At 69.8% G+C, this 114,314-nt stretch carries 104 protein-coding genes, 1 pseudogene and 1 riboswitch (2 of these 106 only partly in view); of the genes and pseudogenes, 50 read left to right on the forward strand and 55 right to left on the reverse strand.

Annotation, left to right across the window (positions count from 1 at the left end; genetic code table 11):
- The 3 genes in view from AB0H21_RS19940 to AB0H21_RS19950 are tightly spaced (each overlapping or abutting the next) and all read right to left on the reverse strand, a layout consistent with a single transcriptional unit that may run on beyond the window.
- Positions 1-459 carry the 5' portion of a DUF433 domain-containing protein gene (locus AB0H21_RS19940; protein WP_358518347.1) on the reverse strand. The gene continues 306 nt to the left of window position 1, outside the view, so the window shows 459 of its 765 coding nt (coding positions 1-459); the start codon lies at positions 457-459; its stop codon lies beyond the left edge, outside the window.
- The gene (locus AB0H21_RS19945) at positions 347-1,045 is read right to left on the reverse strand and encodes an ATP-binding protein (RefSeq protein WP_358518349.1); all 699 of its coding nucleotides are present in this window, start codon (positions 1,043-1,045) and stop codon (positions 347-349) included. Before AB0H21_RS19945 ends, AB0H21_RS19940 begins: the two co-directional genes overlap by 113 nt.
- On the reverse strand, positions 1,042-1,455 hold the full coding sequence (locus tag AB0H21_RS19950; protein ID WP_358518351.1) for a hypothetical protein: 414 nt from the start codon (positions 1,453-1,455) through the stop codon (positions 1,042-1,044). The genes AB0H21_RS19945 and AB0H21_RS19950 overlap by 4 nt, the downstream gene beginning before the upstream one ends.
- Before the next feature lie 179 nt (positions 1,456-1,634).
- Here AB0H21_RS19950 and AB0H21_RS19955 point away from each other — a divergent pair, with 179 nt between their 5' ends.
- Positions 1,635-2,966 (forward strand): helix-turn-helix transcriptional regulator, encoded by a 1,332-nt coding sequence (locus AB0H21_RS19955; RefSeq protein ID WP_358518353.1) that lies wholly within the window; start codon positions 1,635-1,637, stop codon positions 2,964-2,966.
- Positions 2,967-3,395: 429 nt separating this feature from the next.
- The gene (locus AB0H21_RS19960) at positions 3,396-3,710 is read left to right on the forward strand and encodes a hypothetical protein (protein ID WP_358518356.1); all 315 of its coding nucleotides are present in this window, start codon (positions 3,396-3,398) and stop codon (positions 3,708-3,710) included.
- Positions 3,711-3,865: 155 nt separating this feature from the next.
- On the opposite strand, the gene AB0H21_RS19965 is transcribed toward AB0H21_RS19960, so the two are convergent.
- Complete coding sequence (locus AB0H21_RS19965) at positions 3,866-4,726, reverse strand: hypothetical protein (RefSeq protein ID WP_358518358.1); 861 nt, start codon at positions 4,724-4,726, stop codon at positions 3,866-3,868.
- 240 nt (positions 4,727-4,966) lie between these two features.
- Between AB0H21_RS19965 and AB0H21_RS19970 the strand changes: the two genes are divergently transcribed.
- Both AB0H21_RS19970 and AB0H21_RS19975 read left to right on the forward strand, forming a co-directional pair.
- Positions 4,967-5,518: a GNAT family protein gene (locus tag AB0H21_RS19970; RefSeq protein WP_358518361.1), complete on the forward strand. Its 552-nt coding sequence runs from the start codon at positions 4,967-4,969 to the stop codon at positions 5,516-5,518.
- Between the two features lie 791 nt (positions 5,519-6,309).
- Positions 6,310-6,831, forward strand: coding sequence for a phospholipase (locus AB0H21_RS19975; protein WP_358518364.1), 522 nt, complete (start codon positions 6,310-6,312; stop codon positions 6,829-6,831).
- An 86-nt stretch (positions 6,832-6,917) separates the two neighbouring features.
- On the opposite strand, the gene AB0H21_RS19980 is transcribed toward AB0H21_RS19975, so the two are convergent.
- Positions 6,918-7,181, reverse strand: a complete 264-nt coding sequence (locus AB0H21_RS19980; RefSeq protein ID WP_358518366.1) for a hypothetical protein — start codon at positions 7,179-7,181, stop codon at positions 6,918-6,920.
- Positions 7,182-7,404: 223 nt separating this feature from the next.
- The gene (locus AB0H21_RS19985; protein WP_358518369.1) at positions 7,405-10,200 is read right to left on the reverse strand and encodes an NYN domain-containing protein; all 2,796 of its coding nucleotides are present in this window, start codon (positions 10,198-10,200) and stop codon (positions 7,405-7,407) included.
- Between the two features lie 234 nt (positions 10,201-10,434).
- On the opposite strand from AB0H21_RS19985, the gene pyrE reads away from it, so the two are divergent.
- Positions 10,435-10,971, forward strand: coding sequence for an orotate phosphoribosyltransferase (pyrE, locus tag AB0H21_RS19990; protein ID WP_358518372.1), 537 nt, complete (start codon positions 10,435-10,437; stop codon positions 10,969-10,971).
- Positions 10,972-10,989: 18 nt separating this feature from the next.
- On the opposite strand, the gene AB0H21_RS19995 is transcribed toward pyrE, so the two are convergent.
- Positions 10,990-11,448, reverse strand: a complete 459-nt coding sequence (locus AB0H21_RS19995; protein ID WP_358518374.1) for a hypothetical protein — start codon at positions 11,446-11,448, stop codon at positions 10,990-10,992.
- Positions 11,449-11,552: 104 nt separating this feature from the next.
- Positions 11,553-12,287, reverse strand: a complete 735-nt coding sequence (locus tag AB0H21_RS20000; RefSeq protein ID WP_358518377.1) for a VTT domain-containing protein — start codon at positions 12,285-12,287, stop codon at positions 11,553-11,555.
- 241 nt (positions 12,288-12,528) lie between these two features.
- On the opposite strand from AB0H21_RS20000, the gene fbaA reads away from it, so the two are divergent.
- From fbaA to AB0H21_RS20055, 11 genes are all read left to right on the forward strand, one after another.
- The gene (fbaA, locus tag AB0H21_RS20005; protein WP_358518380.1) at positions 12,529-13,551 is read left to right on the forward strand and encodes a class II fructose-bisphosphate aldolase; all 1,023 of its coding nucleotides are present in this window, start codon (positions 12,529-12,531) and stop codon (positions 13,549-13,551) included.
- 156 nt (positions 13,552-13,707) lie between these two features.
- Positions 13,708-15,360, forward strand: coding sequence for an asparagine synthase C-terminal domain-containing protein (locus AB0H21_RS20010; protein ID WP_358518382.1), 1,653 nt, complete (start codon positions 13,708-13,710; stop codon positions 15,358-15,360).
- Positions 15,361-15,412: 52 nt separating this feature from the next.
- Positions 15,413-16,648: a class I SAM-dependent methyltransferase gene (locus AB0H21_RS20015; protein ID WP_358518385.1), complete on the forward strand. Its 1,236-nt coding sequence runs from the start codon at positions 15,413-15,415 to the stop codon at positions 16,646-16,648.
- 1 nt (position 16,649) lies between these two features.
- The gene (locus tag AB0H21_RS20020; RefSeq protein ID WP_358518387.1) at positions 16,650-18,671 is read left to right on the forward strand and encodes a glycosyltransferase; all 2,022 of its coding nucleotides are present in this window, start codon (positions 16,650-16,652) and stop codon (positions 18,669-18,671) included.
- Positions 18,668-20,296, forward strand: a complete 1,629-nt coding sequence (locus AB0H21_RS20025; protein WP_358518390.1) for a glycosyltransferase — start codon at positions 18,668-18,670, stop codon at positions 20,294-20,296. Before AB0H21_RS20020 ends, AB0H21_RS20025 begins: the two co-directional genes overlap by 4 nt.
- 120 nt (positions 20,297-20,416) lie before the next feature.
- Positions 20,417-20,836: a DUF3151 domain-containing protein gene (locus AB0H21_RS20030; RefSeq protein WP_358518391.1), complete on the forward strand. Its 420-nt coding sequence runs from the start codon at positions 20,417-20,419 to the stop codon at positions 20,834-20,836.
- Positions 20,837-20,938: 102 nt separating this feature from the next.
- Entirely contained in the window at positions 20,939-22,222 is a 1,284-nt protein-coding gene (locus AB0H21_RS20035; RefSeq protein ID WP_358518393.1) for an adenylosuccinate synthase, read from the forward strand.
- Positions 22,223-22,346: 124 nt separating this feature from the next.
- A complete protein-coding gene (locus AB0H21_RS20040) occupies positions 22,347-23,270 on the forward strand; it encodes a glycerophosphodiester phosphodiesterase family protein (protein ID WP_358519010.1) in 924 nt (307 codons plus the stop codon).
- Positions 23,271-23,479: 209 nt separating this feature from the next.
- The gene (locus AB0H21_RS20045; protein WP_358518394.1) at positions 23,480-24,283 is read left to right on the forward strand and encodes a hypothetical protein; all 804 of its coding nucleotides are present in this window, start codon (positions 23,480-23,482) and stop codon (positions 24,281-24,283) included.
- Positions 24,270-25,490 (forward strand): XRE family transcriptional regulator, encoded by a 1,221-nt coding sequence (locus tag AB0H21_RS20050; RefSeq protein WP_358518397.1) that lies wholly within the window; start codon positions 24,270-24,272, stop codon positions 25,488-25,490. The genes AB0H21_RS20045 and AB0H21_RS20050 overlap by 14 nt, the downstream gene beginning before the upstream one ends.
- A gap of 31 nt (positions 25,491-25,521) precedes the next feature.
- Positions 25,522-25,674: a hypothetical protein gene (locus AB0H21_RS20055; RefSeq protein ID WP_358518400.1), complete on the forward strand. Its 153-nt coding sequence runs from the start codon at positions 25,522-25,524 to the stop codon at positions 25,672-25,674.
- 12 nt (positions 25,675-25,686) lie between these two features.
- Here AB0H21_RS20055 and AB0H21_RS20060 read toward each other — a convergent pair whose 3' ends face one another.
- Both AB0H21_RS20060 and AB0H21_RS20065 read right to left on the reverse strand, forming a co-directional pair.
- Complete coding sequence (locus AB0H21_RS20060; protein ID WP_358519013.1) at positions 25,687-25,932, reverse strand: hypothetical protein; 246 nt, start codon at positions 25,930-25,932, stop codon at positions 25,687-25,689.
- A 46-nt stretch (positions 25,933-25,978) separates the two neighbouring features.
- Positions 25,979-26,821: a hypothetical protein gene (locus AB0H21_RS20065; RefSeq protein WP_358518402.1), complete on the reverse strand. Its 843-nt coding sequence runs from the start codon at positions 26,819-26,821 to the stop codon at positions 25,979-25,981.
- Between the two features lie 557 nt (positions 26,822-27,378).
- Positions 27,379-27,491, forward strand: a riboswitch (TPP riboswitch).
- Here AB0H21_RS20065 and tenA point away from each other — a divergent pair.
- Positions 27,483-28,187: a thiaminase II gene (gene tenA / locus AB0H21_RS20070; RefSeq protein ID WP_358518404.1), complete on the forward strand. Its 705-nt coding sequence runs from the start codon at positions 27,483-27,485 to the stop codon at positions 28,185-28,187. (Overlaps the previous riboswitch by 9 nt.)
- A 143-nt stretch (positions 28,188-28,330) precedes the next feature.
- Here tenA and AB0H21_RS20075 read toward each other — a convergent pair whose 3' ends face one another.
- Entirely contained in the window at positions 28,331-29,461 is a 1,131-nt protein-coding gene (locus AB0H21_RS20075) for a magnesium and cobalt transport protein CorA (RefSeq protein ID WP_358518406.1), read from the reverse strand.
- Positions 29,462-29,862: 401 nt separating this feature from the next.
- On the opposite strand from AB0H21_RS20075, the gene purD reads away from it, so the two are divergent.
- The 5 genes from purD to AB0H21_RS20100 all read left to right on the forward strand — a co-directional run bounded on the left by purD (position 29,863) and on the right by AB0H21_RS20100 (position 36,967).
- Positions 29,863-31,095, forward strand: a complete 1,233-nt coding sequence (gene purD, locus AB0H21_RS20080) for a phosphoribosylamine--glycine ligase (RefSeq protein WP_358518409.1) — start codon at positions 29,863-29,865, stop codon at positions 31,093-31,095.
- A 258-nt stretch (positions 31,096-31,353) separates the two neighbouring features.
- A complete protein-coding gene (locus AB0H21_RS20085; RefSeq protein WP_358518411.1) occupies positions 31,354-32,406 on the forward strand; it encodes a hypothetical protein in 1,053 nt (350 codons plus the stop codon).
- 147 nt (positions 32,407-32,553) lie between these two features.
- A complete protein-coding gene (murA, locus tag AB0H21_RS20090; RefSeq protein WP_358518414.1) occupies positions 32,554-33,825 on the forward strand; it encodes a UDP-N-acetylglucosamine 1-carboxyvinyltransferase in 1,272 nt (423 codons plus the stop codon).
- A gap of 435 nt (positions 33,826-34,260) precedes the next feature.
- Positions 34,261-35,493 (forward strand): transcriptional regulator, encoded by a 1,233-nt coding sequence (locus AB0H21_RS20095; RefSeq protein ID WP_358519016.1) that lies wholly within the window; start codon positions 34,261-34,263, stop codon positions 35,491-35,493.
- Between the two features lie 556 nt (positions 35,494-36,049).
- Positions 36,050-36,967 (forward strand): EamA family transporter, encoded by a 918-nt coding sequence (locus AB0H21_RS20100; protein ID WP_358518416.1) that lies wholly within the window; start codon positions 36,050-36,052, stop codon positions 36,965-36,967.
- Here AB0H21_RS20100 and hisC read toward each other — a convergent pair.
- From hisC to AB0H21_RS20130, 6 genes are all read right to left on the reverse strand, one after another.
- Positions 36,954-38,012, reverse strand: coding sequence for a histidinol-phosphate transaminase (hisC, locus tag AB0H21_RS20105; RefSeq protein ID WP_358518418.1), 1,059 nt, complete (start codon positions 38,010-38,012; stop codon positions 36,954-36,956). The two genes, AB0H21_RS20100 and hisC, sit on opposite strands and share 14 nt — an antisense overlap.
- A gap of 76 nt (positions 38,013-38,088) precedes the next feature.
- The gene (locus AB0H21_RS20110) at positions 38,089-38,751 is read right to left on the reverse strand and encodes an NUDIX domain-containing protein (protein ID WP_358518421.1); all 663 of its coding nucleotides are present in this window, start codon (positions 38,749-38,751) and stop codon (positions 38,089-38,091) included.
- Between the two features lie 39 nt (positions 38,752-38,790).
- Complete coding sequence (locus tag AB0H21_RS20115) at positions 38,791-40,611, reverse strand: DUF4434 domain-containing protein (protein ID WP_358518423.1); 1,821 nt, start codon at positions 40,609-40,611, stop codon at positions 38,791-38,793.
- Between the two features lie 46 nt (positions 40,612-40,657).
- Positions 40,658-41,752, reverse strand: a complete 1,095-nt coding sequence (locus AB0H21_RS20120; protein ID WP_358518425.1) for a glycosyltransferase — start codon at positions 41,750-41,752, stop codon at positions 40,658-40,660.
- An 18-nt stretch (positions 41,753-41,770) separates the two neighbouring features.
- The gene (locus tag AB0H21_RS20125) at positions 41,771-43,036 is read right to left on the reverse strand and encodes a nucleotide sugar dehydrogenase (RefSeq protein ID WP_358518428.1); all 1,266 of its coding nucleotides are present in this window, start codon (positions 43,034-43,036) and stop codon (positions 41,771-41,773) included.
- Between the two features lie 129 nt (positions 43,037-43,165).
- Positions 43,166-44,827 (reverse strand): glycosyltransferase family 4 protein, encoded by a 1,662-nt coding sequence (locus tag AB0H21_RS20130; protein WP_358518431.1) that lies wholly within the window; start codon positions 44,825-44,827, stop codon positions 43,166-43,168.
- Positions 44,828-44,903: 76 nt separating this feature from the next.
- Between AB0H21_RS20130 and wecB the strand changes: the two genes are divergently transcribed.
- The 4 genes from wecB (at position 44,904) to AB0H21_RS20150 (ending at position 51,343) form a co-directional block, all read left to right on the forward strand.
- A complete protein-coding gene (wecB, locus tag AB0H21_RS20135; protein WP_358518434.1) occupies positions 44,904-46,040 on the forward strand; it encodes a UDP-N-acetylglucosamine 2-epimerase (non-hydrolyzing) in 1,137 nt (378 codons plus the stop codon).
- A 135-nt stretch (positions 46,041-46,175) separates the two neighbouring features.
- Positions 46,176-48,254, forward strand: coding sequence for a glycosyltransferase (locus AB0H21_RS20140; protein WP_358518437.1), 2,079 nt, complete (start codon positions 46,176-46,178; stop codon positions 48,252-48,254).
- 256 nt (positions 48,255-48,510) lie between these two features.
- Positions 48,511-49,572 carry a glycoside hydrolase family 19 protein gene (locus tag AB0H21_RS20145; RefSeq protein ID WP_358518440.1) on the forward strand — a complete coding sequence of 354 codons (1,062 nt, stop codon included), beginning with the start codon at positions 48,511-48,513 and terminating at the stop codon, positions 49,570-49,572.
- 250 nt (positions 49,573-49,822) lie between these two features.
- A complete protein-coding gene (locus tag AB0H21_RS20150; RefSeq protein ID WP_358518442.1) occupies positions 49,823-51,343 on the forward strand; it encodes an MDR family MFS transporter in 1,521 nt (506 codons plus the stop codon).
- Here the strand turns inward: AB0H21_RS20150 and AB0H21_RS20155 are convergent.
- Positions 51,330-51,908: an ATP-binding protein gene (locus tag AB0H21_RS20155; protein ID WP_358518445.1), complete on the reverse strand. Its 579-nt coding sequence runs from the start codon at positions 51,906-51,908 to the stop codon at positions 51,330-51,332. The two genes, AB0H21_RS20150 and AB0H21_RS20155, sit on opposite strands and share 14 nt — an antisense overlap.
- A gap of 299 nt (positions 51,909-52,207) precedes the next feature.
- Complete coding sequence (locus AB0H21_RS20160) at positions 52,208-52,360, reverse strand: hypothetical protein (protein WP_358518447.1); 153 nt, start codon at positions 52,358-52,360, stop codon at positions 52,208-52,210.
- A 569-nt stretch (positions 52,361-52,929) separates the two neighbouring features.
- Here AB0H21_RS20160 and AB0H21_RS20165 point away from each other — a divergent pair.
- The gene (locus AB0H21_RS20165; RefSeq protein WP_358519019.1) at positions 52,930-53,784 is read left to right on the forward strand and encodes a helix-turn-helix transcriptional regulator; all 855 of its coding nucleotides are present in this window, start codon (positions 52,930-52,932) and stop codon (positions 53,782-53,784) included.
- Positions 53,785-53,793: 9 nt separating this feature from the next.
- On the forward strand, positions 53,794-53,988 hold the full coding sequence (locus AB0H21_RS20170) for a DUF397 domain-containing protein (RefSeq protein ID WP_358518449.1): 195 nt from the start codon (positions 53,794-53,796) through the stop codon (positions 53,986-53,988).
- On the opposite strand, the gene AB0H21_RS20175 is transcribed toward AB0H21_RS20170, so the two are convergent.
- Positions 53,954-54,694, reverse strand: coding sequence for a helix-turn-helix transcriptional regulator (locus tag AB0H21_RS20175; RefSeq protein ID WP_358518452.1), 741 nt, complete (start codon positions 54,692-54,694; stop codon positions 53,954-53,956). The genes AB0H21_RS20170 and AB0H21_RS20175 overlap by 35 nt on opposite strands.
- Before the next feature lie 262 nt (positions 54,695-54,956).
- Here AB0H21_RS20175 and AB0H21_RS20180 point away from each other — a divergent pair, with 262 nt between their 5' ends.
- Entirely contained in the window at positions 54,957-55,442 is a 486-nt protein-coding gene (locus AB0H21_RS20180) for a hypothetical protein (protein WP_358518455.1), read from the forward strand.
- Positions 55,443-55,773: 331 nt separating this feature from the next.
- Here AB0H21_RS20180 and AB0H21_RS20185 read toward each other — a convergent pair.
- From AB0H21_RS20185 to AB0H21_RS20200, 4 genes and pseudogenes are all read right to left on the reverse strand, one after another.
- A pseudogene (locus AB0H21_RS20185) lies at positions 55,774-55,875 on the reverse strand (IS5/IS1182 family transposase); the annotation flags it as partial.
- Positions 55,876-55,926: 51 nt separating this feature from the next.
- Positions 55,927-56,574, reverse strand: a complete 648-nt coding sequence (locus AB0H21_RS20190) for a hypothetical protein (RefSeq protein ID WP_358518457.1) — start codon at positions 56,572-56,574, stop codon at positions 55,927-55,929.
- Positions 56,571-57,179: an RNA polymerase sigma factor gene (locus AB0H21_RS20195; RefSeq protein ID WP_358518461.1), complete on the reverse strand. Its 609-nt coding sequence runs from the start codon at positions 57,177-57,179 to the stop codon at positions 56,571-56,573. The genes AB0H21_RS20190 and AB0H21_RS20195 overlap by 4 nt, the downstream gene beginning before the upstream one ends.
- Positions 57,180-57,319: 140 nt before the next feature.
- On the reverse strand, positions 57,320-57,889 hold the full coding sequence (locus AB0H21_RS20200; protein ID WP_358518464.1) for a TetR/AcrR family transcriptional regulator: 570 nt from the start codon (positions 57,887-57,889) through the stop codon (positions 57,320-57,322).
- A 90-nt stretch (positions 57,890-57,979) separates the two neighbouring features.
- On the opposite strand from AB0H21_RS20200, the gene AB0H21_RS20205 reads away from it, so the two are divergent.
- The 6 genes from AB0H21_RS20205 to AB0H21_RS20230 all read left to right on the forward strand — a co-directional run bounded on the left by AB0H21_RS20205 (position 57,980) and on the right by AB0H21_RS20230 (position 65,332).
- Positions 57,980-58,945, forward strand: a complete 966-nt coding sequence (locus tag AB0H21_RS20205; RefSeq protein ID WP_358518467.1) for a 2-dehydropantoate 2-reductase N-terminal domain-containing protein — start codon at positions 57,980-57,982, stop codon at positions 58,943-58,945.
- 161 nt (positions 58,946-59,106) lie between these two features.
- Entirely contained in the window at positions 59,107-60,312 is a 1,206-nt protein-coding gene (locus tag AB0H21_RS20210) for a cytochrome P450 (RefSeq protein ID WP_358518470.1), read from the forward strand.
- A gap of 38 nt (positions 60,313-60,350) precedes the next feature.
- Positions 60,351-60,545 carry a ferredoxin gene (locus AB0H21_RS20215; protein WP_358518473.1) on the forward strand — a complete coding sequence of 65 codons (195 nt, stop codon included), beginning with the start codon at positions 60,351-60,353 and terminating at the stop codon, positions 60,543-60,545.
- A gap of 543 nt (positions 60,546-61,088) precedes the next feature.
- Positions 61,089-62,804, forward strand: a complete 1,716-nt coding sequence (locus AB0H21_RS20220) for an ATP-binding protein (protein ID WP_358518476.1) — start codon at positions 61,089-61,091, stop codon at positions 62,802-62,804.
- Positions 62,805-62,921: 117 nt separating this feature from the next.
- Positions 62,922-64,244, forward strand: coding sequence for a M48 family metallopeptidase (locus AB0H21_RS20225; RefSeq protein ID WP_358518479.1), 1,323 nt, complete (start codon positions 62,922-62,924; stop codon positions 64,242-64,244).
- Between the two features lie 152 nt (positions 64,245-64,396).
- Complete coding sequence (locus tag AB0H21_RS20230) at positions 64,397-65,332, forward strand: DUF5996 family protein (protein ID WP_358518481.1); 936 nt, start codon at positions 64,397-64,399, stop codon at positions 65,330-65,332.
- A 55-nt stretch (positions 65,333-65,387) separates the two neighbouring features.
- Here AB0H21_RS20230 and AB0H21_RS20235 read toward each other — a convergent pair whose 3' ends face one another.
- Positions 65,388-65,816: a hypothetical protein gene (locus AB0H21_RS20235; protein ID WP_358518484.1), complete on the reverse strand. Its 429-nt coding sequence runs from the start codon at positions 65,814-65,816 to the stop codon at positions 65,388-65,390.
- 585 nt (positions 65,817-66,401) lie between these two features.
- Between AB0H21_RS20235 and AB0H21_RS20240 the strand changes: the two genes are divergently transcribed.
- Positions 66,402-67,379, forward strand: coding sequence for an NAD-dependent epimerase/dehydratase family protein (locus AB0H21_RS20240; protein ID WP_358518487.1), 978 nt, complete (start codon positions 66,402-66,404; stop codon positions 67,377-67,379).
- Between the two features lie 67 nt (positions 67,380-67,446).
- Here the strand turns inward: AB0H21_RS20240 and nrfD are convergent, their stop codons facing one another.
- The 6 genes from nrfD to AB0H21_RS20270 form a co-directional block, all read right to left on the reverse strand.
- Positions 67,447-68,382 carry an NrfD/PsrC family molybdoenzyme membrane anchor subunit gene (gene nrfD / locus AB0H21_RS20245; protein WP_358518489.1) on the reverse strand — a complete coding sequence of 312 codons (936 nt, stop codon included), beginning with the start codon at positions 68,380-68,382 and terminating at the stop codon, positions 67,447-67,449.
- A gap of 16 nt (positions 68,383-68,398) precedes the next feature.
- Positions 68,399-69,274: a 4Fe-4S dicluster domain-containing protein gene (locus AB0H21_RS20250; RefSeq protein WP_358519020.1), complete on the reverse strand. Its 876-nt coding sequence runs from the start codon at positions 69,272-69,274 to the stop codon at positions 68,399-68,401.
- 29 nt (positions 69,275-69,303) lie between these two features.
- A complete protein-coding gene (gene fdh, locus AB0H21_RS20255; RefSeq protein ID WP_358518492.1) occupies positions 69,304-72,525 on the reverse strand; it encodes a formate dehydrogenase in 3,222 nt (1,073 codons plus the stop codon).
- Positions 72,526-72,945: 420 nt separating this feature from the next.
- On the reverse strand, positions 72,946-73,755 hold the full coding sequence (locus tag AB0H21_RS20260) for an isocitrate lyase/phosphoenolpyruvate mutase family protein (RefSeq protein WP_358518495.1): 810 nt from the start codon (positions 73,753-73,755) through the stop codon (positions 72,946-72,948).
- Positions 73,756-73,951: 196 nt separating this feature from the next.
- Complete coding sequence (locus tag AB0H21_RS20265) at positions 73,952-75,457, reverse strand: SPFH domain-containing protein (protein ID WP_358518498.1); 1,506 nt, start codon at positions 75,455-75,457, stop codon at positions 73,952-73,954.
- Between the two features lie 33 nt (positions 75,458-75,490).
- Positions 75,491-75,670, reverse strand: a complete 180-nt coding sequence (locus AB0H21_RS20270; RefSeq protein ID WP_358518501.1) for a hypothetical protein — start codon at positions 75,668-75,670, stop codon at positions 75,491-75,493.
- 335 nt (positions 75,671-76,005) lie between these two features.
- Between AB0H21_RS20270 and AB0H21_RS20275 the strand changes: the two genes are divergently transcribed.
- Complete coding sequence (locus tag AB0H21_RS20275) at positions 76,006-78,159, forward strand: NAD(P)-binding protein (RefSeq protein WP_358518504.1); 2,154 nt, start codon at positions 76,006-76,008, stop codon at positions 78,157-78,159.
- 6 nt (positions 78,160-78,165) lie between these two features.
- On the opposite strand, the gene AB0H21_RS20280 is transcribed toward AB0H21_RS20275, so the two are convergent.
- The gene (locus tag AB0H21_RS20280; protein WP_358518506.1) at positions 78,166-79,242 is read right to left on the reverse strand and encodes an acyltransferase family protein; all 1,077 of its coding nucleotides are present in this window, start codon (positions 79,240-79,242) and stop codon (positions 78,166-78,168) included.
- A 407-nt stretch (positions 79,243-79,649) separates the two neighbouring features.
- Positions 79,650-80,474, reverse strand: coding sequence for an SDR family NAD(P)-dependent oxidoreductase (locus tag AB0H21_RS20285; protein WP_358518509.1), 825 nt, complete (start codon positions 80,472-80,474; stop codon positions 79,650-79,652).
- A gap of 111 nt (positions 80,475-80,585) precedes the next feature.
- On the opposite strand from AB0H21_RS20285, the gene AB0H21_RS20290 reads away from it, so the two are divergent.
- Genes AB0H21_RS20290 through AB0H21_RS20305 form a run of 4 tightly spaced genes read left to right on the forward strand, consistent with a single transcriptional unit; the run spans position 80,586 to position 84,541 of the window.
- Positions 80,586-83,207, forward strand: a complete 2,622-nt coding sequence (locus tag AB0H21_RS20290) for a nitrate- and nitrite sensing domain-containing protein (RefSeq protein WP_358518512.1) — start codon at positions 80,586-80,588, stop codon at positions 83,205-83,207.
- Complete coding sequence (locus AB0H21_RS20295; protein ID WP_358518514.1) at positions 83,204-83,611, forward strand: roadblock/LC7 domain-containing protein; 408 nt, start codon at positions 83,204-83,206, stop codon at positions 83,609-83,611. Before AB0H21_RS20290 ends, AB0H21_RS20295 begins: the two co-directional genes overlap by 4 nt.
- The gene (locus tag AB0H21_RS20300) at positions 83,608-83,985 is read left to right on the forward strand and encodes a DUF742 domain-containing protein (RefSeq protein ID WP_358518517.1); all 378 of its coding nucleotides are present in this window, start codon (positions 83,608-83,610) and stop codon (positions 83,983-83,985) included. Before AB0H21_RS20295 ends, AB0H21_RS20300 begins: the two co-directional genes overlap by 4 nt.
- Positions 83,966-84,541: an ATP/GTP-binding protein gene (locus tag AB0H21_RS20305; RefSeq protein WP_358518520.1), complete on the forward strand. Its 576-nt coding sequence runs from the start codon at positions 83,966-83,968 to the stop codon at positions 84,539-84,541. Before AB0H21_RS20300 ends, AB0H21_RS20305 begins: the two co-directional genes overlap by 20 nt.
- Before the next feature lie 63 nt (positions 84,542-84,604).
- Here the strand turns inward: AB0H21_RS20305 and AB0H21_RS20310 are convergent, their stop codons facing one another.
- The 5 genes from AB0H21_RS20310 to AB0H21_RS20330 all read right to left on the reverse strand — a co-directional run bounded on the left by AB0H21_RS20310 (position 84,605) and on the right by AB0H21_RS20330 (position 87,687).
- Positions 84,605-85,744: a DUF3103 family protein gene (locus AB0H21_RS20310; RefSeq protein WP_358518522.1), complete on the reverse strand. Its 1,140-nt coding sequence runs from the start codon at positions 85,742-85,744 to the stop codon at positions 84,605-84,607.
- 265 nt (positions 85,745-86,009) lie between these two features.
- Positions 86,010-86,210: a DUF397 domain-containing protein gene (locus AB0H21_RS20315; protein ID WP_358518525.1), complete on the reverse strand. Its 201-nt coding sequence runs from the start codon at positions 86,208-86,210 to the stop codon at positions 86,010-86,012.
- 185 nt (positions 86,211-86,395) lie between these two features.
- Positions 86,396-86,599: a DUF397 domain-containing protein gene (locus tag AB0H21_RS20320; RefSeq protein ID WP_358518528.1), complete on the reverse strand. Its 204-nt coding sequence runs from the start codon at positions 86,597-86,599 to the stop codon at positions 86,396-86,398.
- 93 nt (positions 86,600-86,692) lie between these two features.
- The gene (locus tag AB0H21_RS20325) at positions 86,693-86,893 is read right to left on the reverse strand and encodes a DUF397 domain-containing protein (protein ID WP_358518531.1); all 201 of its coding nucleotides are present in this window, start codon (positions 86,891-86,893) and stop codon (positions 86,693-86,695) included.
- Complete coding sequence (locus AB0H21_RS20330) at positions 86,884-87,687, reverse strand: helix-turn-helix transcriptional regulator (protein ID WP_358518534.1); 804 nt, start codon at positions 87,685-87,687, stop codon at positions 86,884-86,886. The genes AB0H21_RS20325 and AB0H21_RS20330 overlap by 10 nt, the downstream gene beginning before the upstream one ends.
- Before the next feature lie 211 nt (positions 87,688-87,898).
- Here AB0H21_RS20330 and AB0H21_RS20335 point away from each other — a divergent pair, with 211 nt between their 5' ends.
- Positions 87,899-88,759, forward strand: a complete 861-nt coding sequence (locus tag AB0H21_RS20335) for an ATP-binding protein (protein WP_358518535.1) — start codon at positions 87,899-87,901, stop codon at positions 88,757-88,759.
- 270 nt (positions 88,760-89,029) lie between these two features.
- Positions 89,030-89,638: an NYN domain-containing protein gene (locus AB0H21_RS20340; protein WP_358518538.1), complete on the forward strand. Its 609-nt coding sequence runs from the start codon at positions 89,030-89,032 to the stop codon at positions 89,636-89,638.
- Between the two features lie 58 nt (positions 89,639-89,696).
- Here the strand turns inward: AB0H21_RS20340 and AB0H21_RS20345 are convergent, their stop codons facing one another.
- A complete protein-coding gene (locus AB0H21_RS20345) occupies positions 89,697-90,824 on the reverse strand; it encodes an XRE family transcriptional regulator (protein ID WP_358518540.1) in 1,128 nt (375 codons plus the stop codon).
- A 90-nt stretch (positions 90,825-90,914) separates the two neighbouring features.
- On the opposite strand from AB0H21_RS20345, the gene AB0H21_RS20350 reads away from it, so the two are divergent.
- Entirely contained in the window at positions 90,915-91,118 is a 204-nt protein-coding gene (locus AB0H21_RS20350) for a hypothetical protein (protein WP_358518543.1), read from the forward strand.
- A gap of 16 nt (positions 91,119-91,134) precedes the next feature.
- On the opposite strand, the gene AB0H21_RS20355 is transcribed toward AB0H21_RS20350, so the two are convergent.
- The 9 genes from AB0H21_RS20355 to xylA all read right to left on the reverse strand — a co-directional run bounded on the left by AB0H21_RS20355 (position 91,135) and on the right by xylA (position 101,966).
- Entirely contained in the window at positions 91,135-91,740 is a 606-nt protein-coding gene (locus AB0H21_RS20355; protein WP_358518545.1) for a VanZ family protein, read from the reverse strand.
- Between the two features lie 1,044 nt (positions 91,741-92,784).
- Positions 92,785-93,186, reverse strand: a complete 402-nt coding sequence (locus AB0H21_RS20360) for a hypothetical protein (RefSeq protein ID WP_358518547.1) — start codon at positions 93,184-93,186, stop codon at positions 92,785-92,787.
- Positions 93,187-93,403: 217 nt separating this feature from the next.
- Complete coding sequence (locus AB0H21_RS20365) at positions 93,404-95,287, reverse strand: LamG-like jellyroll fold domain-containing protein (protein WP_358518549.1); 1,884 nt, start codon at positions 95,285-95,287, stop codon at positions 93,404-93,406.
- Positions 95,288-95,392: 105 nt separating this feature from the next.
- Complete coding sequence (locus AB0H21_RS20370) at positions 95,393-95,758, reverse strand: DUF742 domain-containing protein (RefSeq protein ID WP_358518551.1); 366 nt, start codon at positions 95,756-95,758, stop codon at positions 95,393-95,395.
- Positions 95,759-95,890: 132 nt separating this feature from the next.
- Complete coding sequence (locus AB0H21_RS20375) at positions 95,891-96,280, reverse strand: roadblock/LC7 domain-containing protein (RefSeq protein ID WP_358518553.1); 390 nt, start codon at positions 96,278-96,280, stop codon at positions 95,891-95,893.
- A 1-nt stretch (position 96,281) separates the two neighbouring features.
- Positions 96,282-98,468, reverse strand: coding sequence for a nitrate- and nitrite sensing domain-containing protein (locus AB0H21_RS20380; RefSeq protein ID WP_358518556.1), 2,187 nt, complete (start codon positions 98,466-98,468; stop codon positions 96,282-96,284).
- A gap of 124 nt (positions 98,469-98,592) precedes the next feature.
- Positions 98,593-99,273: a DUF998 domain-containing protein gene (locus AB0H21_RS20385; RefSeq protein WP_358518558.1), complete on the reverse strand. Its 681-nt coding sequence runs from the start codon at positions 99,271-99,273 to the stop codon at positions 98,593-98,595.
- A gap of 174 nt (positions 99,274-99,447) precedes the next feature.
- Positions 99,448-100,818, reverse strand: a complete 1,371-nt coding sequence (xylB, locus tag AB0H21_RS20390; protein WP_358518561.1) for a xylulokinase — start codon at positions 100,816-100,818, stop codon at positions 99,448-99,450.
- Entirely contained in the window at positions 100,815-101,966 is a 1,152-nt protein-coding gene (gene xylA / locus AB0H21_RS20395; RefSeq protein ID WP_358518563.1) for a xylose isomerase, read from the reverse strand. The genes xylB and xylA overlap by 4 nt, the downstream gene beginning before the upstream one ends.
- A 133-nt stretch (positions 101,967-102,099) precedes the next feature.
- Between xylA and AB0H21_RS20400 the strand changes: the two genes are divergently transcribed.
- Entirely contained in the window at positions 102,100-103,278 is a 1,179-nt protein-coding gene (locus AB0H21_RS20400) for an ROK family transcriptional regulator (RefSeq protein WP_358518566.1), read from the forward strand.
- Between the two features lie 59 nt (positions 103,279-103,337).
- Complete coding sequence (locus tag AB0H21_RS20405) at positions 103,338-103,850, forward strand: VOC family protein (protein ID WP_358518569.1); 513 nt, start codon at positions 103,338-103,340, stop codon at positions 103,848-103,850.
- Between the two features lie 19 nt (positions 103,851-103,869).
- Here the strand turns inward: AB0H21_RS20405 and AB0H21_RS20410 are convergent, their stop codons facing one another.
- Both AB0H21_RS20410 and AB0H21_RS20415 read right to left on the reverse strand, forming a co-directional pair.
- Positions 103,870-104,067: an STAS domain-containing protein gene (locus tag AB0H21_RS20410; RefSeq protein WP_358519023.1), complete on the reverse strand. Its 198-nt coding sequence runs from the start codon at positions 104,065-104,067 to the stop codon at positions 103,870-103,872.
- A gap of 120 nt (positions 104,068-104,187) precedes the next feature.
- Positions 104,188-105,168: a zinc-binding dehydrogenase gene (locus AB0H21_RS20415; RefSeq protein WP_358518572.1), complete on the reverse strand. Its 981-nt coding sequence runs from the start codon at positions 105,166-105,168 to the stop codon at positions 104,188-104,190.
- An 80-nt stretch (positions 105,169-105,248) separates the two neighbouring features.
- Between AB0H21_RS20415 and AB0H21_RS20420 the strand changes: the two genes are divergently transcribed.
- The 4 genes from AB0H21_RS20420 to AB0H21_RS20435 all read left to right on the forward strand — a co-directional run bounded on the left by AB0H21_RS20420 (position 105,249) and on the right by AB0H21_RS20435 (position 109,404).
- Positions 105,249-105,929 (forward strand): helix-turn-helix domain-containing protein, encoded by a 681-nt coding sequence (locus tag AB0H21_RS20420; protein ID WP_358518574.1) that lies wholly within the window; start codon positions 105,249-105,251, stop codon positions 105,927-105,929.
- 85 nt (positions 105,930-106,014) lie between these two features.
- Positions 106,015-106,512 carry a helix-turn-helix transcriptional regulator gene (locus AB0H21_RS20425; RefSeq protein ID WP_358518576.1) on the forward strand — a complete coding sequence of 166 codons (498 nt, stop codon included), beginning with the start codon at positions 106,015-106,017 and terminating at the stop codon, positions 106,510-106,512.
- A gap of 110 nt (positions 106,513-106,622) precedes the next feature.
- The gene (locus AB0H21_RS20430; protein WP_358518579.1) at positions 106,623-106,847 is read left to right on the forward strand and encodes a hypothetical protein; all 225 of its coding nucleotides are present in this window, start codon (positions 106,623-106,625) and stop codon (positions 106,845-106,847) included.
- A gap of 184 nt (positions 106,848-107,031) precedes the next feature.
- Positions 107,032-109,404: a discoidin domain-containing protein gene (locus AB0H21_RS20435; RefSeq protein WP_358518580.1), complete on the forward strand. Its 2,373-nt coding sequence runs from the start codon at positions 107,032-107,034 to the stop codon at positions 109,402-109,404.
- A gap of 187 nt (positions 109,405-109,591) precedes the next feature.
- On the opposite strand, the gene AB0H21_RS20440 is transcribed toward AB0H21_RS20435, so the two are convergent.
- The 5 genes from AB0H21_RS20440 to AB0H21_RS20460 all read right to left on the reverse strand — a co-directional run.
- On the reverse strand, positions 109,592-111,121 hold the full coding sequence (locus tag AB0H21_RS20440) for an MFS transporter (protein WP_358518583.1): 1,530 nt from the start codon (positions 111,119-111,121) through the stop codon (positions 109,592-109,594).
- A 106-nt stretch (positions 111,122-111,227) separates the two neighbouring features.
- On the reverse strand, positions 111,228-111,905 hold the full coding sequence (locus AB0H21_RS20445; protein ID WP_358518586.1) for a TetR/AcrR family transcriptional regulator: 678 nt from the start codon (positions 111,903-111,905) through the stop codon (positions 111,228-111,230).
- Positions 111,906-112,185: 280 nt separating this feature from the next.
- Positions 112,186-112,902, reverse strand: coding sequence for a transglutaminase domain-containing protein (locus AB0H21_RS20450; protein WP_358518589.1), 717 nt, complete (start codon positions 112,900-112,902; stop codon positions 112,186-112,188).
- A gap of 139 nt (positions 112,903-113,041) precedes the next feature.
- Positions 113,042-114,049, reverse strand: coding sequence for a C-terminal binding protein (locus AB0H21_RS20455; protein ID WP_358518591.1), 1,008 nt, complete (start codon positions 114,047-114,049; stop codon positions 113,042-113,044).
- Positions 114,036-114,314, reverse strand: the end of a protein-coding gene (locus AB0H21_RS20460) for an IlvD/Edd family dehydratase (RefSeq protein WP_358518592.1). It continues 1,491 nt past the right edge of the window; the window shows 279 of its 1,770 coding nt (coding positions 1,492-1,770); the start codon falls outside the window, past its right edge — the gene reads right to left on this strand; the stop codon is at positions 114,036-114,038. The genes AB0H21_RS20455 and AB0H21_RS20460 overlap by 14 nt, the downstream gene beginning before the upstream one ends.

Below are 114,314 nucleotides of genomic sequence, written 5' to 3' on the forward strand. Positions count from 1 at the left end.
GACACCACCACGGATCGCCGGGTCCACGGTCACGTGATCGCGCGGCCGGAGCAGGTCGGGGATGTGCCGGCCGTCTCGGTAGAAGGGGCGCAGCACATCGACCATTTCGTGGATGACGAGGTTGGCCTTTCGATGCACAAGGTCGGTCGCCTGGTCGGGCTCCACCAGGTAGATGCTGCTACCGTCGGCCACCAACTGATAGGCCGAAAGATGATCGCGCTCTCGTAGATCATCGCGGAGGGTGTCCAGAGCCCGCCGGATCCGCTGGAGAGAAGTGTCGTTGCGCAACTTCACGCATGTCCTGAGTGCCACGACATCCCTGAAGGAGTAGAGAATCGGCCGCACGTCAGAGATCTCGGGCACGAGCACGGCCCCCCGGCCTGCACTCTTGCGCCAGTGAGCGAGCTGACGAAGCGTGGCACCCGACAACGCCGCGGCGAGTGTCGGACTGTAGGCCATTCTCTTCACCTCCTTCCTCATACTCAGCGTCTGACCGAGCTATGGAGCCATCATCGCGAAGATCCTGGCGATGTTCGTGGTTCGCGGACATGCAGGTGAGCGCCTGTGACGCCATTACTGGGGTTATGTCGGGCAGTGCCAGGTATGCGGAGAGGACGAACCAGAGGACGCAGTGGGGGCGGGACTCGGTGAAGCCCCAGTTGGTGGAGAGAGTACGGATCAGGCGGATGCCGCGGCCGGAGTCGGCCGGGTCGTCGTCCGGATGCGGGGGGATGCTCGGGATCGTGGGGCCGCCCTCGTCGGCGACCTCGATCCGTACGTCACCGGTCCGCATGATCGCCACGGTGACACCGAAGGTGGCGGAACCGGTGTGTACAAGGGAATTGGTGACCGCCTCCGACAGGAGCAGGACCGCGTCGTCGTGGCGGGGGTGGCCGTCGAGGATCTTGCTCAGCCAGCGGCGGGCCTCGCGTACGGACGGGCCGGCGGCGGGGAAGGTCGCGGACTCCATCCGGCGGGTGCGCAGGTCCGGACACGGGTCTTGGTGAGGCGTCCTGGACTCCCCGTGCGGCGCGTGGAAGTTCATGCGGCCAGCCGTTCGGGCAGAGGGTGCGTGGCCGAGCCGCGTACGGCCGACGCCTGTGGCCTGCCGGTGATGAGGAAGTCCCGCTCGGCTGGAGTTCGCGGACTGCCGGCGGTCAAGAACTCCCGCTCGGCTTGGCGGATCTGGGCGGTTAGATCCTGGGCAGTGATCGCCTCCAGGATCAGCGGGTCCGGGGTCTGGAACAGAGGCAGGGCGTAGAAGCGGCGGCTCCATGGGCCATACATGATCGTCCAGGCCGGTTCGAGGCGGTCGAGGAGGACGGCGGCGGCGCGGTCTGGCGGGTCCGGGTTGCCCGCCTCGACCCGTACGTAGGTCTGACCGACGCTGTGGCGGCCGGGCCGCCTGGCACCGCGGCGTCCGAACAGGCTCCACCGCCGTTTGGTCTGCGTCACCTGGCACTACCACCTTCCTGATCGAGGGATCCGCACGGCGGTCACGCGCGCCTGCGGGTCCCGCCATTCACGCCCACCACGGGCTGTAGCAGTGCAATCATGGACAGTGATCAGTGCTGGCAGGAGGGCAACGGAGTGGTCGACAGTGGCCGCGCCGGACCACGAGCGCGAGGGGTGTCATGGCCACAGACCCGATCGACCCGCACGCCTCCGCGTGGCACCTGTTCGGCGCGGTCATGCGCCGCTGTCGGGAAAGCGAACCCAAGATCGCCCTACGCCGCGCGGCCGCCGACCTCTACATCGACTACTCCAACCTGGCCAAATGGGAGCGCGGGGAGCGCACGCCTCCAGCGGAGATGGTGCCCCGCCTGGACGAGGTGTACGGCGGGCACGGCATTCTGACCGCCCTTTATGGCATGTTGGTGCGCCTTAATGCGGCCGCCGAGTCGGACCGCCTGCGCGCGGGTATGTACCTGGAAACCCCCGCATATCGCAATGGAGATGACGATATGGAACGCCGGGCCGCCCTCCAGTTTCTCGCCGGACTCGGGGCGTACGGCACGATCGGCATCTCCGGTGAGCCCCTCCGCCAACTTCTCGACTTGTCCCTCGGACACGCGGAGCGCACGACAGAGGAGTGGGAGTTGGCCTGCGCCGACCACCTTCACGCCCTGCGTACACGACCTCCCGCTCAAGTCGCCGCCGATACGCTCATTGACCTTTTCGCGGTGCGGCGGCAGTTGCACACCGCCGCGCCCGCCGACATCACAGAGCTCCAGCGGGTCATGGCGGCGCTGTCCACTCTGCATGCGAATGTGCTGACCCGCCTGGGAGATCACGGCGCCGCCATCCGGTGGTGGCACACCGCACGCCAGGCCGCTGACGCCTCCGGGGACTTGGAACTACGGCTCGGCGTGCGCGCCACCGAAGCCGGGCACGGGTTGTTCGGACAACGTGATCCGGGGACGGTTCTGAGGCTTACACAGAATGCCAGACAAATCGCAGGCCCCCGCCCATCCTGGGGGCTGGCCCTCGTGGCCTGCTCCGAGGCGAAGGCGCTGGCTCTGCTGGGACGGCACGCCGAAGCCCACCAGGAATTGAACGTCTTCCGTGACCTCGTCGCGGCCGATCCCCCGTCGGCGAGCATCATCCCGGGTTACTGGAACTGCGGCCAACTGCCCAACGCCGAAAACACGATCTACGCCAAGGCGGGCAAGGAGGACGAAGCCGCCGACTCCGCGGAGCGTCTGCTCAGCCTTAACGGGGACTATCAGACGGCGGCTTGCGTTCGCCTGAACGAGGCCCTCTGCACGGTCGTCAACGGGGGGATCGACCAGGGGATGCACCTGGCGGCCTCCGTACTCGACACCCTGCCGCAGGTCCACAACAGCGTCATGGTGATCGAGACAGGACGAAGGGTGCTACGCGCGGTACCGCAGGACCAACGGGACCGACCTTCCGTCGCCGAGTTCCGCAAGGTGCTGGCGCTCGACCCCCCCGGTCGCGTCTGAGAGCACCAGTGCCCCCTCGACTGGTGCGGCGGGGTGGGACTGTACGGTCTTCGGCTCTGTCTCTCTCAATCTAGCCTTAATCTGCATTGCCCCGCGTACGTCGTCGACCATCTGACAGCATCGCTTGTTCCACTGGTCAGCATTGCTTAGTCTAGTCACTCAGAAGACAAGGGAGGCCGCTCTCCGATCTTCGGAAGCGGCCTTCTACTTGTGGCAACTCTGTCAGGGTGGCGGGATTTAACCCACGGCCTCTTCGTCCCGTATTACCGGCACGACCTCGCCCACGACCTTGTCGCGCCGCCCCGAGGCAAGATGCTGGTCACTCGCGCGCGGTGAGGTGCGACGGTGTTGCTGTACTTCCATGCTGTACAGCTAGGGCCGTAACGAGGCGGATCTCCGGTTACTCTGACGGGAGGTGAGGAGACACGCGTGAACCCAGAAGCGTGGGCCTTGCTCCGATCCCAGCTCATCCTCGGGCAGACCTTGCAAGGGACTGTTCTCCCGACCACATGGCCGGCCGGAGTCACCGGGATCTTCGTTGACCTCCGCCTCCCAGTGGTTGGCTTCGTGAACGTTCTCCTCCTGCCCCATGACGCCCACCGCTGGCCGACTGTAGGAACGGCCACAGACTTCGAGATCTGGTGGATGGATGAACGACCCCAGATCCGCCTCAAGCCTGTCAACCCTGCCTACCTACGCGACGACTTTGACGACTGGGCCGCCAGACTTCGCGGCCACGCGTGACACCCACTTTAGGAGAGCGGTAATTCTTCAGCTTGAACTATGGCCTTGATCTGCCTAAACGCCTTGGTGAGCCCATGTGGTCTACTTGATCATTTCGCGTATGGTTCGCGCTCATCAAGTCGCCACGTCGTTTTCGGGGACGGACGAGGCGTGCGTCACCCGTGCCCAGCGTGGCACGTGTTCTGCGTACGTCGGCAGAGGACGGGGAGCCTGCTCGTTTGGTCCAGCACCACGCGATCGCCCAGCGGCTGGTCGAGCCTGACGACGCCCTGGCCGAAGTCGCCGACGCCTGCGCAGGGGACCGTGCCGTAGCCCTGGAAGGGGAACTGGAGTCCCAGCACTACCACATCTGGCTTCTCGTTGGCCCGTAGGGTGACGTCGGGCGGTTCTGAACCAACGCAAAAGCCGTATTCGTACTTCACCAGCAGCGTGTGTTCGTCGAGCACCTCGAAGTCTGTAACGTCGGCAGGAAGACGGTCGTCGCCTACAGCGTCTTCGATGGTCCCGATCGCCTTCTGATCGACCGCGACGTGATCGATGGGGCCGGGGAGGTTCGAGAAGTACAGCCGCCAGGCCGGTACGGTCGCCATGCCGCGTGTGGTCTTCAGCCGCATCGTGGTGAAGGTAGCGCCGATCAGCTTGTACTCCTCGTCGTCGGGGAAGGTGTAGTTCTCCGGCCAGGAGGACAGGGCCATCAGCGCCTCTCGCGGCCTGATCACGGGGACCCGCATCGTGGACCCGTCGTCCCAACGGATCTGCGCCCCGACTGGCGGAGCGGGGAGCGGGCCGGCCACGACCCAGCCGTACTCAGTGTTGATCCGCTCGCTGACCTTCCGCGACATCGTGCTCAGGTCCTCGAGCGGGACGAAACCCTTGCGCCAGATCTTCGCGGCACCGCTCGTACGCCAGGTCGAGACGGCTTGCGCGGCGTTTTCCTCAAACGTCGGTCCCAACATGCCAGAGCTGTCGCTGAGGAGCAGCACCGCCGCCAGAAGTATCGCGGCTAATCGCACCATATGCTGATCTTGGCAGAGTGCCGCTTCCGACAACGGCGGCTTCGCGCACAGCACCGGGAGTCGGGTGCTACTCGAAGGATGCGGCTCTGAAGAACCTTGCGAATCGTGGTGGGATGAACCGGTTGCCCCTTGATGGCTGGGCAGACATGATCGCATGGGGTTCTGGACTACAGGGAGCGCGACGGGGACATGCGACTGCTGAGGCACAGACGAAAGTCGCAGGATGTCTGCCATGGACGAATGCATATCATCCAGGCAGAAAGGCTGCAGTTCCGGAGTCCTACCGAGAATGAGCTGTTAGTGGGACTCGCCTCGGCGAGCGACTATGAGGCGCAATACTGGTTCGGTTGGAATGCGACGGACATCGTCTACGAGCCACGGCGTTCGCAACTCCTGGCCACCGGGCCTCGGCGGGGAGGCGGCATCATGCAGTTCAAAGATTCCTGGTACCTGCACGGGGTCGACACTTGCACCGGTCGGCATGCTGGAATGGTTTCTGTAGGGCGCCAGCCGCATGGTTACGAGATCGGCGGCTGGCTCGCCCCCGCATTTCGTCGTCATCACTTGGGTAGCGAGCTGTTCGGGGCGGCGCTGACACTGGCTCACGAGCACCTTGGCATCGCTACGGTCGTAGCGGGAACGGAGAACACCAACATAGCCTGTAGGCGTGCTCTGGAGACGGCCGGATTCGTCGCCACACAGAGGGCCCCCGTTCATATTCTTCCGAACGGCCGAATAACCAACGCCTTGTGGTATGCACACACAGCGAGCACCCCAAGACAGTGCAGCTAATAGGTACGGCTGCCGCGGGCGACTCGCTCACAGTCGGCCATCCGGCTCACCCGGAAGTGCTCGGCGACCTGACGATCGCCAGCCCCTGCCGCGAACATCGCTCCGGTCGCGAATCGCACCTGCTCCCGGCGTGCCCGCGCCTGCGCGCTCAACCCACACCGCTGTCGGGATACGTCATGCCTCCGGTATGGACTACGACCAGCCACACGTCATCAATCCGTGATGCCATAACTACGTAACGTCATCCATTGAAGCTCTCCAACCACTTCCCATGCGTTGCTAATTATCGATAAGCGCGTCAGGAGCGGGAATGGGTCAACTGCCTTCAGTTCCACGGCGTTGAGCTTAACGCTTTGCCATAGCCGTTAGTCCAAGAGGGCGGGCAAGATGGCTGAGATACTTAGGTTAAACTCGATGACTCAGCGGTTGGCCGGGCTCCCTGGTGACGGTGGTCCCAGCGCGGCTGCGCGCAATGTTGACGATCAGGGGGCGCGTCGGTCATCAAGCCGCAGGCCGACCGCCCTTCCTGACCTGTGTTGGCGTGCGCGTCGATGGGTCGTTCATCGCGGGGAGATCGGACGCGTCCTACCGGTGGCCGACAGCTGACGGGTGGTCCACGAGGAAAATCGCCGGCCTTACATGCGCTTGTCATTCTGTAAAGAGCGATTGTTCGTGAATATCGGTTCGGATCTTGATGGAGGTCTGTTCCGGCGGGCGGGGATATTTCAGCTCATTCTTGTGCATTGCGGACAGCTGTCGCGCGCCCTACCCCCGGACGAAGGCAGAGCCCCATGGTCAAGCGAGCCCTCGCGCTGGTCTCCCTCTCCCTCACCGCAATACTCGGATTAACGCTACCCGCATTCGCGGTGACGCTGGAGCAAAAACTCGCCGCACTTTCCACTTTCACCCAGCCCACGGCGTCCAGCTCCTCCGCCTGGCTCTCCGCCTGGCAGAACCAGGGAGCCTGGGCCGACTACAACTTCGACTGGTCGACCGACCTGTGTTCGAGCAGCCCCGACCAGCCCCTCGGCTTCGACTTCAGGACGCCGTGCCGGCGTCACGACTTCGGCTACCGCAACTACAAGGCGGTGGGCCAGTTCCCCAGCAACAAGTCCCACATCGACGACGCGTTCTATTTCGACATGAAGCAGGTCTGCGCCAGATATTCCGGCATCTCGAAGTCCACCTGCGACGGGCTCGCCTGGACGTACTACCAGGCGGTCAAGCAGTTCGGCTCCCTGACCGTCACCCAGGCCCAGATCGACCAGGTCCGCAAGACCGCCGAACGAAACGCCCAGAACGCCGGGGCGTAATCGTCCCCACGCAACTCAGGTGACCAGGGTGCCGAGCGGTCGCACAGCCGCCGCTCGGCACCCCGCCCTGTTCCTGCGGGGGTTTGTCAGCCGTCCAGACGGACGGTGACGGTGACGCGGCCCGCCTCGTCGCGAGTGGCGACCGCATGCCCGGTGCGGTCGATCCCATCCAGATGCAGCGAGATCGGTCCTCCCTCGTCCAAGAAGTTGCGCCACCACTTCTTGGCGTCGGGGAACTGGACGCGGATCGTGACGCTGTCAGCCACGCGCCGGAAGGCGACGGGGGTGCTGAAGGTGCGTCCCGAACGGCGTCCCGTGTAGGTGACGACCGTGAGGTGTCTGCTGACCAACCGGCCCCATCGAGGAGACGAGCGCAACGTCAGGACACAGGAGTTCAAACGGCCGATCGCTCGCTTCGGAAGCGGTCCCCGGTATGGCACGGAACCTCCATCACGACGGGTATCTCTTGCCCCCAACGTAACGCGCACGACGTGGCGGCGACGATGACCCGCCGCTGCGTCACCGAGGTCCTGTGAGCGCGGCGGTCAGCGACGGGCGTGGTTCGGCGCGGGGTCAGCGGCGGGCGCGTTCCAGGGCGTCCCAGAAGCCACGGCGCAGGGCGTGGCGGACCTCGTCGTGCAGGAGGAAGTCGATGGGCAGGGACGAGCCCTGGAGCAGGCGCGCCTCCAGGTCGGAGGGCATGCGGGGCTTGCGGGCGAGCACGGCCTCCAGCCAGAGCGCCGGGGCGTCCCTGGCGACCGACTCACCGAAGTCGTGACCCTCCTTGTGGGCGGCCTTGACCGCGTCGGCGAGCGTCGTCGTGCCGGGTGAGCCGGCCTGCGGGGGCACGGGCGCGGGCTGCGGGCCGGTGTACGGGCCGAGCTGGGGCCCGGGGTAGGACGGCGGACCGCCGGAGCCGCCCAGGGTGTACTGGGCGGAGCCCTGCGGGGGCACCGGCGCGGCCAGCGGGGGCGCCTGCGGCGGGGAGCCAGGCGGCGTGGAGTCCGACGAGTAGGCCTGATAGGGCGCCGGTAGCGCGGGCTGGGACGAGCGCGGCGGGCCGGAGGAGCGGCCGGGCGAGGCGTGCGACCCCGTGCCGGACGAGGGCCCGGCGGAGCTCAGCCCACGCGACCCCGAGGAGGAGCCGGAGGAACCGGAACCGTAGGACCCGCCGCCGGAGGACGACCCGGCGGAACCCCCGCCATAGGACCCACCGCCAGAGGAGGACCCGCCATAGGACCCGCCGCCGGAGGACGACCTGGTGGAACCCCCGTCATAGGACCCGCCGCCCGGCGACCCGGCGGCGTAGGAGCCGCCCGCCGAGGACGACCCGGCGGAGCCCTGCCCGTGTGATCCGGCGCCGGGCGCGGAGGCGGCGGAGTTCCCGCCGTGGGCCCCCGTGCCCGAGGAGGGACCGGTGGAGCTCAGGCCGTAGGAGGCGCCGATGGCGGGCATTGCGCCCGTGAGCGTCCCGGGAGGCGCGGCGTCGTACGCGCCGTACGGACCGGCGTCCGCGCCCGCGGCGGGACCTCGCGAGCCGCCCGCGCCCTGGCCCTGCGGTCCCTGACCCTGCGACCCCTGCGCCTGCAAACCCTGCGCCTGCGAACCTTGGCCCTGCGCACCCTGCCCCTGGGGACCCTGGCCGTGCGAAGCCTGGCCATGCGGACCGCCGCCCGTCTCCGCGCCCTCACGCGCGCCGGCGCCCAGGCCGTGGGAGCCGCCCGGACCGTACGCACCACCGCTCGCCTGGGACGCCTGGGAGCCGCCGAAGGAGCCGTGCGTGCCACCCGCCTGCGGGCCGTGGGAGCCCCGGGCGGAAGAGAGAGGCCCGTGGTCCGGGGAGCCCTGGGAGGCCGGTCCGTAGAGGGGGCCGGTGCTGGGGTCCCCGGAGTCCTGGGAGGGCGGGCCGTAGAGAGGGCCGGTGCTCGGGCCCCCGGAGTCCTGGGAGCCCGGGCCGTAGAGAGGGCCGATGCTGGGGCCCCCGGAGTCCTGGGAGCCCGGGCCGTAGAGAGGGCCGATGCTGGGGCCCCCGGAGTCCTGGGAGACCGGGCCGTAGAGGGGGCCGATGCTGGGGCCCCCGGAGTCCTGGGAGGCCGGCCTCCCCTGGCCGTACGAACCCGCGCCGTGGGAGCCCGTCATGCCCGGCTCGCGCGCACCCGCGTCATCCGTACCAGGGGAGACGCCGGGGGAAACGCCGAGCCCGGCGCCGCGCCGGCCCGCAGCCGCGCCGTAGGACCCCGTGCCCCCCGCGCCGTGCGACCCCGTGCCCTCGGGCGGGCTCGTGTACCCGCTGCTGTGCGGGGCGGTCGTCTCCGAGTCCGGGCCGCCGTGCGCTCCCGGCGAGGAGCCGAGCAGGCCGGAGCCCTGCGCGCTCATCTGTTCGCCGGTGGTGGGCGGGCCGTGGGAGGCGGGTCCGAGGGACGTGGACCCGAGGGACGTCGAGCCGACCCCGCTCGTGCCCAGCGAGCCGGAGCCGAGCGCGTTCGGGTCATGCGAGCCGGACGGCCCCGACGACAGGCCCGGGTCGGAGGAGGCCTGCGGGGAGCCCACCTGGGACATGCCGGCGTCGTGCGAACCGGCGCCGTGGGAGCCCTGCGAGGAGCGGGCCGGCGAGGGCCCGGACCCCTGGGGTGGGGACGCGGACAGGCCGTGGGCCGGCGGGGACTGGGCGGGCGGCGTGGACGAGAGCCCGGAGACGGCGGCGAAGGAGCCGGTGGAGGCGGGGGGCCGTCCGTTGTACGACGGCGAGGACTCGCGGGCGCGGCCGTTGCCGACCGGCTGGGGCAGGTGGAGCCCGTTGGAAAGGCCGCTGTCGGGCCCGGCGGCGACGTTGCCCGTGACGAGGTTGACGTACGGCCGCAGGTGGCCGCTGCCGATCTCGATGAGGTCGTCGCACTCCTGCTGGAGCGTGCGCGAGACCGCCCACCCGCCCTCGGCCGCGATGTGGATCACGGTGACGCGGATGCCGAGGTCCTGCGCGTCGCTGACGACCTGGGCGAGGTCCTCGTCACCGCTGACCACCACGGCGTCGCAGATGGCGTTGTTACGGGCGAGCGTCATCAGGTCGCGGTGGACCTGCGCGTCCACGCCTTCGCGGCGGCCGGGCCGGATGCGGGCGAGGCGCAGCTTGAGGCCGGGGATGTCGGCGAGCGCGTCGTGCTCGGGCGTGCGCCGGCCCTCGACGGTGGCCTCATACCAGTAGCACCGCAGCAGCGGGAGGTCGGTGCGCTCGCGCGACAGCGTGGAGAGAAGTTGCAGCAGGCCGGGGTAGTCCCAGGCGACGGCCTCGCGATGGCGGGTCCCATGCACGGCCATCGCGCCGTCCGCCAGCAGATAGCCAGCGTCCACGAACAGCGCGCAGCGATCCACGCGACACCGCCCTTTCGTACATGGCCCAGGTCCGGTGGCAGCCGAAGCCCGGCCCTATCTCAGGGTAATGAAGGCACTGATCGCGCGAGGGTGAATCCCGGCGATTCGGCCCGCGCATGCCCATATCTAGGAGGGTTCCCGCAGACCGTACCAGTTTGCCTTCTATTACCGGCCTGGGGTGATAAACGAGTGGCCCCGCCGAGGCACTCCGAAGGGGTCTCTAGGCTGGCCACCATGAATGACCGCACGAAACTACTGGACGAGATCAAGAAAAAGGGAGTGGTGCACGGCCGGGTCGTGCTCAGCTCGGGCCGGGAGGCCGACTGGTACGTGGACCTGCGCCGGATCACCCTGGACGGCACCGCCGCCCCCCTGGTCGGCCGGGTCATGCTGGACCTCACCGAGGACCTCGGCTATGACGCGGTGGGCGGCCTCACCCTCGGGGCCGACCCCGTCGCCACGGCCATGCTGCACGCCGCCGCCGCGCGAGGCCGCGCCCTCGACGCCTTCGTCGTACGCAAGGCGGGCAAGGCGCACGGGCTCCAGCGCAGGATCGAGGGCCCGGACGTCACGGGCCGCCGGGTGCTGGCCGTGGAGGACACCTCGACGACCGGCGGGTCGGTGCTCACCGCGGTGGAGGCGCTGCGCGAGGCCGGGGCCGAGATCGTCGGCGTGGCCACGATCGTGGACCGCGGCGCGGCGTCCGCGATCGAGGAGACGGGCCTGACGTACCGCACCGCGTACACGCTCGACGACCTCGGCCTGAGCTGACCGCGATCGCGGGGACGGCTAGCCGGCGTGGCGGCGGGCGGTGAAGCTCTGGCGCTCCCCTGGCTGGCCCGGGGAGCGCGGCTCGCCGTTCACCTCGACGTACACCGTGGAGGCGTCGGCGAGCACCACGTCGAGCGAGAGCTGGGAGTAGAACGCCTGCTGGCCCCGGCCGAGATCGCGGTCCTCCACGATGTCGCCGCCGCTGACCCGTACGAAGATCGGGCAGCGGTCGGCCTGGCATGCGACGTACAAGGTGGGGATCTCGGCGGCGGAGGTCTCCACCGGCGGCGGGGACGTGCCGGAGGGTACGGGTTCGGCGGTCACGGCGGGAGCGGGGGCGTCGTCCGCCCCGTCGGAGCTCAGCGCGCCGGCCAGGGCGATGACGCCGACGGCGACCAACGCCAGCAGGGCAAGGATCGCGACGCCCACGAGCAGCAGGCGGGCGATGCCCATGGGGTCAGACCGGTGGCGTCCCACACTTCGGAGGGTAACCCGCGAGCAGGACGCTCACCGGGCGGTCGCCAGGACTCCTTCGACCGGCTTCTGATCGACTTCTGCACCCCGCCCACCAGGGGTGATGGTCAACGCGAGGAGGTCGGGTCCCCGGCGTCCCACTGGCCGCTCTCGTCACGGTGGTGCCGCCCGCGCGGCTCGGCGGCGGCCCCGTGCGCCTTGGCCTGCTTGGCCTCCTTGCGGCTCTTGAGCACCTCGCGAACGATCGGGATGACCGACAGCACGATGATCAGCGCCGCGCCCGGCAGGATGTAGCGGTCGACGTTGGGAATGGCGCTGCCCGCGAAGTAGCCGATGAGCAGCATCGACTCGGTCCACAGCACGCCGCCGATGACGTTCCACGCCAGGAACGTGGTGGGGCGCATGCCGAGCATGCCGGCGACCGGGTTGAGGAACGTGCGGACGATCGGGATGAACCGCGCCAGCACCACGGCGCGCGCGGGGCCGAACTTCTGGAAATACTGCTCGGCCTTCTCCACGTACTCTTGCTTGAAGAGCCGCGAGTCGGGCCGGGCGAACAGCCTCGGGCCGGTCTTCGCGCCGATGTAGTGACCGAGCTGCGCGCCCACGATCGCGCACAGCGGGGCGCACACGAGCAGAACGGGCAGCGGGAACGGCGCGTCGAGACCCACGGAGGACGCGACGGCCGCGGAGGCTCCCATGCCCGCCACGACCAGCAGCGAATCACCAGGGAGGAAGAAGCCGATCAGCAGCCCCGTCTCGGCGAAGATGATCGCGAGAATGCCGATGAGCCCGAAGGTGACGATCCACCATTGGGCGTCGAGAAGGTTAGTGAGGTCCATCACGGATGAGACTACCGCCGAGGGGCGGGGTGCACGCGCCAGTGGGTAGGACCAGTCGTAGTCCATCCAAATTCCATCCAAAACGGGCCATGAGGGGATGACCCGGCGGGAGCGCCCGCTCCGGCGCCGGACACATGCTGGACCCCTTCTTCCTCACCCGCCACTCCTTCGCAATACTTGCCCCGGGGATCCAGCCCCCGTCACCCATACGTTTACGTTCCGTCTAGGGAGTTGACTTCCGATGCCCATCGCGACCCCAGAGGTCTACGCCGAAATGCTCGACCGGGCCAAGGCCAATGGTTTCGCATACCCGGCGATCAACGTGACGTCCTCGCAGACGCTGAACGCCGCGTTGCGCGGTTTCGCCGAAGCCGAGAGCGACGGCATCATCCAGGTGTCGACGGGCGGCGCCGAGTACCTGTCCGGTCCCACGGTCAAGGACATGGTGACCGGCTCGGTGGCCTTCGCGGAGTTCGCCCGCGTGGTGGCCGACAAGTACCCGGTGAACATCGCCCTGCACACCGACCACTGCCCGAAGGACAAGCTCGACGGCTTCGTCCGGCCGCTGCTGGAGATCTCGCAGCGCCGCGTGGCCGAGGGCAAGGACCCGCTGTTCCAGTCCCACATGTGGGACGGTTCGGCGTGCCCGCTGGACGAGAACCTCCAGATCGCCCGCGAGCTGCTGGAGAAGGCCGCGGCGGCGCAGGTCGTGCTGGAGGTCGAGATCGGCGTCGTCGGCGGTGAGGAGGACGGCATCGTCGGCGAGATGAACGAGAAGCTGTACAGCACGCCGGAGGACGCGCTCGCCACCGCGGAGGCGCTGGGTCTCGGCGAGCGTGGCCGCTACCTTCTGGCCGCGACGTTCGGCAACGTGCACGGCGTGTACAAGCCGGGCCACGTGAAGCTGCGCCCGGAGGTGCTGCACGAGATCCAGGAGGCCGTCGGCGCCAAGTACGGCACCGAGAAGCCGTTCCACCTGGTGTTCCACGGCGGGTCGGGCTCCTCGCTGGAGGAGATCCGCGAGTCGATCTCCTACGGTGTGGTGAAGATGAACATCGACACCGACACGCAGTACGCCTACACCCGCCCGGTCGCGGACCACATGTTCCGCAAGTACGACAGCGTGCTGAAGGTCGACGGCGACGTGGGCAACAAGAAGGACTACGACCCGCGTTCGTGGGGCAAGTCGGCCGAGGCCGGCATGGCGGCGCGCGTCACGCTGGCCTGTCAGGACCTGCTGTCCGCCGGCAACAGGCTCGCCTGAGCCTGGGCTGATCACCTGCGCCCGGACGCCTGCCGGCGGTACGGACGTGCGAGGGGGCGGGCCACCGCCCGCCCCCTATGTGAATTATCTGGGAATGCCCGTGAAAACTGATGGTCACGGGACTTCGGGAGCGAATACCTCGTTACCATCAGCTAAATGTCCATCTCCTACCGAGCGCGTCCATATGTCTGCGGTGCCATCGGAAAGTGGGATGCGCGCATAGCGGAGCGGCTGGTGTCGGCCTCCCCGCGAGGGCTCGACGAGGTGCACCGCTCCCCACTGGCCACCCTGTGGTCGACCGGCGAGCCGGAGAACTGGTCGCGGGGGCCGCTCTCCGGCTACCTGTGGTGGCCCGCGGCCGGTTCCGTCCCGCAGCCGCGCTCCTGGCGGGAGGCCGCCGAGCGCCGCCTCGCCGCCGGCCTGGTCCTCGAACCCGGCGGCGCCGTCCTCCACACCGACGCCCTCGGCCTGCACGAGTTGAACGTCCGCCGCGTCGGCGACGCCCTGTACTTCTCCACCCGCATCGACCCGCTGACGCGCCTGGACGACCGTCCTCTCACCATCGACTGGTCGGCCTGGGCGAACCTGCTGGTCATGATGACCCCACTGGGGGACGAGACGCCGTTCGCGCAGATCCGCCACATGGAGCCCGCGACCGCCTGGCGCGCCGGGCCGGACGTCCCCGGCGGGGTGCGGGTGGAGCGGTTCGAGCCGGGCTGGCTCGCCGCCGACCCGGGCAAACCCCCCGCGCCCGAGGACGTCGTCGAGCTGATCGCGGACCGGATCCCGCACCGCGCCGGTCCCGTGGCGATCGGCCTCAGCGGCGGATGGGACTCCCGCCTGCTCGCCGCGCTCGCCGTGCGACGGCCCACCGCCCAGATCGAGGCCTGGACCACCAGCACCGACGACGGGCTCGACCTCGACATCCCCCACGCGCGGACCGTCGCGGCGACGCTCGGCGTGCCGCACCACGTGGTCAGGCCGGGGCCGGAGGCGTGGCTGCACGAGCACCGCGAGGTGTGGCTGCGCACGCAGTACCAGACCCTGCACCACGCGTGGGCCATGCCGTACGCCCGCGCGGTGCACCGCCTGCGCGCGCCGCTGATCGACGGCTGCCTCGGGGACGCCCTGTTCCGCACCCGCGGCGACCACGCCGAGGCGTCCGAGGCGCCGAGCCGCGACGAGGCGCGGGAGATCACGTGGAGGGCGCTGTCGACGCACTTCCCCCGCCAGCCCGAGGTCTGGGCGCCCGGGGTCGGCGACGCGATCGCCGAGCTGGGCCTGTCGGCGTTCCACCGGGTGATGCGCCCTTTCGACGGGCACCACGCCTCGCCCGTCCTCGCCCGGCTGCACACCCGCTACCGGGGGATCTACACCTCTCCCACCTGGCTGCTCGGCCCGGAGGCGGAGATCTGGCTCCCGTTCGCCGACCCGGACGTGATCACGGCCGCAATGAGCGTGCCGCTGTCCGCGCGCCGCGACCACGCCTACTTCCTGGCGATGCTGCGGTACGGCGCGCCGCGCGTGGCCGCGCTGCCCTCGACCAACGACCCGGGCGAGAAGCCCGCACCCGGCCCCCAGCGCAAGACGAGCCCGGCCGCGCTGTCCGCCCTCGCCGCGAGCATCGCGGCCAGCGAGGACGTACGCTCGCTGCTCGGTCCCCGGATGCTGGCCACCCTGACCGACCCCGAGCTCCGCGCGCGGCAGACCCGCTGGTCAGGGCCGCTCTACGTCCTGCAGTGGGCCAGCATGCTCGCCCGCTGGCGTACGGAGTACGGCTCACGCCTCCGCTGGAGCCCGCTCACCTGAGCGACACCCCCCGTTTCTCTTCAGCGCAGAGAAAGAAAGGCCAGGAACCCGGATGCCGAGGACGACGAGGTCGGCCACAACGCTGTCCCCCCGCCTCCTGCTGATCGGCAGCGCCGCCTTCGCAGTCCTCGCGGTGGTGGTGCTGGTGGTGCTCTCCGTCACCGGAGACGTGGACCCCGTCACGGCGGTCCAGCTCGCCGCCTCGCTGCTCGTGCTCGCCGCGGCCGCCGCGATCGTCGCGAGCGTCCGCAGGACCGACGGCAAGGCGCTGCGCATCGACAACAGGACCAAGCGCCAGGACGCCGCGCTGGTGCGGGCCGAGCACACCCTCACCCAGCTCACCACCACCCTGGACGGGCTCACGGGCCGCCTGGTGGACGCCTCCCGTAGCCAGTCCGGCTCGGTTCTCGCGGCCCTCGGCGAGGACCGCATGGCGCTCACCACGCAGGCCGATCGCCTGGCCGAACTGTCGGAGTCGATGTCCGAGATCCGCGCCCTCGTGCGGAGCAACGCCGCCGACCTGCGCGAGCTGCGCGGGCTCGTCCACGACGAGACCACCGGCGGCGGCGTCGCCCAGACCGTGCGGGAGATCGGCGAGCGGCTGGACGCGCTCGGCGGAACGGTCCGCGACGGGCAGTCCGAGCTGTCGGGGGCCGTGCGGCAGAACTACGCGCAGCTCGAGGCGCTGATCGACATCCGCGCCCTGTTCCAGCCGCGCGCCCCGATGCCCCGGCTGCGGGGGTGGGCGGCCTCGCCGGACGTCCTTCGCCTGCTGGTGGAGCGGGTCGCCGCCGACCCCGCCGAGATCGTGGTCGAGTGCGGCAGCGGCGCGTCCACCGTCTGGCTCGGGTACGCCGCCCAGCGGTTCGGCGGCGGGCGCGTGATCGCGCTGGAGCACGACGAGCGGTTCGCCGAGTCCTCCCGGGACCTGGTCATCGCCCACGGCCTCCAGGACGTCGTGGAGGTCCGCCACGCGCCGTTGACCTCCTGGACGGCCGACGGCGGCGAGACGATCCCCTGGTACGACACCCGGGCGCTGGACGACCTGACCGGCATCGGGCTGGTCTTCGTGGACGGGCCTCCCGGGGCGACCGCGCCGATGGTCCGCTACCCGGCGCTGCCCGTCCTGCTGCCGCGCTGCGCGCCCGACGCGTGGTTCGTCCTGGACGACGCCGACCGGCCCGCCGAACGGGAGGTCACCGACCGGTGGCTCAGGGAGTTCCCCGAGCTGACCGGGTCGGCCCACCCCGCGGAGAAGGGGGCGATGGTCCTCAGGCGGAGGGCATGACGTGGGGCGCCCAGGTGACCGCCCGGGGACGGGCATGACGGCCGCGCTGCTGCCCGCCGAGACGGCGGCCAGGCTGATCCGGACCGGCTCGAAGATCGCCGTGGCCGTCGCGGGCGTGGACGCCGACGGCCTGGACGCGCTGCTGCCGGGGCTGGCGTACGAGGTGGCGGACGTGGACACGATGGGCCCCGCGCCGTGGGCCCGGCCCGACCCACCGGCCGTCGTGATCGTCGCGAGGACCCCCACGGACCTGCGCCGGGCCGTGGCCCTCGGGGCGGCGCTGCCGACGACGCCGCTCACCTGCGTGATCATTGCCCAGGCCCCGTCGTGGTGCGACGCCCCCGGCCTCCCCCTGTCGCCGAGCCTCGGCCGGCGCCTGCTGCGCGACCTCGGCGTCACCCGGTACGGGGCGTCCGGCTGGCGGGTCGCGGCGCGCTTCTCCGAGCCGCTGCCCTCGGGCGAGGTCGCGGCGGCCGTCGCCCGGAGCCTCGGCGGCCACCACCTCGCCGGGTACGCCCTTCCCATGGCGGGCCTGGCGGGTCCCGGGCTCGCGGACTGGCGGCCGGGCGACCCGAACGTGACCTTCGCCGACGAACGCGGCCCCGTCCCCGACCGCTCGGACGTGCCCACCGCCGACCTCGCCGTCCGCACCGTCCACACCGTCCACACCGTCCACGCCGTCCACACCATCCACGCCGTCCACGCCCAGGAGCCGGGCGCGGCGGAGGACTGGATCGACGCGCGCGTCCCCGCCCTGGACCGCCCCGTGGACGTGAGCTGGGCGCGCTTCGGCTCCCCCGGCGGCTACCAGGCGCTGCGGGCCCTGGAGATCGAACCGGACGTCGTCCCCCCGGTGGACGAGCGGTCGGTCAACCCCCGGGGATTCACCAAGACGCCGAAGCAGCCGATCGCCGAGATCGTCCAGCGTGACGGGCGCTGGGAGATCGACCTGGAGGGCCGGACGGTCGTCCGTGTGCCCGCGTCCGGCGGCGTCACCGACGCCGACGTCGGCCGCCTGCGCCGGGCGCGCGGGCTGCGGTTCGCGTGGCGTCCCTCGCACACCGGCCCGATCGCGGCCGTCCGCGCCGTGGCCGGGCTCGCCGCCGCCGGGATCCCGCTGATCTCCGACGCCCCGCCCGCCTGGGCCGTGGACGGCCTCGGGGCGGACCTGGCCGCACTGCCCGCCGGCGCCACCGAGGCCGACCTGGCCGACGAGCTGCGCCGCGAGGAGCACAGCGTACGGCTGCGCCGGCTGGCCCTCGGCCGCCACGGCACCACCGCGCGCTGGCGGTCGATGGCGGCCCGCGCCGGGGTGCCGGTCCCGCCGCCGCCCGCGATCTCGGTCGTGATGTGCACCCGGCGCGCCGAACTGGTGCCGTTCGCCCTCGGCCAGATCGCCCGGCAGCGCGGGGTGGAGCTGGAGGTCGTCCTCACGCTGCACGGCGTGACGGCCTCCGCGCCCGAGCTCCAGGCGGCCATCAGGGACTTCGACCGGCCGATCACGGTCGTCGAGGCCGACGCGTCCCTGCCGTTCGGCTCCGTGCTGAATCTCGCCGCCTCGCGGGCCGGCGGAACGTTCCTCAGCAAATGGGACGACGACGACTGGTACGGGCCCGATCACCTGGCGGACATGCTGCTCGCCCAGGGGTACTCGGGCGCGGAACTGGTGGGCGCGGCCTCGGAGTTCTTCTACCTGCAGCAGATCGACGTCACGATCCGCCGCGACTGGACCAGCGAGACGATGTCCAACCATGTGGCGGGCGGCACCTTCGTGGTGTCGCGCTCGGCGTTCGAGGCGCTCGGCGGCTTCCGGCCGGTGGCGCGCGCCGTGGACGTCCATTTCTTCCAGGACCTGATGCGGGCCGGCGGCGCGATCTACCGTACGCACGGCCTCGGTTTCGTCGCGCGCAGGGCGGCGAGGGGCGGGCACACCTGGCAGGAGCCCGTCGGCTACTTCCTGGCCCGCGCGAAAGATCAGTGGCGGGGATTCCGGCCGAGCCGACTCATGGAGTGGGAACAGTGACACAGCACGGGCAGCCGAGGATCCGGCACAACGACTACGACGTCCTGAAGCCCCCCGCGCCCGGTGCCTGGAGTCCCACGCTGTCGGTGAGCGTGGTGATCGCCGCGTACGGGCACCAGGACAAACTGGACCTGACGCTGGCCGCGCTGGCCGCGCAGAGCTATCCCGGGCACCTCATGGAGGTCGTGGTCGTCGACGACGGCACCCACCCGGCCCTGCGTCTGCCGGAGATCGTCCCGGACAACACCCTCATGATCACCAGCGAGCCCGGTTCACGCGGCCGCTCCAACGCCCGCAACGCCGGCTTCGCCCGCGCCTCCGGCGACGTCGTCCACTGGCTGGACGCCGACATGGTCACCTTCCACGACGAGGTGGAGGCGCACATGCGCTGGCACCACCTGGCCGACTACCTCGTCGTGATGGGGTACGTCCGGTTCGTCGACCACACGCCCGGCACGCCCACCCCCGAGCAGGTGCGCGACGCGGTCGCCTCCGCCGCCACCGAGACGCTGTTCGACGAGGCCGCGAGCGAGCCGCACTCGTGGATCGTCGACCTGGCCGAGCGCACGAACGGCCTGCGCACCGAGCGCGACACGGCCTACCGCGTCCACGTCACCAACGCGGCCTCGGTGAACGCCCGGCTGCTGCGTGAGGCCGGGCCGCTGGACACCGGCCTCGTCCTCGGTGAGGACAGCGAGCTCGGCTACCGGCTCGCCCAGCGCGGCGCGGCGTTCGTCCTGGCCCCCGAGGCGCGCAGCCGCCACCTCGGGGCCTCGATGATGATGCGCGACGGCGATCAGGTGCGCCGGTACAACCAGGCGTTCGTGCCCGACCACATCCCGGTCATGCGCTGGCTGCGCACCCACCCGCGCCGCCAGTGGCAGGTCCCGTACGTCGAGGTCGTGATCGACGTCACCCTCGCCTCGTACGAGGACGCGCGGGCGACCGCCGACGGCTTCCTGGCGAGCACGCTGAACGACATCGCGATCACGCTGGTGGGGCCGTGGAGCGAGGTGCGCGAGGACCGGCGTGACCCGCTGAGGAGCCCCATGCTCGACCTGGTCCTGCTGCGCGGCCTCTACCGCGCCGAGCCGCGCGTCCGGTACGCCGAGCACGTGCCCGAGACGGCCGCGCCCACGCCGTACCGCATGCTGTGCCCGGCGGGCTGGGTCCCCGGGCCCGAGACGCTGCGCAAGCTGGTCGAGCAGGCCGCCGGCAAGGGGTACGGGCTGGTCGGTATCGCCCTGGACGAGACCTCCGACGAGGTGATCGCGGCCCGGCTGGAGCACACCGGCGCGTTCGCCCGCGCCCGGCTCGTCCGCGCCGACGGCGAGCCGCTGGAGTCCGCCGTGGACGACGTGGCCGGCACCCGCTGGGTGGACGGCGCGACGCTCGGCTTCCTGCCCGCGGGCCAGGCCGAGCCGCCCACGCGGGGCAAGGTCGAGGACCCCGCCCTCAGGCGCGAGGTGGAGCGGCTGCGCGCCGAGAACGCCCGCCTGGCCGAGCGGCTCGCCGCCGCGACCGGCGAGGCGGGGCCGGGGAGCCCTGAGAACGGCGCCACGCCGCCCCGGGCGCTCGGACCGTCCGAGACACGCCCGCGCGGCCTGCTGCGCCGCCTCCGCTGATCACATTCGGGCGTACCGGGCGCCGCGCCAGGTCACCGGGGCAGAACGATTTCTCGATAACATCCCGTATCACAGCGGCAGGTATGACCGAACAGGCGGAACAACGGTAAGACTGTGTTCATGGAAACGCACGAGAACCTCCTCGCCGGGCCGCCGCCGACCCTCATTCCGGACAACCCCGACGCGAGGGGGGCCCTTGAATCCGGTGCCAAGCCCAGCGATGTCGCCGCGCGCTTCCCGGCCTACTCCGCGGCCTGGGCGGCCCTCGCCGACGAATTCTTCGCCAAAGGCCACGCCGTGACGTCGTACGCCTTCGCGCGCACCGGGTACCACCGGGGCCTCGACCAGCTCCGGCGCGCCGGCTGGAAGGGCCACGGCCCCATCCCGTGGGAGCACGCGCCCAACAGGGGGTTCCTGCGCTGCCTGCACGCCCTCGCCCGCGCCGCGCAGGCGATCGGCGAGAAGGACGAGGCCGAGCGCTGCTCCACGTTCCTGCGTGACAGCAGCCCGGAGGCGGTAAAGGCCCTCAACAAGCACTAAGCCACGCTTGGGCGGCATCAGCCTGCTCGGGTAGTCTCTCAACGCAAGAGCCCCTGTCGCACTTGCGCCAGGGGTTTACGTTTTTGTGTGCGGGAGTTAACCATGCCGGCTGTCGTTCTCGTGGGCGCCCAGTGGGGCGATGAGGGCAAAGGTAAGGCCACCGACCTGCTGGGCGGTGAGGTGGACTACGTCGTCCGCTACCAGGGCGGCAACAACGCGGGCCACACGGTCGTGATCGGCGACCAGAAGTACGCCCTTCACCTGCTGCCCACCGGCGTGCTCTCGCCCGACGTCGTCCCGGTGATCGGCAACGGTGTGGTGATCGACCCGGGGGTGCTGCTCTCGGAGATCGACGGCCTGCTGGAGCGCGGCATCTCGTGCGACCGCCTGCTGATCTCGGCCAGCGCGCACCTGATCATGCCCCACCACAAGGCGCTGGACAAGGTGACCGAGCGCTACCTGGGCAAGGCCCGCATCGGCACCACCGGGCGCGGCATCGGCCCGGCGTACGGCGACAAGATCGCGCGCATGGGCGTCCGCGTGCAGGACCTGCTCGACCCGGGCATCCTCAGCCAGAAGATCGAGGTCGCGCTGAACGAGAAGAACCAGGTGCTGACCAAGGTCTACAACCGCAGGGGCATCGACGCGGCGAAGGTCCTGGAGGAGTACCTCGGCTACGCCGAACGGCTCAAGCCGCACATCGCCGACACCTCGCTCATCCTCAACAAGGCGCTCGACGACGGCAAGGTCGTCCTGCTGGAGGGCGGCCAGGGCAACCTGCTCGACATCGACCACGGCACCTACCCGTTCGTGACGTCGTCCTCGCCGACCTCCGGCGGCGCCTGCATCGGCTCGGGCATCCCGCCCACGCGGCTCACCCGCGTGATCGGCATCCTCAAGGCGTACACCACGCGCGTCGGCTCCGGGCCGTTCCCGACCGAGCTGACCGACGAGATGGGCGACTGGCTGCGCACCACCGGCGGCGAGTACGGCGTGACCACCGGCCGCAACCGCCGCTGCGGCTGGTTCGACGCGATCATCGCCCGGTACGCCACCCGCATCAACGGCGTCACCGACTTCTTCCTCACCAAGCTGGACGTCCTGTCCGGCCTGGAGCGCATCCCGGTCTGCGTCGCCTACGACGTGGACGGCGTGCGCCACGAGGAGATCCCGATGACGCAGACCGGCTTCCACCACGCCAAGCCGATCTACGAGGAGTTCCCGGGCTGGGAGGACGACATCACCGAGGCCAAGTCCTTCGAGGACCTGCCCAAGAACGCCCAGGACTACGTGCGGACGCTGGAGGAGCTCAGCGGGGCGCGCATCTCGGCCATCGGCGTCGGCCCCGGCCGCACCCAGACGCTCTCGCTGCGCCCGCTGATCTGACGGGCGGCCCGTGATCTCCCCCGGTCACGGCTCCTGCGCGCGCCGGAAGGGCGTTCCGGCGCGCGTTCACGGCCCCGCCTGAACGAGGTCAGGGCACGTGGACGATAGGGTGCGCCGTGTGCAGGTGGAGATACCGGAGATTCACGGCCACCGGGGGGCACGGGGTCTGCGCCCGGAGAACACCCTTCCCGGCATGGCCTTCACGCTCGAGCTCGGCGTCCACGCGATCGAGTTCGACGTCGCGCTCAGCGCCGACCGCAGGCTGGTGCTGACCCACGACCTGACGGTGTCGGCCGTGACCAGCGCCGACACCGCGCCCTTCACGGAGGACGACCCCGACTTCCCGTACGTCGGCAAGCCGATCCGGTCGCTCACGCTGACGCAGTTGCGCATGCTGGACGTCGGCGTGCGCCACCCCAGGACCAAGGACGACCGCTTCGCCGCCACCCAGGCCCGCGTGCCCGGCGCCCGCATGCCCACACTGGGCGCCGTGCTCGGCCTCGCCTCCGCGTACGGGGCCGACGACGTGCGGATGAACGTCGAGATCAAGTCCGACCCCACCCGGCCCGACCTGTCCGGCGACCCGTGCGAGGTGACCGAGCTGGTCGTCGCCGAGCTGGAGCGGCACAAGCGGCTGGACGGCGCGGCGATCCTCAGCTTCGACTGGCGCGTCCTGCGCGTCGCCCGCGACCTGGTGCCGCTGCGCTACGCCCTGGTCGAGAAGGCGACGCTGGACCCGGCCTGGCTCGGCCTCGACCACGTCGCCGACTTCGGCGGCGACATCGCGGCGGCCGCGGCCTCCATCGGGGCCACCACCCTGTCGCCCGACCGCGTGCTGGTGGACGAGGAGCTGATGTCCCAGGCCGCGAAGGCCGGGCTGCCGGTCGCCGTGTGGACGGTCAACGACCCCGAGGAGGCCGCGCGCCTGCTCGACCTCGGCGTCGCGGGCATCGTCACCGACTACCCGGACCGCATGCGCGACCTGTGGACGCGGCGCGGCCTCGCCCTGCCCCGTCCGGCCGTGAGCCCGAGTCCCACTCGCCCGTGATCGCCGTGGTTCGACCGGTTCGCGGCCGGGCGTACGGCGTCCGCGATCCGTCCGCGATGCTCGGCGGGTCACAACATCAACTGGAGTGGGCGCGGGAGTATCGTGCGGAGAACTAAAGTGGCGGGATCATCGTCCTGAGGCGATCCCGGCGCCAGGACGCCCACGACCGGAGGTCACCGATGCAGGCGGAGCCGCGCATTGAGCCGCGCATGTCGAGCTGGGCCATCGAGCGCTTCGGCGTGCGTGCCGCGGACGTGAGAAACCGGCTCGCCGCGTCCCTCAAAGAGGCCGCCGAGAACGCTCAGGACGCGCAGAAGTGGTCCAGAAGCGACAAGCGGTACGCGTACGGCTCGACGCTGATGGCGCGGCGCTACGAGGCGCTGGTGGCCGGTTTCAGGACCGAGCCGGGGTTCCAGGTCATCCGGCCCTACCGCTCGCCGCACCACCTCGTCGTCCTGGACGGCAACCTGTTCCTGCCCTTCCGCTACGCCGAGGACGACACGACCCCGATCTCCGAGGCCCGCGTCAGCGACGGGCGCATCTCGGCGCTCGCCCGCGAGCTGTTCACCCGCTACGGCCCCCGGACGATCTACACCCAGGAGGAGCTCGACCTCGGCGTGGACGAGGGCGACGACGAGCTGGACGAGGTGCGTCCCCTCCTCGCCGAGCTGCCCGCCGACACGCGGCTGATCCCGGTCGCCTACGCCGCGAACTCGCAGGCCGGCCTGCTGCGGCTCTTCTGGGGCGAGGCCGAGCTGATCGACGACATAGGGCACATCCACTGGCTCCACTACGAGCCGATCCCGCTGCTCGCCGCCTCCTCGCCGTGGACGCCGCAGGCCCTGCCGCTGGACGACCGTCCGGAGGTCGCCGCCCGCTTCGACGCCGCCGCCGAGCCGGACCTCACGCTCACCCGCCGCCCGGCCGTGGAACGCGAGAACCCCGCGCTGTTCCCCGTCTTCAGCGAGCCCCACGACGAACCGCGGACCGCCGACGCCGATGAGCGAGCGTAAGGATGACGGCGGCCGGCACCCTGGCCCGGCTCGTGGCCAGATCCGCCTCTTCGACCAGGCGGGCTCGGGAGCACGAGGCGGGCCCACGCCGCAGGCCGTCGCCGACGCCTTCGACCAGGCGCGCCTCACCCAGGCGCGGCGGCTCGCCGGGCTGACCAAAAAGGACCTCGCCGAGCGCATCGGCGTCACCCCGGCGGCGGTCGGGCAGTACGAGACCGGCGCCACCCACCCGCGGCCCGACCTCGTCCCCCGGCTGGCCGAGTCCCTCGGCGTGCCCATGGCGTTCTTCCTGCCGGGCCGCCCGCACGCCAAGCTGGACGGGTCGATGGCGCACTTCCGCAGCCTGCGCTCCACCCGCGTCCACCAGCGGGTCAAGGCCGTCGCGTTCGTCGAGCAGGTCTGGGAGCTCACCCACGCCCTGGAGAAGCGCGTACGGCTGCCGCACGTCGACCTGCCCGGCTTCTCCGGCGGAGAGGTCCACTCGGGTGTCGAGCTGCCCCGCGACCCGGCCGCCGCCGCCCGCGAGCTGCGTCGCCACTGGGGCCTCGGCACCGGCCCGATCGCCCACCTGGTGCGCCAGATGGAGGCCCACGGCATCGTCGTCGTCCTGCCCCCGCCCGACGAGGACGCGACGACGGTCGACGCGTTCTCGACGTCGCAGCTCCCCCGGCCGATCGTCGTGCTGACCGCCAACCGCTTCGACGACATCCACCGCTACCGCTTCACCGCCGCCCACGAGCTGGGGCATCTCGTCCTGCACGGCGAGACGGCGGCGGGCGACGTCCAGCAGGAGCGCGAGGCCGACACCTTCGCCGCCGAGTTCCTCACGCCGCGCGACAGCATCCTGCCCGACCTCCCCCGCCGCCTGGACCTGCGCCGCCTGGCCGAGCTCAAGCACGTGTGGGGCGTCTCAGTCGACTCCCTGCTGTACCGCTGCCGCGAGGTGGGCCTGCTGTCGGACTCTGCCGCCGGCCGCGCGTACCAGCGCCTCGCGGCCCTGCGCGATCAGCCGGGGTTCGCCAACGAGCCCATAACCGGCTATCCGGGCGAGCATCCGGTCCTGCTGTCCCAGGCGTTCGACCTGGCGGCGGCCGAGACGGGCCTCACCATGCCCGCCCTGGCCACCCAACTGGCCTGGACGGTCCCCCGCGCCCGCCAACTCCTCGGCCTCCCGGACCACCGCCCCCAGCTGCGCATCGTCCCCTGACCACCACACCGATCGGCTCACCCGCCAGGGGATGGCCGCCCTGCCATCGGCCGAAGCGCTCGCGGCACTCGGCCCGCCGGCCCTCGTCAGCGCGGGGCGGTGGCCGGACGTCCGGACGCATCTGGTGTACGCGCGGCAGTACAACGTGGAGCGCATGCCGTCACCACTGACGAAGCGGCCGTAACCACTTGATCTGTCAGGCGAACACATCCTCAACGGAAGCGACCGTCAGCGCCCGCTGGAGCCATGTGTCCAACTGCGCCGCATCCGTACACCCCAGAATGCGACTACACGCCTCCTCCGAAACGGAAAGCCCGCGACCGTCCAGAACCATCACGATCGCCTCCGCCTTACCCTCCGCCTTGCCTTGCGCTTTGCCTTCCGCGATGTACTTCTTGGCGAAGTCGCTCTGGTACTCGTAGGACGTGGCCCTCAACCCCATCACGGACCCGTCACCCCTGACGGAGCTGCCGTAACCACTTGATCTGTCAGGCGAACACATCCTCAGCGGAAGCGACCGTCAGCGCCCGCTGGAGCCATATGTCCAACTGCGCCGCATCCGTACACCCCAGAATGCGACTACACGCCTCTTCCGAAACGGAAAGCCCGCGACCGTTCAGGATCATCACGATCGCCTCCGCCTTACCCTCCGCGACGTACTTCTTCGCGAAGTCGCTCTGGTACTCGTAGGTCCCCACGGCCATTAATTCCTCCATATGCTTGCGAGCCAGCTCAGGGAGCATCTTCAGAACAAAGTCAGCGTACAACCGGGACCGCTCGTCATCGAGGGCGGTCAGGGCGGCGTGGAAGGCCTCCAGAACCGGCTGGCCGTCCAGGTCGCCGCCATGGGCCACCGCCGACAGCACCGCGAGTTCCGGCGCATTGATCGCCTCGGCCGGGTCCGTCAAGGTCGGGAACGCGTCCGGGCCCGCGACCAGCGGAACCAGCCGCCAGCCGGGATGCCCCATGTCGATCGGTTTCATGCACCACCGGGCGGTGGGCGCGTCAGGGCAGATGACCAGCAGGATCGCGGGGCAGCGCGCCCGCGCCCGCACCGCCGCCAGATACACCGGCCAACTCCATCGCTTGCCGTGGTCACGGCCTCGTTGCACCTCCACCACGACGGTGAGCACCGGCTTTTTGTCCGAGAACGTCACCACCGCGTCCGCCTGGTACTCCACCGGTGGGCACTGCGTGAGATCACCCGATTCGATCCTGGCCTCACGGTAGCTCGGAAGCGTCAACCCCAAGGCGCGGACCAGCAACTCCGCGGCCATTTCAGGGCGGTTCTTGAAAAGCATAATGAATGCTTCATGTTCCAACGAGGGCATGGCCAGGACATTAGCAGGAGGGCAAAGTCCGAACAAAACTTCGACAGATAATCATCCGAACACCCAGAAGGCAATCCAATACTCATATATCGAGCCAAATCAATTTAGGTACGACCGCGCGCAAATCAGGCACACGGTGCCCACAATCTTCACCCCATCCACAATGAGCCACAGATACTGCATACGGATGTTCAGCTCGCCCATCGTCCACTCCTAGCCGGGACGAGATCGCGCCAGGCACGTAAGAGGCTCATGAAGCCGGTGGACGACGACTCGAAGCATCCAGCGATCAGCAGTCGGCAACAACAGGGCCCGAGCCGGAGCGCCCCCCGGGTGCGGAGGCGAGGACCAGTTCCAGCGGGGACCCGCTTGCGACGGTGGCGGTCTGGCCTTCGTGGGGGCGGGTTCTGCTTGGTTTGGGGGGCGATATGGCTTGTATTCGGTTATGTCAGGTGATTTGGTGGGGTGAGTCGTGGGGTGGGGGTGGGTTGGGGGTTTTGCGGGGCCGGAGTTAGCGATGTTGGGTTAGCCTCGATCACACGGTCGCGTTAGCCTTGCCAGGACAACCGCGGGAGCCCGGCGCACCGGGCTGAGAGTGTGGCTGCTGCGGCCGCAGACCGCTCGAACCTGACCGGGTCATGCCGGCGTAGGGAGCTGTTCTATGGAGACGTCCGGGTCCACCGCCACGTTGACGGTGTCGTCCAGCCCGTTCAGCGAAGAGCTGTGGGAGGCCGTCCAGCCCACATTCACGGCCATCCTCGACCACCCGTTCATCACGGGCCTGGTCGACGGCACGCTGCCCCACGACACGTTCCGCCACTTCGTCGTGCAGGACTCCCACTACCTGCGCGACTACGCCCGGGCCCTCGCGCTGTGCGCGGCGAAGTCGCCCAGCGAGGACCACGTACGCGCGTTCGCGCACGACGCGGTGAACGCGGTCGCGACCGAGCAGGAGATGCATTCGGAGTTCATGTTCCAGCTCGGCGGCTCGGCCGAGGAGGCCGAGAAGCTGCCCGTCACGCCGACCACCCGCGCGTACACGAGCTACCTGCTGGCCACGGTGTACGGGGGCTCGTTCCTGGACGCCCTGGCCGCGGTGCTGCCCTGCTACGTGATCTACGCCCGCATGGGCGAGACGCTGCTCGCGAAGTCGTCGCCCGACCCGCTGTACGCGCAGTGGATCGCCGCCTACGCGGACCCGACATTCCAGAAGGTGGTGCGCCGGGTCGTCGACCTGATCGACCGTACCGGCGCGGACTCGACGCCCCGGCAGCGCGCCGTCGCGCTCGAGCACTTCGTCACGACGGCTCGCTATGAGTGGATGTTCTGGGACGCCGCGTGGCGCCAGGAGTCCTGGCCTGTCTGAGCGGCACCGGCCGACGCGGCACCGGCCGACACCGGCCACCGCCACCACACGCCCAGCGCCGACCGGCTCGGGGGGCCGGTCAGTCAGGCCGGAATGTTCAGGCCGGTACGTTCAGCACCGCCGCCGCCCGGTCAGGGCCACGGTCAAAGCCAGCTGTTACGGCGGAACCCTCGGTAGAGCAGCGAGCAGACGACGAGCATGAAGCCGAGCACGACCGGATAGCCCCAGATGGCGGACAGCTCGGGCATGTGGCGGAAGTTCATGCCGTAGATGCCGGCGATCATCGTGGGGACCGAGATGATGGCGACCCATGCCGAGATCTTGCGCATGTCCTCGTTCGCGAGCGCGTTGGAGCGCGCGAGCGCGGCCTGGAGGATGGAGTTGCACAGCTCGTTGGACGACTCGACCTGCTCGCAGACCCGCGAGAGGTGGTCGACGACGTCGCGGAAGTACTCGCGCATCTCGGAGGGGATCATGCGGCGGGTGGGCAGCGCGTTGAACGGAGTCTGCAACGGCGTGACCGCGCGCTTCATCTCGATCATCTCGCGCTTGAGCTGGTAGATGCGGCTGATGTCGCGGGAGCTGACGTCGGCGAAGACGGCGGCCTCGACCTCTTCCAGCTCGGCCTGCATCAGATCGGACACCGAGAGGTACCTGTCGACGACGTGGTCGGCGATGGCGTGCAGCACGCTGGAGGGCCCGCGCGCGAGCAGCTTCGGCTTGTCTTCGAGGCGCCTGCGCACGTCGGCCAGGGGACACTGCTCGCCGTGGCGGACGGTCACCACGAAGTCGGACCCGACGAACACCATGATCTCGCCGGTGGCGATGATCTGGTGGGAGTCGTCCGGCTCGTCGTGGTCGAGGTAGGCGACGGTCTTGAGCACGACGAACAGTGAGTCACCGTAGCGCTCGACCTTGGGGCGCTGGTGGGCCTTCACGGCGTCCTCGACGGCGAGGGGGTGGAGGCCGAAGATCTCGGCCAGCCAGCCGACCTCGGGCGCATCGGGCTCGTGCAGGCCGACCCAGACGTAGGCGCCGCCGGTCTCGGAGGCGGCGTTGTGCTCACGAACCAGGGTGACGGCCTCGGGGATGCCGGGGACGTCGACACGCTTGCCGCCGATGTAGGCGCCGAACTCCACGACGGAGTCGCTCGGGGGCACGCACCGGCCGTTCGGCTCACGTCGGGAGCCCTTCGCGCCGGGGGAGGCACTGAGGCGCACGTGGGCGGGGCGCTGGTGCAGGTTGATCCGCTGGAACAGGGTGGAGGAGCGCATGGCGGTCCCTTCCCGCCCGACCTGGCGGAGCCATGCGCGAATGAGTCAAGGGCGGCGAACGGCCGCTAAGAGGAAGTCAGCGCGTGGCTCTCAGTCGGACACCGAGTTGGAGTGGTCGGGTTTGCGCACGACGTACGTGCGCGAGCACGTACTGCTGGGATCACCAGAAGTCATCCCGAGTCCACCTCCAATCGCCGAGAGACAAGCCAGAGCTGCCCCAACCTACCACAGGCGGGGCTGCTCCCCTAGCCTACAACGCCCTTACCGGTTCGATCATGAATATCGGCACAAAGGCCGTTCACCAGTGCGTGACCAGCAAGCGTCGCGCCACCCCCGAACCCCCCTGACAGGAACACGGGACGCGGTCCGGTGACCCCGGAACCGACCCGTAGACTCCCCACGTGCGCGTTCTTGTGATTGGATCCGGCGGCCGTGAGCACGCCCTGTGCCGTGCCCTCGGGCTGGACCCCTCGGTGTCGGAGCTGCACTGCGCCCCCGGCAACGCCGGCATCGCCGCGGTGGCCACCGTACATCCGGTGGTACCCACCGACCCGCGGGCGGTCGCCGCGCTGGCCACGCGCCTCGGCGCCGAGCTCGTCGTGGTCGGCCCCGAGGCGCCGCTGGTGGCGGGCGTCGCCGACGCCGTGCGCGCGGCGGGCATCGCCTGCTTCGGCCCGTCCGCGCAGGCCGCACGCATCGAGGGTTCCAAGGCGTTCGCCAAGGACGTGATGACGGCGGCGGGCGTGCCGACGGCGGGCGCGCGCGTGTGCGTCACCCGCCAGGAGGCCGAGGCCGCGCTGGACGCGTTCGGCGCGCCGTACGTCGTGAAGGACGACGGGCTCGCGGCCGGCAAGGGCGTCGTGGTGACGTCCGACCGCGACGAGGCGCTGGCCCACTCGGCGGCGTGCGAGCGCGTCGTCATCGAGGAGTACCTCGACGGTCCCGAGGTGTCGCTGTTCGCGCTGTGCGACGGCGCGACGGCCGTGCCGCTGCAGCCCGCGCAGGACTTCAAGCGCGCCTACGACGGCGACGAGGGCCCGAACACCGGCGGCATGGGCGCCTACACCCCGCTGCCGTGGGCGCCGCAGTGGCTCACCGAGCGCGTCATGGACGAGGTCGTGCTACCCACCGTCCGCGAGCTGGCCCGGCGCGGCACGCCGTACGCGGGGGTGCTGTACGCGGGGCTGGCGCTGACGTCCTCGGGCCCGCGGGTCATCGAGTTCAACGCGCGCTTCGGCGACCCGGAGACGCAGGTCGTGCTGGATCGCCTGGAGACCCCGCTCGCGGGTCTGCTGTACGCCTGCGCGACCGGCACGCTGGCGGACGAGCCCGCGCCGAGGTACCGCGACGGCGCGGCCGTGACGGTAGTCGTGGCCGCCGAGAACTACCCGGGCGACCCGGTGAAGGGCGACCGCGTCGAGGGCCTTTCGACCCCGGTGAAGGACGCGTACGTCATCCACGCGGGCACGGCGTTCGACGCCGAGGGCCGGGTGGTCTCGGCGGGCGGCCGGGTGCTCAGCGTCGTCGGTACGGGTCCGGACGTCGCCGCCGCGCGCGCCGCCGCGTACGCGCTCGTGGACCGCGTCCGGCTGCGCGGCTCCCACCACCGCTCCGACATCGCCGCACGCGCCTAGAACGGCTCTTGGGCGCGCCCAGGACGCTCTGGAGCACGCAGCCATCCCTGGAAGCGCTCCCAGCGCGCCAGGGCCCGCACACGCGCGCCTGGAAAGGCGTCCCCGCCGCGATCTCCCGCACGGTGGCGGGCCGGCCCGCACGCGCGCGCCTGGAAGGGCGGCAGGTGACTTCCGCGTCACGATGAGACGGGTGGTGTGGCGCGGACGCCCGCCACCCGCGATGATCCGGAAAGGGGCGAATCCGGGAGGAGCGCACATATGACTGCCGAGCCGGCGGTGCGGGGGAACGAGGCGCCGGAGGTTCCCGGCGACCGTGAGTCGCCGCGCTGGCCCGGCGTGTGGCGGGTGGCCATCGCCTCGCGCGCCGAGGAGGTGCAGGCCGACGCCGAACGCTGCCTCGCGGCCCGCCCTGGCGACCCGGCGATGATCGCGCTGCACGCCTCGATCCTGCGCCAGCTCGGCGTCGCGCGCGAGTACGTCAAGGAGCGCCAGGGCTGGCGGCGCTGGCTGACCGGTCAGGCCATCGAGGGCGCGTGGGCGAACCTGTACGGCGCGACCGTCATGCTGTTCGGCATGCTCCCGGAGCGCGAGCTGAACCCGAGGGCGCCCGAGGTGCTGGCGGTCGGCCGCGCGTACCTGCCTGCGGACGACGCGCGCATCGCCCAGCTCGCGACCCGCCTCGCCGCGGGCGACATCGCCGAAGCCGACCGGTCGCTGCTGCAGTCGGTGCTGCGCGCCGCGTACGCCACCGCGGCGATCGAGAGCAACCGGGTGCGCAGCTTCCGCAACATGCTGCTCGGCGGCGTGGCGGCGCTGACGGTCATCGTGGCCGGGCTGGTCGCCGTCGCCTCGGCCTGGCCGTCGGCGATCCCCATGTGCGGCAACCGCATGCTGCTGGCCAGCCTCGGCGTGTCCGGCGGTCAGGTGTGCCCGAGCGGCGACGGCGCGCCGTCCCACGGGGACGTGCCGCTGGTCGCGCTGCTCGGCATGCTGGGCGCCGCGCTTGCCACCGCGGCGAGCCTGTCCACCCGTTCGGAGCTGTCCACGCGTTACTCGCTCGCCGTCGCGCAGAACCTGCTGAAGGCGCCGGCGGGCGTCGCGACCGCGATCGCGGGCCTGCTCATCCTCAACTCCGGGTTCGTGCCGGGGTTCTCCGGGCTCAGCTCGCAGACGGCGATCCTGGTGTGGGCCGTGGTGTTCGGCTACGCGCAGCAGCTTGTCACGCGTATCGTCGACCAGCGCGCGAACACGCTGCTCAGCGCCGCGTCCCCGGATCTTCCCGCGGGCGCGGCGTCCCGGCCGGCACGGTGAGCGACGCCCGTTCCACGGGCGGAGGACTGAACGGAAACGGCCCGGGCAGGCATCCGGAAACGGCTACTGTGGGCGGATAACTTCGCCGCCGTCCGCATGTCAGGCGCGTCATTTCCACGATTCCATGATTTCGAGGAGCCACATCATATGGTTCGTTACCGCGTGCGCGGTGGCAACGCCCTGCGCGGAACCGCCTTCATCCAGGGAGCCAAGAACGCCGTGCTCCCGATGATCGGTGCGGCTCTGCTCGCCTCCGAAGGCCGCACGGTCCTGCGCAACGTGCCGATCATCGAAGACGTCCGGCGCGCCGTCGAGCTGGCGGAGGCCGTGGGCGCGAAGGTGGAGCTGCACGAGGCGGAGCGCACGCTGGTCATCGACGCCTCGCGGCTGACCAGCGCCGTGCTGCCCGCCGAGATCGCCCGGCGGTTCCGCGGGTCCGTCCTGTTCGTCCCGGCGCTGCTGCACCGGCTCGGCGAGGCGCTCATCGAGGGCGTCGGCGGCTGCAACCTCGGTAGCCGCAACCTCGACTTCCACTACCTCGGGTACAAGCGGCTCGGCGCGATGGTGGATGAGGGCGAGAGCGTCATCCACGTCAAGGCGGCCGGGCTGATCGGCGCGCCGCTGTACCTCGACACACCCTCGCACACGGGCACCGAGAACCTCATCATGGCGGCGGCCCTGGCCAACGGCACGACGATCATCGAGAACGCCGCGCTGGAGCCGGAGGTCCTCGACGTCATCGACATGCTCACCAAGATGGGCGCGCGCATCAGCGGCGGCGGCACCGGCTTCATCACCGTCGAGGGCGTGGACGAGCTCACGGCCGTGGAGCACCAGGTCATGCCGGACCGGCTGGACGCCGGCGTGTTCGCGATGGCCGCGGCCATCACGAGCGGCGAGGTCAACCTCGTCGGCGCGTCGCTGGAGCACCTGGGCGTCGTGCGCTGGAAGCTGGAGCAGATGGGCGTCGAGTTCGCGACCGACGGCGCGGTGCTCCACGTACGCCGCGACCGGTCGCTGCGGCCGATCAACGTGATCACCGACACCTACCCGGGCTTCGCGACGGACCTGCAGTCCCCCATCATGAGCGTGGCCTCGCTGGCCGACGGCGCGAGCTACATCCACGAGCGCATCTTCGACGGCCGGTTCGCGCTCGCGGGCGAGCTGAACAAGATGGGCGCGCGCATCGAGGTCGAGGGAAGCCGGGCCGTCGTCCACGGTCCCACCGCCCTGACCGGAACAGATGTGACCGCGCACGATCTGCGTTCCGGAATCGCGCTCGTGCTGGCGGGTCTGGCGGCCTCCGGTGAGACCGTCGTCGCGCCTGGATATCTCATCGACCGGGGCCACCACGACCTCGCGGCGCGTATGAAGGCCCTGGGTGGAGATGTGGTAAGAGAAATTTCCTCTAGCTCGTGACTGAGCCCGTAAACCGCCTCTGACCTGTTCTTATGACCATCTCATCCATACCTTGTCGGCATGGCTCGGTCGCATTCCGGCAAATCCGGGCGTGACATTAGTGCCTTGGCGAGCGATCGTTCCAAAGAGGACTAGACCGGATGGGAGAAGAACCCGCGCCGGGAACGCCCTGGATCGCCTGACGGCGGCCCGCCCGGCGGCCCCCACGCGGCGGAATCGACCAGTGGATTGGAGGTCGCATTGCCGGGCGCGAACGGGACCGGAACGCCGGTTCACGACACCGTACGGCGGGGCGGCCTCGAGCAGAGGTATGGCGGGATGGGACGAACATTGGTCGAGAGGGCCGAAGAAACTCCTCGGGGGTCGCGCGTGGGCGCGTCGGCCCCGGACCTCACGATCGGGGTGGTGGGACCCCACGATCTGGTCGAGCGAGTGATGCTGATGGGGCATGCGGCGGCACCGGTACCCAGCCGGCTCGTCGCCGCGGCTTACCGAGACGAACAGGAGGCGGCGGACAAGGTCGTCCGGCTCGGACCGGGGGTGGACGCGTGCTTGTTCGCGAGCCCCGTGCCGTACGAGCTGGCGAGGCGCTCGGGGGTCCTGACGATCCCCGCGACGTATGTGCAGCTCGGCGGCCCGGCGCTCACCGCGGCGCTCGCCCGGGCGGCGCTGGACGAACGCATCGACCCGCGCAGGGTCAGCGTCGACCTGCTCAGCCGGTCGGATGTCGAGGAGGCGTACGCCGACCTCGGCCTTCCGACGGCGGGCGTGCAGACCCGGGAGGAGCCCGGGGCGACGGGAACGGTGGCGGCCTACCACGAGCGCCTGATCAGGCAGGGGAGCACCACTGGCGCGCTCACGTGCCTGCCCGCGGTGGCCGACCGTCTGACTGCGGCGGGCGTGCCGACGGTGCGCGTGCGGCCGACCTCGGCGGCGATCCGCTCGGCGCTGCACACCGCGGCGCTGCTCGGCGCGCACCACAGGCTGGAGGAATCCCAGCTCACCGTCGTGCTGATCGAGGTGCCGACGTTACGCGAGCCCGTACGGCGGGCCGCACCCAGGTACTGGCGTGACGAGCTGAGGCTCTCCCTGCACCGGCTGCTGGTGCAGGAAGCCAACAGGATGAACGCCGCCGTATGGGCAATCGACGATCACAGCTACCTGGTCACGGCGACGCGCGGCTCGATGGCCGCCGCCACCGACGGCTTCCGCATCCTGCCCTTCGCCGCGCGCATCCGCGACGAGCTCGGCCTGGCGGTCGAGGTGGGCGTGGGCATGGGCCGTACCACTCACGACGCGGAGAGCCACGCGAGGGCCGCCCTGGCCCGCACACAAGCGGGGAAGCAGCCTCAGGGCTTCGCGGTGGACAGGGAGGGCCGCACGCTGGTGCCCGCTCCCCGGATGCCTCCTCAGGCGCCCGGTCAGGGCAGGCCGAAGGGCGTGGAGGTGCTCGCACGGCTGGCCGCCAAGCTGGAGGGCGGCGACACGATCGTGGACGCGGAGAGCGCCGGGCGCATGCTCGGAGTGACTCCCCGCACGGCCCGGCGACTGCTGCGCACGCTGGTTGACGAGGGACTCGCGTGGCCGCTACCGCCGAATCGAACACCGCAGCCGGGGCGTCCGCGCCAGCTCTACCGGCTCATCGTGGAGAAGCTGGGTCCGCGCTAGCGTTTCGAAACGGGTCACCCCGTGTGGGGCGGGTTGACCCATGCCTATGGCCGCGCCTTCGGCACGGCGTGTTCGGGGCGCTGTGCCTATGGCCTCGCTCCGCTCGGCGGGTTCGGGGCGCTCCTTTAGGCGGCGTTCTTCCACCGTCAGGCGCAAGGGATCGTTGTTCACCCTTGCGCCTGACGGCTCCAGAACATCGCCGCGCCCCGAACAGTGCCTATGGCCGCGCCTCCGGCACGGCGGTTCGGGGCGGCAGGTGATTTCGGCTCATCGTTCGAACGTGTGGACGAGAGCGCTCTCCGACCTGGCACGGGGAGCAGTAGAGGGCGATATCCACAGGCTGTGGAAAACTCGCGCCGCGGGGGACGTTCACCGGCACCCCGGCTCAGATGCGGAAATGTGATGTTCGGCGGCCTTCTTCCTCCCGGTTATCCACACCATGTGGACAAACCTGTGCTAGTACCGACAACCCCCGAATCTCACAGTCCGAAACCCGCGCGAACCAGTACAGAGCCGACCGATAATGTCATGAGCCATGGGGCAGAACACTCGTGACATGAGAGTCTGGGCCGCCCTGGCGACCGTCTACGTCGTCTGGGGATCGACCTACCTCGGCATCCGGATCACCATCGAGACCATTCCCCCGATGCTCAGCGGCGGCATCCGTTTCCTCGTGGCCGCGCTCGTCCTCGCCTCCGTCCTCCTGCTCCGCCGCGGACGCGCGGTCTTCCGCATGACCCGCGCGGAGTTCCTCGGCGCCTGCGTCGTCGGCGTCCTCCTCCTCACGGCGGGCAACGGCCTGGTGTCGCTCTCCGAGCAGTACATATCCACGGGCCTCGCCGCGCTGCTGGTGGCGTCCGTGCCGCTGTGGCTGGTCATCTTCCGCGTGCTGGCCCGCGACCGCCCGCACACGCTCACCGTGGCCGGGGTGCTCGTCGGCTTCTGCGGCGTGGCCGGGCTCTCGCTGACCGGCGGCGGAGGCGGCAGCGTGACGGGCGTCGTCATCATCCTGTGCGGGGCGCTGGCCTGGTCGCTCGGCTCGTTCCTGTCCGGCCGGATCCGCATGCCGAAGGACCCGTTCGCGGCCAGCGCGGTCGAGATGACCGTCGGCGGCCTCGCGATGCTCGTCATCGGCCCTCTGCTCGGCGAACGCCCGCACGTGGACGCGATCAGCACGGGCTCGTGGGTCGCGCTGGCCTATCTGATCCTCGTCGGCTCGCTGGTGGGCTTCACCTCGTACGTGTGGCTGCTCGGCAACGCCTCCATCTCGCTGGCGTCGACCTACGCCTACGTCAACCCGGTCGTGGCCGTCCTGCTCGGCGTGAGCGTGCTGGGCGAGGACGTGACGGCGCAGATGGTCGCCGCCGGGGTCGTGATCGTCCTCGGCGTGGCCCTGGTGGTCTCGACCGAACGCCGCGGCCGGCGCGCCACGAGCGACGCGCCGGCGGGCGAGGCGGAGCTCAGCCCTTCCTGAACCTCTCGGCGGCGGAGAGGAAGGTGTCGTTGGCCTCGGGCGACCCGATGGAGACGCGGCAGCCCTCCCCGAGCGGGCGCACCGCCACGCCGTCGACCGCGCAGTGCCCGGCGAACTCGCCCGTGCGCTCACCGAGGCGCAGCCACACGAAGTTGGCCTCGGTGGGCGGCACCCGCCAGCCCTGCCCGAGCAACGCCTCGCGCACCCGCGTGCGCTCCTTGACGACCGTCTCGACCCGTTCGAGCAGTTCGTCCTCGGCGGCGAGGGACGCGACCGCGGCGGCCTGCGCGATGCTGTTCACCGCGAACGGCATCATCGTCTTGCGCACGACCGAGGCGATCGGCTCCTGGGCGATCAGATAGCCCACCCGCAGCCCCGCGAGGCCGTAAGCCTTGGAGAAGGTGCGCAGCACGGCGACGTTCGGCCGGTCGGCGTACAGGCCGAGCCCGTCGGGCACGTCGGCGTCGCGCACGTACTCGCGGTAGGCCTCGTCCAGGACGACGAGCACGTCCTCGGGCACCTTGTCCAGGAACGCCAGCAGCTCGGCGGCGCGGTTGACCGTGCCGGTCGGGTTGTTCGGGTTGCACACGAAGATCATGCGCGTGCGCGGGGTGATCGCCGCGGCGAACGCCTCGAGGTCGTGGGTCTCGTCGGCCAGCGGCACCCGGACGGAGGTCACGCCCGCGAGGTCGGCGAGCAGCGGGTACGCCTCGAACGAGCGCCAGGCGTAGATCACCTCGGCGCCGGGGTCGCTCACCGTCTCGAAGAGCTGCTGGGCGACCGTCACGGACCCGGCACCGAGCGCGATGTGCTCCTGCGGGACGCCGAACCGCGCGGCCAGGGCCTCGGTGAGCCGTACGCACGCCGGGTCGGGATAGCGGTGGACCTCGCGCGCGGCGGCGGCGATGGCCTCGACCACGGACGGCAGCGGGTCGTACGGGGACTCGTTGGAGGACAGCTTGAACGATCGGCCGTCGGCGGACACCACGGCCTTCCCCGCCCGGTAAGCGGGCAGGTCATCAAGAATCTGGCGGAAACGCGGCATGTGATTACCCTACGACCCGCCAGGATCCGGGCGTCGGCCGAGACACCCCAACCGCACCCCGGGCCGGACAGGGACCCTAGCCCGCCAGGCGCAGCATCGGCGGGTGCAGCAGCTCGGCGGGCCCCCGGCGGTACAGCATCGCGGGCCGGCCGCCGTCACGCGTCGTCGTGCGCCCTGTGGGCAGCAGGAAGCCGTCGGCCTTGGTGACCTTGCGGTGGAAGTTGCGCGGGTCCAGGGGGCGCCCCCAGACGATCTCGTACACCCGCCGCAGGTCGGCCACCGTGAACTCCTCCGGGCAGAACGCCGCGCCCAGCGAGGTGTACTCCAGCTTGGCCCCGGCGCGCTCGATGCCGTCGAGCATGATGCGGCGGTGGTCGAAGGCCATGGTCTCCAGCGAGGACACCGGCTGCCAGCTCATGTGCGCCTCGGTCGGCGCGGGCAGGTCGGGGGCGAGGCCCAGGTAGGCGACGCTGACGACGCGCTGGCGCGGGTCGCGGTCCGGGTAGCCGTAGGTGCGAAGCTGTTCGAGGTGGACGGGCGCCCCGGGCAGCCCGGCGCGCTCGGCGAGCACGCGGGACGCGGCGGCCGGCAGGTCCTCCTCCAACTGGATGAACCCGCCCGACAGCGCCCAGCACCCTTGGTACGGAGGGCGATCGCGGCGCCACACGAGCGCGCTGAGTTGCTGGCAGCGCACGGTGAGGACGACGAGATCCACGCTGACGGGTATGCGCGGGACCATGGCACGCACGTTACACCGAGACGGCCGGTCCTCAGGCCGTCACGTGCCGCGGTTGAGGTAGATGGGCGCGTTGCCGCGCCGCCCGTCCGGAGAGGTCACGTCGATCCTGATCCACGCGCCGGAGGGGACCGCCTCCCAGTCGACCGGCACCCACAGCCGCTGCACGCTGCCGGGAAGGCCGGGTATGGGCGTGGTGTCCGACCAGCCGACCTCCGCGGAGTCCACGCTGCGCGGTTCCTCGGCGCCGGGCCAGCTCAGCGTGACCGTGCCGCGGGCGAGGTTGTAGCCGCGCACCTCGACCCCGTTCTGGATGCCCCGCGCGACCGGGATGGCCTGGATCGGGATCGGCCGGTCCCAGTCCCGCGCCACCTGCTCGGCCAGCGTCGGCGACCCGCAGGTGAAGAAGCTGCTCCACTTGTAGGAGATGATCTTCGACACGTACGGGCCCGCGAAGGCGACCGCCGCGTCCAGGCGCTGCTTGTCCGTGACGCCCCGCTTGCCCCCGGGCTCGCAGGCGCCGTCGCCGACGGGCTCGAACGCCTCGACGTTGGCCCAGAGCTGGACGTTCACTCCCTCGGTGCGCAGCTCGGCCAGCGCCTCGGCCATCGCGCGGTAGTAGTCCCGCGTGGAGCCGTAGTACGCGTCGCCGTACGACACGTTGCCCACGACCGGTTTGAGGCGGTCGTCCACGGGCTGGGCCCTGCCTCCGGGCCAGAACAGGCCCACCTTGCCGGTGCCCCGGCTGTCCTGCGGGGCGACGATGCCGACGCCCGTGCGGGCGAGCGCCTTGAAGCCCTGCTTGACCTGCTCGGGGGTCGAGGTGAAGCCCTTGCCTTTGCGCGCGTCGAGGTACGGGCTGACGAGGATCTGCTTGCCGGGCAGCTCCTGCTGGACGATGTCGTGCTGCTCGGCGTACACGCGCAGGGTCGGCACCTCGGACGGGTCGGGCCAGTCCCTGAGCTGGAGCTCGAAGGGCTGGTAGACCCCGCCGAGCGAGTCGCGGTTCAGGAAGCGGTCGCCGTAGTCCTGGAGGATGCGGCGGGTCAGGGTGGTGAGCGTCCCGATGTGCCGGGGGTCGGCGCGGGTGGTCTCCCGGCGGTCGCGCGGGGCCACGGGCAGCGCCGGGTAGACCTTCATCGCGAAGCGGTCGGCGAGGTCCAGGATCTCGGTCAGGCTGTCCTGCGCGGCCCCGTCGACGAGGATGAGGTGGTATCCGCGCCCCTTGGAGGTGAAGTCGCACGTCGGGTCGTCCGAGCCGTCGTCGGGGGCGATGACGCGGTAGAACACGTCCTTGCCGATCGCGATCGTGTGCTCCATCCGCGGGCAGCGGAACAGGCCGGGGCCGAACGCCTCGTCGGTCCGGTAGACGTAGGTCCAGCTGATGCGGTTGCCGGGGTTGAGTGCCTTCAGCGCGGACTCGGCGGCCTGCACGCACGTCATGCCGTTCTCCACGCACGGCGCGTAGCGCGGGTCGGGCGCGGCCCCTGCGGCGTCCAGCACGCGCCCGTCCTGGTCCACGGAGCGGGGCTGCAGGCCGAAGCCGAGGCGCACGACGGTGTCGCCGCCGACGCGGTGGATGGCCTGGAGCTGGCTGCGCCAGGTGCAGTGGTCGGAGGTGGGCACCAGCCAGTAGCCGGTGACGGCGTAGGGGGTCGGGCTGGTGGTGTCGAAGGTGCCGCAGGGGTCACTGAACACGCTGGTCGCCGGGGTCGGGCTCGCCGGCTTGGGCGTCCCGTCCGGCGTCGCGGCGGTCTGTGCGCCGTTGCGCGGGCCGTCCAGGTTGGAGTCGGGCAGGACGAGGACCAGTGCCGCGACGACCGTCAGCAGAATCGCTCCCAGGAGCATGAGGAGGCCGCGCACCTTCAGGACATTACCGTTTCTTCAATGTGGCCCCGATAAAAGATCGTCACCGTGACGGGGCCACGCCTGCCCAGGCTTCGAGCTGGTTGACGAACCTGCGGGCCGAGTTCGGCCAGTGGTGGTTGGCGCGGGCTGCGGCGTACCCGCGCGCGCCCGCGGCCAGGCGCGCGCCCGGGTCGTTGCGCAGGTGCAGCACCGCCTGGACGACGGCCTGCGGGTCGCGCCAGGGCACGACGACGCCGCTCTGGTAGCGCTCCACCAGCTCGACGGCCCGTGGGGACGGCGTGGTGATCACCGGGATGCCGTGCGCCATGTACTCGACGATCTTCGTCGGCATGGAGTGCCGGTAGTTCGGCTCGTCGTGCAGCAGCGACAGGCCGGCGAGCGCGCCGTCGAGCCGCTTCAGCGCCTCGTCGTTGGGCATGAAGTCGCGCCACTCCAGCACGCCCTCGGCCACGGCCTTGTTCAGGATCGGCCGGCTCTGCGGGTCGGCGTACCCGATCAGCTCGACGACGACGCGGTGCGGCTGGAGCATCCGGCCCACCTCGACGGCCTCGTGCACGCCCCGCGCCTCCGACAGCCAGCCGAGGTAGACGACACGGTCGTCCGACGGCTCGCTGACGTGGTCGGGCACCCAGGTCTCGTTCGGCACCACCAGGTGGGCCTGGCGGAACCGCCCGGCGTAGGCGGTCTCGGCCAGCAGCAGGTGCAGGTGGCGCTCTGCCGTCCCCTCCAGCAGCCGGGCGAGGAAGCGCACCGGCGGGCGCAGGAAGGACGGCAGCCACGGCTTCAGCGACAGCGTGGCCGGGGTGTCCTCGTGGACGTCCCACACCACCGGCGGCCGGCGGCGCACGCCCGCGACCGCCAGCATCAGCTCGGGGTCGTGGATGACCACCAGGTCGACCTGCTTGCGCAGGCTCTTGAACAGCCGGCGCGCGGCCCGCACGGCCGTGAACCGCTTGCGCTCGGCGGCGCGTGGCAGGTCCACCCCCGTCACCCACGAGCGCGGCACGACGCCGCGCGCGGTGTAGGGGGCCGCGTACGTGACCTCATGACCGGCGTCCACGAGCGCCCGGATCTGCCTATGCAGAATGCGGGCGTCCTCCGGGTGGTGGACCACCGTCATGACAAGCACGTGCACGCGTCGACCCTCCGCTCGTCAGAGCCGCTCGACGCGATCGCCCTCGGAGAGGACGCCCCGGGTGTCGAGAAGTAGCAGCGCTCGTTTCTCCACCATTTCCAGGTCGAACGCGGAGTGCTGCTGAAGCAGGACGGTCACGTCCGCGCTCGCCACCGCCTCCGCCAGATCGTCCACGCGCGGCACCTCGGCGCCGTCGACCGTCCACTGCTTGACGTAGGGGTCGGCGAAGACCAGCTCGGCGCCGAGCTCGCGGAACACCCGGGCGATGGGGACGGCCGGGGTCTCCCGCTCGTCGGCGATGTCCGGCTTGTACGTCACGCCCAGCAGCAGGACCGTGGAACCGTTGACCGCCTTCTTGGCGCGGTTCAGCAGGCGCGTGACGCGGGCCACGACGTACTGCGGCATGCGCTCGTTGATCTCCTGCGCCAGTTCGACGAACCGGAACGGGTAGCCCAGCTTGCGCACGGCGTGCGAGAGGTAGGACGGGTCGACCGGGATGCAGTGCCCGCCGACGCCCGGTCCCGGCAGGAACTTCTGGAACCCGAACGGCTTGGTCGCGGCCGCCTCGATGGACTCCCAGAGGTTCACGCCCAGCTCGTCGCAGAAGATCGCCATCTCGTTGACGAGGGCGATGTTGACGTGCCGGTAGGTGTTCTCCAGCAGCTTGGCCATCTCGGCCTCGCGGGTGCCGCTCACCGTCACGACCTGCTCGATGAACCGCGCGTAGAACGCGGCGGCGCGGTCGCGGCACCCGGGCGTGTACCCGCCGACGACCTTCGGCGTGTTGCGCAGGCCGTACTTCGCGTTGCCCGGGTCGATGCGCTCCGGCGAGAAGGCGAGGTGGAAGTCGACCCCGGCGGTGAGGCCGGAGGCGTCCTCCAGGATGGGGCGGACGACGTCGTCGGTGGTGCCGGGGTAGGTGGTCGACTCCAGGACGACCAGCGTGCCCCGCTGGAGGTAGCGTCCCACGGATTCGACGGCGCCCCGCACGGCCGAAAGGTCCGGCCGGTGGTCCTCGTCCAGGGGGGTCGGAACGCAGATCACGATGGTTTCGCTGGCCGCGAGCACCGCCTGGTCCAGCGTGGCCGTGAAACCGGCCGCCAGCATGGAGTCCAGGTCGTGGTCGCTCAGGTCATCAATGTAGGAGTGGCCGGAGTTCAGGGCGTCGACCTTGCGCTGGTCGACGTCCAGACCGACCACGCGCAGGCCGGCGGCCGAGGCCTCCTTGGCCAACGGCATGCCGACGTATCCCAGGCCGATGACCGCGAGATGGTATCCGCTCACGACGCACCCTGAGGAAGTCCGAAACAACACTGCATGGTGGCAAAGGCTATCTCAACTCTGCGCAGATCACGTCTAATGCGATTGAACGCGTAAGGAAGCACTGCTATCCGGCCGTTCATGAGGAGAAAGTCACCGGGCCAGCGACGTGTAAAGACCCCGGTACATCTCCGCGACCCGGCCCCAGGTGCGTTTGGCGGCGACCTCCGCGCGGCCGGCCTCGCCCATTTCGGCGCGGCGCACCGGGTCGTCCCGCAGCCCGGCGAGGGCCTTGGCGAGCTCGGACGGATCGCCGGGCGCGACCAGCAGTCCCGCGCCGTCCGACCCGACCAGCTCCGAGAGGGCCGGAAGGTCGCTGAGCACGACCGGCTTGCCGAGGGCCATGGCCTCGACCGGCTTCAGCGGGGTCACCAGCCGCGTCACCCGCAGGTCGTCGCGAGGGCAGACGAAGATGTCGATCGCCGCCTGCGCCTGGAGCGCCTCCTCCGGGCCGACCCGGCCGGGCAGGATCGCCAGGTCGCCGAGGCCGAGCTTCTCGACCTGCGCGAGCAGCGCCGGCCGCTCGGCGCCGTCGCCGACGATCAGCACGCGCACGGGGGTGCCGGCGTCGCGCAGCAGCGCGGCGGCCGACAGCAGGGTCGCGAACCCCTCGTACCCGACGATGCTGGACACCGACCCGGCGACGACCTCGCCCGGCTTGATGCCGTACGCGGCGCGGAACGCCTCGCCGTCGTAGTCGGCGGTGAGCAGCGCGTCGTCCACGGCGTTCGGGGCGAGGAAGATCCGCTCCCGGGGGACGCCGCGCTCGACGATCTCGGCCGCCATCGTCTCGGCGAGCGTCACCACCGCGTCGGCGGAGCGCATGATGTGCGCCTCGCGGTCGCGCTGGAGCAGGTGGCGCTCGCTGCCGATCCGCGCCGCGTCGCGCGAGGCCCAGGTCTCCTCCAGGAACCCGCGCACCTCGTACACGAACGGCGTGCCGGTGCGCTCGCGCGCGGCCAGCGCCACCGAGCCGTTGCGGTGGTCGGTCGCGGCGTGCAGCACCTGCGGGCGCAGCGTCCTGACCAGCTCGGTCACCTCGCCGGCGCCGCGGATCATGCGGCCGCGGCTCTCGAACGGCACCTCGCCGCTCGGCAGCAGCCGGTGGTAGGGGACGCCGTCTATCTCCTCGTACGGCTCGGCGTCGGCGTGGCCCTGGAGCATCGGCCAGCCCCAGCTCGTCACGACGTGCGGGTCGAGCCCGGCGGCGCGCTGCGCGGTGACGATGCGGTGGGTGCGGACGGTGTACCCGGCCTGGGTGTACGGCAGCGCGTTGGTGACGCAGTGCAGGACGCGGCCCTGGACGCGCTCGCCGACGATCACCTTGGACTTCGGCGGGATCGGGTTGGGGCTGATCGCGCCCTTCTCGCCCTCGTAGTAGGCGATCCTGCGGCGGATGAACGGCCACCGCGCGTGCGGTTGCAAGACGTCGATCGCCTGGGTCATGCGCCCGCGCTCGAACTCGGCCTTGGCCGCGTCCAGCGGGCCGTCCGCCATGCGGCGGGCGATCTTGCGGGCCGTGACCTTGACGACGCGCGCCACCGGCCACGCGACCCGGCCGACGGCGGGACGCAGGCGTGGCGGCATGGCGTCCGCCGCGGCCTGCGCCACACGCATGGGGTCGGATTTGACCCTGGTGACGAGAACGCGGGAGACGATCACCGGATGCTGGACGAAGCCCTTGAGGAAGCCGCGCAGTCCGGCACGAGCCGACTTCGGGGATACCTTCTCGGGCCGGCTGGCCTCGGAAACCACGCCGTGACCGTACCATAGGCAACGCTTAGCCCACCTGAGGCTGACATGACCGGTATCCGGCTGAAAGGCGAGGTCAATGAGGGAAAATCCCCTCGTTCTGCATGTGCTGGGCGCTCGTCCCAACTTCGTGAAAGCGGCCCCCGTCGTGCGCGGCCTCGCCGACCTCGGGATCCGGCAGGCCATCGTCCACACCGGGCAGCACTACGACGCGCTGATGTCGGACGTCTTCTTCGCCGACCTCGGCCTGCCCGAGCCGATCGCCAACCTCGCCGTGGGCTCCGGGAGCCACGCGCGGCAGACTGCGGCGCTGCTCACAGGCCTGGAGGAGGTCGTCGAGCGGCACGGCCCCGACCTGGTCGTGGTGTACGGCGACGTCAACTCCACGCTGGCGGCGATCCTCGTGTGCGCGAAGCTGCACGTCCCGACGGCGCACGTCGAGGCGGGCCTGCGGTCCTTCGACCGTGAGATGCCCGAGGAGGTCAACCGGGTCGTCACCGACGCGCTCGCCGACATCCTGCTGGTGACCAGCCCGGACGGGCTGTCGCACCTCGCCGGCGAGGGCGTGCCCGCGAGCAAGGTGCATCTGGTCGGCAACCCGATGATCGACAGCCTGTTCTCGGCGCTGCCCCGGCTCGACCCCGAGCCGGTGAAGGCGCGGCTCGGCCTGCCCGAGCGGTACGCGGTCGCCACCCTGCACCGCCCGGCCAACGTGGACGACCCCGAGTCGGCGCGCGAGCTGGTCGAGGCCGTGCTGGCGGTCGCCGAGCAGGTGCCCGTCGTCGTGCCGCTGCACCCGCGCGGCCGCACGCGCCTGGCCGAGGCGGGCCTGGTGACCGGCGAGAACCTCTCGATCATCGACCCGCTCGGCTACGTCGACTTCCTGTCCCTGGTGCGCGGCGCGGCGCTGGTCGTGACCGACTCCGGCGGCGTGCAGGAGGAGACGACCATGCTGGGCGTCCCCTGCCTGACCGTCCGGGCCAACACCGAGCGGCCGATCACCATCACGCACGGCACCAACCGCCTGGTCACGCCGGCCTCGCTGCCCGCGGAGGCGTCCAAGGCGCTGGCCGACGGCGCGGCGACCCCGAGCGGGGAGCTTCCGCCGCTGTGGGACGGGGCCGCGGGGCCGCGGATCGCCCGCGTGATCGAGGCCTGGCTGCGCGGGGACAACCTCTCGCCCGCCTCGCAGGGCGTTCCGCCTGTCACGTCCTGATCCGGGGGTTGTTGCCGGAGTCAACCGTCTTCGGGCGGCGGACGTCGTACGATCGGACATTCCTGGGCGACTCGTCCACGGCGGCGGCCGCCCGGGGGTGCTCGCGGAGTTCGGATATAGGGGGCAAGTCGGGCGATGGCCGAGAGTGACCAGGTAAATCCGGACGATCCGCGTTTTCAGCGTCTCGGAGCGGCGAACTGGCTCCCCGAGGAGCGCAAGGTCGTCGAGCGGTACGAGGAGCGCATCCGCGACCTGGAGCGCAGGCTCTCAACGGCCGAGGCGCGCGCCGAGTACGCCCAGTGGCAGCTCTCGGCCACCAAGGCGCAGCGCCCGTACCGGGTGAGCACCGCCCTCGCCGGCGCCAAGCGCCCGTCCAAGCTCGTGCGCCTGCCCGGCGACCTGTCCAAGGCGCTGAAGTCCAAGAAGGCCCCCAAGGCGCCCGCGACGGTCACCGCGAGCGCCGCCGCCATCGACGCCCGGCTCGCGCACGCCCCCGAGGTCAAGATCCCGAACCTGGCCTGGCCCGAGGGTCCGATCAGCCGTCCGGATCTGAAGGTCGCCGTCATCCTGGACGACTTCTCGCGGATGGCGTTCAAGTACGAATGGGACCAGATCGAGTTCGGCCTCACGGACTGGCCGGAGGTCTTCGCCGAGAAGCGGCCGGACATCCTGTTCTGCGAGTCGGCCTGGCACGGCAACCAGGGACGCTGGCGCTACCAGATGACCGGGACGAACGCGCCCAAGCAGGAGTTGCGCGACCTGGTGGCCTGGTGCCGCGAGCAGGGCATCCCCACGGTCTTCTGGAACAAGGAGGACCCGCCGAACTTCGACTTCTTCATCGACACGGCCAAGCTGTTCGACCTCGTGTACACGTGCGACGGCGACATGCTGGCGAAGTATCGCGAAATATTGGGACATGACCGGGTGGACGTGCTGCAGTTCGCCGCCCAGCCGCGCGTGCACAACCCCGTCCAGACCAAGCAGGGCCGCCCGTACGACGTCGTCTTCGCGGGCATGTACTTCCGCGACAAGCACCCCGAGCGGCGCGAGCAGATGGAGACCGTCATCGCGCCCACGCGCGAGCTCGGCCTGCACATCTTCGCCCGCAACGACAAGGCCGGCGACAAGTACGCCTGGCCCGCCGAGTACCGCCCGCACATCGTCGGCGAGCTGCCGTACGAGCAGATGCTGGCCGCGTACAAGATGTACAAGGTCTTCCTGAACGTCAACTCGGTGATCGACTCGCCCACCATGTGCGCGCGGCGGGTCTTCGAGTTGTCGGCTTGCTCCACCACCGTGCTGTCCGGCTGGTCACGCGCCGTCGAGGAGACCTTCGGCACGCTGATCCCGATCGCGCACACCCAGGAAGAGGCGTACAACCAGGCGCTCTACTTCATCAACAGCCCCGAGCTGCGCGCCCGGCAGGCCCACCTCGCCATGCGCGAGGTCTTCGACAAGCACCTCTTCAGCCACCGCGTCGACCAGATCCTCGCCGCGCTCGGCCGGCCGGTGCCCGTGCGCAGCAAGAGCGTCTCGGTCGTGCTGCCCACCAACCGCGCGGGCCAGATCGAGCACGCCATCGCCCAGGTCGCCCGGCAGCGCCACCGCGACCTGGAGCTGATCCTCGTCCTGCACGGCCTCGACATCGACCCCGCCGTCGTCCGCGACAAGGCGCTGGCCGCCGGGGTGCCCGCCGTCAAGGTGCTCACCGCCGCCCCCGCGCTCACCCTCGGCGAGGTGCTGAACCTCGGCATCGCCCAGGCGGAGGGCGACTACATCGCCAAGATGGACGACGACAACCTGTACGGCACGCACTACCTGTCGGACCTGCTGCGGGCCTTCGACTACGCCGACGCCGAGATGGTCGGCAAGGGCGCCCACTACACCTACTTCCCCGCCACCAACACGACCGTGATGCGCCTGCCCGGCCTGGAGCACCGGTACGCCCATCTGGTGCAGGGCGCCACGATCCTCGCCACGGCCGGCCTGATGCGGTCGTACGCGTTCGAGGCCGTCAACGCGGGCGAGGACACGCGGCTCGTCCGCCGCCTCAAGGAGGACGGCGTCCGCATCTACTCGGCGGACCGCTTCAACTTCGTCTACATGCGCGGCGCCGACGCCTCGGCCCACACGTGGAAGGCGCAGGACTACAAGCTCACCAGAAACGCCCAGTTCTGCTTCGTGGGCCACCCCGACGCGCATGTGATGATCTGACCGATTCCGATCACGGCCGTCCCGCTCGCGCGAGGCGGCCACTTCGACATGCCTGGAATATTTCCGATAGAGCGAAATGCGGAGAAACTTCACTCACAATGGGCTTTGCCAGATCTTGACGATTGTCAGGGGATCCGGTTGATTTGCCTCAGTCCTGCGACTGATACCTCGAAGAGAGGTATGGGGGGTCGTGACCGGGATCAGTCCTGTTCTCAACAAGCGCGGAACCGCGGAGACCGCGCCAAGGAGTGATCAAGTGTCAAGACTACGCTTTGTGGCGACCTTCGTCGCGCTGGTGGTGGCGGGGGCATTGGCCGTCATCCTGCCGATGTCGCCGGCGTCCGCGGCAGCGTGCGCCACCCCCTGGTCGTCCTCCCAGGTCTACACCGGCGGGATGACCGCGTCCTACAACAGCCACAACTGGCAGGCCAAGTGGTGGACGCAGAACGAGACGCCCGGCAACACCGACGTCTGGGCCGACCAGGGCACCTGCACGGGAGGCGGCGGCGATCCCGGCGGATCGTGCAACTACCCGAACTGGGTCGCCGGCCGCAACTACGTCACCGGCGACATCGTCAAGTACACCAACGGGCTGTACTACCAGGCCACCCATGACAACCCGGGCTACGACCCGACGATCAGCACGTGGTTCTGGTCGCCGTACACCTGCAACGGCGGCCCGCCCCCCGGCGGCGGCGGAGAGTTCGTGGTGAGCGAGGCCCAGTTCAACCAGATGTTCCCGAGCCGGAACTCGTTCTACACCTACAACGGCCTCGTCGCGGCGCTCAGCTCCTATTCGGCGTTCGCCAAGACCGGCAGCGACACCCTCCGCAAGCAGGAGGCGGCGGCGTTCCTGGCCAACGTGAACCACGAGACCGGCGGGCTGGTCTACATCGTCGAGCAGAACACGGCCAACTACCCGCACTACTGCGACCCGCAGCAGTCCTTCGGCTGCCCGGCCGGCCAGGCCGCGTACTACGGCCGCGGCCCGATCCAGCTGAGCTGGAACTACAACTACAAGGCCGCGGGCGACGCGCTCGGCATCGACCTGCTGCGCAACCCCTACCTGGTGCAGACCGATGCCTCGATCGCCTGGAAGACCGGCATCTGGTACTGGATGACGCAGAACGGCCCCGGCACGATGACCCCGCACAACGCGATCGTCAACGGGTTCGGCTTCGGCGAGACGATCCGCAGCATCAACGGCGGGCTGGAGTGCAACGGCCGCAACCCGGCGCAGGTCCAGAGCCGGATCAACGCCTACACGAGGTTCACCCAGATCCTCGGCGTGGCCCCCGGCAACAACCTGAGCTGCTGATCTCGCACGTTCCATGACAGAAAGGGTGCGGCCCACCGGCCGCACCCTTTTCCTTTTGCTCGCCCCTGTCCTTGTGTCCGCCCTGCCGTCCCCCTGCTGTCCGCTCCACTTCCCTCACAGATTGTGATGCTCGGGACAGATGGGAATGTACTGCGCGTAGCGACGGTTCGAGGTTTCCGGAGGGGACTCAGGATCGCGGAGGACGAGCCCGCCCCGGTGTCGGCGCCGAACGGTAAGGAGCACTTCCCACGTGACGACAACGACGACATCCCAGGGCATCGGGCTCAGGTCCGAGCGCGGTCCGGTCCTCGCGGCGATCATGCTGTGCACGGCGCTCGTCGCGCTCGACAGCACGATCATCGCCACAGCCGTCCCCTCCGTGGTCAGCGACCTCGGCGGGTTCTCCCAGTTCCCCTGGCTGTTCTCGATCTACCTGCTCACGCAGGCCGTCACCGTGCCGCTGTACGGCAAGCTCGCCGACATCTTCGGGCGCAAGCCCATCATGTTCTTCGGCATCGCCGCGTTCCTCCTCGGGTCCGTCCTGTGCGGGTTCGCGTGGAGCATGCCGGCGCTCATCGTGTTCCGCGCGTTACAGGGCATCGGCGCCGGGGCCGTCCAGCCGATGAGCATCACCATGGTGGGCGACCTGTACTCGGTCGAGGAACGCGCCCGCGTCCAGGGGTACGTGGCCAGCGTCTGGGGCGTCTCCGCGGTGATCGGCCCGACCCTCGGCGGCGTGTTCTCCGAGTACGTGAGCTGGCGCTGGATCTTCTTCCTCAACCTGCCGCTCGGCGCCATCGCCGTCTGGGCCCTCGCCACCCGCTTCAAGGAGCGCGTCGAGCGCAGCACCCACCGCATCGACTACCTCGGCGCCGCCCTCCTCACCGCCGGATCCTCCCTGTTCATCCTCGGCCTGCTCGAAGGCGGCGTCGCCTGGGCCTGGGCCTCCACCCCCAGCCTGCTCATCTTCGCGGCCGGAGTCGTGCTGATCGTCGCGTTCCTGCTGGTGGAACGCAGGGCCGCCGAGCCGATCCTGCCGCTGTGGGTGCTCCGCCGCCGCGTCCTCATCGGCGGCAACCTCGTCGGCCTGACCGTCGGCGCACTCATGATCGGCCTCACCTCGTACGTGCCGACGTTCGCCGAGGGCGTCCTCGGCACCGGCGCGCTGCTCGCCGGCTTCGTCGTGGCCGCGCTCAGCGTCGGCTGGCCCCTCGCCGCCGCCCTCTCCGGACGCCTCTACATGCGCATCGGCTTCCGCGACACCGCGCTCATCGGCGGCGGCTTCGCCCTGGCCGGCGCGGTGATGTGCGCGTTCATCGGCCCCAGCGCGCCGCTGTGGCAGGTCGCCGCGGCCTGCTTCGTCGTCGGCGCCGGGCTCGGGCTCATGTCCAGCCCGTCGATCGTCGCCGTCCAGTCGGTGGTCGGCTGGGAGCGGCGCGGCGTCGTCACCGCGACCAACATGTTCTGCCGGTCCATCGGCAGCTCCGTGGGCGCGGCCGTCCTGGGAGCGATCTCCAACTCCACCCTGGACAGCCGCCTCTCCCACCCGCCGGCCGCCCTGGCCGGCCAGATGCCGAAGAGCCTCGACGCGACCGCCCTCGTCCTCGGCAGCCAGGGCGCCGGCGCCCGCTCGGCCGCGGCGAACTACGTCCGCCAAGCCCTGTACGACGCATCCCACCACGTGTTCCTCGCCGTCACCGTGGTCGCCGTCCTCGGCGTCGGCGCCCTGTTCCTCATGCCCCGCCGCACCGAACAACTCACCTTCGACTGACCTGGGACATCGCCGGTGGCGCCTCGTACTCGTTGCCCTCATCTGGAGGCCGCTGGAGCGAGCATGATCCACTCCACGTCAAGCCGGGCGGATCACCTTCACCACGAGGTCGCGGGATCATGGTGGTGAGACCCACGCTTCGGGCCACGTCCGGTGGGCGCGAGGGCCAACGCCATGCGGCCCAGACCGTCTTGCCGTCGTCCGACGTGTGCACGACACCCCACCGGTCCGCGAGCGTTTCCACGATCGTCAGTCCTCGGCCATGAATGGCCTCCAGGCTGAGTTCGAGCCGCCTTGGGTCTTCTGGGCCATGGTCGGTGACCCGTACGCACAGGTCCTCTTCCGTCGACCAGAGGGAGAGGCGTACCGGCGGGCGGCCGTACACGACGGCGTTGCCGACCAGCTCGCTAACCACGAGTACCAGGTCGTCGGCCAACTCCGCGGGCACGGCCCAGCCGTTACAGGTGTCGCGCACCACCCGCCGCGCCTGGCCGACGATCGCCGGTTCGCAGGGCAGATCCCAGCACACGGTACGGAGGCCATTGGGACTGCCGGTGCCGATCATTGAAGCTCCTTGCCGGAGACGGGGGGATGAGTGATGTGAGGCGGCGGTGCGCGGCGACGGCATGGCGGTCTCGGCGTCACGGATGAGCTCGCGCAACTCCTCCACGGTGCGTGCCTCCACCATGTGCGGTCGCGGGACCTGACCGATCGCGATGGCGTAAAAGCGCCGCGCGCCCACGCCGTACATCACCAGCCACTGGGATTCCGACCGGTCCAGCCGGACCGCCGCCGCCCGCTGCGCCGTGTCCCACTCCCGCCGAACCACAGGGGTGACCGCCGCTCCCCTGCGGTGCCGCCCACTCACGCCGCCCGTCGGATGCGCGTCTCGTAGGAGTACGCCTCATGCCCGCCGGGCAGGGAGCGGTCATCCGGAGGTCGGCCCTGCCCGTACGGGGTTCCCGGTCCGGCGGTCGCCGACGCGACGAACTGGGCGCGGTCCCTGACCTGCGCCACCGAGAGCCGCGCCGTCGCAGGCGAAGCCCCACGCGGCGAACGTACGGAAGCCGATGCGGGCGCACGGCGCGAGAGCCCCAGACGCCACCACTCGGCGAGCCGCGCCCGAAACTGCCCCTCGGTCGGCGGCTCGTACCCATGCAGATCGCGATGAGGAAGGCAGCGGCCATCGTGAGCGTACGGCGAACCGCCACACCACCGGCACCCCATGGGCGTAGGCGGCCGCTCAGCCTCGAAGCGCACCCGAATGACTCGGATAACTCTTGTAAAATTCACCACGGGATCGGACCTCCAGTGTCCGTTTCAAGGAGTCCGTCCGGTGTTCATAGCACCTGACGGACTCCGCCTATTTACGGGACTTTCTCTACAGACTTCCTCTGCAAAGCCCATGCCTCCCGGGCAGCTCTCCAGAAGAAGCCCACAGCTCCGCCGTTCCCAGGCCATACTGAGGGCGGCACCCAGGAAAGCGCAAGGCTTAAAGCAGAATTGAAAGACCCAAAAAATATGGCCGACTTGTCCGATTAGGTCGCATATTTCAATAATGATCGCTTTAGTGACTGGAGGGAATGATGGCAACAACCAGTCCAACGATTAAGCGGCGACAGCTCTCGGCGACGCTTCGTCAACTCCGAGAAGAGAGCGGGATGACAGCTGCTGAAGCAGCTCGGCGCCTCACGTGGGCACCAAGCAAAATCACCCGTATCGAACGCAACGAGTGGAAGCTACCCAACCTCCGGGATATCCGCCTTCTTCTCGATCTCTATGGCGTCACCGACGAACACCAGTGCGACTCCCTCCTCACGCTCGCCAAGGAATCACGCAAGCGCGGCTGGTGGGCTGACTACAAAGATGTGTTTCGCAGCAATCTGGCCGCCTTTGAGGCAGGAGCCTCGATGATCCGCACCTACGAGGTGGTGTTGATCCCAGGCCTCCTCCAAACGGCTGCATATGCCGCAGCGGTTTGGAGAGCAGGACAGGTAGTCGACGAGTCGATAATCGAGCGGCACGTCCAAGCCAGACTTGCCCGCCAGGCGATCCTGGAGCGCACGAACCCACCGTCTCTCGCCGCGGTTGTCGACGAGGCCGCACTTCTAAGGATCATCGGCAGCCCTGAAGTGATGCGTCATCAAGTCAGACGCCTCATCGAGATGGCGGCTCGCCCCAACATCACGATTCAGGTGCTACCGAACGCCGTCGGGGCGCACGCAGCTCTCAATGGAGCCTTCATGATCTTAGACTTCCCACGCCCCGGCTCCGACCCCAGCCTGGTGTACATGGCCACCTCGACAGACAGCCTCTGGCTCGAAACCCCCGAGGAGCATCGGCGTTATACGCTACTTTTCAGCCAAGTGCAAGCATTGGCTCTTTCGCCCTATGAGTCACTATTGAATCTGACGGAACGCGTAGAGCAATACGGGAAGTAGGCGAACAGAGTGGCTAGCAGCAGTCTCGTTTGGCGCAAGAGCACCTACAGCGGTCATGATGACAACTGCGTCGAGATAGCGAGCCTCGCAGACGGAGGCAGGGCCGTACGAGACAGCAAGCATCCGAACAAGCCGGGCCTGACCTTGGGCGCCGCCGAGTGGCAGGTCTTCATCCTCGGCGTGAAGAAAGGCAAGTTCGGCTGAGGAGCCTACTGCGGGTACCGAACTGGTTGCGCGCCGGTTCGAGCAGGGACCAGAGAGTTCCGCTATCCCATAACCGGATCCCGCCGACCCGGAAGGTCGGCATGGCCCCGCTGCTGCTGTTGATCGTAACGCCGTAGAACCCTGCGGCTACCAGGGCGGATGGCTGCGACCAGGCCGGGCCGGGAATCCATTGCGGCGCCGGGCGCCCAGCCGTCTGCCCGGCCGGAGAAGAAGCGGCCACACTGATGACCACCACGGCGGCCAGGACACAGGCAAGGGCGATGGAATGCATCGGCCTGCGACTGCTGAGGGCAGGGCGCCGACCATACACAGCGGATGCCAATGCAGGGTCCTGCAGACGCGACACCGCTGCCGCGAGACCCGCCGCCGGATCCGCGACGGATGGAGGAGTCGGCGCCGGGTTCGGCGCCGAGGTCCAGAGATCGTCAGCGATGGGCTTGCGGCCGGCTTCGAGGCGCGCGGCGTCGGCTTGGGCCCACAGCCCGTACAACTCCGCTAACTCCGCCTTGTTCGCCCCGCAGGACAGCGCTATCCGCTCCACCATTCCGTAGCTGTCCGGCAGGACCCGACCCCGGCAGTACCGATGCAATGTGGAGGCGCTGACGCCACAGCGGCCAGCGAGTTCTGCGTAGCTGCGGCCGCTGCGTTCCTTCAGCGAGTGCAAGAGCGCGGCCAGTTCCGACACCTTCTCACCCCACCCGTCGGGCATCCTCGCGTCCCAGCCCGGCGAATCCGCGCAGGTCAAACCAATCGTCGCATCCCAGGCGCCAGCTGGGACACGCATAGCTTGCGCCAGAGTCATGTGGCCCAGCAATCTCTACGACAACAACGGGAAAGCGTTGGCGCGGACCGGGTCTATGCCGACAAGGGATTGACCGGCACCAACCGTGACCGGCCAGGCCTTGCGCAGGCCCTGGCGGCATGCCGGGCCGGCAAAGGCGGAACAGATGATCAAGGAGGAAGCTTTGAACAAAACGATCAGGCGACTCGCAATGCCGATCATCAGCACGCTAGTCGCATCCGTCGCGGTTATCGCGTCGCCCTCGCCTGCTCTGGCCGGCGGGTGCAGCTGGGGGCCGTGCGGCGAGGCGCAGAACAACTCCCCATGGACCATCCACACGACCGAGGTGCTGGGCACCCCCGGCCCACACTGGTGCGACGTATGGAACGGGGACGGCGGCACGACCCCGTCCTGGTGGCACACTACGTGCGAACAGAAGACACTGGCTCCTGGCAACCACCGGGGCGGCGGGAACGTCGACGTCGACGCAGTCACTTTCGCCGACCGCGACTACGTGGTCAAGGTGAGAGGAACGCTCGTGGGATGGAAGACAAAAGGCGTCTGGACGAGGTTGCACGACTACGAACACGTGGTTTGTTTCAAGAATTCTAACGGCGACCCCATGTGTGAGGTCTTCTTCAGTATCGCATGACGACGGGGCCGGTGTGTGGGGCCTCGCGTCTGTCCTGGCCGGATGGCGCGGTGCCTTTCTGCTCACGCCGATCGTGAACAAACGGGGGCGGTGACAGTTCGACGGCCAGCGCTCGCAGCGTCGAGCGGTCGACGGTTTTGGTGCCGCGCTGTTGCCCGGAGCCTCCCGAAGGCGGTCGAGATTGTGCACAGGCACCTCGGCAAGACCCAGACCGGTCCCCCCGCGGCGCGTGGCGGGGACCGTTGGCCTGCTGCGTAGCTGTAGGCGTGCTGGCTACCGAGGTGCCTGAGGAGTTCGGCGTCACCCGCCACACGGATGGCTGTTCCAGGCGGGTGCAGTCGTTGACGTTGCCGCCGGTGACCACGAACGCCAGGAGCCGGCCGCGGCCGTCACAGGCCAGATGGATCTTGCTGGTCAGTCCGCCGCAGGATCGGCGGCGCCCCGAACCTGCCGAGCGGAGCGAGGCCATAGGCTCAGCTCCGTGTCAGCCGGCGTCCCCGCCCGGAGGCGGGCCCAGGGGCGCCTCGTCGCTGTCGGTCAGGGTGCACGGCGCCACCGGGCCGTTGGACAGGCCGGCCCAGATGCCCGCGGTCCGCTCGTCCTCGGAGACGCTGAACTCCAGCACGGCGGTCTGCCCCGGTTTGACCGCAGCCGGGTTGATGCGGAACGCGTCGGTCTCCGGCGGCCACACCACCAGCGGCTTCCCGTCCGCCGGATGCCGCACCTCCTCGCGCGACAGGAAGTGCTCGCTGCGAGGCTGCGGCGTGCACCGCTTGCCCATGGGGATGTAGTCCACCACCGCATTGACACCCATGTCCCGCAGCGTGGCCTCCAGCCCCTTCGGGTCTCTGGCCTGGTTGATGCTGATGGTGAGCGTTCCGTCCTGGTTCCTGGACACGGCGTACGCGGGCTGCCCGGCCCCGAACACCAGCGGGACGCTCACCGCCGCCGCGGCCAGCGCCAGCGCGGACGCCAGGACGGCCGGGCGCGTCAGCCGCCGCCTCGGTCGATCGGTCTTGCGGACTTCCGTCATCACGAACTCCTTGACTAGCCGGTACCGGTCGTCCGGGAGCCCGGGCTCCACTCGGAGCGGCAGGAGCCTGCCCAGTTCTTCGCGTTCCACGGGATTCATCGGTTCTGCTCCCTCACGGACCGGACCGCGGGGTCGCGGTCACCATTTACCTGTCGCGTCCGGGACGGCTGTTGCGGTCGCTCGACGAGTTTTTCGAGCCTCTTACGCGCCCTGGACAGGCGGGACCGCACCGTGCCCACCGCGACGCCCAGCGCCTCGGCCGCCTCCGCATGGTCGAGCCCGGACCACACGCACAGCGCGAAGACCTCACGTTCCGAGCGGCGCAATGACCCGTACGCCTCCTGGACGGCGGCCAGCCTGTCAGCGGCGTCCATCCGGGCGGCGATCTCGTCGGCGAAGTCCGCAATCGGCCCACCTCTCGGCATGCGTGCGAGCGCCTCGTCATACCGCCGGGCGGCCCGGCGGAGGTTGCGCGCCACGTTGGTCGCGATCCCCAGCACCCAGGGCCGCAACGACCCGCCTTCGGCGTCGATCCTGTGCCGCAGCCGCCAGGCCTCGAGGAACGTCAGCGACATCACGTCCTCGGCGGCCGACCAGTCCCCCGTCAACCGGAAGGCGTGCCCGTACACCGTCCGAGCCAGCTCGTCGAAGAGCACCTCGAAAGCCTCGGCATCCCCATCACGTATCCGGGCACGTATCGACATATCCACATCTAAGGACTGTCCACAGACAGGCCGCCGTTCCCGAAAACGCCGCCGGGCCCGGCAGCGCCCATGACAGCGGCGCACATACAGGGCCTAACCGGATCCTTCGCTCGCGGCATGCGGCCTCGTGTCGCACCTTGTCATAGCGGGCGGCGCAACCCGTCCAGCACGAGGGTGATGACATCGTCGGCCTCGGCCCGCCAATCGGGGCGGTCATGGGCCGCACTGATGCCGTGCAGCGCCATCATCACGGCACCGGCATCCACGTCGTCGCGAACGGCGCCGTCCCGCACGGCGGTGGCCACCAGGTCGGTGACAGCCTGCTCCAGCGCCCGGCTGCCCTCGGCGAGGGCACCCGAGCGGTCGGCCATGAGCGTGGCCAGCGTCCGGGCGAGGCCCTGATGGGCGTGAATGTGGTCGACCATGCCGCGTAGGAAGGCCGCCAACGCCTCCGCCGCGGGCAGCGTGGCCTGTAGCCGGCGGGCGCGGTCGCACAGCGTGGCGACTTCCCCGTGGTAGACCGCCTCGGCCAGTGCCTCCCGGGTGGGGAAGTGGCGGTACAGCGTGCCGGTGCCCACCCCGGCCAGGCGAGCGAAGTCATCGAAGCGTAGGTCGAAGAAGTCGCCGGCGTCGAAGACCTCTCGTGCCTTGGCGATCAGGACATCGCGGTTGCGTTGGGCGTCGGCCCGTAGCGGCTTGTCGGCGGTCATGCGCTACCTCGCGTTGACAAATGGAGATGACCTCCATATTTTGAAAAGTGGAGATGACCTCCAAATCGATCGTACCCCACGAGGTGCAGCGTGAAGATCCTGATGTTCGGCCGAGGCGTGATCGCCACCGTCTACGGCTGGGCCCTGCAACAGGCGGGACATGACGTCGAGTTCTACGTCCGGCCGGGCCGCGCGGCGACGTACGGGGACACGGTGGACCTCGACCTGATCGATACGCGGCGCCGGGTGTGGGGGCAGCGCGTCGTCGAGAGGTGGCCGGTGCGCTACCGCGAGGCGCTGGAGCCGGACCACGACTTCGACCTGATCGTGCTCAGCGTGCCGCACCACCGCCTAGCGGAGGCGACGGCCTTCCTGTCCCCGCGTGTCGGCCAGGCCACGGTGCTGGTCTTCGGCAACATCTGGACCGAGCCGCCGGCCGCGATCGGCGCACTCCCTGTCGACCAGATCGCCTGGGGCTTTCCCCAGGCCGGTGGCGGTTTCGGCGCGGACGGCGTGCTCCGTGGGGCGCTGCTGCCGTCGGTCGTCTTCGGCACCCTCGGCCGGCCCCCGACCGACCGGGAGCGGGCCGTGCGCCAGGCGTTTCGCGAGGCCGGGCTCCGGCTCAAGGAGCAGCCTGACTTCCGCGGCTGGCTGTGGGTCCATTTCGTGTCGGATGCCGGCCTGTTCTCGCAGGGCCTGCGGCTGGGTTCGCTGTCCAAGCTGGCCGGGGCGACGGGCGACCTGCGCGAGGGGCTGCTGGCCGGCCGCGAGCTTCTGCCGCTCCTCGAGGCGCGCGGCGTTGACCTGCGACGTCACCGGGGCGGTGTGCTGCTGTTCCGTGCGCCCACCTGGCTGACGGCCCCCGCGCTCGCCTGGCTGACTGCTCATTTCGCGCCCGTGCGCGTGAATTTTGCGGCGCACTCCGACCCCGACGCCGAGGAGCCGCGTGAGGTCTGCCGGGACACCCTGGCCGAAGCACGACGGTTGGGCATCTCGGTACCGCGACTGGAAGCGGCGGAACCGAACTTCGCCCGTGAGGGGACGGGTCGAGTCTGAATCCACCGATGTTGTCGGTCCCGGTGGTCCATTGCGGTTCCTTGGTCCGCCGCATCCCGGAGCCAGACCCGGTCGCACCGGTCGACCAACTGCCGTTCACACACGGCTATTCGCTGTCCAGCCTCTATCGCCTGTTCGTGACGTCGTGGAAGGAAAAAGTCATGACTACCGTCGAGAATCACGAGTTCCCCATGGCCCGTACGTGCCCGTTCATGCCGCCGCCGGCGTACGAAGAGCTCCGCGAAGAAGAGCCGGTTTCGCGGGTTCGTCTGCCCGACGGCGGGTGGGCCTGGGTGGTCAGCCGCCACGAAGACGTGCGAACCGTGTTGAACGACCGGCGGTTCAGCGCCGACCGGCAGCATCCGGACTTCCCGCAGCTGGTCAAGGGCGAGGCGGCGTCCCGGCGGCCGGACGAGGAGCGCCTCCTGATCGCGATGGACGCGCCCGAGCACGGGCCGGCGCGCAAGGCCGTACTCGGCGAGTTCACGGTGCGCCGGTTGGAGGCGCTGCGGCCGCGGATCCAGGAGATCGTCGACGGGCAGATCGACGCGCTGCTGGCCGGGCCGCAGCCCGGTGACCTGGTGGACTCGCTGTCGCTGCCGGTCCCGTCGCTGGTGATCTGCGAGATGCTGGGTGTGCCCTACGCCGACCATGAGTTCTTCCAGGAGCACACGGTGAAGGTGATCAAGCAGTCGACGCCGCCCGAGGAGCGGTGGGCGGCCATGGGGTCCATCCAGGGCTACATGACCGACCTCATCGCGGAGAAGGAGGAGAACCCGCCGGACGACCTGCTCGGGCGGCAGATCGTCAAGCTGCGCGCGAACGGCACCTATCGGCGGACGGCACTGGCCGGCATGGGCTTCCTGCTGCTCGTGGCCGGCCACGAGACGACGGCGAACATGATCTCTCTGTCGACCGTGGCGTTCCTGCGCAACCCGGAGCAGCTCGCGATGCTCAAGGCCGACCCGGGCAAAACGCTCAACGCGGTCGAGGAGATGCTGCGGTACTTCACGATCATCGACGTGGCGACGGCCCGGCTGTGCGTCGAGGACATCGAGGTCGGCGGGCAGCTGATCCGCGCCGGCGAAGGAGTGCTGGCGCTCGGTTATTCGGCCAACCGGGACCCGCGGGCGTTCGAGAACCCGGACGAGCTCGACATCGAGCGCGGCGCGCGCCACCACGTTGCGTTCGGTTTCGGGCCGCACCAGTGCCTGGGCCAGAACTTGGCTCGGATGGAACTACAGATCGTGTTCGACACGCTGTTCCGCCGCGTCCCCACGCTGGAGCTGGCGATGGATGTCGACGAGCTGCCGTTCAAGGACGACGCGAACATCTATGGCCTGTACCAGCTCCCGGTGACCTGGTAGCGGACGAACTGCCATCCCCACCTCAGGAGGAGAGGTCCATGAAAATCATCGCGGACACCGGCAGGTGCGTCGGTGCCGGACAGTGCGTGCTCACTGAGCCCCAGCTGTTCGACCAGAGCGAGGACGACGCCACAGTCATCGTGCTGAACGAGACACCGGAGGGCGAGTTGGTCGAGAAGGCCCGCGAAGCGGTGCACGTGTGCCCTAGCCAGGCCCTCTCCCTGGAGGAGTGAGTCAATCCGTGGATGGCCTTACAGCCTGAAAATCGGTGTGGGACGCTGAACGGCGCGTCTTCGCTCAAACAGGGCGAACTCGCACGATGCGGCACCCTATAACCCGCCGCGTTGGATTGGATGAGCGACGCGCCCTTGCTTCAGCGGACCCGGCACGACGGTTCGAAATCGAGGAGAGCCTCCTGACTCGGCCCGCAGCCCCGGTACGTCCCGGCTCACCATGCGGACGGGGTGGCCGGCAATGCCTGCGCCCCCAAGGCCGACCGCGCCACCGTTCCCGAAGCCGTCCGCGCCTCGGCCGCCTCAAGCCGGACGAATCCTCCCTGACCCGCTCCGAGGCGCCCCATCTGTACACCCTCACCGACCGGGTCGCCGCCGAACTCGGCGCGCCTCCCGCCGAGCTGATCCAGGTGACACCGGGCTTCTGAGACCAACTGAGAAGTGGCAGGGCTGGATCAGATAGCCGTAAACCAGCAGTTCAGAAGCTTGGATGGTCTACTGAGAACCGTTGTAGGAAGGCCAGCCTTCCGTTAGGCTCAGCGCGTGGACCAAGACGAGGCAAACGCCGCGCTGACGGCATTGGGCAAGGGCACCACAGCCGACGCACTGGAGACGGAGACGCTCGATTTCAAGCTCGTCGCCGACTCGCTCAAGGCCACCTTCAACTTACTCGCCGATGCCCTGGTCTGCTTCGTCAACGCACGCGGAGGCACTATTGTGCTGGGCGTCGACGACAAAGCCCCTGAGCGCGCGAACGCACTCAGAGGAGTGCCTGGCGGCTATACCGTGGACCTCATCCGCAAAGCGATCTTCGACCGGACACGGCCGCCCCTCACCGCCTTCGTCAACGAGAAATTCGTCGACGGGGTCCGTCTGATCCTGATAACCGTGCCGCAAGGAGTCATGCCGCACAGCACCGCCGCCGGGCTTGCCACACGTCGTCTCGGAAAGGAATGCCTGCCCTTTCCGCCCGACCAGCAACGCGAGGTGATGATCGCACGCGGCCAGGTCGATTGGTCGGCAGACGCCTCTAGCGTCGATATCAACCGCCTCAGCGCACTGGAATTCGCCAGATTGAGGCGGATCCTGGCGGCGAGCGGCCGAGACCATCTGGCAGATCTAGGAGATCATGCCCTTCTACAGGCGCTGCGTCTCATCGCACCCAACGGCAGCATCACAAACGCGGGCGTCCTCCTACTCGCAGACGAGCCGCTGATAAATCAGGTGGTCCCTGGCTATGGCTACTCCTATCAGTTTCGTCCCAGCGCGGGCAGCGAAGCCACCGGGAGGCTGCGCGGGAGCCAGCCCATGATAAGGGCGATTCAAATCCTCACGGATGCGACAGAGACACGGCGAGAGGTGCACCCGCTCAACGTCGCCGGCGGGGTGCAGCTCCAACTGACGGACTATCCTGGCGAGGCGGTCCGCGAGCTGATCATCAACGCTTTCATCCATCGGTCCTACGAGACCGGTGGAACAGTCGATATCGAACACTCCCCGGAGCATCTCATCATCACGAGCCCCGGCGGCCTGGTCTCCGGTGTCACTCCATCGAATATTCTCACGTATCCCTCGACACCTCGGAACCGCCTTCTCACCGAAACGGTCTCCATACTGCAACTTGCCGAGAGAACAGGCCAAGGAGTGGACAGGGCTTACCGGGAAATGCTGCGCATCGGTAAGGAACCCCCGCTTTTCGAGGATCACGCGACGTTGGTCCGGGCCACTCTGGCAGGCGGGATCGGAAACAGCGCGTTCGTGCGTTTCATCAGCGATCTGCCGGTCAGAGCCGGACGTGATCTCAATGTGTTGCTGGCGTTGTCCTACCTTCGGCACAACTCCAATCTCGATGCAACGAAACTTTCATCCGCCATTCAGCGCACCCCGGCCGAGGCGCAGGAGGTTCTGGCCACCATGGCGGATGAGTACAATCTTCTGGAAATAACGCGCCGTACGGTGTCGAAGCCATTTCCGACGTACCGCCTGCGTTCCGATGTTCTCGCCGCGATGTCCCGTTCGATCACCTACCGAAGACACAACCCGCGAGAGACGGACCAGAAAGTAATCGATCACGTGCGCGAATACGGGTTCGTCACCAATCAGACGATTCGACGCCTCTTCGACCTGCACGTGTACGCGGCCAGAGACCTGCTAAATACACTGAGGGATCGGGAGATCCTTGAAAAGATCGGAGACAGGCGCGGCGGCGCAGGGATACGCTATGGCCCAGGAAAGAAGTTTCCCAAGGGCAGATCATAGACCGCGAACGTCGGCCCGACGGCTGGCCCGTCGCCTCATTGACGCAGGGCATCAGCGGGCGTAAGCACCTTCGGCAATTTCTGTCCTCATGCCCCCACATACGGCATGATCTCGGGCATGACCACGCCGCCTGCCGTCGAGGCCGACGGGATGTGCCCGTCCTGTTCCGCGCCCCTGTCGGCCGATCCCCGCTTCGTGATCTGGTGCCCCTCGTGCTCGTGGAACCTCGACCCCTCGGCCGGGACGGGTGCCGTGACCACGGCTCCGCGCCGCCGGGCGGAACGGCGGCGCGAGGCACGGCGGCGGGCCGACGGCGCGACCGTCGAGCAGGTGTTCCGTGACCTCGCGAACCCGTCGCGTCCCCCCGCCGTACGCGACGGCTCGTGGTTCGCGGCCATGGCCGTCGCCGGGTCGGTGCATCTGGTCACCGCCGCGTTCACCGTGGGGTCCATCGGGCTGCTGACCACCGGAAACCTGCTGATGGTGCCGGTCGCCGCGATCGGCCTCGGCATCGCCTTCGTCACCCGTCCCCGCCTGGGCCGCCTCGACCCGGACGGCTCACCCCTGTCCCGCTCCGAGGCGCCGCACCTGTACGCCCTCGCCGACCGGGTCGCCGCCGAACTCGGCGCGCCTCCCGCCGAGCTGATCGAGGTGACACCGGGTTTCGGCATGAGCCACACCAGGGTGGGACTGCGGCGGCACGTCGTCCTCACCATCGGCCTCGCCCTGTGGGAGGTGCTTACCCCCGAGGAGCGCGTCGCCGCGCTCGCGCACGAGTTCGGTCACGCCGTCAACGGCGACCCGCGCCGCGCCCTGTGGTTCCACTCGGCCGTCGAAGCGCTGACGCACTGGAACAGGGCCGGCGCTCCCGGGCCCGTCGAGCAGTCCGGAGCGGGCCTGGTCTTCTTGATCATGGACTGGGTGGCCAAGCTGGTGATGCGCGGCGTCCACCACCTCACCGAGCTGCTGCTGCGCCGGCTGCTCCGCCTCACGCTGGCCGCCGGCCACCGCGCCGAGTACCACGCGGACGAGATGGCCGCCCGCGTCGCCTCGTCCGCGGCGACTGGATCGATGCTGCGGGCGCTGGTCCTCGGTGACAGCGTGGAGACCGTCTTCCGCCGCCGCTCGGCCGTCCGGCAGGGGACGCGCTCTGGCCGCGCGCCCTCCCGCGACCAGGCCGACGCGTCCCTGTGGCAGGAGCTCCGCGAGTACGTGGCCTCGATCCCCGAGGTGGAACGCCTGCGCCGGCTGCGCCTGTCCGCCCGCCGGATGAGCTCCGTGGACAGAGCCCATCCCCCCACGTACCTGCGCGTCCAATTGATCGGCGCGCGACCGCCGGCCGAGGCCGCCCTCACCCTCGACCCGGCCGAGACGGCCGCCATCGAAGAGGAACTCACACCGGCCCGCACCCAGGCGGCCCGCGTCGTGATGATGTCCTGAGCCGGTCACCCACCGTCTCACGGAGACGCGTTGCGATTTTCGCAATCCCACGTAGGGTGGGGCGGATCGCCGACCTCGGAGGGGTTTCCGTCGACTGGCTGCTCGGCGCGGGCGGCCCTCTTGAACGTCGCGGGGTGGGGAATGACCCTGGGATGCGATTGTTTCCGGCGATGCCGTTGGGTGAGTGGCGGGAGACCAAGGACACGTTGCACCGGTTCGCGCAGGTCGTGGGGAAGATACGGCTGGCGGCGGGGGTGCGGCGTAACCACTGGTGGAACGCGCCGTTCCACGTCACCGGGCGTGGGCTGACGACGCGGCCGATGGGACAGGCGGACGGTAACCCGATCTTCACCATCGACTTCGACTTCGTCGACCATCAGCTCGTGGTGACCACCGTGGACGGCCGGGAGGTGTCGTTCCCGTTGTACGACCGGTCGGTGGCCTCGTTCTACAACGAGACCATGCGGGCGCTGGACGCGCTGGGAGTGCGCGTCACCATCGAGATCCCCCGGCCGTTCGACCTGCCGGACGCGGGGCGGCCCTTCGCCGAGGACGACGAGCACGCGTCGTACGACGCGGCCATGGTGACGCGGTACTGGCAGGTGCTCAGTCAGGTCAACCTGTTGCTGGAGGAGTTCGCCGCGAACTTCTCCGGGAAGATCAGCCCGGTCCACCACTTCTGGCACACCTTCGACATCGCCTGCACACGGTTCTCCGATCGGAAGATCGACCAGCCGCCCGAGACCGACCCGGTGACCCGCGAGGCCTACTCGCGCGAGGTGATCAGCTCGGGGTTCTGGTTCGGCGACGACTCATTCCCCGAGGCCGCCTTCTACTCTTACACCGCTCCGGAGCCGGCGGGACTGGAGGAGGAGCCGCTGCGGCCGGAGGCGGCGACGTGGGTGCCGCAGCGGGGAAGCCACCTCGCGATCCTGCGCTACGACGACGCCCGCGCCGAGCGCGACCCGCGTGCCGCCGTGCTGGAATTCTACGAGAGCGCCTACCAGGCCGGGGCCCGCCGTGCGCGATGGGACGTCCCCGGGCTCGCCTGCCCCGGCGGCGTCACCGACCCCGTGCTGAGCGCCTGAGGCACACATGGGGCGCTCTCCCCAGAGGCGAGGGGAGGGCGCCGGCCAGGTTCGGTTACTCTGTTCGGGTGACGCGGCCCTCCAGGTGGAGGAGTTTGGTGACGTTGATGATGATGTGGGCGGCGGCCACGCCGTCGCGGTCGCATCGGGGCTGGTCGAGGTCGACGAAGAAGCCCGTCGCCCCGATGCTGATGAGCGGGACGCGCTGGTTGTAGCGGTAGGCCAGCGGCGGCGAAGTGTCCTTGTCGAAGGTGAGGACGACACGGTCGCCGTCGAAGGCGAGGGTCACGTCGGCGCCCTCGCCCTTCTGCTCCCCGAGCGCCCGGCCCTTGTAGACGGCATACCCGCCGTCGATCCAATCGCCGAGCTGCTCGCCGCAGCGGCCGGGAGCTTGCGGGACGGCGGCCGTGGCGGTGGAGGTCAGGGTCAGGGCTGCGAGGGCGGTCGCGGCCAGGACCGTCGTGCGTAGGGACATCCGGGACATGCAGGTCCTTTCATCGCTGGATGCTGACCGCCTGTCCCACCGCGCGGACGGCCTGGCCGGAAAGAGGCGGCGGGACCCAATCAATTCCGGTGACGTTCCGCAATCAATAGTGACTCGCGGCTATGGATTCAGGTCGCTCCAACACTCCCAGGGCGGCAAAGTCATGCTCATGTTCGACGGTTGTCGGACACGCCGTTCCGGCGCCGGACCGCTTCCTGCCAGCGGCAAGGCATTTTCGAAGAAACTTCCGCACACCCCCGATCACGATTGCGAGGACGGCGACGACCCGAATCGGGCCGGTGGCCGACACTTACGGAACCCGCCCGCGGGTGAGGAGGGCGAGCCTGGACGGGCGCAACGTGTCCGTCCGGTTCCATAGGGCGGCGCCGCGGCTCGCCCGCTCGCGGCCCCTCCGTCCGCGCCGACCGGCGGCAGGGCCCGGGCGGTGCCCTTCCGCCCTTCGATACCCATCCGCTTGCGCTCCCCACTAGCGAGAGTTACAGTCTCTAACTATAGACAGGCGCCGTAACGATAGCGAGAACCTATCCCGAGGCCTCGCCGTACCGGACCGTTTAGGGAGCCCTCATGTCCACCACCACGCACCCCGCCGAGCAGAACCTGCACGTCGTCCTCGGAGCGGGACCCGCAGGGACCTCACTGGCCGGCGAACTGGCGCGCCGCGGCCACGCCGTGCGTCTCGTCGACCGCTCGGGGTCCGGCGCGGCCATCGAGGGCGTCGAGCGGCACGCGGCCGACGTGACCGACCCCGGCGCCGCCCGCGCCGTCACGGACGGCGCCGCGGCGGTGTACCACTGCGTGAACGTCGCCTACCACCTCCAGGTCGAGGTGATGCCGCGCGTCCAGCAGGCCGTCCTCACGGCCGTCGAGGCGGCGGGGGCGCGTCTCGTGGTGCTCGACACGCTGTACCCGTACGGCGAGACCGGCGGCGCGGTGATGACCGAGAGCACTCCGTGGAAGGCGACCACCCGTAAGGGGCGGATGCGCGCGGAACTGGACGAGAAGTATCTCGCCGCCCATCGCGAGGGACGGGTGCGGGTGGTGCTCGGACGGGCGGCGGACTTCTACGGGCCAGGGGTGCTCAACTCCACGCTGGGCGGGACGGTCTTCCCCGGCGCGCTCACCGGCGACACCGTCCTCGGCATCGGCGACATCGACCTACCGCACAGCTACACCTTCATCGGCGACGTCGCGTCCGGCCTCGCCACGCTGGGCGAGCAGCCGACCGGCGACGGCGCGGTGTGGCACCTTCCCACGGTGCCCGCGGTGACGACGCGGCAGGTCCACTCCATGATCGAGGAGCGGGTCGGCCGACCGCTGAACGTCACCGTGGTGAAGGAGCCCCGCCCGTTCGGCCCCTTCGACGAGACCTTCATGAACGAGTACGCCGATATGTTCTACCAGCACACAGAGCCGCAGATCATGGACTCCTCGGCCATCGAGCGGACGTTCGGCCTGCGCCCCACGCCGCTCGCGGAAGGGCTGGACGCGACCCTGGCCTGGTACGGAGCGTGGCTCGCGAGCCTGTCCGGGACGACGGCCTGACCGGCCGCCCGCCCGTCAAGACCTCGGGGACACGAGAGCCGGCCGCCGATCGCGGCCGGTCCGGCCCTCACGCGTACGTGGTCCGCGGCGACGGCGACTGGGCGCGTTGCGGGATGACGGTGTACCGGGGGTCCTCGGCGGAGGCGACGCCCGCGGAGAAGACGCCGAGGCGGACGCAGGCCGAGGCCGCCATGAGGGCCGCGCCGGACAGGACGGCGGCGGCCCGCCTGCGCCCGCACAGGGCAGCGCCCACGGCGCCGGCCACCGCGAGCGCCTCGCCCGTCCGCATGAGGACGCCCGCGCGGCCGTGCTCGTACGCGTCGGCGATCATGCCCATGCGGCGGCGCATGAGCCACCCCGCGCCGAGTTCGAGGGCGGTGCCGAGGACGGCGGCGCGGCGGGCCGGGCCGTTCTCCGAGGGCGGCGCGGCGATCATGGCGGCGCCCGCGGCGGTGGCGGTGGCGGAGCCGGCGAACAGGAACGGCATCTCGCGGTACCCCTCGTGCCAGGCGGGCACGGCGGTGTCGCTGATCAGCACCGCCGTGTACGTCGTGACCGCGGGCCCGAGGACGGCGGCGCCGTAGCAGGCCGCGCGCCCGGTGAAGGGGAAGCGGCCGGTGAGATCGGTGAGCAGGCTGACGCCGACGAGCGGCGCGTACGACGCCAGCAGCCAGGAGCCCACGCTCATGGGTGAGGTGGGTTTGAAGGTCCTCAGCATGTGGAGGAACCGCCCCGGCCGCCCGAGGTCCTCCACGAGGGCGGCGAGCGACAGGCCGACGCCGGCGAGCGCGGCGGCCTTCCCCGCGCGGGCGAGGCCAGGACGGCCGGTGAACTGGCCTCCGGCGGCGAACACCGAGGACGCCCCGGCGAGCCCGCCCAGGTACAGGTAGCCGCCGATGCTCGCCGCGCGCCACGTCGGCGGCTTCAGGATGCGCCGGTTGTAGTACGAGACGTACTCCTCCGCCAGGTGCGTCCCCTGGCCGTCGGCACTGCGCGTCGTCATTCCCACTCCCCGTCGGTCACGTGCGAACCCGTGCAGGTCTCCCGCCGCGGAACTCGAAGGAGGCCGCGGCGAAGGCGGTGGCGATGGTGACCGCGAGGGTCAGCGCCGCGACTCCCGCGTGACGCCACATGGAGGGCAGGTCGCGGGTCGTGTCCTTCGGCGCGGGCGGGAACCCGTACACCTCGGGCCGGTCGAGCAGCAGGAAGAACGCACCGTTGCCGCGCACCCCGTCCGCGGGGTCGTGGCCGTAGAGGCGGGCGTCGGTGACGCCGTCGCGGTGCAGGGTCTCGACGCGGGCGGCGGCGCGGTCGAGCAGGTCGTCCAGCTCGCCGAACTGGATGGACTGGGTCGGACAGGCCTGCGCGCACGCCGGGGTGAGCCCGTCGCCGATGCGGTCGTAGCAGAGCGTGCACTTCCACGCGAGGCCGTCGTCCTCGCGCTTGCCGATCACGCCGTACGGGCAGGCGGAGACGCAGTAGCCGCAACCGTTGCAAATGTCCGACTGCACGACGACGGTGCCGAACTCGGTGCGGAACAGCGAGCCGGTGGGGCACACGTCCAGGCAGGCGGCGTCGGTGCAATGCTTGCAGACGTCGGAGGCCATGAGCCAGCGCAGGTCACCGGTGTCGTCGGCCGTCCCGGCGCGCATCGGCTTGCGCTGCTCGACGAAAGCGACGTGCCGCCACGTGGACGCCGAGAGCTCCTCGGTGTTGTCGAACGACAGGCCGGTGAACGTGAACGGCGGGTCGGCCGGAAGCCGGTTCCATTCCTTGCAGGCGACCTCGCACGCCTTGCAGCCGATGCAGATGGACGTGTCGGTGAAGAAGCCCATCCGCGGGGGATGCCGCTCGTATCCGGTCTCCTCCTGCACCTGGGGCAACCTGGTGACCATCTTCGCCGTCTTCGCCACGTCCGCCATGGTCAGACCTCCTGCCGCGTCGGCTCGTACAGCCCCGCGCGCCGCCGGAACGTCTCGACGAGGCGGTCGAGACCGGGCCCGCGCGGGCGGCGTCCCGGCTGGATGTCGGCGGTGCACGCCTTGGTCTCCTGGATGTGGGCGTTCGGGTCGAGCACGATGGACGTCAGCTCGTTCGCCGAGTCGCCGGTCGCGCATCCGTTCGGCCCCCAGTGGTAGGGCAGGCCGATCTGGTGGACGACGCGGCCGTCGAGACGCAGCGACGGCATGCGGTCGGTGATCAGCACCTTCGCCTCGATGGCGCCGCGCGCGCTGATGATCGTGGCCCACTCGCCGTGCTCCAGGAGCCGTTCCTCGGCCAACTCCGGCGAGACCTCGCAGAACATCTCCGGCTGGAGCTCCGACAGGTACGGCAGCCAGCGGCTCATGCCCCCTGCGGTGAAGTGCTCGGTGAGCCGGTAGGTCGTGACGACGTACGGGTACACGTCGCTGCCGGTCGGGTGGTAACGGTTGCCGGGCCGGTCGTACAGCAGGCGCGCGGGATTGTTCGGGTGCGCCCGGTACAGCGGGTTCTCGCACGGCGTGTCCTGCGGCTCGTAGTGCGCGGGCAGCGGGCCGTCCATGAGCCCGGCCGGGGCGTAGAGCCAGCCTTTTCCATCGCCTTGCATGATGAACGCGTCGGTCCCGGACAGCGCGTCTGCGCCGATGGCGCCCTCGGGCGGGCGGTAGTCGGGCGGCCGGTCCTCGATGAAGTCGGGAATGTCGTGACCTGTCCAGCGGCCGAGGCCCGCGTCCCACCAGACGTACGCCTTGCGCGCGCTCCACGGGTTGCCGTCCGGGTCCGCCGACGCGCGGTTGTACAACGTACGCCGGTTGAGCGGCCACGCCCAGCCCCACTCGTGCGACACCCAGCTCTGCTCGGTGTGCGGCCTGCGGCGGGCCGCCTGGTTCACGCCGTCCGCGAACACGCCGCAGTAGATCCAGCAGCCGCACGAGGTGGACCCGTCGCCGCGCAGTTCCGTGTAGCTCGACAGCGGTCCCCCGTCCGGGCCGTACCCGTTGATCTCGCGCAGGACGGCCTCGGCGCTCGGCTCGCGCAGCCCGCCCTCGACCGGGTAGTCCCAGGTCAGGTCCAGGATCGCGCGGTCGTACGGCTCGGCGGACCCGGCGAGGCGCTCCCGGACCATCCGGCCGAGGTGGTACACGAACCACAGGTCGCTGCGGCAGTCCCCGCTCGGCTCCACGGCGGCGTGGTGCCACTGCAACAGGCGGTTGGTGTTGGTGAACGTCCCGTTCTTCTCGGTGTGCGAGGCGGCAGGGAAGAAGAACACCTCGGTGCGGATCTCCTCGGTGCGCAGCTCGCCGGTCTGGATCTCCCGGCCGTCCTTCCACCACGTCGCCGACTCGATGAGAGCGAAGTCGCGCACCACGAGCCAGTCCAGGTTCGCCATGCCGAGCCGCTGCAGCCGGGTGTTGGCCGACCCGACGGCCGGGTTCTCGCCGAACAGGAAGTATCCCTTGCACACGCCGTCGAGCTGGGCCATCGTCGTGTCGTAGGTGCTGTGCGAGCCGGTCAGCCGGGGCAGATGCCCGAAGCAGAAATCGTTCCCGGCGGTGGCCGCGTCCCCGTAGTACGCCTTGAGCAGGCTGACGACGTAGTGGCGCGCGTCGGCCCAGAAGCCCTTCCGCGTGCTGACGACGTCGACGAAGTCGTCCAGGTTCTCGTCGGTGTGCGCGTACGGCATCGGGATGTAGCCGGGCAGCAGGTTGTACAGCGTCGGGATGTCACTGGACCCCTGGATGCTGGCGTGCCCGCGCAGCGCCATGATGCCGCCGCCCGGCCGCCCGATGTTGCCGAGCAGCAGTTGCAGGATGCTCGCCGTGCGGATGTACTGCGTGCCCACGGTGTGCTGCGTCCACCCCACCGCGTACGCGAAGGCGCTGGTGCGGTCGGGCCCGGAGTTGGACGTCAGCGCGTCGCAGACCCGGGCGAACATCTCGGGCGGGATGCCGCACGTCCGCTCGACCACCTCCGGCGTGTAGCGGGAGAAGTGGCGCTTCAGGATCTGGTAGACGCAGCGCGGGTGGCTCAGCGTCTCGTCGTGCTCCGCGTGCGGCGAGACCGGGGCGCCGCCCGAGCCGTGCGCCTCGCTGCGTCCGGGCTGGTGGTACGCGTCCAGCCGCAGCCGGCGGCCGGACACAGCCTGCACGGGCGGGCCCTTGTACTGCCAGGTGCCCACGTCGTAGGTGCGCGTCTCAGGGTTCCAGCCGGAGAAGACGCCGTCGAGGTCCTCGGTGTCGGCGAACTCGTCGGAGACGATGCACGCGGCGTTGGTGTAGTTCAGGACGTACTCGCGGAAGTCCTTGCCCTCCGACAGCACGTGGTTGATGATCGCGCCGAGAAAGGCGATGTCCGTGCCCGCGCGGATCGGCACGTACAGGTCGGCCATGGCGCTGGTGCGGCTGAAGTGCGGGTCGACGTGGATGACGGTCGCGCCGCGCAGCTTGGCCTCCATCACCCACTGGAAGCCCACCGGGTGCGCCTCGGCGAAGTTGGAGCCCTCGATGACGATGCAGTCGGAGTGCTGCAGATCCTGCATGAACGTCGTCGAGCCGCCCCGGCCGAAGGACGTGCCGAGGCCGGTCACCGTCGAGCTGTGACAGACCCGCGCCTGGTTCTCCACCTGGACGACGCCGAGGCCGGTCATCAGCTTCTTGATGAGGTAGTTCTCCTCGTTGTCCAGCGTCGCGCCGCCCAGGCTGGCGATGCCCATCGTGCGGGCCACGCGCTTGCCGTCGTGGTCTTCCTGCCAGGTCTCGCGGCGGGTCCGCACCACGCGGTCGGCGACCATCTCCATGGCCGTGCCGAGGTCGAGCTGTTCCCATTCGGTGCCGTACGGCCTGCGGTACAGGACGGAGCGTTCGCGCCCGGGGCCGGTGGCGAGCTGGAGCGACGCCGAGCCCTTCGGGCACAGCCTGCCCCGGCTGATCGGCGAGTCCGGGTCGCCCTCGATCTGAACGACCTTCTCACGGGAGACGAAGACCTTCTGCCCGCAGCCGACGGCGCAGTACGGGCAGATGGACCGGACCACGCGGTCGGCGGTAGCGACGCGGGAGCGCAGCTCGTCGCTCTTCTTCGACCGGACGGCGGCGCCCAGGCCGCGGCGGTCGGGACCGGTGAGCTGCCGCACCACCGGCCATCGCCCCAAGAAGTCCTTTATCGCCATATCGCCCCCCGCCCGAGCACTCGGCGTATCCACTGGGGGGCGTACCACTTCCTGCCCGTACCTCCCCCACCAAGCCCCGCTCCAACCTTTGCCCCCACCCGGCGACGGACGACGACCAGCAACCGCCCGCCGCCGAAATTGGAGGGACGACCAGGTACGGGTGGCGGATCAGCCTGATGGACTCACGGACAAACCCTGGCCACGCGACTCTGCACCACCACAACGCGGTAATCGGCTGCTTGCGGACCGCCCACCTCCTGGAGACAGGCACACGGCCAGCCGGACGCCCCCAACCCCGGAAACGGGCATGGGCGAACCCGGACCGCCCGCCCGCCGGGGCGGGGACTCGTGAGGGTCGAACCCGTCGCAGGGCTTGTCTTCGTGGATCGCCGCCAGAGGCGGCCTTCGGAAGGGCGGCGGTCAGAAGGTGGGCAAGGGGTCGTAGGGGCTGTGACCTTCGCTGATCGCTGTGAGCATCGTGGCGAGGTACCGCTGGGTGGCGGCGTGGAGGCCGTGGCCGAAGCTCACCCGGGCCACCCCCAGCGCGGCCAGTTCGGCGATCGAGGGCACGCCCGGCCGGAACAGCACGTTCACCGGCCCGCCGATCTCTGCCACCAGCGCCCGGATCGTCCCGGAATCCGAGGCCAGGATGGGGTACACGCAGTCGGCCCCCGCGCGCAGGTAGGCCCGCCCGCGTGCCACGGCGTCCGCGAGCCGCTCATCCGGCGTCCCGGTGCCGTGGGCGAAGGAGTCGACCCGGGCGTTGATCACCAGCCCGGTGCCCGCCTCCCGGGCCGCCGCCCGTACCGCCGCGATGAAGCCCGCCTGCTCGTCCGCGTCCACCATCGCGCCGGTACGCGGGTCGGAGTCCTCAAGGTTCGCCCCGACCGCGCCCGTCGCGGCGAGCCGCTCGACGAACTCGGCGGGCGCGAGCCCGTACCCCCGTTCCATGTCGGCGGTGACCGGCACCGTCACGGCCCGCGCGATGCGGGCGACCTGGGCCAGCACCTCGCCGGCCGGGGCCGCCTCGCCGTCGTCGTACCCGAGGACCGGGGCGACCGCCGCGCTGCCCGTGGCCACGACCGGGAACCCGGCCGCCGTGACGGCTCGCGCGGACGCGGCGTCCCAGACGTTCGGCAGCACGAGCGGGCGGCCGGGCACGTGCAACGCCCGCAGCGTGTCCGCCTTCGCGGCGTTCTCCCGTTCCGTCGCCATCTCCTGTGCGGTCATGACATGCCCTTCCGTCGCCGATCCCCTGCCGTGGAGCTCCGGCCCATCATGTCCCGCACGGTCTTAGGCCTCTTCCTCGGCCCTCTTCCCCCGGCCCCGTCACCCGTCCGGGTCGTCGTACTCGCCGGGGACCATACGCTGCGGGCGTGAGACGCCCCGGGACCCCGCGACCCGGGCCCCGGAGCGGGCTTACACGTCAGACCACGTCCACCTTGTCCACCTTGTCCGCCTTCTGCGGCGCCGGCTCGTTGCCGTTCAGGTTCGACGGGGTCGCGCCGGAGAGCAGCGAGCGGGCGAGGCCGAGGCCCGTGCCGCCGAGCGTGAGCGCCTTGGCGAGCATCTCCTCCACGCCCTGGGCGCCGTTGAGCACCACCATGTGGTCGACGTTGCCGAACGCCTTGGCGCCGGCCTCGACGATCGCCGGCCAGTTCTCGGCGAGCTGCTGGCCGATGACGGCCTCCTGGTTCTCGGCGAGGGCCTGCGCGCGGGCCCGGATCGCCTCGGCCTCGGCCAGACCCTTGGCCTTGGCGGCCTCCGCCTCCGCGAGGCCGCGCGCCTTCGCGGCCTCGGCCTCGGCCAGACCGCGCGCCTTGGCCGCAGCCGCCTCACCCTCACCGGTGGCGCGGGACGCGGCGCCCGCGGCCTCGGCGCGCAGCCGTACGGACTCGGCGTCCGCGGCGGCGGCCTGCTTCACCTGCGAGGCCTGGGCGGCGGCGCGCAGCTCGGTCTCGCGGGCCTCGGCCTCGGCCTGGGCGATGCGCGCGTCGCGCTCGGCCTGGGACAACGTGACGGTCTCGTACGCCTTGGCGTCGGCGGGCTTGCGCACCTGCGACTGCAGCCGCTGCTCGGAGAGCTGGGCCTCCAGCTCGGCGGCGCGGGTCTCCTGGACGACGACCTCCTGGCGCGCGGTCGCCTCCGACAGCGGCCCGGCCTGCCGGGCCTTGGCGGCGGCCTGGTCGACCTCGGCCTGGTAGCCGGCCTGCTGGATCTGCGACTCGCGGACCGCCGCGGCCTTCTTGGCGTTCGCGGCCTGCTCGGCCTCGGTGGCCTCCTGGTCGCGCTGGGCCTCGGCGATGCGCGCGGCGGCGGCGACCCGGGCGGCGTGCGGCTTGCCGATGTTCAGGATGTAGCCGGTCTCGTCGTCGATCTCCTGGATCTGGAGGGAGTCGACGACCAGGCCGAGCTTGCTCATCTCGTCGGCGGCGCTGCTGCGGGTCTCTCCGGTGAGGCGCTCGCGGTTGAGGATGAGGTCCTCGACGGTGAGGTTTCCGATGATCGAGCGCAGGTGGCCGGTGAACAGCTCGTGGATCGCGCCGCTCATGCTGTCCTGCTGGTCGAGGAAGCGGCGGGCGGCGTTGGCGATCGAGGTGAAGTCGTCGCCCACCTTGTAGATGATGACGCCGCGCACCTGGACCGGGATGCCCTGCTGGGTGACGCAGTTGACCTGCAGGTTCGTGGCCCGGCTGTCGAGCCGCAGCCGCCGCGCGGTCTGGAAGCCCGGCAGGACGGCGGTGCCCTTACCTGTGACGATCTTGAAGCCGAGGCTCTCGGCCAGCTCGTTCCTCGAACGCGCGCCGAGACCCGAGATGATCAGCGCCTCGTTGGGCTCGGCGACCCTCCATACGGCCTTGAACAGCAGAACGATGACGATGAGCAGGATTAGGAGCCCGCCGGCCCATACGGCCAGCTCTGTGGTGGTCAATGAGACCTCCGGAATGAGGGGGGAGAGAGAAGGTCAGACGATCGCGCGAGCCACGTAGACCGTGCGTGGCGGCGAATATTCGACGACGACGATGATCGTCCCCACCGGGATCTCCTCGTCGGGAACCGCTGGATGGGCGTAGAAGGCCTCAACGCCCCCGCGTATCGGCACTAACACCTCGCCCACGAGCCCCGGCCCTATTCTGCCGGTCACCCTGCCCTGTTTCCCAACCACCCTTGTACACCCCGTCGCCTTACATAGGCCGCGAACGCGAACGTTACCCCGTTGCCCCGTCACATCATCAGCGAGCGAAGAATCTGTTATCTCTTCGCCACGCTTCTGACCATCCGCGCACATCGCCTTCACCCCCGCCAACGACCGGCCTCGACCCCGCGTTCCCGGACGAGCCCGTCGTTTCGAGCCACCGCGGCATGCCTGCCCGCGGTGCGGCTGCCGGGGGTGCAATGGGCGGCAAATAAGGCTGAAAAGTTCGGCCCGCGCTGCCCGACACGCTCTGTTTCGATTTCCGCTCGGGTGATGATCGCGGAATGATGGCTCATTTCCCGCGTGACGGAGACACCCCCGCAGGGCGTGCCCCCGACCCCGGGGAACATGCGCGGAAATCCGGGGAATGCGCGCCCGAAGCCGGGAAACACCCTCCCGGCCCCGGCGAGCCGGCAACGTCCGGAACGGACCGGCGGATCAACCGGCGGCAGTTCGTCGACGGTGTGGCGGGCACGGCCGCGTGTGCGGCGCTCGGGCCCCTCGGACGGCGGACCGGGGCGGAGGCCCTCCGGCGCGCCGAGAGCGTGCCCGTCCAGCAGGGCGAACCCGGAGTTCACGCGGCCCGGCAGGCCGCGATCCGGGCGATCCGCCCATCCCGCGCCCGAACCCTCCAAGGGGACACCCCGGACGCGCTCGGCGTGCCGCACGCGCTGCGCGACGGACGATTCTGGGAGCGCGCGGGCACACCCCGTCCGACCGGCGAGAGCTACGACCTGGTCGTGGTCGGCGCGGGCATCAGCGGCATCACCGCCGCCTACGCCTGGGCGGCGCGCGACCCCGAGGCCCGCGTCCTCGTCCTGGACAACTACGACGACGTCGGCGGGCACGCACGCCGCAACGAGTTCCGTCCCGCCGGGCGCGCGGGCCCGCTGGTCGGGCACGGTGGCTCCCGCTCGCTCTACGCCCCCTCGGCGTGGTCGGCCGAGGGCAGGGAGCTGCTCGCGGAGCTCGGGGTCGACGTGCGCGGACGCCGCCCTCCGGAGGACTTCTACCGGGCGCTCGGGATGCACGAGGGCGTCTTCTGCGACCGGGAGACCTATCCTGCCGGGCCCGCCGACAGGCTGGTCGTGCTGGACCCGGCCAAGCCCGCGCGGCGGTGGGTGGCCGAGCTGCCCGTCGCTGAGCGGGCGAGACGCGACCTGGTCATGCTGTTCGAGCACGCTCCCGACTGGTTCCCCGGCCTCACCGACGCACGCAAGAAGGAGATGCTGGCCGGGCTCACGTACGCGGGGTTCCTGCGCGAGGTGTGCCGCGTCCATCCCGAAGCCGTCGCCTTCTGCCAGACGATGCCGAACGCGACGTGGGCCTACGGCGCGGACGCGCTCGGCGCCGTCGACGCCTGGGCGGAGGCGGGCCGCTTCGCCTACCCCGGCTTCGCGGGCCTGCGCCTGGACCGCTCGGCCCCCTCGCCGTACAACGCGCCCCGCGTGGCCCGGCGCTGGGCCGCGCGCGACGCCGACGTCCCGTGCTTCCCCGAGGGCAACCAGGCGCTCGTGCGGATGATGGTGGCCCGCATGGTGCCCGGGTTCGCCGGGTCGTGCTCCCCGCGGCACATCACGACCACGTGGTTCGACTACGGCACGCTGGACCGTCCCGGCAGCCGCGTGCGGGTGCGCCTGTCCAGCCCGGTGGTGCTGGTCCGCAACGACGGCCCGCCCGGCACCGCGACGTCCGCGACCGTGGGCTACTACGACGGCGGCCGGGTCAGGACCGTACGGGCGGGCGCGGTGGTCATGGCGTGCTGGAACATGGTCATCCCCTACCTGGTCGAAGATCTGCCCGACGAGCAGAAGGCGGCGATGCGCCAGGCGGTGAAGATGCCTCTGGTGCACGCGACGGCGCAGTTGCGCGGCTGGCGCGCGTTCCGCGAGGCCGGGGTGCACCGCGTCCGGTTCACGGGGGCGTACTGGGTCACGGCCGAGCTCGCGCCGCCGGTGAGCGCCGGGTCCTACCGCGCGCCGGCCCACCCGGACGAGCCGATCGCCGTCCACCTGCTGCACACCCCGGCCCGGCGGGGTCTCGCGCCGAGGGACGCCGCGGTCGCGGGCCGCCGCGAGCTGGCCCGCACGCCGCGGGCGGCGATGGAGTTCGGCGTGCGGGAGCAGCTCGCCCGCCTTCTCGGCCCCTACGGCTTCGACCCGGCGCGCGACATCGAGGGGCTGACGATCAACCGCTGGGGACACGGGTACGCGCCGGAGTACGTGCGCCCGTGGGACGCCTTCCACCCGGACGGGCCGTTCCCCGCCGAGATCGCGCGGCGGCGGTTCGGGCGCATCGCCGTCGCCAACTCCGACTCGGTGCCCGGAGCCGACGCGGACGCGGCCGTCAGCGCCGCGTACCGCGCGGTGGGCGAGCTGCGGGCGGGTCCCGGCGGGCCGGCCGATCCGAGCGACCCGGGCGGTCCCCAAGCGGCCTGAGCGGTCTCAGCGGGAGCCGCGCGGACGCCGGATCATCGTGAACGCCCATGACGTGTCGGGCTCGACGGCCCAGTGGAAGAGGCGTTGCACGAGCGGGGTGCACAGCACGGTCGCGAGGACGGCGCCGAACGCGGCGGTCAGCGCCACACCGGCGGGGTTCACCAGCAGGTGGTCGTACGGTTCCAGGAGCTTCACCACGAAGCCGTGCAGCAGGTAGGCGTACATCGTGGCCATGCCGAGGCCGGAGAACCACGTGCGGCGGGAGGGCGTGACAGCGAGGAAGGCGGCCACCAGGACGGCCCCGGCCGCCAGCATGCCGAGCCGGATCAGGCTGCCGCTCAGGTTGCCGACGCCGATCTTGGCGTTGCTGTGCCGCCAGCGGATCCACTCGGTGGCGATGTCGGTGTGGAACGCCAGCGCGGCGAGCAGCCCCGCCGCGAGGACGACGGCGCCGAGCACCCGTACCCACGGCCGCTTGAGGAAGTCGAAGTGCTCGGGGCGCAGGAGCAGGCCGAGGACGTAGAACGGCAGCAGGCCGAGCGTCCGGTTCATCGACAGCTCGTCGGGCAGGTCGCTCATGCCGGACATCAGTGACAGGCCTACGGCGATGACCAGCGGCCAGCGGAGCTGCTGCCAGACCGGGGTCGACAGCCGCCACATGAACAGCGACATGAGGAACCAGGTCAGGTAGTACGGGTCGAGCAGGCTGATGTCCAGCTTCCCGTACAGGATCAGGCGCGGCAGCGAGTAGGCCACCTCGAAGATGACGTACGGCACGGCGAGGCCGCTGATCAGCTTCCGCGCCTTGCCCGCCGAGAAGGTGAAATTTCGCGACAGGTAGCCGCTGAGCATGATGAAGAGCGGCATGTGGAACGTGTAGACGTAGAAGTACGCGGCGTGCGCGAACGCGACGTCCCGCAGCCCCTCGATGAGGTGGCCGGACACCACCAGGATGATCGCCAGGAACTTCGCGTTGTCGAGGTACGGGTCGCGCTCCCGCCTCACCGGCGCGACCTTGACGTCCTCGCCCTCCGGACGGGGCGCCGCCAGGGGAGCCTCGGGCGGCGGGCCCGCCGGAGCCACGGACGGCCGGTCCGCCGGAACCGCGTGGTGCGCCGGAAGGACGGGGGCCGGCTGGTACGCCGGAGCGGCGGGATCGGGGTGGGCCGCCGGAATTCTCGGAGCCGGCGGAACCGCCGGGGCCGCAGGGGCCGTCCAAGCCTCCGGGACGGCCGGAGCGTGGGTCTCCGGGGCCGGGGAAGGCTCCGGAACGACGGTCGGCAGCGGCTGCGTCTCGAAATCGGGGCCGACCCATTCCGGGCGGTGGGGCGCTGTCACAGCCTCCGAACCCTAGCCAAATCGGCTGGGAGCGCGGCGAACGCCAGGTGTCCTCCAGGCGAACACCACCCGTCCGCCACTTGAAGAAGAGCTGACCGGAGCCTTACGGGCACCGGCCGGGCTCCTTTCCGGCCCACCGTTTCACAACGATTTCACGACAGTTCGTCGGCCGAGAGGCCGGTGACGGCGAGGCTGTTCGTCCACAGCGCGGCGGCCAGCTCGGGGTCGGTCATGCGCGGGGACGTCGAGGCCGGGACGCCCTTCGCGAAGTAGCGCCCGGTGTGCTTGACGCCGTCGGGCGTGGTGGCGAGGTGGACGAGCGTGCTCGCCCCCTGCTCGGGGGTGCGCGCGACGCCGGGGATCACCATGAGCAGCTTCATGTACAGGCTGTCGGGGGCGAACCCCGTGCGGATGACGCCGGGATGGAAGCAGGTGGCCGCGACGCCGCGACGGGCGAGCGCGACCGTGAACAGCGCGTTGGCCTGCTTGGTGTCGCCGTACTGCAGCCAGGCGCTCCAGCGGCGGCGCCCGCGGTCGAGGTCGCCGGGGTCGAGGCGGCCGGACTTGGCGGCCTGGGACGAGGTCGTGACGACCCTGCCCGCGGAGGCGGTGACGCGGGCGAGCAGCAGGTTGGTGAGCAGGAACGGCGACAGGTGGTTGACCTGCATCATCAGCTCGTGGCCGTCGCGCGTCAGCCGCCGCTCGGTGGACATGACCCCGGCGTTGTTGACGAGCACGTCGATGCGCTCGTAGCGGTCGAGCAGGTCGGCGGCGAGCCGGGTGACCTCTTCGAAGGAGGCGAAGTCGGCGGTGGCGATGTCGGGACGGCGACCGGCCGCGCGGGCGACGGCGTCGGCGACCGACGTGAGCCTGGCGCGGGATCGGCCGACGAGGACGACGTCGTGCCCGGCGCGCGCGAGCCCCTCTGCGGCGGCGGCTCCGATGCCGGCGCTGGCCCCCGTGATCACACTAATCATGTCTGCCTCCCGTACGCCGGAACTCTATCGGTGCTAGCCTTCAGACCGATCTTCCGGAGGTGCATTTCCCTATAAATACGGCACGATCCTCCGAGGCATGCAGGAGTCACCATGGGTTCTGGCAAGCGGTCCATCCGCTTCAAGATCTTTTCATTGCTACTGCTCCCTCTGCTGTCACTCAGTGCCTTATGGGGATTTGTCCTGAATCTCACGATTGGTGATGGCATCTCCCTCGCCAGGGCCAACACCACCTACCAGGGCATCGGCGTCACCTCGACCGACCTGGGCCTGCAGCTTCAGGCCGAACGCATGCTCTCGGTCTCCCGGCTCAGCACCTCCGCCGGCGACGTCGACCGGCTCGCCGCCCAGCGCCACACCACCGACCTGTCGCTCGCCAGGTTCGAGGCCGAGGTCGCCCGCCAATCCGGCGACACCGTCGGGATGGAGGACGCGCTCGGCGCCCTCCAGGAGGAACTCCAGCGGCTCCCCGCCCTCCGCGCCAACGTGGACACCGAGCAGACCACCCGCCTGGACATCGCGCAGTCCTACAACCACATCATGGACGCGATGTTCCACGTGTACGACCGCATGTCGTCGGTCCCGGACCTCACGATCTTCGAGCAGGCCGGCGCGCTGCTGGCGATGGGCAACGCCCGCGAGTACATCTCCCGCGAGAACGCCCTCGTCCTCAGCGCCCTCTCCACCGGCCGCCTGTCCGACGCCGAGTACGCGGCGCTCGCCGACTGGGCCGCCAACCGCCGCGCGCAGTACGCCCGGGGCATGGCCACATTCGACCCCGAGCTCCGCAAACCGTACGAAGAGGTATTCGCCACCCTCACCTTCAAGCGGTTCCAGACCATGGAACAGGACCTCATCAACCGGGCGCGGGCGGGCGCCCCGCTACCCCCGTCGGTGAAGGCATGGCGGCCGATCACCGACAACCTGTCGGCCATACTCGACGAGGTCGGCCTCAAGTCGTCGAGAACGATGGCGAGCCGCGCCCAGAACGTCGCCACCGGCATCCTGGTCCGCATCGGCCTCGCCGGCGGGCTCGGCCTGGTCGCGGTCATCGCGTCCATCATCATCTCGGTGCGCTTCGGCCGCCGCCTCGTCCGCGAACTGGCCGACCTGCGCAACTCCGCGCGCGAGCTCGCCGACGTACGGCTGCCGCACGTCGTGGCCCGCCTGCGCCGCGGCGAGGAGGTCGACGTCGAGGCCGACGCGCCGGACATCAACGAGGGCGACTCCTCCGAGATCGCGGACGTCGCCCGCGCGTTCGGCTCCGTACGCCACACGGCCGTCCAGGCGGCGGTGGAGCAGGCGAACCTGCGCCGGGGCGTCGGCCAGGTGTTCCTGAACCTCGCGCGCCGCAAGCAGGGACTGTTGCACCGGCAGCTCACCCTGCTGGACGCCATGCAGCGGCGCGCCGCCGACCCCGACGCCCTGCGGGACCTGTTCCAGCTCGACCACCTGACCACCCGCATGCGCCGCCACGCGGAGAGCCTCATCATCCTGTCGGGCGCGGCGCCCGGCCGCGCGTGGCGCAAGCCCGTCCCCGTCGTGGACATCGTGCGCGCCGCCGTCGCCGAGGTGGAGGACTACACGCGGGTCACCGTGATGCCCCTGCCGAACGCCCACCTGAGCGGCAACTCGGTCACCGACCTCATCCACCTGATCGCCGAGCTGATCGAGAACGCGACGATCTTCTCGCCGCCGCAGACGCGGGTGCAGGTGCGCGGCGAGGTGGTGGCCAACGGTTTCGCCGTCGAGATCGAGGACCGCGGCCTCGGGATGGCCCCGCACGAGTACGACGCCGTCAACGAGCGCCTCGCCCACCCGCCCGAGTTCGACCTGGCCGACAGCGACCGGCTCGGCCTGTTCGTGGTCGGGCAGCTCGCCGCGCGTAACGGCGTCAGCGTGATCCTGCGCGCCTCGGCGTACGGCGGGACGACGGCCATCGTCCTCATCCCGAAGACGCTGGTCGCCGACGACGGCTCGCCCTCGCCCATCCCCGGCTCGCTGGCCGACGTCGTCCCCTCCCACGGCCCGCTCACCGCGCCACCGGCGCCGCAGGCGCCCTCGGCCTCGGCCTGGCAGACCCCGGCCCTCGGGCCCGCCGTTTCCGCCGGTGACGCCGACGAGCCGAAGCCGTCGATGTTCTTCACCCCGCCCACCTCGCGCGCGCCGGAGTCCACACCGTCCCTGACGGTGGTGCCGGGCATCGCGGACACCGGCCCGATCGGCCCGCCCGTCCCCGCGAACGACGCGCCCGAGCGGCCCGCCCCCCGCTCCACGTCCACCGGCACGCACCGCGGGCTGCCGCGCCGCGTCCGCCAGGCCAACATGGCGCCCCAGCTCCGCGAGACCACCGGCCCTCTGTCCGCGCCCACGCCCGCGGAGGCCACCCCCCTGCCGCGACGCACGGCGGACGCGACCGGCTCCGCGGAGCGGTCGCCGGAAGATGCCCGCGCCATGTTCGCCGCGTTCCAGCAAGGAGGACGCCGCGGACGCCTCGAAGCGGAAGAAGAAGTCCCGGAAATGGCCGCCGACGGCCCGAGGGCGCACGGCGAGCCGCTGAGCAGCCACGACGGCGAGAACACCCCGCCAACCGGAGCATCCGAGAGCGACGCCCCCGTCACCATCCGGCCGGACCAACGTGACCAAAGGCGAGACCTACGCAACCATAGTGATGGTTACGTACACCAGACGAATGGCGAGAAGGGCGACGAATGACCGGCATAGTGTCGTCGAATGGCGAACTCAACTGGCTCCTCGACGATCTGATCAGCAGGGTCGCGGCCGTGCGCCAGGCGGTCATCCTCTCCACCGACGGCCTGGTCGTGGGAGCCTCCTCGGGCTTCAGCCGTGAGGACGCCGAGCACCTGTCGGCCGTCGCGTCCGGCTTCCAGAGCCTCGCCCGCGGCGCGGGACGCCACTTCGGCGGCGGTGAGGTGCGGCAGACCATCGTCGAGATGGAGTCGGCCTTCCTGTTCGTGACGGCGGCCGGCACCGGCACCTGCCTCGCGGTGCTGAGCAGCTCGGACGCCGACGTCGGTCACATCGCCTACGAGATGGCGATGCTCGTCAAGCGCGTGGGCCAGCACATCTCGACCAATCCGCGGCGGACCCTGTCATGACCAGGCGGGGAGAGCAGTGGCTCGACGAGGAGGCAGGGCCGATCGTCCGTCCGTACGCGCTCATCCGCGGGCGCACGCGGTCGTCGGCGGACGATCTCGACCTGATCGCCATGGTCACGGCGACGGGCGCTCCGTACACTGGCGACGCCGGTCTCGGCCCCGAGGAGACTCGCATCCTCGAGCTGGCCGAACGGCCGATGTCCGTCGTGGACATCGCCTCCGAGATCGACCTGCCGCTCGGCGTGGTCCGCGTTCTCCTCGGCGATCTCCACGACCAGGACCTGATCAGCGTACGGGCCCCCGCCCACAACAAGGGGCCGCGCCCTAGCGAGCGCATTCTCAAGGAAGTGATCAATGGCTTACGAGCCCTCTGAGGAGCCCGTCGCCCTCAAGATCCTGGTCGCGGGCGGGTTCGGCGTGGGCAAGACCACGCTGGTCGGGGCGATCAGCGAGATCCGGCCGCTGCGCACCGAAGAGGTGCTGTCCGACCGCGGCATCGGCGTCGACGACGTGGACGGGGTAGAAGGCAAGACGACCACCACGGTCGCCATGGACTTCGGCCGCATCACCATCCGCGAGGGCCTGGTCGTCTACCTGTTCGGCACGCCCGGCCAGGAGCGCTTCTGGTTCATGTGGGACGAGCTGTCCTACGGCGCGCTCGGGGCCGTCGTCCTCGCCGACACGCGCCGCCTCACCGACTGCTTCCCCTCCATCGACTACTTCGAGCAGCGCGGCACGCCGTTCATCATCGCGGTCAACTGCTTCGACGGAGCCGACCGCCACGAGGCGGAGGATGTCCGGATCGCCCTCGACCTCGACCCGGAAATCCCGGTCATCATGTGCGACGTCCGCCGCCGCGCCTCCGCCAAGATCGTGCTGGTGGCCCTGGTCGAACACGCCCTGCGCACGCTGACCCCCGCCGCGGGGTAGCCCGGAACGCCCGACGGTGGCTCTCCCGTGTTCGCGCGGGGGAGCCACCCGTCGTTGTACCGGTCAGAGCTCGGGCACCCAGTACGGGCTGACCTCCATCCAGCCGTTGCCGCTGGCGCCGTTGAGGTGGCCGCTGCTGGTGGTGGCCAGGGTGTACCAGGAGTCGACGTAGTCGGGGTCGTCTGTCCACCACGAGTTGGGCATCGCCGACAGGATGCCGTTCACCAGCGGGATGTACACGCCGGCGTCGATGATCGTCAGCAGCGCGGTGGCGATGGCCTGGGCGAGCGCCAGGTAGTTGGTGTCACCGTCGTCCTCCATCATGACGACGTCGGCCAGGTTGTACTTGTAGGCCGAGTAGTGCACGAGGAGCTGGTTCGGGTAGTACGTGGTGTTGTCGTTGTCCAGGTACGGCATCTGGACGATGTTGATGGTCGCCTTGCCGTCCAGGCCGAAGCCGCCCACGACGCTGAAGATCTCGGCGTCGCCCTTGATCCAGGGCTCCTTGTCGTCCTTCAACCGGACGGCGTTGACCTTCGTCGCCCAGTAGCCACCCGCCGCCTTGACCTGCGCGCCGCTGGGCTTGGCGGCCACCAGGCCCCGGGCCGCCAGGGCGTCCCGCGTCACCTGGAGCCCCAGGGGCAGCGCCTTGGCGACGTCGACGTCCACGACCAGCACCGGCCGCTTGGGCACCTTCGCCGGATCGAGGCTCACCTTGCCGCCGAGCGAGTCGTACGCGGTGATCGGGGCGGGCTCGTCATCGGTCGGAGCCGCCGCCACGAGCGGCGCCTCACCGCGCGCCAGGGCCGCGCGCATGGACGGCTCCGCGAGCCGCACGCGCAGCAGCGAACCGCCGTTCAGGGGAAGCGCCTTGGCCGCCAGCACGTCCTGGTTCGCGGCGCGCACGGCCCCGTCCAGCGTGGTGCCGGACGCGAACGCCGCGAGGTCCGCGTCCCCGGCGGCGGTGGCCGCCACGGCGCGCTCACGGACGGCCTTGTAGGCGAGCGCCCCCGCGACCTGCTCGGCGAGACGGTCGGTGACGGTGAACACCTCGCTCGGCAGCGGAGCCTTACGCTCCACCGCGGCGGTGGCGCCTCCGGTCAGGGAGGCCGAGCCGGGATCGGCGGGCGCGGCCACGGCCGTCCCGGTGGTCAGGGCGAGTGCGGTGACGGTGGCGAGGGCGGTCATGAGGACTCGGGTCACGAGCCTTCTCCTTCTACCTCGAACTTCCACGAAGCTCTCTGAGGACTCCGGCCAGGGGGTTTCCCGGTCCCAGACGAAGCAGCGAGTCAGTCGGAGAGTGACAAATTCTTACAAGCATTGAAATGTCCGAACTTGCCCACAAGTCAAGCCCGCTTTGTCGCCTTCAACCCCCACCCCAGCACGCGCACGAGAACCTCACACGCGACCCGCCCCCCGGCAACCCACCGTCCATTCCCCCGCCACCCCCAAGCCACGGCCCCCCGCACTACCCGCCCGCGAACACCCCCGCCTTCACCCCGGCGACGAACACCCCCCACTCCCCGCCACCGAACCTCACCACAGGCCCCCCGAGATCCTTACTGTCCCGCACAGCGACCCCCTGCGAGAGAGCCGCGACTTCCACGCAGTTACCACCATTGCCACTGCTGTAAGAAGACTTACGCCACAGCGACCCGTTCACGTCCATCTTTCCGCCCTCTTGTCAACGGACCACCACGGTCCAACCGGAACCTCCGCCATCACGCCGCCACCGGTTTCATCGTGCGGCTCTTACCGGGCGCCACGTCGGCGAGAAGGGACGACGGCGATGCCGGCGCCCGATTACGGATCATCTGGAACGACCTGGATCAGCGCCAAAGAGCGCGCAGTGACCTAGTCACGCCCGCCCAGCCGACCGGCTTTCACCTCACCGACGAACATGTGCCACTCAGCGGAAGCGCACCCCAGCACGGGTCCGCCCGGATTCTTGCTGTCTCGCACGGCCACACGTTGCGGCAGAGACGCAACCTCCACGCAGTCCCCGCCATTGCCACTGCTGTAGGAGGATTTCCGCCACCGCAGGTTCTTCACGTCCATGTCTCCGCCACCTACGCCATCAGGTTCATCGATTGCCTGGACGGATGGGAGCATCGATGGGATCGGCACCCCACACGGCGATCTTCCGCTCCACTACACGCCCGCGAACAGACCCGCCTTCACCCCGGCGACGAACACCCCCCACTCCCCGCCACCGAACCTCACCACAGGCCCCCCGAGATCCTTACTGTCCCGCACGGCGACCCCCTGCGAGAGAACGGCGACTTCCACACAGGCACCGCCGTTGCCACTGCTGTACGAGGATTTACGCCACGACAGGCCGTTCACTTCCATGTCTCTGCCACCTTTGCCATCAGGTTCATCGATTGCCTGGTCGGCAGCGCCTCGGCCCGGAGAGATTCCCACAGGCATTTCAGGGCCGCCACATCGGGAGCGTGTTCGATGACATCGCCGCTCAGCGCATTATCCACGTAGACGACCTCGCTTCCGTCGAAACCCGTGACGACGAGGGGTCCTGCGAGGCCAGGATAGGCACCAACGTCCAGCGGCACAATCTGTATTACGACCCGAGGATGCTGCGCGACGTCCAGCAGGTGCATGATCTGGTCGTACATCACTTGCGGCCCGCCGACCGGCCGGCGAAGGACGTTCTCGTCCATGATCGCGACGAACATCGGCGGCGCTTCCGAACTCAGGATGCGCTGACGCTCGAGGCGCGCCTCCACCTGGTCGTCCACGTCGAAGGGTCTTCCCGACCGGTCGATGACCTCACGCGCGTAAGCCTCTATTTGCAGCAGGCCCGGCACGAGAAGCGGTTCGTACCATAGGAGCGACGTCGCCCTGGCCTCGATCGAAAGCCATTTCCCCACCCACTCGGGGGGCATACTGCGACACACGAGATCCTGGGCCAGTCGGGTGAGAATTCCACCCGTCCCCAGCACCTTGTCGCAGCGTACGGCGAAGTCGGGCTTGGGGACCCTTCTGCCTGTCTCCACCATCGCGACGAAGGACGGGGAGTAACCGACGATCGCCGTCGCGAGCTGGGACTGGCTCATTCCGGTGGCCTCGCGCGCCTGCCGGAGTTCCCTAGCAAAGAATTCGAGCGGTGTCATGCGATTGCCGTTCACGGTCCCTCACAGTCGCTCACGGAATGGATGCCGCCTTCACGGTCGCCCGTACGGTCGGCGCCTTATTGCGGAGCCTACGACGCTGGTCATAAACCTGGGAAGCGTTAATTAAAAACGCGAGATGAATAGCCCAGATCTGTCCGAAATGTCGAAACATTCGACCTTGGCCGCTCATCCATAACGGGCAAATCCAGCCGACGGAGGAATACTCATGCGCACCCTTGGGAGGACCGCGGGAGTCAACGGGCGACACCGGCGGGGAGCGCCCGCCGTACAGGTCACTCGGCGACGATGGGACCCGGCCAAGCGCGCCGCCGCGCAGCAACTGGACCGGTTAGAACCCGGCTGGGCCGTCTGGTACGGCGTCGGCACCCGCCGCTTCTACGCCGCCGCCATCTGGCCCACCCCGAACCCCCTGATCGTCCAGGCCCGCATGCCCGACGAACTACGCACCCTGATGCGCGAAGCCGAACAAACCACCCCGCCACACGAAGCCCGGCGGACCACCCCGATGCGTCAGCCCGAACAGGCCGCCCCAGTGCGCGAAGCCGAGCGGACCCCTCCACCCAGCGTTCTCGCCACACCCCCTGCCTTTGCCCCGCCTCCCCCACACCGAGGAGCAGCCCCGATGGCCGGAACACCGGACGGCACACGTACCGCGTCCTGGGACCTGCCCCACGACCCCTCGATGGCCGCCAAGGCCCGCAGGATGGTCCACGACACTCTCACCGCCTGGGCCTTGGACGACCTCGCCGACGACGCGGTCCTGGTAACCGCCGAGCTCTTCGCCAACGCCGTTACCCACGGCGAGCCCCCGATCAGGCTCTCCCTCAGCGCCTCCCCCGAGTGCCTGACCATCCGCGTCACCGACCACGGCCCCGGCAGCCCCCGCCACCTCTCCCTCAGCCCCGACTCCCTCCACGGCCGCGGCCTCCCGATCGTCGCGGCCCTCACCACCGCCCACGGCACAGACCTTCTCCCAGACGGGACAGGCAAGACCATCTGGGCCCGCTGGCACCTGCCATCCCCCGAGGGACCGAAAGCAGGCGACGCACACGCAGCCCCTCGATGAGACCAAGACGCCCGAGCAAGATCGCACCGAAGGTGGCGTGCCGGACCGGCTCGATGTCCGCGAATCACTCCTCCCACTGCCGTCGCTCTGAGACACTTCCAGGCACGGAGCGTGATGTGTCGAGCTTTGACGCTGTCGGGATCGGTCAGGTACCCTAGCTTCATTACGACCCCGTGCGCAGCTTCGCCTGCGCACGCATTGCGTCTCCGGGGAGCCTTCGGGCTCCCCGTATTTTTTGCAGAAACAAGCGCAATGTTCAGGGGTTACGCGATGACGGCACGCCGGATCAGGATTTTCATCGATTTCTGGAACTTCCAGTTGAGCTGGAACTCCAATATGGGTCCGAAGCAGTGCGATTGGCGCGCATTACCTCCTACTGTTGTCGGTTCGGCGGCGTCGGTGCTCACTGCCGTGGGGCTCACCGACCCTGTGGATCTGGAAGAAACGCTACTCTATGCCTCAGTTGATCCCGTCTCTGATGCCAGGCTCCGCAACTGGCTGACGGGGACCATCGAGCGCCTGCCTAGCTGGAGAGTGTCGATTCGCGAGCGACGGTCTCAGCCGCGACACGTGCACTGCCGGAACTGTGGAGCCGTGACCACCGCCTGTCCGACATGCGATCAGCCCTACAGGGCCAGGCTCGAAAAGGGCGTTGATGCCGCGATCGTGACGGACATGCTGTCGCTCGCTTGGCAAGATGCCTACGACGTCGCCGTATTGATCACCAGTGACGCCGACTTCGTGCCCGCCGTAGAGCGTATTCAGGAGCGCGGTCTCAAGGTAATCAATGCTGGATGGTCAGGTAAGGGCCACCAGTTGAAGGCGGCCTGCTGGGGGTCATTCGACCTGGATGCCGTCGCAGGAACCATGTGCCGGTGAGCAGCAAACATGCGGCATACCCGGCGAAAAGGAGCCGACACGGACGCCAACCCCTTGGTCATGCGAGATCTTCGAAGTCGGCCGCCAGGGGGTCGATCGGCATCTCGTGCGGTCTGGGGAGATCTTCGGGCACCAAGGTGTGCCGCAGCAGTTCTATCGCTCGATCCGCGCTTATTATGCCTCGCCGGTAGGCGCGAACCGCCGCCTGCGAGTAAGACGGGGCCAGCGCGATCGGCTGGAGTTCGTGTTCGACTCGGACACCCATCTCCAGGTAGTCAGCGGGAGTCGGGCGCTGAACCTTGAGAGGCTCAAACTGGTTACGAGAGATCAATTCAAGGGTGCGCGCATGCGAGACCACCGCCGTCCAACTGACCCGGTACTCCGCCGCAAGTACGACCAACCGGGATCGCGGGTCCTCCAACTCCTGGGACAACTGCTTCCAGCGGCGAATGACGGACGTGCGCGGTAGCAGGAAATGGACCGCGAAGGCGTTGATCAGCGCCTCTCGGTCCGCCGGAGCCGTCCCGAGTCCGAACTCGGTCGTGTACTCGTCCGCGAGCAGATGATGGCCCAGCTCATGCGCCAGGGTGAAACGACGCCGACCGGTGTCCGCCGCACCGTTGACCAGCGCGACCCCGACGCTCCCGAGACGCACGTAGCCGCCGTCTATCACCTTGGGCCCCAGATCCAGGGAGAAGGCGAGGAGACCGAACGACTCGACGACCGCTTGCAGGTCCACAAGAGGACCGTCACCGTGCCGGAGCAATGAACGTGCCTCGATCGCGCCCGCCTCAGCGTCCGCCAGCGTGGTGCCCCCTGCGGGGAGCGCCGCGGTGGCGACCGAAAGCACACCTATGTCGGTCAGCAGCTCTACGTCCCGGCTGGTTCGTTCCAACTCGTCCTCGAGTCGCTGGACATTCTGGTCGGCCGAGAGGCCGATACGGTGGCTTGCGATCGATGCTGGCGGGCGGGTGAGAAACCACTCGACCGACCGTCCGAGCGCGTCCGCGAGCCGAGCCAGCTCCAACGCGTCCAACTGACGCTGACCGAGTTCCACGCGCGTGATCGCCGACCGGTGTAGCCCGACCCGATCACCAAGCTCTCGCTGAGTGAAACCCGCACGCTCCCGCGCCGCTGCCACCCGCCCCCCGATCTCGGGCCAACTGTCGAGTCGCACGCGTACCATGTCGGGACTCCTAGATCAGGTGCAGTTTCCGCACAATCCAGCCTAGAAGACCCCGCACCATGCGCAAGCAGCCTCGTCGATCGTCATCGCATGAAACGGCCCACCCGGTCGTTTCGAACGCATGACTCTCTCACCGACACCCGAGACTGGAACGTCCCGCACCCCGGAGTCGGGTCCGCGACTCGTTTCCAGGTCCGCAGCAACTTCCTGTCCCGCTACCCCGTCCAGCAGGCCGGCGGCCGCACGATCTACCACAAAGGAACCTGCCTGATCGGCCGACATAGGGCGCAGTGAGCGTGAACCGGTTACCTCACGGGTTAGCTGAGCTAGAGGCACTGCGCCCGTCAGAGGGTTTGGCATGCTGCACAACGTCCATCTCGAAGGCCCTAATCACCGGAACAAACGCAGCATATATGACATAGCCTATAATACCACCCAAAGTGTTCAGGATGAGATCGTCGACGTCAAAAATCCTGTAGGTGTAGCCGATTGCCTGAGATATGAGGAATTGCGCCCCTTCTATGAGCAGCGATACGCTAAAAGCTATGAACGCCAGACGGTGAACACCCCTGACTTTCCAGATCGCGGGAACCAGGTAGCCCAGTGGCAGGAAGAGTAGAATGTTGCCGACGATTTGCCTGATCAGCACCGCCGAACTTTGGTGTTCCATCATGCCGATCAGCCCCTTGAGGGGGATCAGATTGTTAGGAGGGGAACCATACAATCGGCGATCACGTAGCACCTCCGATTGAACTGGAAGCGGAAATAGCGTCACGTCCAATAATAGGAGAACATACACCGCCAGCGCAATACCTCCCAGTAGGCGGAATTTCGATGGACGCGTCTTTTTATTCCACACCATCAAAAAGATAATGATTACGGGAAGTGCCAAGACGAGAACGGTTCCTTTGAGCATCCTTCACACCTCGCATGGCAGGTTAAGCATGACTGTTTTGATAGGCAGCACATGGCGTGCACTCGTGTTGATGGGTGAACGCCCATATGCGGGTTCACCCACCAAACGTGAGTGCCGAAGCCGTTGTTCGGAGGCCATCACGACAGTACTGATTGTCAGATTGACACCGTCGAACGTCTTCGCGTAGTAGAAACGGTAGTCGCCGGCGCCGACTCCTGTCCGGGCTTTGTCTACCGACCCTCCGCAGACGAACGTCTGCCTGCCGATGTGATCGCCCACGATGGGGGGGCGACCCTGTAGGTTCCACATTTGACTGGGAGACGTACTCGTGCGGCATCAGGAGAGCCGATCGGAACGGTGAACGTGACCGCTGGTCACCTCAAGCGTCGACCGAGCCGACCCCTCTGGTGGATGATCAGGGCTATGAGAGTCCTCGTGTTCGGCGGAACACGCTACGTTGGCAGGGTCTTCGTGGAACACGCCCTCGCCCTCGGCCATCAGGTGATGACATTCAACCGCGGCCTAACCGGAGTGGAACCGTTCGAGGCGACAGGGAGGCCGAAGCCGAACTCCAGACTCTGGCAGCCAACCGAGAGTGGGACTGGGTAATCGCCACCAGTGGCTACGTAGCCAATCCACCCCAGCGAGACAAGAAGGGCGGACTTCAGTGGCAAGAGCTATCAAGGAACGCCGGAATGGCAAAAGAGCCGCTATTGCAGTCCTTGTCTACCTGGCAATACTGCTAGCAGTTGGCATTACTTCTCTACTCGCACTGCTCTCCGGAAAAGACTCCGTATCGTTATGGCCAATGCTGATAGTCGCGCCTCTGGGTTTATTTCCAGTTATCCTGTTCAGGCAAATCTCCTTTGAAGGCTTCGCGACTGGATCTACATGGGCACTACCCACAGCCCTCTGGGGGATTATTCTGTCATTTGGACTCTTGCAAGCGTATCTGTTGTGGATCATCTTCCGTGGCCCGAGGGTGGAATAGCTCAGCCCTTGTGTTTCTCGGCTTGCTTGGCCGAATTTCCTATGGCAACCATGTCAGGAAGGCCGGAGGTCGCCTGTTCGCAGGTCTGAAAGACCCAGGAGGGTCGCGCTGTCGTCGTCGGTTACGCCGGCGCGACGAAGTAGCGTCGCCATCTCAGCGGCGGCTCGGCGAAGGTGTGCGCGTTCTTCTTGGTAGGAATGGAGAAGGTCCTGCGGCACCCCCGGTAGCTCGTACACGTATTCCACGGAAATCGGGACATCGGTTGGAAGGTCGAGGATGAAGTGCTTGACCGCTTCGACCTCCTCGAAGAGTTCCGCGAGCGTACGAGCGCTCACCCCGGAACGGATGGGAGCATCGGTGGGATCGGCACCCCACACGATGATCTTCGTGTCGAGCGTCTCCTCAAGAGTGACGCGGAACTTCAGGTGGTTAGTGGTCGGCACCGTCGAGGTCATCGCAGCCAGCCCTCTCCGAACACGTGCACCAGGTCGCGTTCACGGTTGGAAGGTAGTGACCAGGCGTTGGCTCGTCTTGGATACCGGAGGTTGGGGCTCCTACGGAACATCGTTCGGTCTCGAGGTGGCGGGTTTGCGCTCGTGGCGGTGCGGGGCCATGCGTGCGTAGCAGCGGAAAAGGGGCCGGCTGGGATGCCGGCCCCCTTTTCAGGGTTTGTTACTTGTAGGTGGTCAGGAATTCAGTGGGCTTCAGCGGGCGGGAGGAGATGCGGACGTCGCCGATCCAGCCGTAGAAGCCCTGGCCGAACTTCTGGGCGAACTGGGTGGCGCCGATGACGAAGGGCTTGCCGAGGGTGGCGATGCCCGTCGACGGCTGGGTGGGATTGCGGGCGATCTTGGATCCGTTCACGTACATCACCGTCGCCTGGCCGTTGTTGACCACCGCGAGGTGCATCCACTCCCCCGTGGGCACGGCGTGGCTCCAGGAGGTGGGGCTCGCGTCCTGTACGTCCGGGTAGACGACGTACTGCACGAAGCGTTCGGGGGACAGGTTCAGGCTGCAGGTGGGTTCGTCCCGGGACCAGCCGTTGGTCTTACCGGCGTCGCCGTTACGGCCTTCCCAGCTCAGGATGCCCATCCAGGCGTGGTCGCCCTGGAAGGGAGCGGGCAGCTTGACGAACGCCTCGATCGTGTAGCCGGAGCGGAACTTCATGCTGTTGACGGGGGCGCCGGCCACGGCCTCGAGAATCGCGCCCCGGTCGGGGTTCTTGCCGCCGTCGAAACGCAGGCTCGCGTGCGCGGGCTGTCCGGTGTGGTGCTCGGACGACCAGGTCAGCACGCCGGGTGCGCTCGAGTTCAGCCGCTGGACGACCAGGTCGTTGCCCTGACCGGTGAGATCGCGGACGACAGTGCCGGGAGCGATCGGGCTCCCCGCCGTTCCGGCTCCGGGAATCCCTGCCGCGTCGAAGCGCCAGTACGCCACGGTTCCCCGGGGCGTGACGGCGCTCGCCGGGCGCGGCGCGGGGAGCACCACGGGCGCGAATCCCTGGAAGCGCGCCTCGAAGTCGATCTCGACGCTGAAGCGGTCGACCGGGCCGGTGAGCTCCAGGGTCTCGGCCTCCAGAGGAGTCCGCCGCTGCGGATCGCGGGCGAGGAACCACGGCGAGAACGTCTCGACGTCGATGACCTTGCGGACGAGGTCGAAGTGGTACAGGCGGATCATGCCCGCACCGCCGTAGTAGCGGTCCTGGTAGTTCGTGATGTGGGCGTGGACATCGTTCCCGGCGTCGTTCTTCAGGGTCGTGCGGCCGGGCGGCCAGAAGTGGCCGTTGAGCGTGAGGAAGATCTGGTCGTTCTTGCGGATGAACCGGTCCCACAACTGCTTCCCGTAGCCGGAGAGGGACGCCTTGCCGCTCTCGTCGGCCGCGACCAGTTCATGGGTGGTGAGGATGACCGGGAGCGTGCGATGGGCGTCGAGGACGCTCTGCGCCCACTGCAACCCCTTGTCCGACAGCCTCCAGTCGAGGGCGAGGATCAGCCACGGACGGCCGCCCGCCTTGATGACGTGGTAGCTGTTGTAGCCGTCCGGAGACGCGCCGCCGAACGTCGGTGACTTGGCGAAGCGCTGCGGCCCGAAGACGCGCAGGTAGGGCGAGTCTCCGCGCTGGTCGTCCGAGTGGACGTCATGGTTCCCGGCGAGGATGCTGTACGGCATCTTCTTGTCGATGGCGCGGAACGTCTTGTCCGCGAGATCGAGTTCCTGGTCGGTGCCGTGCTCGGTGACATCGCCGAGATGCGTCATGAACGCGATGTTCGCGTCCTCTCGCTCCGCGACCAGATACTTGAACGTCCCCAGCAGGGGCGTGGGATCGGCGCTGTCCGCGTCGAAAAGGTACTGGGTGTCCGGCATCACCGCCAACGCGAAACGGGGGCTCTGCTCGTCGAAGCGCCCCTCGCCTCGCTCGCCGTCGCCGCCGTCGCGGTCGGCGCTCGCCGGAGAGGCGCCCATCGTCGCCGCGATGGCGCCGACGGCGGGGGTGGTCAGTGCGGCCTGAAGCAGCGCACGACGCCCGACGCCGCGCTGCTCGCCTACGGGTTCCATTCTGTCTCCAACCAACCGCTTCCAAGGTAACGGCTGGACCGTAACGGGCGAGCGTGGCCACGCAGGGACCTGAACCTGAACGGCAGGCGCGGCCGGACGAAAGAGTTACAGCGCCTGGAGACCCTTGAGCACCTCGTGGAGGAGGGCGGCGTCGGGGATCTTGTCCATGGCCGGGGGGCGGACGGTGATGAGGTTCCGGGATTGGAGGTCGGAGAGAAGGAGGCGGGTCACGGCGAGAGGGAGGTTCAGGTCGGAGGCGAGGTCGGCGACGCGCCTGGCCCTGCGGACCAGGTGGAGCAGGCGAAGGTGCTCGGGGCCGAGGTCGGTTCCGGCGGGGGGCTCGTCCGTAGTGGTGGAGACGATGAGCGCGAGCAGGTCGAAGGACGACGCGGGGGGTGGTGTGCGGCCTCGGGTCAGGGCGTACGGGCGCAGGACGGGGCCGTCGTCGATCCACTGCGGTTCTTCCGTCACCGGGCGCTCCCCGAGTGCGTGCCGGTCCACTCCCGTACTTCCATCACCTGGCGCCCCCGGTGCATACCGCTGCTCTGGCGTACTTCGCTCATCTGATGTCCCTCGGACGCGTGACGGGGCGCCTTGGTTGTCTCATCGTGTGGCGCCTCTCGGGTGCGTGGTGAGGTGGCGGCCCGTTTTGGTGACCAGGTGGGCCATTTCGTAGGCGATGACGCCGGCGTTCGCGTGCATCGTGCTGAGGACGGCGAGGCAGCTCCCGTCGCCGGCGGAGGTGACGAAGAGGAGGGCCGACTCCATCTCGACGATGGTCTGGCGGACGGCGCCGCCGTCGAAGCGCAGGGCGGCGCCCTTGGCCAGGCTCTGGAAGCCGGCGGCGACGGCGGAGAGGTGTTCGGCGTCCTCGCGGAGCAGCCCTCCCGAGGCGGCGACGCGCAGCCCGTCGGTGGACAGGACGATCGCGTGGCGGACGTCCGCCACGCGAGTCACGAAGTCGTCCAGCAGCCAGTTCAGCTCCGTCGACATGTCACCCTTCCTCGCCACCGCGCTCGCCGTCGGCCCGGCCTCGTCGCCAGCCCGACTGGAGGGAGTTCAGCAGCGCCCTGGTCTCTTCTGGTGATCGTTTCTCGGTCTTCCCGGGCATGGCGTCGTTCGGCCGCGCCTGGTCGGGTACGTCCGCCCTACCGGAACCCGGCTGTTCCTGGGCGAGCTGCGGAGCGAGGGAGGCGTTGCGGACCCGCCGGGGCAGCCCTCCTGTGGGCGAGGTGCCGGTGGGCCGCTTCGAGGACTCCGGGGGTCCCTCCGAGGAGGCCGCCTCGCCGTCGCCGTGCTGCGTGATCAGGGACTCGGGGAGGAGGACGATCGCCGTCGTCCCGCCGTACGGGGAGCCTCGCAGCTCGACGTGGATGTCGTGGCGTGCGGCGAGCCGGCCGACGACGTGCAGGCCGAGGCGTTCGGTCTCGGCGGGGTCGAACTCGGGCGGGCTGGAGAGCCTGCGGTTCAGCGCCTCCTGGTCCTCCTCGGACATGCCGAGCCCGCGGTCCTCGATCTCGATGGCGAGGCCGCGGGCGACGAGCTCGCCGCGTACGGACACCTCGGTGGTGGGCGGGGAGAACACGGTGGCGTTCTCGATGATCTCGGCGCACAGGTGGATGACGTCGGCGGCGGCGGCGCGGGCGATGGTGACGTCCGGCACGGGGTGGACGCGGACCCGCGTGTAGTCCTCGACCTCGGAGACGGCTGCGCGTACGGCGTCCACAGCGGGGACGTCCTCGCGGTAGATGCGGCCGGGCGTGCCGCCGGACAGGATGACCAGCCCCTCGGCGTGCCGGCGCATGCGGGTGGTGAGGTGGTCGACGCGGAACAGGTCGCGCAGGGTGTCGGGGTCCTCGACGTCGCGTTGCAGGCCGTCGAGCAGCTTGAGCTGGGCCTGGAGCAGCGACTGGTTGCGCCGCGCGAGGTTGCGCAGCGTGCGCCCCGAGGCGTCGCGGATGCGGGCCTGCTCGGCGGCGCTGACCACGGCGGTCCACTGAAGCGTGCCGAACGCGGCGCCGACGTCGCGCACCTCGGTGGTGGTGGAGCGGACGGTGAAGGGCGGCGCCTCCTCGTCCACGTCGACGGTCTCGCCGCGCCGCAGGCGTTCGAGCAGGCGCGGCAGCCGTACGCTCGCCAGGTCGGTGGCGGAGGCGCGCAGTTCGGCGAGTTCCCTGGTCAGGCCGCGTCCCACGCGGATGGCGACGACGAGCGAGGCGACGACGGCGATCAGTCCGAGCACGCCGGCGAGCCCGGCCTGGACGAGCGTCCCGAGGGCCATGGGCCGGGCGGCGGAGACGAGCGTGCCGCTGGCCCAGGTGATGGTGTTCTGGTACGAGCCTTCGAGCTCGTCGGCGACGCCCCGCCACAGGGAGTGGGGGAAGCGGAGCCCGGTGCCGGCCAGGAGCGTGTCCTCCATGACCTCGAACCTTTTGTACCCCTTGGACGCGGCGAGCTCGTCGAAGGCGGCGCGGACGTCGTCCGGCAGGTCGGGCAGCCCCTGGTCGAAGAGGAACCGGCGGTTGGCGGTGAGCTGGGCGAACAGCCGCTGCTCGGCGGGCGACAGCTCTCTGCCGGCGACGAGCGCCCCGGCGACGAGCGCGCGCTCGCGTGCCAGGAAGTCCTTGGAGTAGGCGATCGAGATGAGCCCGCGCGAGTGCTGGTAGAGGGAGACGTCGTTGATGCGGCTCATGGCGTTGACGAGCTTCTGCATGGCGTCGGGGAAGCGCGCGAACTCGCGGGTGAGCGTGACCTGGTCGATGGAGCCGATGTCGACGGACGAGCGGGTGGTGTCGACGTGGTCCAGCGCGGCGATGGCGTCGGCGAATCCGGTGCGCATCGCGGGGGTGGTGAGGTCGGCCTGGGCCTCCTGGTTGAGCGAGAGGCGGCGCATGCGTTCGCGGTACTCGTCGGTGCGCTGCCGCTGCGCGATCAACGCGTCACGGTTGCGCTGGGAGCGGGCGCCGAGGTACTCGGCGGAGATGACGTGCTCGCGTTGCAGGGCGGTGGTGAGCTCGTCCCCGGGCCCGCCGATGTGCTCGTAGAGGGCGGCGACCGACAGCAGGTTGTCGGACTCTCTGGTGGTGACGCTGGCCCCGAAGATCCACAGGGCGGCGAGGGAGAGCAGCGGGATCACGAGCGATGCGGTGATCTTGAAGCGGACGGACCTGCTCGATGCCATGGCACCTCATCGGTCGGCGGGGTGCCGTGATGGACCGGCAGCCGAGGGGTGAAGATCGCCGATGAGACTAGCATTGTGACAGGCGCTCGTCTTGATACATTTGTGATATTGGTCGCTTCGGTGGCTAGTGTCGGCTTAGCACCGCAGTAGCCCGACTTGTACTTCTTGTAGCGGTTTCCAGGGCACTCCTGGTGGCGGCTTCCAAGGCGCTCCTCGTCGCGGTATCCAAGGCGCTCCTCGTCGCGGCATCCAGGGTCCCCGCCGCGGCGCGCTCCGGCCAGGCCGTCCGCGCCAGGTGGACGAGCGGGACGGCCAGCACCGCGACGTCGATCCCGAAGAGCACCCATTCCACCAGGCCGATCACGACCTCGTGACCGGGAAGCGTCACGTAGATCAGCACGGCGAGCGCGCCGCCCGCGCCGAGCGCCAACCACTCCAGCGGCCGGGCCGCCGCCCGCCAGCGCGCGTCCTCGCCGAACCGGCGGGCCATCAGCCCCGAGGCCCCCGCCAGGCACATCAGCGCGGCCACCACCAGGACGTCGGCCACCGCGGTGCCCGCCATGACGGCCGCGCCGGTCAGCGCGCCCGCCCATCCGAGCATCAGGCGCTCGGGCCACCCCGAGACGGGCGCCCGGACCGCCCGCATCCCGGCGACGAGCGCCAGGGCCGACAATCCGAACAACGCCAGCGCGATCGTGGTGTACCCGTCCCGGTCCAGCGCCGCGTACCGGCCGATCGTCAGGTCGATCTTGCCGGACGGGGCGCCGAACTGGCCGGCCGCCAGCATGACGGACCCGACCACCATGCCGGTACCGGCTATGAGTGGATAAAGCCTTCTGAGGGGCAGCATGCATCCAGACTGACTCGAAACGATCGCCGTCAACATCCGGTGCCACCCCTGATTCGACCCCTGAGGCGGTCCGGGTCCGCCTCAGGGTCGCGAGCTCACAGGGTCGTCGAACCTCGTCGAACAGGGCACTCAGACGGCGGCCGCCTCCACGTACCGCGCGCGCACCTCGGGCACCGGGTCCGCCATGAACGTCTCGGCCGTCCCGGCGGCCCACGTGGGCGGTTCCGCAGAGCCGGACAGCAGCCAGGCGGCCTGCCGCGCCGCGCCGTCCGCGACGTACTCCCCCGGCTGGGGCACCAGGACGGGACGCCCGAACACCGACGGCGCGATCCGGCGCACCGCCTCCGACCTGGCCCCGCCGCCGATCAGCAGCACGCGGGCGGGGTCGAGCCCGAGCGCGTCCAGCGCGTCGGCCAGCCCGCACAGCATGCCCTCGACCGCCGCGCGGGCGAAGTGGGCCGGGGTGGAGTTGTCCAGGCGCAGCCCGTGCACCGAGCCGGTGGCGTCGGGCAGGTTCGGCGTCCGCTCCCCTTCGAGGTAGGGGACGAGCACGAGGCCGTCCGCGCCCGCGGGGGGGCTCAGCGCGAGGTCGGACAGCTCCGCCGAGGTCACGCCGAGCACGTTGGCCACCGCGTCGAGCACGCGGGCGGCGTTCAGCGTGCACACCAGCGGGAGGAACCGCCCGGTCGCGTCCGCGAAGCCCGCCACCGCGCCGGACTCGTCGTGGGACGGCGTCTCGGCGACCGCGAAGGCCGTCCCCGAGGTGCCGATCGACACGACGACGTCGCCGGGCAGGGCACCGACCCCGAGGGCCGCGGCCATGTTGTCCCCGGTGCCCGGTGCCAGCCGCACGCCGCCCGCCTCGCCCGCCTGGCCCGTGGGCTCCAGGACGCGCGGGACGATCGGGGCGTTGCCAGCGGCGAGCTTGAGCAGGTCGGAGCGGTAGGTGCCGGTCGCGGGCGACCAGTAGCCGGTGCCCGAGGCGTCGCCGCGGTCGGTGGTGATCGCGCCGATGCCCGGCGCCCCGGCCAGGCGCCAGGTCAGCCAGTCGTGTGGCAGGCACACCGCCGCCGTCCGGGCCACGTTATCCGGTTCGTGCTCGGCGAGCCAGCGCAGCTTGGTGACGGTGAACGACGCCACCGGGACGCTGCCGACCGCCTCGGCCCAGGCCCGGGGCCCGCCCAGCTCCGTCACCAGGTCGGCTGCGGCGCGGGCGGAGCGGGTGTCGTTCCACAGCAGCGCGTCCCGGACGACCTCGCCGTGCTCGTCGAGGCAGACCATGCCGTGCTGTTGCGCGCCGACGGACAGCGCCGCGACGTCCCCGAGGCCGCCCGCGCCGGCGATCGCCTCCTGGAGGGCGTTCCACCAGTGCTCCGGGGCGACCTCGGTGCCGGGCGGGTGGGAGGCGCGGCCCTCGCGGACCAGCGCCCCCGTCTCGGCGTCCCTGACGACGACCTTGCAGCTCTGCGTCGAGGAGTCGACACCCGCGACCAGGGTCATCCCCGGACCCCCAGGATGTGTTCGAGGGCGAGCTGGTTGAGCCGGGTGAAGTGGAAGCCGCGCTCGGCCGCCTCGTCCAGGTCGAACGGCTCGTTGATCAGGTCGTCGATGCTCTCACCGGCGGCGAGGGTCGGCAGGGACAGCTCGGGCACGCGGGACGCGGCCAGCGCCTCCTGGACCTCGGGGTCGGCGCGGAAGGCGGCGGACTTGGCCTTGAGGATGTTGTACGTGCGCATGTTCGCGGCGGCCGACACCCAGACGTCCTCGGCGTCCTCGGTGCGCAGCGGCTTGTAGTCGAAGTGGCGCGGGCCGTCGTAGCCGCCGTTCTCCAGCAGGTCGACCAGGAAGAACGCGCTCTTGGTGTCGCCGTGGCCGAAGACGAGGTCCTGGTCGTACTTCGGGCCGTGCTGTCCGTTGAGGTCGAGGTGGAACAGCTTGCCGTGGAACAGGGCCTGGGCGATGCCGTGGACGAAGTTGAGCCCGGCCATCTGCTCGTGCCCGACCTCGGGGTTGAGGCCGACCATCTCAGGGTGCTCCAGCTCGCCGATCAGCGCGAGCGCGTGGCCGATCGTGGGCAGCAGGATGTCGCCGCGCGGCTCGTTCGGCTTGGGCTCCAGGGCGAACCTGATGTCGTAGCCCTTGTCGATCACGTAGGCGCACAGGATGTCCATGGCCTCCTTGTAGCGCTCGAGGGCGGCCCTGACGTCCTTGGCGGCATCGGACTCGGCGCCCTCGCGCCCGCCCCAGCAGACGTAGGTCTTCGCGCCGAGCTCGGCGGCGAGGTCGACGTTGCGGATGACCTTGCGGATCGCATAACGGCGGACGTCGCGGTCGTTGCTGGTGAACCCGCCGTCCTTGAACACCGGGTGGGTGAAGAGGTTCGTCGTCGCCATGGGAACCTTGAGGCCGGTGTCGGCCAGGGCCTGCTTGAAGCTCTGGACGGCCTTGTCCCGGTCGGACTCGGTGGCGAGGAGGTCGTCGTCATGGAAGGTCACGCCATAGGCGCCGAGCTCGGCGAGGCGGTGCACCGACTCCACCGGGTCGAGCGGGGCGCGCGTGGCGTCACCGAAGGGGTCCCGGGCCTGCCAGCCGACCGTCCACAGACCGAACGTGAACTTGTCTTCCTTCTTGGGTGCGTACGCGTCCACCGCTTGTGTCTCCCGATTTAGTCTATGTTATGGACTAAATATCGGCCGGTAATCGAAGCTGGTCAAGAGGGACACGTCCACGAGTTCACCCGAAGGGGCTGGGCGCTGTGATCCGAACCCGGAAGATCCCCTGATGGCACCCGCCGTACGCCACGACGCGATGCGCGCCGGGAACCTGGCCGTGGTGCTCGGCGAGCTGGACCGCCACGGCCCGCTGACCCGTGCCGCGCTGGCCGAGAACACCGGCCTGACCAAGACGACGGTGTCGAAGCTCGTCGGCGACCTCATCGAGGCGGGCATGGCGGTCGAGTCCGGCGCGGTGCGCGATGGCGAGCGCGGGCGGCCGGGCGTCGCGGTGCGTCTGAGCGGGCACCGCGTCGCCGCGCTCGGGCTGGAGATCAACGTCGACTACCTCGCCGCGTGCGTCGTCGATCTCAGCCGGTCGGTGCGCGTCCTGCGTACACAGGCTGTGGACAACCGGGCGGCGTCCCCGCAGGACGTGATCGCGCGGCTGGGCGGCCTCGGCACCGCCATGCTGGGCGAGGCCGCCGCGCTCGGACTGACCGTCGCGGGCTGCGTCGTCGCCCTGCCCGGACCCGTCGACCGCCTCACCGGCAGCGTCCACCGCGCGCCCAACCTCGGCTGGAAGGACGTCGCGGTCACCGGCGCGCTCGCGCTGCCGGTCCCGGTGCTGGTGGACAACGAGGCGAACCTCGCCGCGCTCGGCGAGCTGTGGTTCGGGTCCGGCGCCGCGCTCGGCGACTTCCTGCACGTCTCGGGGGAGATCGGCATCGGCGCCGGCCTGGTGGTCGACGGCGCGCTGTTCCGGGGCGCGCACGGGTTCGCGGGCGAGCTCGGCCACGTCGTCGTCTCGCCGGACGGGCCCGCCTGCCGGTGCGGCGGCACCGGCTGCCTGGAGCGGTATGCCGGCCAGGACGCGTTGGTGCCGCCAGGACAGGGAATCAACGACTTGGTGAGGCGCCTCCAGGCGGGCGACCCCGCGGCTGCGGAGGCCTGCGCGCGGGCGGGGGCGGCGCTCGGCGTCGCGCTCACCACCGCCGTGAACCTGGTGGACCCGGACACGATCGTGCTCGGCGGCATCTTCGCGCCGCTGTTCCCGTGGGTGTCGGGGCCGGCGGCGGAGGCGATGCGCGCGCGGCTCGGGCAGATGCGCGACCACGTCCCCACGCTGGCCGTCTCGCGGGTGGGCGGCGACGCGGCGACGCTGGGGGCCGCCGGTCAGGTGATCCAGCGGGTGATCGCCGACCCCGGCGCCTATCTGGACCTCGCCGCCGGGGACACCCTTGGTTGAACTCTCAAGTGTCCCGGGTTAGAGTTTAGTTGAGAGTTCAACGATTTCGGGAGGCTGCCATGCCCGTCCACCGTCTCAACCACGCCGTCCTGTACGTGCGCGACGTCGAGCGCAGCGTGGCGTTCTACCAGGAGGCGCTCGGCTTCCGCGTCGTCATGGGCTTCACCGGCGCCGCCTTCCTGCAGGCGCCGGGCTCCAACAACGACCACGACCTCGGCCTGTTCCAGATCGGCCCGGCCGCGAGGCCCTCGGAGGCCGGGCGGGCGACCGTCGGCCTGTACCACCTGGCCTGGGAGGTCGACACCCTCGACGACCTGGACAAGATCGCCGCCAAGCTGCGCGACCTCGGCGCGCTCGTCGGCGCGTCCGACCACTCCACCACCAAGGCCCTGTACGCCAAGGACCCCGACGGGCTGGAGTTCGAGGTCTCCTGGCTGGTCCCGGCGTCCCTCATCACCGAGGAGACGATCGCCGGGCGCAGCAGCATCCGGCCGCTCGACATCGCCCGCGAGAAGGAGCGCTACGGCGCGGACACCCGGGGCGGGGTCGGCATCTCCATCGGCGTCGCCTGACCTCTCCGGAACCGCGGGCTCACAGCTCGGAGAGTTCGTTCACGGCCTCATCGAGGGTCTCCCGCGGCTCCAGATGACGTTCCAGGCCGCTGATGCGCATCCGCCGCCGCAGGTGGACCGGCACGGCGGCCAGGAGCAGCCGTCCCTTGGCCGAGGTGACCTGGTCGAACGCGTACACCAGGGCGCCCAGCCCGGCGGAACGGTAGCTTTTCGGCAGATCTGTGCCGCTATACCCACGTCCGTCCCGAACGGCGGACGGCGTGGGCGCGCACGTCGCCGAGCCTGTCGTACCCCGGACCCCGGCCCGTGGTGGGCAGGCCGACCCCGATGGCGAGGGTCATCGGGCCTCCGTGGTGGTGAGCAGCGTCTTGCCGAGGGTGGCGCGGGCCTCGATGGCGGCGTGGGCGTCGGCGGCCCGCTCCAGCGGGAACGTCTGGCCGATGACGGGACGCAGGCGGCCCGCGGCGGCCTCGGCGAGCGCCGCCTCGGCCATGGCCTTGACGTCGGCGGGCGAGGAGTAGAACTGGCCGCCGGTGAGCAGCACGATGCCCCGCCAGAACACCTCGGCGATCGTCGCGTGCGTGAGACTTCCCCCGGCGGCGCCGAACATGAGGAACCTGCCGCCCCGGGCGAGCGACTCGAACGCCGTACGCCCGATGGCCCCGCCCACGCCGTCGAACGCGACCCGCACGCCCGCGTCGCCCGCGGCCTCGCGGACGCGCGCGCCCCAGCCGTCCTCGGTGTAGTTCACGGTCGCCTCGGCGCCCAGCCCGGCGGCCAGGTCGAGCTTGCGCGGCGAGCTCGCCGCGGCGATCACCCGGGCGCCCGCGTTGACGGCGAGCTGGACGAGCAGGCTGCCGACGCCCCCGGCCGCCGACTCCACCAGCACCCACTCGCCCGGCTGGACCGCCGCCGCGCGCATGACGCCCATCGCGGTGCGGCCGTCCGCCAGCAGGGCCACCGCGTCGGCGAGCTCCAGGCCCGGCGGCACGGGGATGAGGCCGCCGGTGTCCGCCGCGACGCGTTCGGCGTACCCGCCGGAGCCCTTCAGGGACGTCACGACCCGCGCGCCCACGAGCGCGGGGTCGGCGCCCGGCCCGGCCTCCACGACCGTGCCGCCCACCCCGTTGCCGGGGATGATCGGCAGCGGCGGCAGCGGGACCGGCGCGGAACCGGACCTGACCTGCGTCTCGACGAACGGGATGCCGATCACGGCGACCTCGATCACGACCTGGCCGGGGCCGGGACGCGGGTCGGGGGCCTCACCGGGCACGAGCGTGTCGGGACCGCCGAACTCCCGCAGCCATACGGCGCGCATGCCGGCTCCTCTCTATCGGAGTGATTCGCTCCGGAACAACATATCGGAGCGATCCGCTCCGATAGCAATAGACTTCCGCCGTGAGCCCGACGACACGCGACGGCGGCGAGCGGCAGGACCGGCCACGGGGCCGCCAGGCCGAGGCCGAACGCAACGACCACCTCGTGCTGGAGGCCGCCCGGACGGTCTTCGCCGAGCAGGGGACGGGCGCGCCCATGTCCGCGCTGGCCGAGCGGGCCGGGGTGGGCATCGCGACCTTCTACCGCCGCTACGGCAGCAAGGAGGAACTCCTGCAACGCCTGTGCCTGCTGTCGATGGAGGAGTCGATCGCCGCCGCCCGCGAGGCGCTGGCCTCCGGCGGCGACGGCTGGTCGGCGATCGGCCTGTACGTCCACCGGTGCGTCGCGGCCCGCGTCGGCGCGCTCGCCCCGGCCGCCGGCACGATCGCCGTCACCCCCGAGATGGCGGCCGCCGCCAAGACCGGCCGCGAGCTGATCGACGCGCTGGTCGGGAGCGCGCTGGCCGACGGCAGCGTACGCCCGGACCTCGCCCCGCTGGACGTGTCGTACCTGGTCGAACACCTCGGCCGCACCCGCCGCCGGACCCCGGAGCAGCGGAACGTGAGCCGCCGCCTGCTGGCCCTCGCCCTGGACGGCCTGCGCGCGCCCGCCCGCAGCGCCGACCTGCCCGGGACGCCGCCGAGCTGGCAGAAGTACGGCGCCCGCTGGTACGGCGCCCACTGGTACGGCGGCGAGGAGTAGTCCGCAGGAGGGTCGCCACAAGGAAAGCAAAGAGTGACCGGCGACGCTCTATGTCAGCGATCACCGACTCCGTACGGTCGAAGGGATGAGACGGGAAAGGGACTCGGTCATAGATCGCGCCCGCCGGTTCGCCGGCGACGGGCTCGAACTGGTCAAAGACCGGATAAGCGCGCTGCCGACCGCGGCGCTGATCGCGGGAGGCGCCATCATCGCCGTCCTCGCGATCGGGTTGCTGGTCATCCCCGCCATGCTGCCGGACTCGGGCGGCGTCCCGCCGGCCGTCTCGGTGCAGGCGCAGGAGGCGCAGGCACAGGCGCAGGCGCAGGCCGGCGCGCCCCCCGCGAAGCCGGTGGGGATACGCGACCAGCTCGCCCTGGAACTGCGGCGCGCCCGGCAGACCAGCGGCCTCTCCCTCACCAACGCCGGACGCCGCTCGGGCCTCGAGCAGTCGCGGGTGAGCAGGATCGAGGAGGGCACCCTCCGCCCGACCGCCCGCGACGTGGACGCGCTGTCCGACGCGTACGGGCTGTCGCCCGAGGACCGCAACCGCCTGATGTACCTCCAGTTCCGACTCGACCGCTGACCGACCCCCGGTGAGCCTCACCGCTGCCCCGACCCCCGCTGAGCCTTACCGCTGACCGGCCCCTGGTGGGCCTCGTCGCGCGTGAGATGTCGCCGGGGACGGCCGCACGCATGTCGCACGCGGGGGACACGACCGGCGAGTCGACGGCGGGCACCATCGAGGACACCATCTCCGGCGACACGGTCGAGCGGTACCAACGGTTCGCCACCGAGGAATTCCGCGGGCACAGCCCGGTCCGCCGCGAGGTCGTCGTTCGCGCGAGGACGTTCTCGGCTCCGAGGGCGCCTGGCGGCACGTTCCCGCACGGGTTGGACCGGTCCCGTTTGCGAGCGTGAACGCAACTAATTGCAAGTGCTTGCGATCCAATTACAAGAATATTTCTGACTATTGCACTTCTGTATCCGGCTCTGTCTAATGATTGCAACCGGTCCGCAGTTACGGCGGGGACGACGCGTGCCGGTACGTGCCTTTGGACATGAAGGAAGAGGAGTGCACGTGACTGTCTCGCGCCGGAGGTTCATGACCTCCGTAGTGTCCGGCTCCGCCCTCGCGGCGGTCGGCTCCTCGCAGCTCGCGTCCGCGCTGACCAGCGCGGCGAGCGCGGCGAGCCCTCCCGGAGACGTCGTCGGCAAGATCACCGTCGGGTACCAGGGCTGGTTCGCCTGTATCGGCGACGGCGCCCCCATCAACACCTGGTGGCACTGGAGCGCCAACGGCGGCCAGCCGCCGTCCCCGGGCAACACCACGATCGTGGCCTGGCCCGACACGCGCGAGTACACGCGCACCTATCCCACCGCGTACGCCAACCTGGGCAACGGGCAGCCGGCCACGCTGTTCTCCTCCTACGACCAGCAGACGGTCGACACCCACTTCCGCTGGATGCGCGAGAACAACATCGACACCGCCGCCCTGCAACGGTTCAACCCGTTCGGCGCCGAGGGCCCGACCCGCGACGCCATGGCCGCCAAGGTGCGCACCGCCGCCGAGGCCAACGGCCGCAAGTTCTACATCATGTACGACGTGTCGGACTGGGCGAACTTCCAGCCGGAGATCAAAACCGACTGGACCACCAAGATGAAGGCGCACACCGCCTCACCGATGTACGCCATGCAGAACGGCAAGCCGGTGGTGTGCATCTGGGGGTTCGGCTTCAACGACAACCAGCGCCCCTTCCCGCCCGCCCCCTGCCTGGACGTGGTCAACTGGTTCAAGAGCCAGGGCTGCTACGTGATCGGCGGCGTGCCCACGCACTGGCGTACCGGCATCGAGGACTCACGGCCCGGGTTCAGCGAGGTCTATCACGCGTTCAACATGATCTCGCCGTGGATGGTCGGGCGCATCGGCAACGTCGCCGACACCGACCGCTTCTACACCAACGTCAACCTCCCCGACCAGGCCGACTGCAACGCCAACGGCATCGACTACCAGCCCTGCGTGCTGCCCGGTGACGTCAAGATCCGCCAGCGCGCCCACGGCGACTTCATGTGGCGGCAGTTCTACAACATGGTGCGCCTGGGCGCCCAGGGCATCTACATCTCGATGTTCGACGAGTACAACGAGGGCAACCAGATCGCCAAGTCCGCCGAGACACTGGCGACGGTCCCCACGAACTCCGGCATGCTCGCCCTGGACGAGGACGGCATCCGCTGCTCCTCCGACTACTACCTGCGCCTCACCGGCGACGGCGGCCGCATGCTCAAGGGCCAGATCGCCCTGACCGCCACCCGTCCCACCGCGCCGTGGATCGGCGACCCCGGCGGCGGTGACCCCAACCTGGCGCGGGGCAAGGCGACGTCCGAGAGCAGCCACACGCAGAACCTCGCCTCCTCCAACGCCGTCGACGGCGACGCCAACAGCTACTGGGAAAGCACCAACAACGCCTTCCCGCAATGGATCCAGGTCGACCTCGGCTCGTCCGCGAGCATCGGCCGCGTGGTCCTCAAACTCTCGCCATCCGCCGCCTGGGCGACGCGCACCCAGACCTTGTCGGTCCAAGGCAGCACCAACGGGACGACGTTCAGCACGATCGTCGGCTCCGCCGGATACACCTTCAACCCGGCCACCGGCAACACGGCGACCCTCACCTTCACCCAGACCTCCACCCGGTACGTCCGGCTGAACTTCACCGCCAACACCGGCTGGAGCGCCGCCCAGCTCTCCGAATTCGAGGTGTACGGCGCCACCACCGGCGGCGACGACCAGCCGCCGACCGCGCCGGGCAACCTGGCGGTGACGGGGAAGACGGCCACCTCCGTGTCGCTCTCATGGTCGGCCTCCACGGACAACGTGGGCGTGACCGGCTATCAGGTGCGTACCGGCGGCACCGTCACGGCCTCCACGACGGGCACGACTTACATGGTGACCGGGCTGAACCCGGGAACGTCCTACACCTTCACCGTCACCGCGCAGGACGCGGCCGGCAACACCTCGCCCGCGTCGAACGCCGTGACCGCGACCACGGACGCGGCCCCGAACACCAACCTGGCGCGAGGCAAGGCGACGTCTGAGAGCAGCCACACGCAGAACCTCGCCTCCTCCCACGCGGTCGACGGCGACGCCAACAGCTACTGGGAAAGCACCAACAACGCCTTCCCGCAATGGATCCAGGTCGACCTCGGCTCGTCCGCGAGCATCGGACGCGTGGTCCTCAAACTCCCGCCATCCGCCGCCTGGGCGACGCGCACCCAGACCTTGTCGGTCCAGGGCAGCACCAACGGGACGACGTTCAGCACGATCGTCGGCTCCGCCGGATACACCTTCAACCCGGCCACCGGCAACACGGCGACCCTCACCTTCACCCAGACGTCCGCCCGGTACGTCCGGCTGAACTTCACCGCCAACACCGGCTGGCCCGCCGGTCAACTCTCCGAATTCGAGGTGTACACGGCGTAACTCCCGCCCGGCTCCGTCGGGCCGAGTGCGCCCGCGAGACCCAGGAACGCGGCCTCGTCCAGATGGAGGCGTTCGCCCGCTCGCTGACCGACCTGATGAACAGCATCGAACCGGCGTAGGCCGAAGGGGGTACGCACACAGAAGGCCACTCCCGTGATCGGGAGTGGCCTTCTTCACAGGAAGCGGGTCAGTGGGCGAGCACCGGGATCGCCGGCGCGTCCGTCTCCCCGTCCTCCCCGTCCTCGTCGGACGCGGCGGCCTGGGCGGATCCCGGGCCGCGGGTGGTGACGAGGGTGAGCACGATGGCCGCGGACACCACCAGGATGCCGACCGCCCACCAGATCGCGGCCGTGTAGCCGTGCACCGCCACCTGGTTGGCGAAGGCGACCTTGCCGAGCGTGCCCGCCTGGGCGGCGTGCGAGGTGGCCCACGTGGTGGCCGCGCTGGCGGCGATGGTGTTGAGCAGAGCGGTGCCGATGGCGCCGCCGACCTGCTGCGAGGTGTTGACCATCGCGGAGGCCACCCCGGCGTCGCGCGGCTGGACGCCGAACGTCGCCAGGCTCATCGCCGGCATGAACGCGGTGCCCATGCCGAGGCCGAGCAGGACCTGCGCGGGCAGCACCACCCCGGCGTACGAGCTGTCAGGCTGCATCCGGGTGAGGATGAGCATGCCGATCGCGGCTACCAGGAAGCCCGGCGCCATCAGCAGGCGTGGCGGGACGCGGTTCATCAGGCGGGCGCCGATCTGCGTCGAGCCGGTGATCATGCCCGCGACCATCGGCATGAAGGCGAAGCCCGCCACGACCGGCGTGTACCCCTTGACGATCTGCAGATAGTAGGTCAGGAACAGGAACAGGCCGAACATCCCGATGACGGCCAGCCCCAGCGACAGGTACACCCCTGCGCGGTTGCGGTCGGTCAGCACGCGCAGCGGGAGCAGGGGCGCCCGAACCCTGCTCTCGACCACGACGAACGCGGCGAGGAACACGACTGCCGCGACGAACAGGCCGATGGTCGCGCCCGCGCCCCATCCGTCCGATTCGGCGCGGGTGAAGCCGTAGACCAGGGACACCAGGCCAAGGGTGGCCAGGATGACGCCCGGGATGTCCAGACCGCGGGTGTTGTGACCGACTGCGGGCTCGCGGATGACGAGGAAGGCTCCCGCGACGGCGATGGCGGCGAAGGGGATGTTGACGTAGAACGTCCAGCGCCAATCGAGGTACTCGGTGAGGAAGCCGCCGAGGATCAGGCCGACGGCGCTGCCGCCGCCCGCGATGGCGCCGTAGATGCCGAACGCCCTGGCGCGCTCCTTGGCGTCGGTGAACATCACCGCGAGCAGCGACAACGCGGCGGGCGCGAGCAGCGCGCCGAACGCGCCCTGAAGCGCGCGGGCGCCGAGGAGCATGGCCTCGTTGGCCGAGGCCCCGCCGATCGCGGAGGCGGCGGCGAAGCCGATCAGGCCGGCCGTGAAGGCGCGTTTGCGGCCCCACAGGTCCGAGATACGGCCGCCGAACAGGAGGAGCCCGCCGAAGGCGAGGGCGTACACCGTGATCACCCACTGGCGGTTGCCGTCGGAGATGCCGAGGTCCACCTGGGCGGACGGCAGGGCGATGTTCACGATCGTCGCGTCGAGCACGACCATCAGTTGGGCTATGGCGATGAATGCGAGGGCTTTCCAGCGCCGGGGGTCCGGGAGGACCTGGGCTGTTTCAGGCATGCGTCAACTCACTCACGGTGCGGAGGATGTGGATCAGCAGGTGGTCGGCAGGAGCTCACCGGCTGAGATGTGTCGAAGGTGTGGTGGTCGAGGCCGGCCAGGGACCTCAGGAGACGGGGGTGGTCGTGGTCGTGCGGCGCCGCTGGAGGTCCTCGAAGGTCGCCCCAACACCGGGCAGGATGGACCGCGCCGGGGCGCGGAGGCCGTCGAGGAACAGCTCCAGATGGCGATCGATGAACCTGTCGAGATTCAGGCACCCGGCGTTCGGCAGCGGTCGGGCGAGCTTGGGCAGTGTGATCAGGATGTCGCCGGGGGTCACGTCCGGCCGCAGCAGGCCGGCGTCGCGCGCCCGGTCCACTATGGCCTGAACGGCCCGCTCGAGGCGAACGCGTTTCTCGGTGGACTCGGCGGCGGCCCTTTCGCAGCCTTCGGACACGATCAGGCAGAGGGCTCCGATCCGCTCGTCCGACGCGCCGTGCACGAAGCGCCGCAGCGCCTCGAACGCGTCCGGCTCGTCCGCGAGCGCCGATTCGGCCAGCTCGATGATCCGGTCCATGACCGCCAGCGTGACCTGGCGGAACAGCTCCGGACGGTCGGCGAAGTGCCGGTAGATGGTGGCGTTCCCCACCCCGGCCCGCCGTGCGATCTGGTCGAGCGTCACCTCGGCGCCGTACTCGACGAGCGCCTCGCGCGCGGCGGCCACGATGCGTTCGCGGTTGCGCGACGCGTCCGCTCGCATCCGAGTGGCGTGCCCGCGTTCGGCGGTCGTGCTGACGGTCCCCATGGCGACGTCCCCCTGTGTCCCCTGTACGCGATCCAGGGACGAACTCCCCGGATCGGTGCGTACGTGCAAACGGGGACGGCATCCCCGGATATTTCCCCACTTGCTTGTGAACTGCGTCACATAGCAGGTCAACCGGCTGTGGGCGACACCTCGGAGCGGCGGGACGACCGGGCGAGAGCGCGCAGCAGACGGAGCCGGAATGCCCGCAGCACCGTGCCCGGCCGCATCAGCGTGTTCGAGGCCGTGAGCTCTCGTGATAATCCCAGGCGCGGGTAAAACCTCAAGCCGCCCGGCGACTCATGATGATGTCCGCGGTGATGCGAACCGGCAGGCACAGCGTTTGGCCATGCGTCCTGAACAGGAGATCGCGGGAACTGAAATAACCCAAATCGGCCAGCACATAGCCGGACAGATCGCACGATGAGCAGGTGAGCCCGTCCCAGTCCACGGCGGTGCGGGCAACCGCGTCGAAGAGCGTCTCACCGCCGGCGTTGACGAACCCGCCGCCCTGCTGCAACGTGTCCAGGTCACCGTACAACTCTGAGACGCTTACCCACCGGCCGTCGAGTTGGAACTCGGGCCAGGCGAGCATCACCTGGTGAGGGATCAACGCTCGGAGCCGAGGAAATCGCGTGTACCAGAAACGTCCGTCTACCAGCAATCCCCTGACCTGGCTGGCGATCCCACAGGCCCGCGCCACGGCTTCCAAGAGCGCGAGCCGCTGGCTGCACGAGCCGCGCTCCAGGAGGAGCGTCCTGGAGACAGGCTGCTCGTCGTTCATGGCGTACACAGGCCGCACCCGTGTGGTGATGAGCCGATGGGCCGTGATCAGAAGATCCCTGTCCGTCTCGGCGCTCCCGCGGACTTCGGCCACCAACCCCAGTACCCGTGGATGCTTCCAATCGAGAATGGCCGTCGCCGCCAGCTCGCCCTCATCCATTGCCCGGCGGAAATCGGCGGCTCGATGGCACCACGACGCCGAGAGCACCGACTTCATGCCACTGACCGTATCCCCAAAAGCCAGGCCTGGTCTACCGCAACCCGGACCTGCCCGAGGGCAGATCGACAAGGCCGCGTTCGTGCTGTGCGCGCTCATGCAGAGGGCGCCGGGCGGCGCGATCTCCTACCGGGGTTCTTCAGGGAGAGCCGGCCGTCACGTCGTTGACCGGGGTACGGGCGCCTTGCCCGGTCAGGACCCGTACGGCCTCTTCTGCGGCGATGCGCCGCACTGTGGTGATGGCCTGCTCGGAGTAGTAGGCGGCGTGGGGGGTGACGATCACGTTGGGCAGCGTGAACAGGGGGTTGCGCGGACGCCAGTCGCGCTGTTTCGCGGGCTCCTCCTCGAGGTCGTCCAGTGCTGCGCCGGCGATCCATCCCTCGGTCAGTGCCTGGCAGAGCGCCGTATCCTCCACAATCGGGCCACGAGCGGTGTTGATGAGGATGGCGGTCGGCTTCATCCTGCGGAGCGTCGTACGGTCGAAGGTGTGGTGTGTCTCGGGGGTGAGCGGCGCCTGGATCACGAGGTAGTCGGCGCCTTCCACGAGCTGGTCGAAGGACACCGGCCGCACCTGGCGCGATCGGATCTCGGACTCGTCGAGGAACGGGTCGTGCGCCCAGACCTCGACGCCGAACGCTCTGGCGCGTTCAGCGATGAGTTGTGCGATGGAGCCGAAGGACAGCAGCCCGAACACCCGTCCCCGCAGCCGCCAGATCGGCTCCCCGCTTTGCCACTGCCATACGCCCTGCCGGGTCGCCCGGTCGTATGCGCAGATCTTGCGGGCGGCGGCCAGCCAGAGCGCGACGGCGTGATCGGCGACCTCCTCGGCGCACCACTCGTTCGGCGCGTTCGTGACCTGGATGCCCCGCCGGGTCGCGGCGTCGACGTCGACGATGTCCACGCCCGTGCCGTAGCGGGCGATCACCCGGCACCGGGTGAACGCGTCGATGGCGCGGGAACCGACCCGCGCGTACTGGGTCAGCACGCCATCGACGTCCCGGCCCTTTTCGATCACCTCATCCTCGCTCTTGCACTGTGCGGCGAGCAGCTCGAATCCGGCGCCCTCGACGATCGCACGTTCGATGTCCACATCGCCGAAGTCGGAGTCGGCGATCATGATGGTGCCTCTGGCGTCAGTGCGAGTCACGGGGAATCCCCTTGGTGTGTACGAGATCCTGGTAGGACAGGGCGAGCTCCAAGCAGCCTCCGCTGTCCAGCTGCCCGACCGTGGAGCGGTAGATCTCCTGCCACGGTGTCTGGTTTTCGAATACCGGCGGTGTGTAGTGAGCCCACCGCGCGGCGATCTCCTCATCTGGCAGCAGGACGTCGACGCGCCCGTTGTCCATGTCGATACGGATGCGGTCGCCGGTGCGCAGGATGGCGAGATTGCCGCCGGCCGCGGCCTCGGGGCT

The organism is Sphaerisporangium sp. NPDC051011, from assembly GCF_040653595.1.
GTDB lineage: Bacteria > Actinomycetota > Actinomycetes > Streptosporangiales > Streptosporangiaceae > Sphaerisporangium.

Bases quoted from the DNA above. Each gene is read 5' to 3' on its own strand.
- xylB (WP_358518561.1), bottom strand. From the start codon at position 100,818: ATGACCCTGGTCGCGGGTGTCGACTCCTCGACGCAGAGCTGCAAGGTC.
- AB0H21_RS20365 (WP_358518549.1), bottom strand. From the start codon at position 95,287: ATGGAACCCGTAGGCGAGCAGCGCGGCGTCGGGCGTCGTGCGCTGCTT.
- AB0H21_RS20380 (WP_358518556.1), bottom strand. From the start codon at position 98,468: ATGGCATCGAGCAGGTCCGTCCGCTTCAAGATCACCGCATCGCTCGTG.
- AB0H21_RS20085 (WP_358518411.1), top strand. From the start codon at position 31,354: ATGACTGCCGAGCCGGCGGTGCGGGGGAACGAGGCGCCGGAGGTTCCC.
- wecB (WP_358518434.1), top strand. From the start codon at position 44,904: ATGAGGGAAAATCCCCTCGTTCTGCATGTGCTGGGCGCTCGTCCCAAC.
- AB0H21_RS20305 (WP_358518520.1), top strand. From the start codon at position 83,966: ATGGCTTACGAGCCCTCTGAGGAGCCCGTCGCCCTCAAGATCCTGGTC.
- murA (WP_358518414.1), top strand. From the start codon at position 32,554: ATGGTTCGTTACCGCGTGCGCGGTGGCAACGCCCTGCGCGGAACCGCC.
- AB0H21_RS20235 (WP_358518484.1), bottom strand. From the start codon at position 65,816: ATGTCCCGGATGTCCCTACGCACGACGGTCCTGGCCGCGACCGCCCTC.
- AB0H21_RS20375 (WP_358518553.1), bottom strand. From the start codon at position 96,280: ATGTCGACGGAGCTGAACTGGCTGCTGGACGACTTCGTGACTCGCGTG.
- AB0H21_RS20435 (WP_358518580.1), top strand. From the start codon at position 107,032: ATGACCTCCGTAGTGTCCGGCTCCGCCCTCGCGGCGGTCGGCTCCTCG.
- AB0H21_RS20315 (WP_358518525.1), bottom strand. From the start codon at position 86,210: ATGGACGTGAACGGGTCGCTGTGGCGTAAGTCTTCTTACAGCAGTGGC.
- nrfD (WP_358518489.1), bottom strand. From the start codon at position 68,382: ATGACGACGCGCAGTGCCGACGGCCAGGGGACGCACCTGGCGGAGGAG.
- AB0H21_RS20075 (WP_358518406.1), bottom strand. From the start codon at position 29,461: ATGCGCTCCTCCACCCTGTTCCAGCGGATCAACCTGCACCAGCGCCCC.
- hisC (WP_358518418.1), bottom strand. From the start codon at position 38,012: ATGCCGCGTTTCCGCCAGATTCTTGATGACCTGCCCGCTTACCGGGCG.
- AB0H21_RS20440 (WP_358518583.1), bottom strand. From the start codon at position 111,121: ATGCCTGAAACAGCCCAGGTCCTCCCGGACCCCCGGCGCTGGAAAGCC.
- AB0H21_RS20400 (WP_358518566.1), top strand. From the start codon at position 102,100: ATGGCACCCGCCGTACGCCACGACGCGATGCGCGCCGGGAACCTGGCC.
- AB0H21_RS20055 (WP_358518400.1), top strand. From the start codon at position 25,522: ATGGCCGCCCTGCCATCGGCCGAAGCGCTCGCGGCACTCGGCCCGCCG.
- AB0H21_RS20355 (WP_358518545.1), bottom strand. From the start codon at position 91,740: ATGCTCAAAGGAACCGTTCTCGTCTTGGCACTTCCCGTAATCATTATC.
- fdh (WP_358518492.1), bottom strand. From the start codon at position 72,525: ATGGCGATAAAGGACTTCTTGGGGCGATGGCCGGTGGTGCGGCAGCTC.
- AB0H21_RS20225 (WP_358518479.1), top strand. From the start codon at position 62,922: ATGACCACGCCGCCTGCCGTCGAGGCCGACGGGATGTGCCCGTCCTGT.
- AB0H21_RS20000 (WP_358518377.1), bottom strand. From the start codon at position 12,287: ATGGACCTCACTAACCTTCTCGACGCCCAATGGTGGATCGTCACCTTC.
- AB0H21_RS20260 (WP_358518495.1), bottom strand. From the start codon at position 73,755: ATGACCGCACAGGAGATGGCGACGGAACGGGAGAACGCCGCGAAGGCG.
- AB0H21_RS20065 (WP_358518402.1), bottom strand. From the start codon at position 26,821: ATGCCCTCGTTGGAACATGAAGCATTCATTATGCTTTTCAAGAACCGC.
- AB0H21_RS20450 (WP_358518589.1), bottom strand. From the start codon at position 112,902: ATGAAGTCGGTGCTCTCGGCGTCGTGGTGCCATCGAGCCGCCGATTTC.
- AB0H21_RS20325 (WP_358518531.1), bottom strand. From the start codon at position 86,893: ATGGAAGTGAACGGCCTGTCGTGGCGTAAATCCTCGTACAGCAGTGGC.
- AB0H21_RS20155 (WP_358518445.1), bottom strand. From the start codon at position 51,908: ATGATCGGCACCGGCAGTCCCAATGGCCTCCGTACCGTGTGCTGGGAT.
- AB0H21_RS20050 (WP_358518397.1), top strand. From the start codon at position 24,270: ATGAGCGAGCGTAAGGATGACGGCGGCCGGCACCCTGGCCCGGCTCGT.
- AB0H21_RS20030 (WP_358518391.1), top strand. From the start codon at position 20,417: ATGGAAACGCACGAGAACCTCCTCGCCGGGCCGCCGCCGACCCTCATT.
- AB0H21_RS20320 (WP_358518528.1), bottom strand. From the start codon at position 86,599: ATGGACGTGAAGAACCTGCGGTGGCGGAAATCCTCCTACAGCAGTGGC.
- AB0H21_RS20250 (WP_358519020.1), bottom strand. From the start codon at position 69,274: ATGGTCACCAGGTTGCCCCAGGTGCAGGAGGAGACCGGATACGAGCGG.
- AB0H21_RS20200 (WP_358518464.1), bottom strand. From the start codon at position 57,889: ATGACCGCCGACAAGCCGCTACGGGCCGACGCCCAACGCAACCGCGAT.
- AB0H21_RS19965 (WP_358518358.1), bottom strand. From the start codon at position 4,726: ATGGTGCGATTAGCCGCGATACTTCTGGCGGCGGTGCTGCTCCTCAGC.
- AB0H21_RS20405 (WP_358518569.1), top strand. From the start codon at position 103,338: ATGCCCGTCCACCGTCTCAACCACGCCGTCCTGTACGTGCGCGACGTC.
- AB0H21_RS20190 (WP_358518457.1), bottom strand. From the start codon at position 56,574: ATGAATCCCGTGGAACGCGAAGAACTGGGCAGGCTCCTGCCGCTCCGA.
- AB0H21_RS20445 (WP_358518586.1), bottom strand. From the start codon at position 111,905: ATGGGGACCGTCAGCACGACCGCCGAACGCGGGCACGCCACTCGGATG.
- AB0H21_RS20035 (WP_358518393.1), top strand. From the start codon at position 20,939: ATGCCGGCTGTCGTTCTCGTGGGCGCCCAGTGGGGCGATGAGGGCAAA.
- AB0H21_RS20360 (WP_358518547.1), bottom strand. From the start codon at position 93,186: ATGACCTCGACGGTGCCGACCACTAACCACCTGAAGTTCCGCGTCACT.
- AB0H21_RS20015 (WP_358518385.1), top strand. From the start codon at position 15,413: ATGCCGAGGACGACGAGGTCGGCCACAACGCTGTCCCCCCGCCTCCTG.
- AB0H21_RS20275 (WP_358518504.1), top strand. From the start codon at position 76,006: ATGATGGCTCATTTCCCGCGTGACGGAGACACCCCCGCAGGGCGTGCC.
- AB0H21_RS20165 (WP_358519019.1), top strand. From the start codon at position 52,930: ATGGCAACAACCAGTCCAACGATTAAGCGGCGACAGCTCTCGGCGACG.
- AB0H21_RS20010 (WP_358518382.1), top strand. From the start codon at position 13,708: ATGTCCATCTCCTACCGAGCGCGTCCATATGTCTGCGGTGCCATCGGA.
- AB0H21_RS20350 (WP_358518543.1), top strand. From the start codon at position 90,915: ATGAAACGGCCCACCCGGTCGTTTCGAACGCATGACTCTCTCACCGAC.
- AB0H21_RS20430 (WP_358518579.1), top strand. From the start codon at position 106,623: ATGTCGCACGCGGGGGACACGACCGGCGAGTCGACGGCGGGCACCATC.
- AB0H21_RS19945 (WP_358518349.1), bottom strand. From the start codon at position 1,045: ATGAACTTCCACGCGCCGCACGGGGAGTCCAGGACGCCTCACCAAGAC.
- AB0H21_RS20195 (WP_358518461.1), bottom strand. From the start codon at position 57,179: ATGTCGATACGTGCCCGGATACGTGATGGGGATGCCGAGGCTTTCGAG.
- AB0H21_RS20345 (WP_358518540.1), bottom strand. From the start codon at position 90,824: ATGGTACGCGTGCGACTCGACAGTTGGCCCGAGATCGGGGGGCGGGTG.
- AB0H21_RS20340 (WP_358518538.1), top strand. From the start codon at position 89,030: ATGACGGCACGCCGGATCAGGATTTTCATCGATTTCTGGAACTTCCAG.
- AB0H21_RS20425 (WP_358518576.1), top strand. From the start codon at position 106,015: ATGAGACGGGAAAGGGACTCGGTCATAGATCGCGCCCGCCGGTTCGCC.
- pyrE (WP_358518372.1), top strand. From the start codon at position 10,435: ATGAATGACCGCACGAAACTACTGGACGAGATCAAGAAAAAGGGAGTG.
- AB0H21_RS20335 (WP_358518535.1), top strand. From the start codon at position 87,899: ATGCGCACCCTTGGGAGGACCGCGGGAGTCAACGGGCGACACCGGCGG.
- AB0H21_RS20285 (WP_358518509.1), bottom strand. From the start codon at position 80,474: ATGATTAGTGTGATCACGGGGGCCAGCGCCGGCATCGGAGCCGCCGCC.
- AB0H21_RS20110 (WP_358518421.1), bottom strand. From the start codon at position 38,751: ATGGTCCCGCGCATACCCGTCAGCGTGGATCTCGTCGTCCTCACCGTG.
- fbaA (WP_358518380.1), top strand. From the start codon at position 12,529: ATGCCCATCGCGACCCCAGAGGTCTACGCCGAAATGCTCGACCGGGCC.
- AB0H21_RS20240 (WP_358518487.1), top strand. From the start codon at position 66,402: ATGTCCACCACCACGCACCCCGCCGAGCAGAACCTGCACGTCGTCCTC.
- AB0H21_RS20140 (WP_358518437.1), top strand. From the start codon at position 46,176: ATGGCCGAGAGTGACCAGGTAAATCCGGACGATCCGCGTTTTCAGCGT.
- AB0H21_RS20415 (WP_358518572.1), bottom strand. From the start codon at position 105,168: ATGCGCGCCGTATGGCTGCGGGAGTTCGGCGGTCCCGACACGCTCGTG.
- AB0H21_RS19970 (WP_358518361.1), top strand. From the start codon at position 4,967: ATGCATATCATCCAGGCAGAAAGGCTGCAGTTCCGGAGTCCTACCGAG.
- AB0H21_RS20295 (WP_358518514.1), top strand. From the start codon at position 83,204: ATGACCGGCATAGTGTCGTCGAATGGCGAACTCAACTGGCTCCTCGAC.
- AB0H21_RS20215 (WP_358518473.1), top strand. From the start codon at position 60,351: ATGAAAATCATCGCGGACACCGGCAGGTGCGTCGGTGCCGGACAGTGC.
- AB0H21_RS20100 (WP_358518416.1), top strand. From the start codon at position 36,050: ATGAGAGTCTGGGCCGCCCTGGCGACCGTCTACGTCGTCTGGGGATCG.
- AB0H21_RS20385 (WP_358518558.1), bottom strand. From the start codon at position 99,273: ATGGTGGTCGGGTCCGTCATGCTGGCGGCCGGCCAGTTCGGCGCCCCG.
- AB0H21_RS19975 (WP_358518364.1), top strand. From the start codon at position 6,310: ATGGTCAAGCGAGCCCTCGCGCTGGTCTCCCTCTCCCTCACCGCAATA.
- AB0H21_RS20095 (WP_358519016.1), top strand. From the start codon at position 34,261: ATGCTGATGGGGCATGCGGCGGCACCGGTACCCAGCCGGCTCGTCGCC.
- AB0H21_RS20045 (WP_358518394.1), top strand. From the start codon at position 23,480: ATGTCGAGCTGGGCCATCGAGCGCTTCGGCGTGCGTGCCGCGGACGTG.
- AB0H21_RS20300 (WP_358518517.1), top strand. From the start codon at position 83,608: ATGACCAGGCGGGGAGAGCAGTGGCTCGACGAGGAGGCAGGGCCGATC.
- AB0H21_RS20230 (WP_358518481.1), top strand. From the start codon at position 64,397: ATGCGATTGTTTCCGGCGATGCCGTTGGGTGAGTGGCGGGAGACCAAG.
- AB0H21_RS20180 (WP_358518455.1), top strand. From the start codon at position 54,957: ATGATCAAGGAGGAAGCTTTGAACAAAACGATCAGGCGACTCGCAATG.
- tenA (WP_358518404.1), top strand. From the start codon at position 27,483: ATGGAGACGTCCGGGTCCACCGCCACGTTGACGGTGTCGTCCAGCCCG.
- AB0H21_RS20060 (WP_358519013.1), bottom strand. From the start codon at position 25,932: ATGGGGTTGAGGGCCACGTCCTACGAGTACCAGAGCGACTTCGCCAAG.
- AB0H21_RS20210 (WP_358518470.1), top strand. From the start codon at position 59,107: ATGACTACCGTCGAGAATCACGAGTTCCCCATGGCCCGTACGTGCCCG.
- AB0H21_RS20290 (WP_358518512.1), top strand. From the start codon at position 80,586: ATGGGTTCTGGCAAGCGGTCCATCCGCTTCAAGATCTTTTCATTGCTA.
- AB0H21_RS19955 (WP_358518353.1), top strand. From the start codon at position 1,635: ATGGCCACAGACCCGATCGACCCGCACGCCTCCGCGTGGCACCTGTTC.